General features: G+C 58.4%; 90 protein-coding genes and 1 tRNA gene (2 of these 91 only partly in view). 24 read left to right on the top strand and 67 right to left on the bottom strand.

From position 1 onward, the window contains the following. The 20 genes from KF814_10735 to KF814_10640 all read right to left on the bottom strand — a co-directional run. Window positions 1–819, bottom strand: partial view of a hypothetical protein gene (locus KF814_10735; protein MBX3236621.1) — the 5' portion only. 183 nt of this gene lie to the left of the window's left edge; only the first 819 of its 1,002 coding nucleotides appear in the window; the start codon lies at window positions 817–819; its stop codon lies off the left edge, out of view. Window positions 820–855: 36 nt separating this feature from the next. Continuing rightward, window positions 856–1,971, bottom strand: coding sequence for a cytochrome bc complex cytochrome b subunit (locus KF814_10730; GenBank protein MBX3236620.1), 1,116 nt, complete (start codon window positions 1,969–1,971; stop codon window positions 856–858). Next, window positions 1,972–2,913, bottom strand: a complete 942-nt coding sequence (locus KF814_10725; GenBank protein ID MBX3236619.1) for a ubiquinol-cytochrome c reductase iron-sulfur subunit — start codon at window positions 2,911–2,913, stop codon at window positions 1,972–1,974. It lies immediately after the preceding gene. Between the two features lie 2 nt (window positions 2,914–2,915). Beyond that, entirely contained in the window at window positions 2,916–3,719 is an 804-nt protein-coding gene (locus KF814_10720) for a cytochrome c (GenBank protein ID MBX3236618.1), read from the bottom strand. A 38-nt stretch (window positions 3,720–3,757) separates the two neighbouring features. Beyond that, window positions 3,758–5,461, bottom strand: a complete 1,704-nt coding sequence (locus tag KF814_10715; protein ID MBX3236617.1) for a cytochrome ubiquinol oxidase subunit I — start codon at window positions 5,459–5,461, stop codon at window positions 3,758–3,760. 65 nt (window positions 5,462–5,526) lie between these two features. Beyond that, window positions 5,527–6,033 carry a cytochrome c gene (locus tag KF814_10710; GenBank protein ID MBX3236616.1) on the bottom strand — a complete coding sequence of 169 codons (507 nt, stop codon included), beginning with the start codon at window positions 6,031–6,033 and terminating at the stop codon, window positions 5,527–5,529. A gap of 214 nt (window positions 6,034–6,247) precedes the next feature. Next, a complete protein-coding gene (locus KF814_10705; GenBank protein MBX3236615.1) occupies window positions 6,248–6,604 on the bottom strand; it encodes a hypothetical protein in 357 nt (118 codons plus the stop codon). Window positions 6,605–7,217: 613 nt separating this feature from the next. Further along, on the bottom strand, window positions 7,218–7,607 hold the full coding sequence (locus KF814_10700; GenBank protein ID MBX3236614.1) for a hypothetical protein: 390 nt from the start codon (window positions 7,605–7,607) through the stop codon (window positions 7,218–7,220). 102 nt (window positions 7,608–7,709) lie between these two features. Beyond that, on the bottom strand, window positions 7,710–8,726 hold the full coding sequence (gene hpnH / locus KF814_10695) for an adenosyl-hopene transferase HpnH (protein ID MBX3236613.1): 1,017 nt from the start codon (window positions 8,724–8,726) through the stop codon (window positions 7,710–7,712). A gap of 107 nt (window positions 8,727–8,833) precedes the next feature. After that, window positions 8,834–10,066, bottom strand: coding sequence for a hypothetical protein (locus KF814_10690; GenBank protein MBX3236612.1), 1,233 nt, complete (start codon window positions 10,064–10,066; stop codon window positions 8,834–8,836). Window positions 10,067–10,172: 106 nt separating this feature from the next. After that, window positions 10,173–12,764 carry an SLBB domain-containing protein gene (locus KF814_10685; GenBank protein ID MBX3236611.1) on the bottom strand — a complete coding sequence of 864 codons (2,592 nt, stop codon included), beginning with the start codon at window positions 12,762–12,764 and terminating at the stop codon, window positions 10,173–10,175. Window positions 12,765–12,862: 98 nt separating this feature from the next. After that, entirely contained in the window at window positions 12,863–14,497 is a 1,635-nt protein-coding gene (locus tag KF814_10680; GenBank protein ID MBX3236610.1) for a hypothetical protein, read from the bottom strand. An 83-nt stretch (window positions 14,498–14,580) separates the two neighbouring features. Continuing rightward, window positions 14,581–15,168 (bottom strand): sugar transferase, encoded by a 588-nt coding sequence (locus KF814_10675; protein ID MBX3236609.1) that lies wholly within the window; start codon window positions 15,166–15,168, stop codon window positions 14,581–14,583. Continuing rightward, a complete protein-coding gene (locus KF814_10670; protein ID MBX3236608.1) occupies window positions 15,165–16,325 on the bottom strand; it encodes a DegT/DnrJ/EryC1/StrS family aminotransferase in 1,161 nt (386 codons plus the stop codon). The genes KF814_10675 and KF814_10670 overlap by 4 nt, the downstream gene beginning before the upstream one ends. Further along, window positions 16,318–17,040, bottom strand: a complete 723-nt coding sequence (locus tag KF814_10665; protein MBX3236607.1) for a class I SAM-dependent methyltransferase — start codon at window positions 17,038–17,040, stop codon at window positions 16,318–16,320. The genes KF814_10670 and KF814_10665 overlap by 8 nt, the downstream gene beginning before the upstream one ends. 35 nt (window positions 17,041–17,075) lie before the next feature. Then, window positions 17,076–18,107 (bottom strand): glycosyltransferase family 2 protein, encoded by a 1,032-nt coding sequence (locus KF814_10660; protein MBX3236606.1) that lies wholly within the window; start codon window positions 18,105–18,107, stop codon window positions 17,076–17,078. A gap of 36 nt (window positions 18,108–18,143) precedes the next feature. Continuing rightward, entirely contained in the window at window positions 18,144–19,535 is a 1,392-nt protein-coding gene (locus tag KF814_10655; protein ID MBX3236605.1) for a hypothetical protein, read from the bottom strand. A gap of 31 nt (window positions 19,536–19,566) precedes the next feature. Continuing rightward, a complete protein-coding gene (locus KF814_10650; protein MBX3236604.1) occupies window positions 19,567–20,595 on the bottom strand; it encodes a glycosyltransferase family 4 protein in 1,029 nt (342 codons plus the stop codon). Between the two features lie 48 nt (window positions 20,596–20,643). Further along, entirely contained in the window at window positions 20,644–22,548 is a 1,905-nt protein-coding gene (gene asnB / locus KF814_10645; protein ID MBX3236603.1) for an asparagine synthase (glutamine-hydrolyzing), read from the bottom strand. A gap of 6 nt (window positions 22,549–22,554) precedes the next feature. Next, window positions 22,555–23,793: a hypothetical protein gene (locus KF814_10640; GenBank protein ID MBX3236602.1), complete on the bottom strand. Its 1,239-nt coding sequence runs from the start codon at window positions 23,791–23,793 to the stop codon at window positions 22,555–22,557. Between the two features lie 460 nt (window positions 23,794–24,253). On the opposite strand from KF814_10640, the gene KF814_10635 reads away from it, so the two are divergent. Together KF814_10635 and KF814_10630 are read left to right on the top strand one after the other, a co-directional pair. Beyond that, window positions 24,254–26,356, top strand: a complete 2,103-nt coding sequence (locus KF814_10635) for a hypothetical protein (GenBank protein ID MBX3236601.1) — start codon at window positions 24,254–24,256, stop codon at window positions 26,354–26,356. Between the two features lie 97 nt (window positions 26,357–26,453). Beyond that, a complete protein-coding gene (locus tag KF814_10630; GenBank protein MBX3236600.1) occupies window positions 26,454–27,080 on the top strand; it encodes an outer membrane beta-barrel protein in 627 nt (208 codons plus the stop codon). Window positions 27,081–27,191: 111 nt separating this feature from the next. On the opposite strand, the gene KF814_10625 is transcribed toward KF814_10630, so the two are convergent. The 17 genes from KF814_10625 to ispH all read right to left on the bottom strand — a co-directional run bounded on the left by KF814_10625 (window position 27,192) and on the right by ispH (window position 50,413). After that, window positions 27,192–30,293 carry an efflux RND transporter permease subunit gene (locus tag KF814_10625; GenBank protein MBX3236599.1) on the bottom strand — a complete coding sequence of 1,034 codons (3,102 nt, stop codon included), beginning with the start codon at window positions 30,291–30,293 and terminating at the stop codon, window positions 27,192–27,194. 1 nt (window position 30,294) lies between these two features. After that, a complete protein-coding gene (locus tag KF814_10620) occupies window positions 30,295–31,470 on the bottom strand; it encodes an efflux RND transporter periplasmic adaptor subunit (GenBank protein ID MBX3236598.1) in 1,176 nt (391 codons plus the stop codon). Between the two features lie 40 nt (window positions 31,471–31,510). Next, window positions 31,511–32,764, bottom strand: coding sequence for a TolC family protein (locus KF814_10615; protein MBX3236597.1), 1,254 nt, complete (start codon window positions 32,762–32,764; stop codon window positions 31,511–31,513). A gap of 93 nt (window positions 32,765–32,857) precedes the next feature. Next, entirely contained in the window at window positions 32,858–33,325 is a 468-nt protein-coding gene (locus KF814_10610) for a hypothetical protein (GenBank protein MBX3236596.1), read from the bottom strand. 192 nt (window positions 33,326–33,517) lie between these two features. Continuing rightward, window positions 33,518–33,593, bottom strand: a tRNA-Cys gene (locus tag KF814_10605). A 74-nt stretch (window positions 33,594–33,667) separates the two neighbouring features. Beyond that, window positions 33,668–34,867 (bottom strand): flavodoxin-dependent (E)-4-hydroxy-3-methylbut-2-enyl-diphosphate synthase, encoded by a 1,200-nt coding sequence (gene ispG, locus KF814_10600; protein MBX3236595.1) that lies wholly within the window; start codon window positions 34,865–34,867, stop codon window positions 33,668–33,670. Window positions 34,868–34,915: 48 nt separating this feature from the next. After that, entirely contained in the window at window positions 34,916–36,862 is a 1,947-nt protein-coding gene (gene dxs / locus KF814_10595) for a 1-deoxy-D-xylulose-5-phosphate synthase (protein ID MBX3236594.1), read from the bottom strand. 181 nt (window positions 36,863–37,043) lie between these two features. Further along, window positions 37,044–38,051 carry a DUF3187 family protein gene (locus tag KF814_10590; GenBank protein ID MBX3236593.1) on the bottom strand — a complete coding sequence of 336 codons (1,008 nt, stop codon included), beginning with the start codon at window positions 38,049–38,051 and terminating at the stop codon, window positions 37,044–37,046. A 145-nt stretch (window positions 38,052–38,196) separates the two neighbouring features. Then, a complete protein-coding gene (locus KF814_10585) occupies window positions 38,197–39,387 on the bottom strand; it encodes a BamA/TamA family outer membrane protein (protein ID MBX3236592.1) in 1,191 nt (396 codons plus the stop codon). A gap of 52 nt (window positions 39,388–39,439) precedes the next feature. Then, window positions 39,440–40,051 (bottom strand): ABC transporter substrate-binding protein, encoded by a 612-nt coding sequence (locus tag KF814_10580; protein MBX3236591.1) that lies wholly within the window; start codon window positions 40,049–40,051, stop codon window positions 39,440–39,442. Window positions 40,052–40,112: 61 nt separating this feature from the next. Next, a complete protein-coding gene (mlaD, locus tag KF814_10575) occupies window positions 40,113–40,556 on the bottom strand; it encodes an outer membrane lipid asymmetry maintenance protein MlaD (protein MBX3236590.1) in 444 nt (147 codons plus the stop codon). A 103-nt stretch (window positions 40,557–40,659) separates the two neighbouring features. Next, window positions 40,660–41,418 (bottom strand): ABC transporter ATP-binding protein, encoded by a 759-nt coding sequence (locus KF814_10570; GenBank protein ID MBX3236589.1) that lies wholly within the window; start codon window positions 41,416–41,418, stop codon window positions 40,660–40,662. 107 nt (window positions 41,419–41,525) lie between these two features. Next, window positions 41,526–42,293, bottom strand: coding sequence for an ABC transporter permease (locus tag KF814_10565; protein ID MBX3236588.1), 768 nt, complete (start codon window positions 42,291–42,293; stop codon window positions 41,526–41,528). 21 nt (window positions 42,294–42,314) lie between these two features. After that, window positions 42,315–43,067, bottom strand: coding sequence for a hypothetical protein (locus KF814_10560; protein ID MBX3236587.1), 753 nt, complete (start codon window positions 43,065–43,067; stop codon window positions 42,315–42,317). 54 nt (window positions 43,068–43,121) lie between these two features. After that, entirely contained in the window at window positions 43,122–45,299 is a 2,178-nt protein-coding gene (gene shc, locus KF814_10555) for a squalene--hopene cyclase (GenBank protein ID MBX3236586.1), read from the bottom strand. 191 nt (window positions 45,300–45,490) lie between these two features. Next, window positions 45,491–49,183 (bottom strand): chromosome segregation protein SMC, encoded by a 3,693-nt coding sequence (smc, locus tag KF814_10550; protein ID MBX3236585.1) that lies wholly within the window; start codon window positions 49,181–49,183, stop codon window positions 45,491–45,493. Window positions 49,184–49,450: 267 nt separating this feature from the next. Next, the gene (gene ispH / locus KF814_10545; protein MBX3236584.1) at window positions 49,451–50,413 is read right to left on the bottom strand and encodes a 4-hydroxy-3-methylbut-2-enyl diphosphate reductase; all 963 of its coding nucleotides are present in this window, start codon (window positions 50,411–50,413) and stop codon (window positions 49,451–49,453) included. A gap of 224 nt (window positions 50,414–50,637) precedes the next feature. Between ispH and KF814_10540 the strand changes: the two genes are divergently transcribed. Further along, a complete protein-coding gene (locus KF814_10540; GenBank protein ID MBX3236583.1) occupies window positions 50,638–51,348 on the top strand; it encodes a response regulator transcription factor in 711 nt (236 codons plus the stop codon). Further along, window positions 51,345–53,192 carry a HAMP domain-containing protein gene (locus tag KF814_10535; protein MBX3236582.1) on the top strand — a complete coding sequence of 616 codons (1,848 nt, stop codon included), beginning with the start codon at window positions 51,345–51,347 and terminating at the stop codon, window positions 53,190–53,192. Before KF814_10540 ends, KF814_10535 begins: the two co-directional genes overlap by 4 nt. Here KF814_10535 and KF814_10530 read toward each other — a convergent pair. The 3 genes from KF814_10530 to KF814_10520 all read right to left on the bottom strand — a co-directional run bounded on the left by KF814_10530 (window position 53,170) and on the right by KF814_10520 (window position 55,921). Then, the gene (locus KF814_10530; GenBank protein ID MBX3236581.1) at window positions 53,170–54,162 is read right to left on the bottom strand and encodes an inorganic phosphate transporter; all 993 of its coding nucleotides are present in this window, start codon (window positions 54,160–54,162) and stop codon (window positions 53,170–53,172) included. The two genes, KF814_10535 and KF814_10530, sit on opposite strands and share 23 nt — an antisense overlap. A gap of 64 nt (window positions 54,163–54,226) precedes the next feature. Further along, complete coding sequence (locus tag KF814_10525; GenBank protein MBX3236580.1) at window positions 54,227–54,844, bottom strand: DUF47 domain-containing protein; 618 nt, start codon at window positions 54,842–54,844, stop codon at window positions 54,227–54,229. A gap of 84 nt (window positions 54,845–54,928) precedes the next feature. Beyond that, the gene (locus KF814_10520) at window positions 54,929–55,921 is read right to left on the bottom strand and encodes a ketoacyl-ACP synthase III (GenBank protein ID MBX3236579.1); all 993 of its coding nucleotides are present in this window, start codon (window positions 55,919–55,921) and stop codon (window positions 54,929–54,931) included. Window positions 55,922–56,174: 253 nt separating this feature from the next. Between KF814_10520 and bamD the strand changes: the two genes are divergently transcribed. Continuing rightward, window positions 56,175–57,089: an outer membrane protein assembly factor BamD gene (gene bamD / locus KF814_10515; protein MBX3236578.1), complete on the top strand. Its 915-nt coding sequence runs from the start codon at window positions 56,175–56,177 to the stop codon at window positions 57,087–57,089. 11 nt (window positions 57,090–57,100) lie between these two features. On the opposite strand, the gene KF814_10510 is transcribed toward bamD, so the two are convergent. The 6 genes from KF814_10510 to KF814_10485 all read right to left on the bottom strand — a co-directional run bounded on the left by KF814_10510 (window position 57,101) and on the right by KF814_10485 (window position 62,881). Beyond that, a complete protein-coding gene (locus KF814_10510; GenBank protein ID MBX3236577.1) occupies window positions 57,101–58,303 on the bottom strand; it encodes an NAD(P)/FAD-dependent oxidoreductase in 1,203 nt (400 codons plus the stop codon). 132 nt (window positions 58,304–58,435) lie between these two features. Next, a complete protein-coding gene (locus KF814_10505; GenBank protein MBX3236576.1) occupies window positions 58,436–59,182 on the bottom strand; it encodes a sulfite exporter TauE/SafE family protein in 747 nt (248 codons plus the stop codon). Beyond that, window positions 59,179–59,655 (bottom strand): TlpA family protein disulfide reductase, encoded by a 477-nt coding sequence (locus KF814_10500; protein ID MBX3236575.1) that lies wholly within the window; start codon window positions 59,653–59,655, stop codon window positions 59,179–59,181. Before KF814_10500 ends, KF814_10505 begins: the two co-directional genes overlap by 4 nt. A gap of 96 nt (window positions 59,656–59,751) precedes the next feature. After that, on the bottom strand, window positions 59,752–60,375 hold the full coding sequence (locus KF814_10495) for a TlpA family protein disulfide reductase (GenBank protein ID MBX3236574.1): 624 nt from the start codon (window positions 60,373–60,375) through the stop codon (window positions 59,752–59,754). Window positions 60,376–60,456: 81 nt separating this feature from the next. After that, the gene (gene ccsB / locus KF814_10490) at window positions 60,457–61,371 is read right to left on the bottom strand and encodes a c-type cytochrome biogenesis protein CcsB (GenBank protein MBX3236573.1); all 915 of its coding nucleotides are present in this window, start codon (window positions 61,369–61,371) and stop codon (window positions 60,457–60,459) included. A 46-nt stretch (window positions 61,372–61,417) separates the two neighbouring features. After that, window positions 61,418–62,881 (bottom strand): cytochrome c biogenesis protein ResB, encoded by a 1,464-nt coding sequence (locus KF814_10485; GenBank protein MBX3236572.1) that lies wholly within the window; start codon window positions 62,879–62,881, stop codon window positions 61,418–61,420. Window positions 62,882–63,273: 392 nt separating this feature from the next. On the opposite strand from KF814_10485, the gene metK reads away from it, so the two are divergent. Both metK and ahcY read left to right on the top strand, forming a co-directional pair. Then, window positions 63,274–64,422 carry a methionine adenosyltransferase gene (gene metK, locus KF814_10480; GenBank protein MBX3236571.1) on the top strand — a complete coding sequence of 383 codons (1,149 nt, stop codon included), beginning with the start codon at window positions 63,274–63,276 and terminating at the stop codon, window positions 64,420–64,422. Between the two features lie 109 nt (window positions 64,423–64,531). After that, on the top strand, window positions 64,532–65,788 hold the full coding sequence (gene ahcY / locus KF814_10475; protein MBX3236570.1) for an adenosylhomocysteinase: 1,257 nt from the start codon (window positions 64,532–64,534) through the stop codon (window positions 65,786–65,788). A 268-nt stretch (window positions 65,789–66,056) separates the two neighbouring features. Here the strand turns inward: ahcY and KF814_10470 are convergent, their stop codons facing one another. From KF814_10470 to KF814_10415, 12 genes are all read right to left on the bottom strand, one after another. Then, a complete protein-coding gene (locus KF814_10470) occupies window positions 66,057–67,691 on the bottom strand; it encodes a B12-binding domain-containing radical SAM protein (protein ID MBX3236569.1) in 1,635 nt (544 codons plus the stop codon). Between the two features lie 133 nt (window positions 67,692–67,824). Further along, window positions 67,825–68,679, bottom strand: a complete 855-nt coding sequence (locus KF814_10465; protein MBX3236568.1) for a metal-dependent hydrolase — start codon at window positions 68,677–68,679, stop codon at window positions 67,825–67,827. A gap of 137 nt (window positions 68,680–68,816) precedes the next feature. Continuing rightward, the gene (gene sucD, locus KF814_10460; GenBank protein MBX3236567.1) at window positions 68,817–69,689 is read right to left on the bottom strand and encodes a succinate--CoA ligase subunit alpha; all 873 of its coding nucleotides are present in this window, start codon (window positions 69,687–69,689) and stop codon (window positions 68,817–68,819) included. 66 nt (window positions 69,690–69,755) lie between these two features. Next, a complete protein-coding gene (sucC, locus tag KF814_10455) occupies window positions 69,756–70,934 on the bottom strand; it encodes an ADP-forming succinate--CoA ligase subunit beta (GenBank protein MBX3236566.1) in 1,179 nt (392 codons plus the stop codon). Between the two features lie 94 nt (window positions 70,935–71,028). After that, the gene (locus KF814_10450; protein MBX3236565.1) at window positions 71,029–72,606 is read right to left on the bottom strand and encodes an FAD-binding protein; all 1,578 of its coding nucleotides are present in this window, start codon (window positions 72,604–72,606) and stop codon (window positions 71,029–71,031) included. A gap of 83 nt (window positions 72,607–72,689) precedes the next feature. After that, window positions 72,690–73,403: a (2Fe-2S)-binding protein gene (locus tag KF814_10445; protein ID MBX3236564.1), complete on the bottom strand. Its 714-nt coding sequence runs from the start codon at window positions 73,401–73,403 to the stop codon at window positions 72,690–72,692. Between the two features lie 59 nt (window positions 73,404–73,462). Next, complete coding sequence (locus tag KF814_10440; GenBank protein ID MBX3236563.1) at window positions 73,463–75,691, bottom strand: NADP-dependent isocitrate dehydrogenase; 2,229 nt, start codon at window positions 75,689–75,691, stop codon at window positions 73,463–73,465. Between the two features lie 30 nt (window positions 75,692–75,721). Next, the gene (locus tag KF814_10435) at window positions 75,722–77,965 is read right to left on the bottom strand and encodes an aconitate hydratase (GenBank protein MBX3236562.1); all 2,244 of its coding nucleotides are present in this window, start codon (window positions 77,963–77,965) and stop codon (window positions 75,722–75,724) included. A gap of 106 nt (window positions 77,966–78,071) precedes the next feature. Beyond that, window positions 78,072–79,892, bottom strand: coding sequence for an ATP citrate lyase (locus KF814_10430; protein MBX3236561.1), 1,821 nt, complete (start codon window positions 79,890–79,892; stop codon window positions 78,072–78,074). A gap of 105 nt (window positions 79,893–79,997) precedes the next feature. Further along, on the bottom strand, window positions 79,998–81,197 hold the full coding sequence (locus tag KF814_10425; GenBank protein ID MBX3236560.1) for an ATP citrate lyase: 1,200 nt from the start codon (window positions 81,195–81,197) through the stop codon (window positions 79,998–80,000). A 209-nt stretch (window positions 81,198–81,406) separates the two neighbouring features. Continuing rightward, window positions 81,407–82,255, bottom strand: coding sequence for a bifunctional DNA-formamidopyrimidine glycosylase/DNA-(apurinic or apyrimidinic site) lyase (gene mutM / locus KF814_10420; GenBank protein ID MBX3236559.1), 849 nt, complete (start codon window positions 82,253–82,255; stop codon window positions 81,407–81,409). A gap of 124 nt (window positions 82,256–82,379) precedes the next feature. Next, complete coding sequence (locus KF814_10415) at window positions 82,380–82,805, bottom strand: dual specificity protein phosphatase family protein (protein MBX3236558.1); 426 nt, start codon at window positions 82,803–82,805, stop codon at window positions 82,380–82,382. A gap of 132 nt (window positions 82,806–82,937) precedes the next feature. Here KF814_10415 and KF814_10410 point away from each other — a divergent pair, with 132 nt between their 5' ends. Continuing rightward, window positions 82,938–83,297, top strand: coding sequence for a hypothetical protein (locus KF814_10410; protein MBX3236557.1), 360 nt, complete (start codon window positions 82,938–82,940; stop codon window positions 83,295–83,297). Between the two features lie 318 nt (window positions 83,298–83,615). On the opposite strand, the gene KF814_10405 is transcribed toward KF814_10410, so the two are convergent. After that, window positions 83,616–84,749 carry a hypothetical protein gene (locus KF814_10405; protein ID MBX3236556.1) on the bottom strand — a complete coding sequence of 378 codons (1,134 nt, stop codon included), beginning with the start codon at window positions 84,747–84,749 and terminating at the stop codon, window positions 83,616–83,618. A gap of 143 nt (window positions 84,750–84,892) precedes the next feature. On the opposite strand from KF814_10405, the gene KF814_10400 reads away from it, so the two are divergent. Next, window positions 84,893–85,141 (top strand): hypothetical protein, encoded by a 249-nt coding sequence (locus KF814_10400; GenBank protein ID MBX3236555.1) that lies wholly within the window; start codon window positions 84,893–84,895, stop codon window positions 85,139–85,141. A gap of 149 nt (window positions 85,142–85,290) precedes the next feature. On the opposite strand, the gene KF814_10395 is transcribed toward KF814_10400, so the two are convergent. The 5 genes from KF814_10395 to KF814_10375 are packed head-to-tail and all read right to left on the bottom strand — an operon-like array spanning window position 85,291 to window position 89,436. Then, the gene (locus KF814_10395; GenBank protein MBX3236554.1) at window positions 85,291–86,622 is read right to left on the bottom strand and encodes a ferredoxin oxidoreductase; all 1,332 of its coding nucleotides are present in this window, start codon (window positions 86,620–86,622) and stop codon (window positions 85,291–85,293) included. A 39-nt stretch (window positions 86,623–86,661) separates the two neighbouring features. Then, window positions 86,662–87,426 (bottom strand): 2-oxoglutarate:ferredoxin oxidoreductase, encoded by a 765-nt coding sequence (locus KF814_10390; GenBank protein MBX3236553.1) that lies wholly within the window; start codon window positions 87,424–87,426, stop codon window positions 86,662–86,664. A 21-nt stretch (window positions 87,427–87,447) separates the two neighbouring features. Further along, window positions 87,448–87,771, bottom strand: coding sequence for a pyruvate ferredoxin oxidoreductase (locus KF814_10385; GenBank protein MBX3236552.1), 324 nt, complete (start codon window positions 87,769–87,771; stop codon window positions 87,448–87,450). A gap of 22 nt (window positions 87,772–87,793) precedes the next feature. Next, window positions 87,794–88,510, bottom strand: coding sequence for a 2-oxoacid:acceptor oxidoreductase family protein (locus tag KF814_10380; GenBank protein MBX3236551.1), 717 nt, complete (start codon window positions 88,508–88,510; stop codon window positions 87,794–87,796). A gap of 23 nt (window positions 88,511–88,533) precedes the next feature. Beyond that, window positions 88,534–89,436 (bottom strand): ferredoxin oxidoreductase, encoded by a 903-nt coding sequence (locus KF814_10375; protein MBX3236550.1) that lies wholly within the window; start codon window positions 89,434–89,436, stop codon window positions 88,534–88,536. Between the two features lie 460 nt (window positions 89,437–89,896). Between KF814_10375 and KF814_10370 the strand changes: the two genes are divergently transcribed. The 10 genes from KF814_10370 to KF814_10325 all read left to right on the top strand — a co-directional run bounded on the left by KF814_10370 (window position 89,897) and on the right by KF814_10325 (window position 105,207). Next, entirely contained in the window at window positions 89,897–90,145 is a 249-nt protein-coding gene (locus tag KF814_10370; protein ID MBX3236549.1) for a methylenetetrahydrofolate reductase C-terminal domain-containing protein, read from the top strand. 92 nt (window positions 90,146–90,237) lie between these two features. Beyond that, window positions 90,238–90,648: a preQ(1) synthase gene (gene queF / locus KF814_10365; GenBank protein MBX3236548.1), complete on the top strand. Its 411-nt coding sequence runs from the start codon at window positions 90,238–90,240 to the stop codon at window positions 90,646–90,648. Between the two features lie 243 nt (window positions 90,649–90,891). Beyond that, window positions 90,892–93,957, top strand: coding sequence for a PAS domain S-box protein (locus tag KF814_10360; protein ID MBX3236547.1), 3,066 nt, complete (start codon window positions 90,892–90,894; stop codon window positions 93,955–93,957). A gap of 188 nt (window positions 93,958–94,145) precedes the next feature. After that, complete coding sequence (locus tag KF814_10355) at window positions 94,146–94,862, top strand: hypothetical protein (protein ID MBX3236546.1); 717 nt, start codon at window positions 94,146–94,148, stop codon at window positions 94,860–94,862. Then, window positions 94,840–97,701: a response regulator gene (locus KF814_10350; GenBank protein MBX3236545.1), complete on the top strand. Its 2,862-nt coding sequence runs from the start codon at window positions 94,840–94,842 to the stop codon at window positions 97,699–97,701. The genes KF814_10355 and KF814_10350 overlap by 23 nt, the downstream gene beginning before the upstream one ends. 144 nt (window positions 97,702–97,845) lie before the next feature. Then, window positions 97,846–99,951 carry a TonB-dependent receptor gene (locus tag KF814_10345; GenBank protein ID MBX3236544.1) on the top strand — a complete coding sequence of 702 codons (2,106 nt, stop codon included), beginning with the start codon at window positions 97,846–97,848 and terminating at the stop codon, window positions 99,949–99,951. Window positions 99,952–99,978: 27 nt separating this feature from the next. Continuing rightward, the gene (locus KF814_10340) at window positions 99,979–100,920 is read left to right on the top strand and encodes an ABC transporter substrate-binding protein (GenBank protein MBX3236543.1); all 942 of its coding nucleotides are present in this window, start codon (window positions 99,979–99,981) and stop codon (window positions 100,918–100,920) included. Between the two features lie 14 nt (window positions 100,921–100,934). Next, window positions 100,935–103,832 (top strand): response regulator, encoded by a 2,898-nt coding sequence (locus KF814_10335; protein ID MBX3236542.1) that lies wholly within the window; start codon window positions 100,935–100,937, stop codon window positions 103,830–103,832. Between the two features lie 48 nt (window positions 103,833–103,880). Continuing rightward, complete coding sequence (locus tag KF814_10330; GenBank protein ID MBX3236541.1) at window positions 103,881–104,699, top strand: symmetrical bis(5'-nucleosyl)-tetraphosphatase; 819 nt, start codon at window positions 103,881–103,883, stop codon at window positions 104,697–104,699. Continuing rightward, window positions 104,692–105,207, top strand: coding sequence for a DUF309 domain-containing protein (locus KF814_10325; GenBank protein MBX3236540.1), 516 nt, complete (start codon window positions 104,692–104,694; stop codon window positions 105,205–105,207). The genes KF814_10330 and KF814_10325 overlap by 8 nt, the downstream gene beginning before the upstream one ends. A gap of 123 nt (window positions 105,208–105,330) precedes the next feature. On the opposite strand, the gene panB is transcribed toward KF814_10325, so the two are convergent. The 3 genes from panB to folD form a co-directional block, all read right to left on the bottom strand. After that, window positions 105,331–106,119, bottom strand: coding sequence for a 3-methyl-2-oxobutanoate hydroxymethyltransferase (panB, locus tag KF814_10320; GenBank protein ID MBX3236539.1), 789 nt, complete (start codon window positions 106,117–106,119; stop codon window positions 105,331–105,333). Continuing rightward, the gene (locus KF814_10315) at window positions 106,119–107,009 is read right to left on the bottom strand and encodes a methylenetetrahydrofolate reductase (protein ID MBX3236538.1); all 891 of its coding nucleotides are present in this window, start codon (window positions 107,007–107,009) and stop codon (window positions 106,119–106,121) included. The genes panB and KF814_10315 overlap by 1 nt, the downstream gene beginning before the upstream one ends. A gap of 160 nt (window positions 107,010–107,169) precedes the next feature. After that, entirely contained in the window at window positions 107,170–108,030 is an 861-nt protein-coding gene (folD, locus tag KF814_10310; protein ID MBX3236537.1) for a bifunctional methylenetetrahydrofolate dehydrogenase/methenyltetrahydrofolate cyclohydrolase FolD, read from the bottom strand. 140 nt (window positions 108,031–108,170) lie between these two features. Between folD and KF814_10305 the strand changes: the two genes are divergently transcribed. The 5 genes from KF814_10305 to KF814_10285 all read left to right on the top strand — a co-directional run. Continuing rightward, window positions 108,171–109,235 carry an NHL repeat-containing protein gene (locus KF814_10305; protein MBX3236536.1) on the top strand — a complete coding sequence of 355 codons (1,065 nt, stop codon included), beginning with the start codon at window positions 108,171–108,173 and terminating at the stop codon, window positions 109,233–109,235. Beyond that, window positions 109,232–109,927, top strand: coding sequence for a hypothetical protein (locus tag KF814_10300; protein MBX3236535.1), 696 nt, complete (start codon window positions 109,232–109,234; stop codon window positions 109,925–109,927). Before KF814_10305 ends, KF814_10300 begins: the two co-directional genes overlap by 4 nt. 189 nt (window positions 109,928–110,116) lie before the next feature. Further along, complete coding sequence (locus KF814_10295) at window positions 110,117–111,865, top strand: PAS domain S-box protein (GenBank protein ID MBX3236534.1); 1,749 nt, start codon at window positions 110,117–110,119, stop codon at window positions 111,863–111,865. A 26-nt stretch (window positions 111,866–111,891) separates the two neighbouring features. Continuing rightward, window positions 111,892–113,040: an FIST C-terminal domain-containing protein gene (locus KF814_10290; GenBank protein MBX3236533.1), complete on the top strand. Its 1,149-nt coding sequence runs from the start codon at window positions 111,892–111,894 to the stop codon at window positions 113,038–113,040. Between the two features lie 5 nt (window positions 113,041–113,045). Then, window positions 113,046–115,343, top strand: the 5' portion of a protein-coding gene (locus tag KF814_10285; protein MBX3236532.1) for a PAS domain S-box protein. The gene runs 1,311 nt beyond the window's last position; the window shows 2,298 of its 3,609 coding nt (coding positions 1–2,298); its start codon is at window positions 113,046–113,048; the stop codon falls past the right edge of the window.

Here is a 115,343-nt window from a genome sequence, read left to right as displayed (position 1 = left end):
GGTGAGTGACTTCTGCAGATCGTAGGCCGGCTCCACCTTCACTTCGGCCGGTTTACAGCATTCATGGGGATGGGGCGTAGACACCGGAAGAACGGCCCAGAAGAGAATGCTCATGACGGCACCGACGCCGGTAAAGGCCGTCAGCATCAAGCTCTGGTCTGCAGGAACTCGCTCCATATCCCAACGGGTAATCAAACCTTGGTAACTGTCGCTCAGGGCATTGGCTTGATTCACCTTGCTCTGAACGAGCCGCCCGAGAATCGTCATGCCGACAAGGCACAAAATCACCAACATTACCGTCGAGACGGTGCCCCAGATGCTGAGCTCAAGACCGATCTTTTCCGCCACCGGCAAAGCCTTGAGCATGTCGCTGTTTACGATGTCGTGCGCCAACGAACGCGCCACATCCGTCGCGCCCCCCTCGATGAGCCACAACAACGGCAAATAGATCGCCCCAGCCAGGGCAAACCTGACCCACAAGGCTGAACCGATCGATGCGGGCGGCTCAATACGCAGCCGTTCGAGGAAGGCGGTCCGAGACACCAACCCAATTGCCCAAATGTCGATCGGGATGGAAATGAGAAGCAGGAACGTCAGTCCCAGCCCCTCGCCGAAATGAAAACCCAACGCCCCGGTCACCACAAAGAACGCAAAGACGCTGACCGGACTGATCAGGAGAAACAAGAACGCCACGGCCAGCTTGTTCTCGAGATGCATCGTGCCCATCGCCATGAAGAGGAGCGCGAAGCCCATCTTGATCGGCAGGGCCGTCCAGCAGGCGTTCCAGAAGATGGTGAGCCCTAACTTAAATGACGACATGCTTTCTCGACCCGTCATGTGCCCCAGACCCTCCGGCTATTCGAGGAATTCACGGTTGATGATCGCGGCCACGGTGAAAATCAGGATGCTGGACATCACGACGATCCAGCTGATCAGCGCGATAGGCCGTTTGAAAATGTTTCTTTCGGGATCGCGGTCGATGAACGGCAGGGCTGCCAGCAACGCCATGAAGACACCCGGCAACGCAATCGCGCCCAGGAACTGCCCGAACTCTCCCGCGAACACCTTCAAACGCAGCAATTGGAACAGGAACAAGAAGTACCACTCCGGCTCGGGATGGTAGTCGCCGGGATCGGGCGTGGCTTCTTCAAGCAGAACGACCGGCTCCCAGAACGCAAGGCTGCAGATCGACAGGAACACCACCACCATTCCCACGATGTCTTTCCAAATCTGACGCGGGAAGAAGTAGTCGGTCTTGGCCTTGATCTCCTCCACGCTGCCGCGGAACGGCCCGGCAGGACCGGCTTTGCGGAACAGGAAGAGGTGGAGACCGGCGAGCCCCATCAGCGCCGCCGGGAGCACCATGACGTGAATGACGAAGAATCGGCTGAGGGTCATCTGGCCGGGCGTCGGACCGCCCTTGAGGAAGCGAGCCATGAAGTCACCCAGCACGGGCGTCTTGTCCATGATCTCGACGCCGACCGTGGTGGCCCAATAGGCACGCTGGTCCCACGGGAGCAGGTAACCGGTGAAACCAAATCCCATCACGATCCCAAACAGGGCCAAACCTACCAACCAGATGAGCTCGCGGGGCTTTTTATAAGCGCCCCATAGGAACACCTGCGACATATGGGCGAACACACAGACCACCATCGCGGTGGATCCCCAGAAATGGTAACTGAGGAGGAACCAGCCGTAATCGACGGTGTGGATGATGTATTGGGTGCTCGCGTAGGCATGGTCGGCGGTCGGCACGTAGTAGAACATCAACAGGATGCCCGTCACGGCCTGCATGATGAAGATGAAGAGCAGGACGGAACCGAACACATAGGCCCAGCGAGACCCTCCGGGGACCGGCTCGTTGAGCATCTTGGCCTGAAGGGTCTTCAGGCCGACGCGTTCGTCGACGAAGGCAAGAACCTGTTCGATGACTGAAGGCTGCTGATTGGTCGGCTGCGTGGTCGTATCCATTTAGACAATCCGAACCTGGGCCTTGGTGCCCGCTTTGAATTCCATGTCGATAATGGCGATTTCGCCGGTGGCCGTCACTTGAATCGGGAGCGGATCCAACGCCCGAGGGGCCGGTCCGTCCAACACTTTGCCTGCCGCGTCATAGATGCTCAGATGGCAAGGGCAGAGAAACACCTGGCCAAGGGTCTTGTGGGTCCGCCACTTGAAGCCGCATCCGAGATGGGGGCATTTACCCGAATAGGCCACGTACGGGACATCTTTCTTGTTCGTCCAGACGTGCTTCCCGGCGGCATCACGGAACTCCATGTCCTTGCCTTGATAGATGGTCTCCAACACTTTCGGCGTCGCCTTCAGCACCCAAACGTTTTTGTCGATTTCCTGTTCGGGCATGTAGGCTTCTTTGACCTTGCGCTTGTACTTATACTGAATGCCGACATCGTCCTGCTTGATCTTCCCGACATTGCCGATCTTGAGCCAGCTGTTGTCGAAGGGCGCATACATCGGCTTCATCAGATATTTCAGGACTGGGAAGGCCAACGGAAATCCGATCAGGAAGCCGATGGCGTGGGTGAAATTTGCGAAGAACGTCCGACGCTTGACGCTCCGCTCCAACTCAGGGAACGGAACCAGCACCTCACCGGGTGTGACGTGGATCTTCTCCTCGAGGTGGGCGATTTCCACCTCGTGGGTCGTCACATACTCGTCGCGCTTGAACGGTGGGAGCCCCCCAAAGTCGGCCGAGGCCAAACGCAGCGTGACCGCTTCCTCGGTGACACCCTGCACTTGACCGATGGGTACCTGCCGTTCGGCCGGCCCCATGCCGTCACCGCCAACCACAATGTGGCTGATCTCATGGGAGAGCGGATCCATAACGATCCGGCGGACTTCCCCCACCTCACGATCGGTACAACGAACTTTCGATTTCAGTTTCGGCTGCATCATGCTCACTTCATCTTGATGGGCTTCGGGGTATTGACCGACGCATTCTTGAACGTCGCCAACCACGCAGCCAACGCCTGCACGTCCTTCGGTTCCATCAGGTCCTTGTACTTGTCGGGCATCTTACCCTTCTCGTACTCCTGATCGAAACCTTCCGCCTTGTAGCTCTTCGGATCGAGAATCTTTCGGGCAATTTCATCCGCCGAAAGCAGATTGCCCAGGTTGTCGAGTTCCGGACCGCGCTTCTTGCCGCCTTCACCCTTCAACTTGTGGCAGTTGTAGCACTCCTGCAGCTGCCACTGTTCCTCGCCCATTTTCGCAATATCTCCGCTGGAAGCCACAGTCGAGGTCGGCGCCGAATCACCACCGGCTTTTTGATCGGCCGGGGCCTGGGCCGCGCCGAGCGACTGAAGACGCGCCGTGAGCTCCTTGGCCTTTTCGTCCAAGGCCTTTGCGCGCTGCATCAACACATCGACCTTGCCGGCCTCGTATTGTTCCCGCTTCGGCTTGAGAATCTTGTCGATCTTGCCCTTCTCGTCCTCGGGATCATATTGGGGCCACAGCGAAGCACCCGAAATATAGACGACGCAAAGGACAACGTAAAATACGATCAAGGCTCCGACGGCCTTTACGCCGCCGAACGGCTTCAGCGTCGGCAAATCCAAGATAATGAACACGATGGCGCCGAGCATGGCATAGCCGAAGAACAGCGCTTGGAACACGAAGGGGAATCCAAGGGCATTGGTCGCCCCGAACAGAATTCCTCCGATCACAACTCCGATGATGGTTTTCTTGATGATATTTCCCATGAGTGCCTCGTTTCTCGCTCCCTACTCGTAGTCGTACCTTACTTCGCCCCCGCTGGAACCGGGCTCGCCTCATGGGCATGGCCCTTGGAGTCGGAGGGACGCAAGGTCACGATGATCGCGAAGCTGACCACGGCATAGAACACCACCGTGATACCGGTAATCCACCAAGCCGAATACGACAGCGTCGGCGTGAAGGATTCGGCCGTGAAGTCCGGCAGCAAGTTGTACGTGTGGAAGTACTTCCGCAGCAAGGACCGGACGGCGCCCATCAGACCCATAGTCCAGATGGCGCTGAACGCCAAGAACACCAGAACGAATTGCGAGGCGAAGTCGATCTTGCCCCACACGATCGTGCCCTGCGAAACGGCACGATTATAAATGACATAGTTGACGACCGTGACGAACACCAGCGTGAAGGCCGCGCTGTTCTTCGCCGGCATGAGGGCCAGGAAGTTCCAGTCGGACGGCAGTTCGAGTTCGGCCACCAACTTGGCGCCGGTCGGTACGAATCCGTGGGGCGTCATCCAAATCGCGTTACCAACCACAACCATAAGGAAGCCGACCTTAATGACCGTGCTCGACGAGACGGTGATGGGGATGAAGCGGCCCAAAATCACCGGCGCCAGCAACATCGGCAACAAGAAGGCCAATGATCGGGGATCCGGCACGGGGTAATCGGTGAGTACCTTGGTCATGACCAGCGGCAATGCCACCATGATGACCGGCGCGAGCACCGTCATGCGGACCCGCTCAACACCTTCGATACGCTTCATGCTGAGCCAGATATAGTAGTTGCTGGCCAAGAAGATTAGCCCGATCATAGCGCCCTGCATTTCGAAGAACATCGACAGCTGGTCGGCCATCATGTAGGGGCAGATCGAGGCGTCGTAGTCACAGAGTTCGTAGGCCAACAGGTAGCCCATGAACGGCAGGAACAAGAGCGCGCCCACGCCGATCATGTTGCCGACGAAACCCATCCAATCGTAATAGGAACGCTCTTCATCCTTCTTCGCGCCCATGTACATGTAGGCGGCGATCAGGCCGGCCACGAACCCACCGAAGGTCACGTTGCCGACCAGGCGATGCAAGTTCAGAGGCATCCAGCTGTAGTTGAACACCTTGTCCCACAACGACGCCGCGGCCAAGAACTCCGCCGGAGACACACCCTCCGCCTTGACCGGCGTATTCATGAACGAAGTCGGGGCATCGATCACGAACAACGTGATCGTTCCGATGAGGTTCAGCAGCACACCCATAGCAATGTGGCGCGCCTTCTTCTCCCCCTTCATGTGATCCCAGGTGTAGAAGTACATGTACAGCACGAATGTTTCCGCAATGAATAACAGCGGATACACGACGGCGAAGATGAGGAAGAAATGATTGATCAACCAGGTAGTGAACTGCGGATAGGTCGCCAGCAGCACGAAAATGAAGAGGCCGCCGGTCAACGCGGTCATACTATAAAGAATGACCGTGACCTTGGTGACCTCCTTCGCGAGCCGATCGTAACGCGGATCCTGTTTGCGGTACCCCAGCCATTCAGAGATGACCACGAAGATCGGGGCACCCAGAATGAAACCGGCGAAGAGGATGTGGAGCTGCGCGACGATCCAGACCGCCGTGCGGTTCCCGGTGTAAGGGAACTCCACGGGAGGCGCACTGGGGGCCTGCGCATACGCAACACCTCCCCAGACCGCCACAATCGCGAACAGAGCTAACAAACAGCGCTGCCAGATTTTCATGATGTCTCGCCGCTCCTCCTCATTCCGACCGATTGACCCACCGCAGATTCAAAACCCAGCCTTCGTTACTTCACCTGATTGGCAGGAACCCATTCCTTCTTGTTCGGATCCCAGCCCTTGCCGGCGAGACCGAAGCTGGCTTCGAACGCCATGACCTTCCATCGGTCTTCATCCGAAAGCTTGCTCTTCCAGGCCTTCATCTTGGTGTTAGGCACGCCTTCCGAGATACGCCAGAACCACACCGAGTCCGAGTACATCTTCATGCGGTCACCGTTGCGGAAATCGCGGGCACCGGCCTTGACCGGCTTGCCGTCCTTGCCGTGACAGCTGGCGCAGTTCACGTCCGGGTTCTTCGCGCCGATGTAGATTTCCTTGCCTTCCTCGACAATCTTCGGATCGGTCCACCATCCGGCAGGCATATGCTTGTCGGCATACTCAGCGGGAGCCGGCGGCGGAGGAACGATCGGTCCTTCTCCACCCCCCTCACCACCACCGCCGCACCCGGCTACGGCAAGCCCGAACCCAATCGCGCCGACGACGACAGCCAACTTGCTCAATCCTGCGTGCTTCATAACGGTTTACCCGCTCCTTTCTTCGTGCCGAGACCTGTATGCCGTCTCGACAGTGTGCCCATTGACAGAAAAAAAAGACGCTTTCGTCGAGGCGGAGTACGGCAGCCTCGGCAAAAGCGTCAAGATTCAGCGAACAACGAGGTCACAGTTGGACTTCCCCCGCCTGCACAACATCACTCGATCCGGCGAGGGACAACGCCCCACGGACCGCTCTCTATTTATGCCGCTTGCCCTGTCCCTTTCTTTGCCGTTGCTCTTCACGAGCCCGCTTGCGGGAGATCTTTAGCCCAATCCACCCCAGAATAGCAACAGCCGAGACACCCAGCCCGATCAAGAACCACTTCGGCGGGCCGAGATCGCTCTCGCACCCACTTCCAAAACTGACCCAGAGCTTTCGTTCCGTCTCGAGGTCGTTCGGATCAAACTGAATTTTATGATTCTGCTGCTCCCCGCCGACTTCCACCAACAGCGGGTCGCCCACGTTATCGTTATGCAGGTGAAGGGTAACCTTGTAGTACCCGTCACCATCGGTCTGGACTGTCTGCCCGTAGGTGATCCGGGTGTCCTTCACCAGGACGTCAACCCCGGCTCGCCCCTTCCCATCGGAGCCACATACGAACCCTTCAACGGTGAAGCGGTGATCGGCTGCGTGACTCGCGAGTGAAATCGACGGCCACGCGAGGGGTCCGATGATCCCCAATGCAACCCAACACCATGCGGAGGCACCGCAACCGATTGTCCTCCGACCTCGTCTTGTCATACCCCTTGTCGACCTGCTGTTCGCCCTCGAGCAAACCCTGCTGAACCCCACGCAGCGAGCGGCCACATCGACATGGGCATGCCCAATTTTGAGGCCGATCCTTCTAGCATAGGGCACCCTCTTTGTCAACAAATGGATCGAGTCAAACAGCACGAGAAATCACTCTAAACTCCAGCACAGATTCGACGGGATCGTACGCAGGAACACCTGCTTATCACGGTGGTGCTCATTGCATACGAACACCTCCGCAGAATCCATCAGTGAAGGATCGGCCATACAGTTGCGATGAATGGGAACCGCGGCGGGTGAATGATCTACGGCGTGAGGGAGCTTCGGAGAAAAAAACAGAGTGGGATGATCGACACGTCCGTCCTGTTACCCGACGGCGTTTCACGAGCAACGGACAACGCCCGCTGCTCGCCCCTCAGAGGTGGCCGCGGGCCCTGGCTTCAGCCTCCACACGCTCGGATTCGGCCCGACGCTCGGATTCCTTCTTGGCGTGCCAGGATTCCCAGGATTTGCCGTTGGCGGTATCCTCACCCGAGAAGGTAATGGCAGCCACGTCGGTGTAGGGAATGGTCAGGACACCGGCGCCGTTTGAGGGGAACACTTCGAGCCAAGCCGAGGGCCCCTCGCCGGATCGGTTGAACACGAAGCATGGGATCGACTCGCCGGATGTTCGCTCGATCGTCACATCACCGCGATAGTCGAAGGCGAGCTCGATGGCCTGCTGCAGCTCGGCCGCCGAAGAAGGACGCAGCACCTTCCCTTCGGGGCTGCTGAAGTGAGTGGGTTGCGAGTTGGGCTCAGTCATGATGGACCAAAGGGGTTACGGCCAATGGCGTACAGCCTCTAGCCGCAATAGAATTTGCCGTTTCAACCAACCATTTGCGACATGGCATGTGCCCTGCGCTCCTTATCTGGCTGTCGGCAACAGGGTGATCTTCACGGTGCGGGCAAACCCTGACACCGTGCCGAAGGTGTCTTCAACCGCCGACGCCTCATACCCGCAGTGCACCATACACTCGGCGCACTTTTCGTTCTTGCTGGTCCCGTAGTTCTGCCACTCCGTCGCTTCCATCAGCTCGCGAAACGTCTTCGTATAGCCTTCCTGCAGCAGATAACAGGGCTTCTGCCAGCCGAACACGTTGTACGTGGGATTGCCCCAGGGCGTGCACTGGTACTCCTTAATGCCCATAAGGAAGTCCAGGAACAACGGCGACTGGTTGAACTTCCATGCCCGCTTCGGGCTGTGCAGAATCTTCGAGAAAAGTTCCCTGGTCTTGGCCTTCTTGAGAAAGTGCTGCTGGTCAGGGGCCTTCTGGTAACTGTAGCCGGGGGAAATCATCATCCCCTCGACACCCAGGGCCATCATCTCGTCGAAGAACTGGCGCACGCGATCGGGGTTCGCGTCGTCGAACAACGTCGTGTTGGTCGTCACGCGATGCCCACGGTTCAGGGCTTCTTTAATCGCCCTCACCGCGACGTCGTACACCCCATCGCGGCAGACCGCTAGATCATGCTCCCGCTTCAACCCGTCCATGTGAACGCTGAACGTCAGATACTTGGACGGGGGAAAGTCCTTGAGCTTCCGCTCGAGCAAAATCGCATTGGTGCAGACATAGATGTACCGCTTCTGCGCGACCAACCCCTCCACGATCCGCCCGATTTCCGGATGGATCAGGGGTTCGCCGCCTGGAATGGCGACGATCGGCGCCCCGCACTCTTCGGCCGCCGCCCAGCACTGTTCCGGGGTCAGCCGCTTGTCGAGCACATGGTCGGGGTACTGGATCTTCCCGCAGCCCGCGCAAGCCAAGTTGCAGCGGAACAACGGTTCGAGCATCAGCACCAGGGGATAGCGCTTAACCCCCTTAAGCTTTTGGGTGAGTACGTACTTCGCAACTGTATACATCTGGGAGACTGGAACAGCCATCCCTCTCTCCTCTGGTTTAGAGTTCGCTGTATGGAATGCGACCGAGAAAGTCGGTCTTCTCAGGATAATCGAGGGGATTCTACCACCGGACTTGAAAAATCGTCAATTTAGCGGAGTGTCGCGGCAGGCCTAACGCGCGATCGGTAGTCCAGGAAGAAGGCAAGGAAGACGCCGACGACCAACGCCAGCACGCCGGCGACGGCCGTGTTCAACAAAACCCGAGGCCGGCTGCGCTTGTCGGCCGGCACCCCGGGATCAAGCACCTGGACGGTCGGCGTATCGCGGGCCTCGGCGATCTTTGCCTGCTCGTACTGCGACGTGAGCAGCGAGAACAAGGTCTCCTGCACCTTCACCTGACGGAACAGCCGGGCATATTGCAACGCCAACTCCGGCACCGACACCATCGCCGGGTGAAGCCGATCCTGCCCCGGCAACATGCCCTTGCCGTTTTTACCCGACTCCATCAGGGCCAACTGCTTTTTCAGCTCTTCGATATTGGAATGGATCCGGGCCAGGTCCGGGTTATCGCTCGACAGATACGTTCCCATCACCTGGGACTGTACTTCCTGCGCAGTGATCTGGGCCTGGATCATGGCCGCCGCTTCGATCATGACCTTGGATTGGGCTTCTACGGCGACCGTGCGATTCTTCGTCTGGAAATCCCGTAGCGCTTCTTCGGCCTTGCCCATGGTCTCTTGCGTCTCCGCCAACCGTCGTTCGATGAAGACGCGATTCTGCCCGGCCTTGCTGACATTCACCGTCCGGTTCAGGCGGTCGAGATTGGCCACGTAGAAATTGGCCATGTCCGCGGCCACTTGCGGATCAATATCCTCCACGGCCACCTTCACGACCTTTTCCTTCGTCACGGTAATGCGTACGCGGTCGGACAGCTCTTCGCGAGTGTCGACCATCGTCTTTTCCCGATAGCGTTCCATCAAATTGAACTTGGCGATCACGTCATCGGCCATGACACGAGACTTGAGGATCGACACGAACACGTCGGTCGGCGTGGTGGGCAACCCCGGCAGATTCACGCCAAGATTCTGCGCCACATTACCGGCCGCACCGGTCGCCATCAACAGGGCGCCGAGCGCACCCGTCTCTTTACTCTCCAATTGCGGCAGCACGGCCGCGGTCGACTCGTAGATCTTCGGCAGCAAAAGGCTCACGGTCGCGGCCAGCGCAATCGCCCCCAGACAGAGCCCGCCGATCAGTTTCCACCGCGAGACCACGACGTCCCAGTAATCGAACAGGCTCACGCCGTCGATCGGTGCCGGCTCCTCCACGCGAGTCCGTGGAGGCTCCATCAACGCTTGGGGTGTGTCGGATTGCCAATCCATCTCTTAAACCTGCACGTGGCTTCCGGCAGCTGGCATGCGGTTGAGGTCACAATATCCCTTTCCCCGGGCCTTCTGCTATTACGCCGGAGGCCCTGTGCGCCCGCAATCAACGTCCCACCACGGCGATGCCCGCCGCCGTGAGAGCCAAGCTGCCGATGATACTGGCCACCGTCTGCCACAGCGCCAGCTGCGGCGTCCGAGTCTCGATTTTTTGCGGGATCACGATCGTATCGCCGGGCCGTACGTCCTTGACGGCCAGGTAGGTGGCTTCAGTCGTCCCGTTGGCCCGCATGATGTAGGACTCTTTCTTGTTGGCATCTTCGGTCATGCCGCCAGCCTGCCGCAGATAGTCTTCAAATTCGAGATTCGGTCGGTGCACGACCGTGCTGGGATTCCGTACCGACCCGATAATACTAACAGTCTGTGGCGGCGTCGGGATACGGATCATGTCTCTGGCTTCGAGAATGATATCGTCCTCACTCCCCTCGAGCTTTTCGAGCGAATCCATTTTGACCACCACCCGGCCGAGTTCAACGCGGGAGGTGATGGCTTCCAATTGCTGGAGTCGCAACATCAACACCTGCTGCTCCGCGATCGCTCCACCTGTCGAAAGGGCCGCAGGTCCGCTCAGCCCGGCCGTCCCGGCTGCAACTCCCGCCGCCTGCGCGGTCAAGCGCTGCCGCTCTGATGCGATGTATCGCTCCAGTTCACTCTGCTGCTTGATTTTGACCGACTCGCGCACCAACACAAGCCCACTGGGGAAAGAATTCGGCGTGAACCCTCCGACCCGCTTCAGCACCGAGCTCAGGCGCTCGCCGGTCTCGATGGTAAGATAGCCGGGCCGTTTCACCTCACCCTCAACAAGCACAAGGCTCGGCGGCCGCACTTGGGTCGACACCACGACCTGATCCAGTCGTGACAGGGGGAGATTGTCGGCCTCGCTTCCGTCAAACAGTGCCTTGGGGCTGAAGGAAATGACCTTCGTCTGGTAAGTGGCGGGATCGGTCCGGACGATCTCCGCGCGATCCTGATGGGCATCGACAGTCAGCTTGTCCTTGGTCAACAAGTCGCGCAGGTGCATACCCGCCCGGAATTCATAGGGACCCGGCGTCTTGACCGCACCGACCAGACTCACCACGTTCACCGCCTGAGTCGGCAATGTCCCGATACGAATGTAGTCGCCATCCAAGAGAATGGGGTCGCCGCCCGCTACACCGATTCGACTCTTTTCATCACCGCGTGACCGCATGGCCAGAACCAGGTCCACGTCGATAAGCTGGCGCCCCTCGACATTGGGGTCGAGCCGGAACATGTGGCACCGCTGCCGATCCGACAGGGGGGTTAAGCCTCCGGCCAAAGACAACAGGTCGGTCAAGCGCGTACCGGGCTTGGCTTCATAAATCGCCGGCCGTTTGACCGCGCCGCTGATCGCCACGACAGGGCCGACCGGCGGCACCATTACCACATCGCCACCCTGGAGCCGCACATCACCGCGACGATCGCCCTGCATCAGAAACTCATAGAGGTCCAGCTCGGCCACAGCCTTTCCGTCGCGCATGATCTTGACCTGGCGGAGCGAACCGGAATGGGCGGGGCCGCAGGCCGCATAGAGTGCATTGGAGGCCGTCGCCAAAGCGCTCAATTCATATGCGCCGGGGCGGACGACCTCGCCCACCACAAACACCTTCATCGTCCGGATACGCGCCATCGACACGTGTAATTCGAACCGCTTGAGCAACGTACTGAGCCTGGCACGGATCGTCTTTTCGGCTTCGACAAACGTTTGGCCGCCGACCGGGATCGCCCCCACCTGCGGCAACACCAACATCCCGTCCCGTTCTACCGGTGCGATATAGCTCCGATTGAAACTTTGGTCCGGCACATTCCAAATGTGCACCCCCAGCGAATCCTGGGGACCGATGACATAATCGGGTCCTACAGGGACATCCTGCACGGGAGAAAAGGTATTCGCATTGGCATCGAAGAACTCGTAGCCGAACTGCTTCAGCCGGCTCTTTACACCTTGCAGAATGGAAAACTGCGCGAAGGCTTCCTCGATTGAAAAATCTTGGGCGCGCAGGAGTTCGCCCGTGAACGGCTTCTTCTCAGCATCCTGTACAGTCAGCGGAGCACGCTGATCAGCGGACGGAACCTGCTGGCCCGGCAACATGGGCACCAATGCCCCGGGAATTCCAGCCTGACCTGGTCGGCGGGCCAAGGTCTGTTTCTCCCGCTCCACCTGAGCCTGATATTCAAGCTCGCGCCGTTCCTTCTGGACACGAAGCGTTTCTTGCTTGCGGTCAAGTTCTTCCTGCTCCTGCCGCAACCGTTGTTCGACCGATCCGGGCAGCAGACTGCGCGGCTCAAGCGGCCAATAGTCGTTCAAGTTGGGAATCGTCGATTCGGGGGAAAGGTCCGCGGTCGGTCTGGTCGGACAGGGAGTCTGAGTCGGGGTCAGCGGTTGTAACGCCGTCGGATTCGTGACGATCGGCTGGCCCGGCGACCCTTGCAAGCCATATAACCCCAAAGCCCCGGCCCCAAACGGGATCGACGGTGCAACGGGACTGCCTGCTGATGCACCTGCCGATCCCAAACCCGGTAGCGGCACCGGTAGAGTTTGAGCCAACAGAGCGGGCGGCAAGACCATCGCACTGCAGATCATCCAAATGAGCAAGCGTGTTCCAAGGCTAATCGACATCGTCCTGTACCTAGAAGTGGGAGTTCCCCGTATAGCCTTGCCACAGTAGCCAATCAAGCTTCCTGACGTCAACTACAGGAGGCCGAACAGCTATCGGCTCAAAATTGGACAACAACCCCGGTCCAGAACAAATGATTCTTGGCCGTCACCCCGCCAGCGAACGTCTCGGCGAAGGGGTTGATGGCGGTCACCTGCCCCGGGTTGCTCAAGCGCTGAAAGATGTAGCCGCCCATGAATTGGAGCGACGAGGAATACCAATAGGTCAGGTCAATAGCAGCCTCCCGCTTTCGCTCGTGAATCGGTTGCCCTCGGTCCCGTTCCTGAAGATTGAAGTTCGCCCCGAGTTGCAGCGCCTCCGCGAGGTAGCGAGTCGTGCGCACGAAGAGGTCGATCCCGTCGGTGCCCATATGGTGCCCCAAAGCAAACCCGCGGTACCGCATCCCGCTCGCGTAGGGAAAGTTGTTGTACCAAACCTGCCGCAACTCGGGATGCCGTCGCCGCCCCAAATCGGTGTCGGCATACTCGATGCGGAGATCCATGCTGTCGCCGGAGAACACCTGCGGGATGTAAATTCCTCCCAGAATGGCCGTTCGACTCGGAATCGGCAGCTCCGACCACTTGTCTTCGGTACCCATCTCGCCATAGAGCTGCAGCCCTGCAGGAAAGGGGACCAAATAGGACACGTGCGGCACCCGCAATCGAAAATCCACCATCGCCTGCTCGTTCACATCACGATTGCCCGTTTGGTTGGACTCATGGATATAGGCATCCACCACCGCCCCCGGAAACGATTGGTCATGTCCTCGACCATCGAACTGGGTCAACCGAGTCAGCCCGAGTTCGAGCCAAGTGGTCGGCAAGTAGCTCAAGCGGAGACCGAATACCTTGGCACGAGAAAAGTCCCGATCCCGCTCGAGCTGGGCCAGGAACGAGTTGATCTTCCATTCACCAAGTCCACTCAAGAAACCGGGCAGACGAAAGGGTCGATCGGTGCCGACTCGGATCATGTCCATGGGAAAGGCATGGTCGGTCAGCAACAATGAACCATGATAGCCATGCCCCCACCATTGGGTCCCGCGTCCCGCCTCAACCGAGATGTTGGCATACGTGAGTTTAAGGCTGAACTCACGGAGGTAAAAGTTCTCGCTATTGTTCGTGGCCCCGATACCGAGCAGGTGCCGGTTGCTGATGAATTTCGGCTGAACCATCGCGGAAGCCCAATCGTTGAACTCGACCCAACCTCGCGCATCGGTTTGGTTCTGCACGCCGTTGACGTAGTATTCGCCGCCCCGATTTTCGCGAAACCGCACGGTCTGCCCGCCGCCGATCGAGGAGACATCCATCTCGGATTGCACGCGCAGTCCATAGCGCAACATCCCCTGAGGGTCGCCGGCCGAGCGGCGCAAGATGCCCATCCGCACCAACTCCGGACGAAACTCCTGCATCAGCCGTTCAAGCAACGGCTCCCCGACGGCCTCGCGCCCGTCGACCTCGACCTCATCTTGACGAATCCGCTCGACCGCGCGCGCAACATACTCCGCCGCTTGCTTCCGACTGTAGGGCTTCGGGCCCAGGATGGCGCGATCGATCAGGTCGAGACCGACCAACCGTTCGATTGCCTCATACGACCAGTGGTGGAGCGGCACATTCGATGTCGCATGACCAATCCCCTCGTACGCGAGCACGAAGAGGAGCACGACCGGCACAACGCAAACAAAAAGCCGACGGACCAACCCGATTCCTCCTACAGGGCAAAGGGGTAATTTTGGGAAAACGGAGGGGAACAAGTCAATCGCCGACAGGCATCAACCTGTTGCTATGGAAGCCGACTGATTGTGCGAAGCAGGATGAGGAGATCGCCGAGAAATGAGGCATTTCGCACATATTCTCTGGCCACTCGAATCTTATCGGGCAGGATGTGTTGAACGTAATACTCCTCGGGACATTCTGTCTCCGCAAGGATTGTCTCTTCATTTCGATACTTGAGCGAGGCGGGATCCGTGATTCCCGGACGGACCTTCAATAACTCCTCATAGTCGTGGCGGAACTGCTCAACATAGTGGCGCACTTCAGGCCGCGGCCCCACGAGACTCATTTCTCCACGCAAGACATTCAGCAATTGCGGCAGCTCATCGAGTTTTGTCCGTCTCAGCCATCGCCCCACAACGGTCACCCGCGCGTCTCCGCTCACGGTGATTTCGCCTCCATCCAGCCCCGCATTTGCGCACATCGTGCGAAACTTGTACATGCGAAATGGACGAAAATTCCGACCGATCCGTTCGTGCAGGAAAAACACCGGCCCAAGCGAGTCGAATTTGACCCACAAGGCGATGCAGACAAGCAGCGGAAACAGGAAAACGACCCCCACCAGGGCAAGCATGAAATCCATGCAGCGCTTGATCACCGGCGATACTCGGCAACAACGGTCCGTACGGAATCAATGACGTGCCGGATGTCTGCGTCGCTCATCCGTGGATAAATGGGCAATGAAACTATCCGGTCGAACGCCTCGCTTGCGACCGGATAGTCCCTAGAGGTGAAGCCAAATCTCGACCGATAGTAGGGGTGGAGGTGTAGCGGTATGAAATGAACGGATGTGCCCACCCCAAGTTTTTTCAGCGCTTCTATAAACCCGTTACGCGTGATACGGAGCCGCTGTAAGTCAAGCTGGATCACGTAGAGGTGCCAGGAATGCTCAACATCCCTCGCAGCCTGCGGAAGTCGCAATTCAGGCAAATCGGCGAACCCGGCATGATAAGCCGCGGCAACCGTCTTCCGCGCCTCAAGGGAACGGCGCGCTTTGGCCAGTTGTTCAACCCCGATCGCGGCTGCGATATCCGTCAGGTTGTACTTATACCCGGGCGCTTCGATTTCGTAATACCACGAGCCGGCATCCGTATACCGAGCCCATGCGTCCTTGGTAATCCCATGCAGGGTCATCCGGCGCATGTGTTCAGCCCACGCCTGATTGTTGGTCGTGGCCATCCCCCCTTCACCGGTCGTCAGGGTCTTCGTAGCATAAAAAGAAAAACAAGTGATGTCGCCGATGGAGCCGATTCTTCTGCCCCGATAGACGGAGGGAAATGCGTGGGCGGCATCTTCGACGACCGCCAGTTTGTGAGCCGCCGCGACCTCCGATAGAGACTGCATATCGCATGGGTGTCCGGCGAAATGTACGGGGATCACGGCTTTTGTCCGACTGGTAATTTTTTCAGCAAACCTGTTCGGGTCTAAATTCAATGTGGTCGGGTCACAGTCCACCAGAACCGGAATAGCTTTGAAATACACCACGACCTCCGCGGTAGCGGCAAACGTCATGGTCGGGACGATAACTTCATCTCCCTCTTGCACTCCGACGGCATCCAACGCGACATGCAATGCGGCCGTACAGGAATTCGTCGCCACCGCATGCTCAGTTCCGACTTGTGCGGCGAAACGCTCCTCGAACTGTTTTACTTTGTTCCCTGTCGTCAACCAACCTGACTCAAGCACCTTCGTCACCGCGGAGATTTCTTCCGCACCAATATCCGGCAGATGGAACGGCACAGAGCGCTCACTCATAGCGTAAGCCTTTGCGGATGGTTCCGAGATAGTGCGTGCGCAACAAGGGCACGAGACTCAGTACCTGACAGGCAAGCCATGAGACCGGCGCGACCATGCGAACAAGCGGAGGCAGTAATGTCATGCTGCGGAGTTGAACGTGACACGCTGGGAACAGTCTCAGGATTTCGCGCTTCTTGACGCCACGCACATCAGGATTCCACGGGTTATCGCGATAAAAGTCGTACCACAGAATGATCCCGTCCTGCTTCAGTACTCTCAGCATTTCCTTTGCGAGTTGTATCTGAGCCAAGGGATCCAGGATCGAGGTAAAGACTGTCGATTGAATAACCAGATCGAAGCTTTCATCTGGAAACATCAACGTTCTCGCATCACCACAATGAATACAGACCCCGGCAGGGCTAAGCCGTTGAGCCGTGGCCGCTCTTTCTGGCAAGAGTTCTACGCCGGTAATGTTCCCGGGATTGGCGCCCCACCTAACGAGATCCCGAATCCAAACTCCACTACCACAGCCAACTTCGAGAATTTTCCCATTTCGCAAGACGTCGCGATCCATTTCCCTCAAGATGTCGAGCACACCTCGTTCGCGTTCCTGCAACATAAAGAGTTGTCCGGGATTAGACAGCCCATAAATGTTCTGGGGGACGGGGATCTTTCTTTGCTCCCAAATGGGCTCAAGCCGATCCCGCTCGAAGTCTGACTGCACTGTCTGCATAGCGGCACCAGGTCCTTTCCCTGGCTACGCACCAGTTAGCGCGACAAGGGAACCGCCCGACCATCGAGACCACCGTGCCGGCGGAACACCCATATGTCCCAACAACCGTGAAGAAAACCGGTTCCATACGCTGCATGAATGATCGGAAAGACAAGTACGGAAAAGAGGCTCGGCGCCCAGCCATATTGCCGTATCATACTCACCGCAACGATAAGATTCGCGGCCGCATAGGCAGCAACAACTCCCTGCGTCAGTCCCCAAAAGGCTGGGGCTAACAACCCCAGAATTACAACCGCCAGTAGTCCAACCAGGAATACGGAGGGAATCAATTGTCGAAATGTCAAAATGCGCATCAGTTTATAGGCCGTCAGCGGTTTGAAATACCCATACTGATAGTAAGTACGCCATAGCTTCGCGAGGGAAGTACGAGCATAGTAGTAGGCGCGAACTTCCGGCACCAGTAGAACCTTTCCCCCATTGATGATGAGACGATGGTTGAACTCATCGTCTTGGTTTCTTACAAACTGCTCGTCGAAAAGGCCGATTTTATCGAAAACCTCCCGCCTGTAACATCCCCCCCACACAGTATCAACCCATCGAGGCTTCGATAGGGTGGAGGTGTATAGGGAACTTCCAACCCCAAACGGATGAGATACGGCACAGGCAATTGAAGCCGCAACCACGCCCCGTCGGCCCGGAACGGAAATCCTTACTCCTCCGACGTTATCGGCACCAGTCGAGAGGAGAAACGAGACCAGCTTCGAAATATAGTCAGGACAATAGGTTGCATGTGCGTCCATTCGTACAATAAACGCTCCCTTCGCTTCTCGAATGCCAACATTCAGTGCACAAGGCGTCGTTTGGCGCTCATTGTCCACCATCCGCACGAATGAATAACGCATTGAATACTCACGGAGTATCGGCCTAGTTCCATCCTGGCTCATTCCATCTATGACGAGCACCTCCATCAGTGCATGGGGGTAGTCGCCGGCAATGATTGAATCAAGGCATGCTTGGATGTAATCGGCCTCGTTTCGACATGGTACAAGCACCGTGACAAACTTCATTGGCGACGCCATTGTCACGGGACTATTCTGAAAGTTTTATGCACGCGACGTTGCCGACCCAGCAGGCCAGCCCCAACGACAAGAGCCACAGACGAGAATCATGGTCGGTATCAGCAACCCTTCCACCAGCAAGCCCTTGTATCCCTCGACACCAACACGCATCAGCATCGGAATGCTCGCGACGAACATCGTGGGGGCAATCAATCTGCAAATTCCGGCGAACTGTGAATCTTGCTCTGACCACTTCTCCGGAGCTGATATGCATGCTGCCCACACATAGCCCCATACGAGCGCCCCAATCGCGACACCTAGTATGCCGAAGTTCAGATACCATCCGGCTGCATGATGAATTGTGTACCCCTGTCCTTCTGCCGCCCCCACTTGCTCCGCATAGTAATAATAAATATCGGGAGGACGGTCCGGCCACACAGCTCTTGGAACGATGGACGCCATCCCGCTGATCAGGCTCTGACCGTAGGTGAGCGGAACCTTCAGCGATAATGCACCGTACAGTGAAAAATGGGCCGCATAAGCCTCATTACTTGAGAACAGCAGTTGCGCAAGATCAAACCATTGAGACGGCTCCACGTCGACAAGCGCTCCTGCCACAGCGGAAAGAGGCAGACCGCGCACAGTGTCGATTACCCGCAAGATGGCTACTCCAACGAGAGCTGCCATCAGTACCCCCACCAGTCGCTTCTTTTGAGCATTCGCTTCGTACAAAAGCATCCCCACTACCCCAGCAAACAACAACTCATTTTTGTTGCCAAGCATGAGGGCAAACCAAATGAGACCACCGATCAGTACTGTGTACCCAACCATGGCAATCCGGTTCCTTTGGCCAACAAACACACGAGGGTGACGCCCGCTTACCGCCACGGCTAATCCGATCGCGGCGGACAAAAACGCTCCTCGATTCAAGAGCTGATGGATCGTGAAGAAGGGAACGGCCTCGCCCAGCATCCCGCGCGTTACCGCGTACCCCGACAGATTTAGCCCTTCAGCGGTTTCAAGGGATTCTCTGACAAGCCAATAGCTCACCACGCCGCAAACGACACCGAATCCCAGCAGGACAACGTGATTAACTCGGATTGGAGACTTGAGGTGGATGCCACTCGATGTCCTACCTCGGACGCGCATCAATAAGCAGACTTCAATGACAAGGATGAATCCCACGTAAAGAATCAACGCGCTGAAATAGCTCCCGTCCAGATTCACCGGAAAGAGCTTCTCCTCCAGATAGCCATACGATTTGCCCCCGACACCGGCCAGACGATCGCTCACAATCGACCATGCGCCGAACAACGACCAGTAGTACATCATGGCGAGGCCGGTCAGGATGGCGAGGCTTTTCGTCCTCCTCCAAATCAAGAAGGCCAAGAAGGCAATGACAACCGTTCCTCCCCCGAGCAGCAAATAATACGGCACAGTTCCATCCCCCAAATCGAGCGATTGAAACTCAGGCTGTCAGCACTTCCCGGTAGACAGCTACCAATTGGCGCGCAACATTCTCAGAAGAAATATCTGCGACCGTCTCATGCCCATTGGAACGACGGGGGTCGCGCAGGATTTCAGCAAGTCCCTTAGCAATTGAAGAAGGGCGCCGTTCCACGATGATCGAGGGAGTAACCTTGGCCAGACGCTCACGCACATCACCCGCATCCACTGTCACTACTGGGAGATCGCAAGCCACGGCTTCTTTCACGATATTCGGCGAACCTTCCCAATCACTGGTCACTAATAGGCAATCGGCGGCGTTGAGATACGTCGATATGTCAGCATGGGCGACCCGGCCGTTCAATTCAACGAAATCAAAGTCGAGCGACATTTTCCTAGCTTCAGCCACGGCTGCCAATGCCAAGTCCTTCCGTTTGACCAATGGGTCATCTCCCACATTGAACAATACGACTGGTCTCCCTGGAGGCCAGCCCAGTTGGCGGCGCGCCACGTCCCGAGAGATCGGCCGAAACCTCGATAGGTCGACCCCGGTAGGAATGATTCGCACTTCGCTTCCACCTCTCCAAAGCCTGCCTCTGAGTTCCGCACTCACGCACACAATACGAGCGGCGCGATACGCAGCGATTTGGGAAAGAAATCGCCCCAACCTGGAACGAATTGAAGAAATACTCGGGCACGGATTCAAATCACTGCCTCGGTAAGTAATTACGATCGGAATCGAGACGGAAAGTGCCGCTAGCATCGCGGTCACGGTGCCGTAGTGCGCATGAACCAGATTGGGGCGAAATTCGCGAATCTCTTTGCGCAAGCGCCGCGTCTCATAGAGCACCACCACAGGAGAGGTGCGGGACCACAAAAACACCGAATGATTCATCACTCCCAAGGCAGAGAGCGAACTGATTTGCTCCGTAGCAAACACCATACGTTGCGGATCCGGCGGCCCCGGGAGAACGTGACACACCCGAAGCGGCGCTTCGCTGGAAACCGAACAAGGCAGCACCTCGGTCGATTCCTTTTCCAACTGGAGCATGAAGGGATCGCAGCTTTCACTCATACCGATAAGACATGCTGAAGATCATTACAGGATCGGATTCCAGCGTTGCAGCCAACGCTCCAACCCCCAGAGCCCATATACGCGCTGACACATGTTGTCTCGGCTAATCCGCAGGTCACTCCATCGTTGGCAGACAAACGCCTGCAACAACTGTTCGACGTACTCCGGACGGATCAATGCTCTCACCATGGCTTTAGGCGAAATCAGCTGCTGTTGGACCTCATGCCTGCCCTTTTCTCCGAGCCACGTATCGAACGGAAACCTGAAACCTGTCTTCGCGCGGCCACAAATTTCGTCAGGCAAATATTTCTTGGCCAGCGCCCGAAGAATTCGCTTATTTTCCGTGAAAGAATATTTCTTCGTTTCGGGGATGCCTGCGGAACAATTAAGTACGGACTCACCGAGAAACGGCACCCGGACCTCCAAACCATGCATGCTGCTCATCATGTCTACTTTTCGGAGGTAATCGCCTGGCAAAGCCGTTGTCACGGTCGCGTCGATAAATTCCGCACCGCCTGCCTGGAGCGTATGCTCGGCCTTAGAAAGAATTCCTGGTCTCCACCCTTCCAACTGTTGAGAAACTAACGGTGAGAGAACGGCCCCAATCTCAGGCGGGAGCAAATAGGATGACAGGATGAACAAGCGCTCATTTCCGCCAGCCTCAGCAGCCATTAACAGACGTCTAATCTGCCGGATACGATCCGACCCTGATGCGAGGAGCGCTCCATTACAGCAAGCGCGAAGTCCTCGAAGCAACCACTGCGGAACTACATGCAGGTGCTCAGCCATATCGGCATAGCTGAAGCGAGGATATCCCCCGAACATTTCGTCGCCTCCGTCGCCTCCAATCATCACTTTGACAAAAGGCTTTACAGCTTTGCAGATGAAATACGTGGGTACTGCCGATGAGTCGCCAAATGGCTGATCAAATTGCGCCAACACCTCATCGAGGAGAGACAAGTCACCGTATCCGTCGGCCACCGGAATTTCATGGTGTTCGATCCCCAGCCATCGCGCAACCCCCCCCGCAAAACGAGACTCATCGTACGTGCTATCGCCGAACTTCACCGTAAAAGTTGGGATTCGCCGCCCTAAACTCCTTACAATCATTGAAACCAGGAGAGAGGAATCAATTCCTCCGCTGAGGAATGCGCCCAAGGGAACATCAGCAACGAGCTGTTCGCTCAGGCTGCTAAGAATTGCCGTTTCAGTTCGTTCCAGGACGACGGAATCTTCCCATTCCATAGGCGTTCGCTTCCAGGACCAGAAGCGCCCATGCTCGACCCCTCGATTTCCTAACCTCAGCCAGGCTCCAGGCTCAAGTTCCTGCACTTCGGAGAAAAATGTCTCAGGCGGAGTCGTATAGGCCAGCGAAAGATGACTCAGGACGGCACGATAGTTCAGAGTTAATGCCCCACTTGCTAGATCCCGCAGTGCCTTGATCTCTGACGCAAAACAGAAGACACCGTCGAAATCTGCATAGTAGAGGGGTTTGATGCCTATACGGTCGCGAGCTAGAAACAACTCATCCGCAACTGTATCGTAGAGCGCAAACGCAAACATCCCGTGCAACTTCGTGAGGCAGGATGTTCCCCAGGTACGGAGGGCTTGCAGCAACACCTCGGTGTCTGAATTCGTACCAAACGTGCACCCCAAATCTTCCAGCTCATTCCGCAACGATTGGAAATTGTAAATCTCTCCATTAAAAACAAGGACATGCCGGTTATCCCTTGACCACATTGGCTGAGCCCCTCCCACCGGATCGATAATGGAGAGTCTCGCGTGTCCCAAACCAACGGTACTCGTACCATCGACCCAACACTCCAGGCCATCCGGTCCTCGATGGCGTAGCGAAAGCGTCATGTGTTGTATTTTTTGCGGGAGACAGGGATCACTGCTCGTTTGAACAATACCGCAGATTCCACACATATGATTCTACCGTCTTACCTCGAATACGGAGCCAGTGACGCCCACAGAGGTCGCCACTAAGAGTTGCCTTCCGACACGTCGATTGAGCACCACACCCAACACGACGCTAGTCAGCAGGTAATACGCACTGATCGCAGCTGCGATGCCCACAAGGCCGCCCCACCAAAGACCAAACGCCTTGAAGATTAAGCCAGTGGTGTATGTACCAATCTCAATTTTCGCAGGGAGAGCCATATCGCCCTGGGCATAAAACGCATTGACAAAAATGTGACTCACCCCAGCCGCACAGAGGACACCAGAACACCCCACAAGAACGCCCCAGATATTCACGAAATCATTCGGATTTACCTTTCCATAGATGCCCCAATACTCCAGAACGCTTGTCTGGTATAGGCCAACCGCTGTCAGAACAAGCAGCAAACTTGCGCCACAACTCAAACACCCCATCCACCAAGCCCTTCGTCGCCACAGCGCATTGAAAGCACTCCATGCCCCCTCATTTGCGAACCGAGCCATGGTCGGGATTACAGGAGCTGCCACGCCGTGGTTGAGGACACGGCTCATCGCTGAATGGATTCTCAAGACAAAATCTAGGATCGTGATACTGCCGGGGCTGAGAAGCGAAGCCAGAAATCGGTCCACGACAAAGCCCGAACGGCTGTATGACACGCTGATAACAAGCGGCCGCATCTTCACCCCTACGTTGTAAAGCACAGCAGGCATTTCTCGCAGCGCCGCCATGGTCGGTCGTCCAAGGGTGGGGAGTAGGATGACGGCCGAGAAGGTGGTTATCCCAACCTGCGTCCATGCAGCGAATCGAACCCCCCAGTGATCAAGCCCCGCAACCAGCGCTCCCCATCCCCCTAGGGTAGCGAGCACCAACGACAGGGCCGGCCATACGAACTGCCCCCTGGCTTGCGACAGCGCAACCAACACTGTTCCGCAGGCACCGCCGATAACCCCGAGCAGTTGAATCTGCGCCAACTGCACCGTCAAATTCATGCCAAATTCAGTGAGACCTGGGGCCAGAATGCGTACCGTCGGGGGAGCCAGAAAAATCAGGACCACCGTAGCTACGACCGACAAGACCCCGATTCCGGATACAAGCGGCCATGCAAGCCTGTTCCGCTCAGACTCTCCTTTGGATGACAGAAACGGAATGAGTACGAATCCAAGCGGTTCCATCAGCAACACCGTTACTGCTTGAGGCAAAGTTGCCCCTGCATACAAAGCATCCGCATCCATGCCTACTCCAAGGTGCGCAATTGTGTACCACTGTATTCCGAACGCACTCAGGATTTGGGCCACGGTGATCACGGACAGCGTCGTACCCAGACGTACCTGTTCATGTTCAAACCCAGGGTCGACTTCTGCCCCAGATATGGTATTCCCCGGCAACGTACCCCCCGACCGGTTTTCCACTACCACTTACGACCTGCGGTACCCAGTGGCGCCAGGCGCCTACCTTTACTCATGCCAACGATGCCCACCGATATTTCGGCACGTTGACGGATCGCGCCACTCCCTCTTATGATCCGCTCCCATTGTGCTGCCGCCCAAACAGTCGCCATATAACTCGTTACTCGTTTTAGTCTTCGGGGCGATCCTCTCCCTTGCCACTGCTGCACCCGCGGTTTCACAAGAGGTTTCTCAACCGGACCCGAGCCCCCACCTCCTCGACGCCCGCTTCTCCGTCAGCACCTTCATGCTCAACCTCGAGAAACAAGGCCTCGAGGACAACACCTTCACCAACGGACTCGGCCGCGATACGACGCTCATCGGCAATTTGGTCAACGCGACCGTCTATCGGCGGTTGCTTCCCCATCTCGAAGCCGAGCTCGGGGTCTTTGCCAACATGCCCTTCGGACACGACACCGAAGTGTCTCAAGTCCGGCCCATCGTCCGCTTGACCTATCAACCGATCGACCAGATCACCGCCGTCGCCGGGACGATCCGCACTCCGCACCGGGACTTCCACGACGCCGTCTTCGACAACGGCAATCGCTTCCTGCGTCCCATCGAGCAGGGGGTTCAAATGCTAGTTGATTCTCGCTACTATCGGCAAGACCTCTTCATCAACTGGGAGCAGGCCTTCCGCGGCTCGGCCTCCAACCGGTATGACGTGGGCTACGCCGGGCAATTGCGCTTCGGCCTGCTGCACTTCAATGGGCAAGTCCATTGGGTTAGGAACGGGCAGGCCCTGTTTAAACTGGACCGATCGTTCGACACCAGGGATAACGTGGTCATCGCGGCCGGACCGGAGTTGGTGTTGGAACCGGCCTGTTATGCCTCAGCCCTATCCTGGTGGAAACAGGCGGGAATCCGCTTCACCTACCTCACGACCTATAATCAACCCGACAACGGCTCAGAGGCGACTCGCGGACGGGGGTATGAGCTGCAGACGTGGGTGGATCTTGAGGGATGGCGGCCCTGGATCTCGTTCTGGAAGGGTCGCAATTTCCTGAGCCTGCAGGGAGACCCAGAATACCGTAGCAGCAACTTCCCGGAAGTCGGCCTGTCCAAGACCTTCTGGTTGACCAACCGCGCCTCCCTCGAGTTCGGCACACAAACTCGACGTATCCGCGCCTTCTTTACCGAAGACGGCCACACCTATCTAAACCGGGACACGTTCAAATGGGTGAACCAGGAGTATCTCGTCTTCAACTGGAACTGGGATACGAACCATGCCGACCTGGCCGGCGATGTGTGGGCGTCATTGTCGCAGCCCTTCGTCGAGGCTCAATCCCCTGCCGGTGAGCGCCGCTTCAGCGCCCTGTTCGATTCGCTGACGTATGTCTACAACATTGCGTACTCAGGACTGCGCCAGGCCGGACCGCTTGCCGTCACGAATCAGACCTTCGCCGGACAGTATCTTGCCCCAGTCCTGCGCTATATGCCGATAGCCGGCTTGACGCTCGATGCCGGTGTCTTCGCCGGGCTGCCGGTCGCGGACACTCAGCATTTTCACACCGCGCAACCGATCCTCGCAGCCGAATATACATTCCTGCCCGGCGCGACCATGGTGGCCGGCACGATCCACCGGAACCATCCCTTCGTCGATGCATTGTTTAACGATGCCATGCTCTTCAGCCGTCCCGTCGAGCAGGGGTTCCAAATGCTGGTCGATCGCGAACATTACCAGCAGGATCTCTTCATCAATTGGAACCAGATCGAAACCTTCCAGAAGGCTGAACGGTTTGATGTGGGCTATGCCGGACGAGTGGCGGCAGGCTATTTCGCCTTCAACGGCCAAGTCTACTGGGCCCATTCCGGCGGCGCGCAATACTCCGAAGCCCGCACCTTCTTCGGTCCGGGCCTGCCCCGCGACCGTCCTGCGGGCAACAATTTCCTCACGGCGTTCGGACCGCAATTTACGTTCCGTCCCGGCGATCACTGGTCCTCGATCCCGTGGTTTCGCGAAATCGACGTGATGGCCCTCTATTTGAACAGCCAGAACGAACCGACACCGGGTAGCTTGCCGATCACGCGCGGCAGAGGATACCAATTGACGGGTGGCGTAGACCTGGCCGGTTGGCGCCCCTACGTCACCATATGGCGAGGCGAACAATTCAACACCGAGCGCGGTGACCCCGCCTACTTCGCCGGAAATTTTACCGAGTTTGGAATGCTCAAGGACGTGGATCTTCCTGCCGGTTTCTCGCTGCGGATCGGCGGATTCGGCCGCATCATCGACCAGCGGCTGACACACACGGAGTATGCACTGCTGAACTGGTCATGGGACCACCGGTCCTGGCGGGGCTCCTGCCTGCGTCCCACGCTGCTTCACCGCAACGAGACGCAGTGCTGATCCACACTTCTCTCTTGCCACCATACGCCAAGCCCGTTAGAGTAGCGTCGTAGCTCGCGGACGGCTTCGAACCGCGGGAATTTCATAAGGAGGCACAATGGTTCGAGGGTATTGCGCGGTCCTGATTCTGCTGGTTCTCTTGAGTTTTCCAGCGCTCGCCAACGCCGAAAACTACGTGGCGCTGGGAACGGGGCTCAACCTGCCCAGCATGGACACCACGGATTCCGGCAACCTTGAGCTCGGAAAGAATCCCTATTTCGGCGGGAAAATCGGTCACTACTTCAACGATCGCGGCTATAACTGGTTTGGGTTGGAACTCGACATGTATCGGTCCTCGCCGGGGATCAAGCAGCAGACACTCCCCACCACCACCAACCCGGCCCTATCGGGGAAAATTCCTGGCGCCGACCTGCTGGTTCATTCACTGGCCTTCAACGCTCTCGTGCGTGTCACCGGTTATCAATATAAGGTGGAACCTTACGCGGGTATGGGCATCGGGCTGAACGTCGGAAATATTTCGAGCGGCACCTTCCGCCCTGAAGCCTCGTTCGCGCCGAGTTTCAACGTGCTCACCGGCATTCGCTACTACGTCACCGACAAGATCGCTCCGTTCGTCGAATACAAATACAACTTCGCCCAGTTCAGCTGGACCCGCAGCCACGTGACCGCCGACTACCGCGCCAATCTCTTCATGTTCGGCATCGCCTTCCACTACGACCGCTGACGCCACCATGCAAGCCTGTTCAGAAGCGGAAGTCGACGACACTAGTCCGCCCGGTCGATCCTCCTACGGCGGATTCGATGCGTATCGCGCGATATCGGAGACCGCCTGAGGTTACAGGTCCGCTGGCTTCCCCGTCGCAGGCTCCACCTGGATCCCGCCGAATCGTCGGTACAACGCTGGAATGACCAAGAGCGTCAGGATGGTCGAGGTGAACAGGCCGCCGATGACCACCGTCGCCAGAGGACGCTGGACTTCCGCCCCCATGCTGGTCGCCACCGCCATAGGGAGAAAACCGAGACTCGCGACCAGCGCCGTCATGAGCACCGGCCTCAGCCGATCCATCGCCCCCTGCCGCACGGCTTCATCGATCGAGAGTCCCTCCATTTCGAGTTGCCGGATGTGACTGACCATCACCACCCCGTTCAGCACGGCGATCCCGAACAGAGCGATGAACCCGATGATGGCCGAGATGCTCATCGGCAAGCCACGCAGCCACAACGCCACGATCCCGCCGGACAGGGCCAACGGCACATTGAGAAAGATCAGTGCGGCCGGCTGCATCACGCCGAAGATCACGGACAGCACGCCGAGGATCAATAGAATCGTCATCGGCACCACAATGGCCAACCGGCGCGTGGCCTCTTCCAAATGCTGGAATTGCCCCCCCCACATCAGCTCATAGCCTTGCGGCAACGACACCTGTCGCGCTACGGCCTGTTGCGCCTCCCTCACGAAACTCCCCAAATCGCGTCCACGGATGTTATTTTCCACCACAATCCTCCGCTGCACGTGTTCGCGGCTGATTTGCGCCGGACCGGTGTCGACGCGCAGCGTGGCCACGCGCGAGAGTGGAACGAGTTCCCCGTGTGCCGTCGGAATCAGCAAGGCCCCGAGTGCCGCAGGGTCCGCCGACGCTTGATCGATCAGCCGCACCGTCAAATCAAACCGCCGCGAGCCTTGAATGACGGTGCCGACGACGCGCCCCACCCGCGACGTTTGGACCAACGCCAATACTTCGTCGGCCGTCAGTCCATAGCGCGCGATCTGTTCACGGTCGATGGTCACCCGGAGGAGCGGAAGCCCCGCCACCTGCTCCACCTTCACGTCGGCGGCACCGGGCACGGTCTCCAAGACCCGCGCGACGGCCTCTGCCTGCTGTTTGAGCACGTCGAGATCCGGACCGAAAATTTTGACGGCAAGGTCCGATCGTGTCCCGGCGATCAACTCGTTGAACCGCATCTCGATGGGCTGCGTGAAACCCAATCCGACGCCGGGCACCGCCTCCAGAATAGCCGGCTTGATCTTGGCGATGAGGTCATCGCGTGTCCTGGCCGTCGTCCACTCGCGCTGCGGCTTCAGTATGACGAAGACATCCGACATTTCCACGCCCATGACGTCGGTCGCCACGTCGGGACTTCCCGTGCGAGTCACCACCTGTACGACTTCGGGAAAGCGCCGCAATACCCGCTCGACATCGGAGGCATTTTGAACCGATTCCGTCAGCGACACACTCGGCAACCGCCACAGCTGAATGGCCATGTCTCCTTCGTCCAACCGAGGCACGAACTCCATCCCAAGCCAGGCCGCCAGGCCCAGGCTTGCCGCGAAGAGCCCCACGGCGGGGAGCACCACCAGCCGTGGCCGGGCGAGGGCCCAAGCCAAACAGGGCTCATAGACTCGACGCGCCACACGGACCAGGGCGGTGTTCTCCTCCCCACCCTGCACGGTGATCCACCACCAAGAAAGGAGCGGAATGACGGTGATCGACAGCACGAGCGACGCAGCCAAGGCGAGGATGACCGTAAGCGCCATCGGCCGGAACATCTTGCCTTCGATGCCGGTCAGGGCCAGGATCGGCACATACACCAAAATAATAATGCCGACGGCGAGCGTCATCGGCCGAAGAACCTCCCGGCCCGCCGCCAAGACCTCGGCCAACCGCGCCTCCCGGCTCAGCACGCCCTTCTTCGACAGCCGTCGAAGGATGTTGTCCACCATCACGACCGACCCGTCGACGAGCAAGCCGAAGTCGATGGCGCCCAAGCTCATCAGATTCCCCGACAACCCGAACTGCATCATGCCGGTGAAGGCAATGAGCATGGACAGCGGAATGGCCGCCGCCACGACGATCCCGGCGCGGAGGTCGCCCAGGAAAAGAAACAGCACGGCTACGACCAGCATCCCGCCCTCGAGCAAGTTGTTGCGCACCGTGCGCATCACGGTCGAGACCAGACGCGTCCGGTCGTAATAGGGCTCGATCGTGACGCCGGGGGGCAACGTGGCCTCGATCTCCTTGACCCGAGCCTTCACGCGCTCGACCACCTCACGGGCGTTTTCGCCCGCCAGCATCTGCACCATGCCGATGACCGTTTCCCCTTCGCCCATCGACGTCGCCGCGCCGAGCCGCAGGCCAGCCCCCTCCCGCACCTCGGCCACATCCGAGACGTAAATCGGCACGCCCCCTGTCCCATGCGCTACCACAATGCGCGCGAGATCGGACACCTGCGTGGCCAACGCTTCGCCACGGATGAGCAGCTGCTCGCGTTGACGTTCGATGTACCCACCTCCTGCGATGGCATTGTTGCGCGCAAGTGCGTCGAAGACCTGGCGCAGTGACAGCTTGAACGCGAGGAGCTTCGCCGGATTCACCACCACTTGAAACTGCTGCGGTTCGCCGCCCCAGATATTCACTTCCACCACGCCGGGAACTGCGCGCAGACGCATGCCGATGTCCCATTCCAGCATCGTGCGAAGCGCCATCGGCCCATACCCAGGTCCGCGCAGGGTGAATTGATAGACCTCGCCGAGTCCGGTCGTCAGCGGCCCCACGATCGGCCGCCCATATTCGGCGGGGATCAGTTCCGTCGCTCGTGCCAGGCGTTCCGTGACGAGTTGACGCGCACGGTAGACATCCGTCCGATCCTCGAAAATACAGGTGACGGCAGACAGGCCATAGCGCGATACCGATCGCAACTCGCGTAGGGCCGGCAATCCGCTCAGTGAGGCTTCAATCGGAAAGGTGACGAACTGCTCGACTTCCACCGGACCGAGCGAGGGCGCCTTGGTAAGGATCTGCACCTGCACCGGCGTGAGATCCGGCATCGCATCGATGGCCAGGCGCGAAAGCGACCACAGGCCGAGCGCGATCACCAGGAGCAGGCTCACGACCGTAAAGAAGCGATACCGAAGGGAAAGCACAAACAGCCGCTCCACGTCAGCCGCCCTCCCCCGAACCGATCTGCTCCTTGAGCAACACGTTCTTGAGATCGAACACGCCGTCGACGGCCACCCGCGTCTCGGGCGCCACACCCTTCCGAACTTCCGTCCAGCCCCCGCTTTCCCGGCCGACTTCGACCGGTGTGAAGACGAATCCTCCGTCGCGCTGCACGAACACGCCCCTAACCGCCCCGACCATGGTGACCGCGGACACAGGGATGGCCGTGACCGGCGGCCCCGCGGCGGACAATTGCACATCCACATACTCCCGCGGCTTCAGGCCATGCTCGCGGTTGGTGACATCAAACTTTACGTGGATGGTGCGGGTGACCTCATCCGCCACCGGCGCCACATAGACCAGGGGAGCCATGACCGGGTCTCCGCCTTTGGGCACGATCGTGCCCACATCCCCTTCCTTGAACTTCCTGGCTTGTTCGATCGGCAAATTGGCAAACACCCACACACGACTGGTATCCACCACTTCGAACAGTTCATTTCCCGGTGCGACCCCTTGCCCGCGTACCGCATTCTGCGCGACCACCGTGCCGGCGATGGGAGTGGTCAGGATGTAGCGGTGGCTTTCGTCATGCCGCCCCCGCTCCAATTGGGACAACTCGGCCTGCGAGAGCCCCATATGCAGCAGCTTTTCACGGATATGCTGGTACCGGGCGTTCGTTTCCAGATAGCGGCCACGGTCCTCGACCAACTTTCGCTCCGGCACGATGTCGTCGGCACGGAGTTTTTCGGTCCGGTGAAAGCTGTTCTCGGCCACGTCGGCCTGCGCCTTGCCGACCAGGTATTCCTCGATCAACTGATCGAGCTGCAGGCTGCCGATCGCGGCGAGGGGTTGTCCCGGCTTGACCCGGTCCCCCAACTGCACGTGCACCTGTTCGATCTGCCCGTCGATCCGCGAGGTAATCTTCGCGACCTGACGAAGATCCAACGCAACTTCCCCCGGCGCCGTCACAAGGTCCGGGAGCGAGCGCACCGTCACCGGTTCGGTCCGCACCCGATCTCGCACCGCCTGCGGCGGCTGGATCAGATGAACCGCCGTGGTCGCCGGCTTCGATGCCGCCTTGGGCGGCACCGCGGCCGGCTCCGGAGCCTGCTCGCCGCATCCGGCCAGCGCCAGTGCCGTGACGATCAGACTGCGAATCAGCATGGTCGGCATCATAGCCGTACTCCCTTGTCGGTCTGTGAGGCGCTCCAAACCATTACAGCGAGGTTCCCAGCGAGCGTTCCAATCGCACCAAGGCAATCGAAAGGTCCGCGCGCACCTGCGCATATTCCAACAGGGTCTGCCGGTAGACTCGTTGGGCATCGAGCACATCGAGCAAGCTGGCCACCCCCTGACGGAAACTGGTGCGGGCTACCGCCAACGTTTGCTCCGCCTGTTTGAGTAGTCCGGTTTCGAAGACATGGAGTTGATCCTGTGCCGTGCGCAATTCCTGGGTGTGCTGCGTGATCGCCTGCTCCAATTCATTGCGGGCTCGAGCCCGCTCGGCTTCTGCTCGATACTTCGCGCCCATAGCCGTTTCGATCTCGCCCTGACGCCGGTACCAGAGCGGCAGTGGGACGCTCAGCCCGGCGGTCACCGATTCGTCTCCCGCCTCGCGGTGGTAGCTCCCCAAAATGCTGACGTTGGGCACGCGCGACTCGCGCTCGTAGCGGACCGTATGGTCGGCTTGTTCCGCCACCTTGCCCAACCGCCGCAGCGCCGGGTGGTCCTCGACCGCTCTGGCCGCCAGACCCTCGACATCCAAATTCGGTTTGGGAGAAAGAAAATCTCCCTGCACGCCGAATTGTTTGCCGAGGGCACCCGCCGTGAGCGTATTCAATCGAGATTTCGCCACGAGCACGGCGTTCTGCGCCCGCGCCACATCCTTCTGGGCCTTTTGCACCTCGACCCCGGCCTTCATCGTATCGAACGAGGTGGCTTCTCCCGCCGCAACCCGCGCCTTGACCGTCCGAAGCACCTCTTCCACCAGCGTCACATTTTGCGCCGCGAGTTCGGCGTCTCGCAGCGCCAGGAGGAGGGAGAAAAAGGCGACTTTGACATCGGAGGCGAGCGTCAGCCTGGTCTCTTCCAACAGGGCGTTCGTCCCGGCCACCCCCGCATCGGCTGCTTCTTGACGGGCTTGCCGCTTCCCCGACCACTCCAAGGGTTGTTCAACCGTGATCGTCCGCTCGGTGACACGCGCCCCGTTGCTCGGGTCGCGGATCGCGCCCCGCCCTGCAACGCCGGTCAGCGACGGATTGAGATAGGCCCCGGCGGCAATCTGCTGCCCCTGGCTTTGCTTCACGAGTCCCTCGGCCCCGGCAATGGTTGGGTTCCGCTCGGCGGCCAACGCGAGGATATCTCCCAAGGAGTAGACGGCGGATGGCGGATCAGCCGTCCACCCTGCCGAGGGGACGCCCAGGGAAAAGACCACGCAGACGTATACAAATAGAACTGGAATCCGTTTCATGTGGAGCCTCCCTGCTGAACGACCAACATCGGACGACAATGCCGGGCATTCGCCGGCATCGAGGTCGTTCACCACGTCATGCGAAAACGGGACTTAGCTGAGGGAGACTGGTGGAGCGTGGGCAGAATGGGCGTGGGTCAGAAGTCGCCAGGGCTTGGCCGGCGGCACCGGATCGTCGAACAACACTCGACCACGAACGAGGCCATCGAATTCAATCGAGCTCAGCAGGACACCGACGGTAATGCAGGGTTTGAGGGGCTTGCGGTCCGTGGAATCGTTCAGCACCGAAAAACCGAGTTCCGGATGTTCGTGCCAACTCGGCGATCCGTCGCTGGAGAGGGTCACCACACCCGGCGATGGCCGCTCATAGCGATCCGACTCGCAATCGAGATCGCCCGACCAGACCGTATGGACGGTCCCTCCGTGTACATGCCCGGCTTCACCGTGATGATGATCGGCTTCCGGATGCACGTGAAACAACGGGACCAGCAGCATCCAGACGCACACCCAGATGCACAGGGCCAGGCGGCCAAGTCGGGAATCGTCGAGTAGACGGACCATAGGAGAATCAGCGTAGCATAGTCACAGACTTGCAGCAATCAAGGATGCCTTGTCCAGCAAGCAGCCGCGCGCTACCACGAATGTGGCGGCCAAGCTCCGGCCCACAGGAAGTCTACAACCAGGAGGAACCGTAGAGGGGTCTTTCCCGTCGCCAAGAGCAAGGTGAGGGGATCCGGGCGGGCAAGCAAGGTATGGAGGCGCCGAGCGGGTTCGAACCGCTGCATCGCAGTTTTGCAGACTGCTCCCTTAGCCACTTGGGTACGGCGCCCCGGGAGTCGGCATTATAAAAGGGGGATCGGTCCGAACACAACCAGGAAGAACGTGGCGCTGCGGGAAAATGCGTCAGCGTTTGGTCGGAAGCACAGGGATGTCGCGCACGAGGGTCGACGGTTGATCGCTGCCTTGACCGATCGGTTCCCAACCGGCCTCCGTCTTTCCGTTCGCGTCACGATCGGCGGATTCGGAAACCCCTTCGGCCTCCTTCTCCTTGGCCATCTGCTCGACTTCATGGATCAGCGTATCCATGAGTTCTTCCATCGGCACCTTGCGCATCAGCTTGCCCTTCTTGAAGAGAATCCCCTTCCCTTCGCCGCCGGCAATACCAATGTCCGCTTCCTTGCCTTCGCCGATTCCGTTGACCACGCAGCCGAGCACCGACACGTTGAGCGGAGTCTTGATGTGCCCGAGCTTCTTTTCCAATTCGTTGGCCATGCGCACGACGTCGATTTCGACGCGGCCGCAGGTCGGACAGGCGATCACGTTGATGCCGCGATGGCGTAACTCGAGCGACTTGAGGATCTCGAACCCGACCTTCACTTCCTCGACCGGATCAGCCGCCAACGACACCCGCAGCGTATCGCCGATGCCCTGCGTCAGCAAGAAGCCCAGCCCGATGGCGGACTTCACGGCGCCGGTCATAGCCGTGCCGGCTTCGGTGATGCCGATGTGCAGGGGATAATTCGATTGGGTCGAAAACAGGTAATAGGCATCGATGGCGTGGTGGACGTCGGAAGCCTTGAGGGACACCTTCAGATTGGTGAACCCTTCGTCCTCGAGCGCATGGACGGCATTCAACGCCGATTCCGACAGGGCCTCCGGAGAAGGCCAGCCGTACTTGTCCAGCAACGGCCGCTCAAGCGATCCGCCGTTGACCCCCACGCGCAGGGGAATCCCCCGCTCGTTCACCGCCTTGATCACTTCCTGCACCTTCCACCAGGCCCCGATGTTCCCCGGGTTGATGCGCACGCAATCTACGACTTCGGCGGCTTTGAGGGCCAACCGGTGGTCGAAATGAATGTCCGCGATCAGCGGCACGGTCATGGCCGCCTTGATCTTTGGAAGCGCCGCCGCAGCTGCTTCGTCAGGCACGGCCACACGAATGACCTCGCAGCCGACTTCCTCCAGCTGCCGGATCTGTTCCACCGTGGCCTTCACGTCGCGGGTGTCGGTCGAGCACATCGACTGGACCGCAATCGGCGCATCCCCGCCGATCTTCACGTTTCCCACCTGAATCTGCCGCGTCTTCTTCCTGGTGATATGCATCAGTGTCTCAGCCCTAACTCCGACACTTTATCTCTAATTTTTGCTTGCTCAGCTTCCCTGCTCATCGCCCAGGGGCAGTCCGCCCACCAGCGAAGCCACTCGGCTCGCTTCATCGGCTGCAGCGCCCTTGCCGAGCAATTCCTTCACGCTGGCATAAATCCCGTCGGCAGTCAGGCCATAGCGTTCGCGCAGGAAGTCCTGAGGACCCTGCTCGATATACCAATCGGGCAAACCGATGACTTTCGTCCGCAGATGCGTAATGCCCGCCTCGGCAATCGCTTCGAGCACTGCCGAGCCGAACCCGCCCATCTTGCACCCCTCTTCGACCGTGACGAGGTAGCGAACGTTCTTCGCAGTCTTCGCGATCAATTCACCGTCGAGAGGCTTCACAAAACGGCCGTTGATGACGGCCGCCGAGATACCGTCTTCGGCCAGACGTTCGGCTGCCTTGACGGCCTGCCACACCGTGACGCCGATGGCGACGATGGCGACATCGGTTCCTTCGCGCAGTACTTCTCCCTTGCCGATCGGCAAGGCAGTCGGCTCCGGATCCATCGGGACACCGAGGCTCACGCCGCGCGGATAGCGCACGGAGGCGGGACCGTCGAAATCCAAACAGGTCTTGATCAGGTGCTGCAGTTCGTTTTCATCCTTGGGCGCCGTGACGACCATGTTCGGCACGTGCCGCAGAAATGCATAGTCGAACGCGCCATGGTGCGTTGTGCCGTCCTCAGCCACGAGCCCGCCTCGATCGATGCAGAACATGACCGGCAGATTCTGGGTGGCCACGTCGTGTACGACTTGGTCGTAGGCACGCTGCAGGAAGGTCGAATACAAGGCCACGACGGGCTTCATGCCCTGCGCTGCCATACCGGCGGCGAACGTCACGGCATGTTGCTCGGCGATTCCCACGTCATACAGCCGATCGGGAAACGCCTTTTCGAACACGTTCAGGCCGGTGCCTTCGCACATGGCCGCGGTGATCGCCACGATCCGCTTGTCTTGCTTGGCCAACTTCACCAACGTGTCGACCGCCATCGCCGTATAGGTCGGACGCGGAGACTTCTTGGCCGGGGCTCCCGTTTCGCGCACAAAGGACGGACAGGCATGGAACCACACCGGGTTTTCCATCGCCGGCTGATAGCCGAGCCCTTTCTTCGTAATCACATGCAACAGCACGGGGCCCTTCATCTTCAGCACGTTCTCGAGCGTCGGCAGGAGATGCTCGAAGTTGTGTCCGTCGATCGGACCGGCGTACTGGAAGCCCAGTTCCTCAAACAGGAGACCCGGGAGAATCGCGCCCTTGGCCAACTCTTCAGCCCGACGCGCGATCTTTTGCACTTCCAGGCCGATGTGGGGGATCTTGCGCAACAACTGTCCGGTTTCCTCGCGCATGCGGGCATAGAACTCGCCGGTGAATGTCCGGTTCAAATAGGCGGAAATGGCGCCGACGTTCTTGGAAATAGACATCTGGTTGTCGTTCAGAACCACGAGGAAGTCACGGTTGGTTCCGCCGGCGTGGTGGAGACCTTCCAGCGTCATCCCGGCCGTCATCGCGCCGTCGCCGACCACACAGACCACCTTGTACTTTTCATCCTGCTGATCGCGGGCCTCCGCCATGCCGAACGCAGCCGACACACCCGTTCCCGCGTGCCCCGCGTTGAAGGTATCGTAGGCGCTCTCTTCTCGCTTGGTGAACCCGCTCAACCCGCCATACTGGCGCAGCGTGTGAAATTGCTCGCGACGACCGGTCAGCAGCTTGTGGGTGTAGGCCTGGTTGCTCGTGTCCCAGACGATCTTGTCATTCGGCGTATCAAGGAGGTACTGCAGAGCGACGGTCAGTTCAACCACGCCGAGGTTGGAGGCCAGGTGCCCGCCGACGTTAGAGACCACGGAAATGATCTGGTCGCGAATCTCCTGGCAGAGTTCGGGGAACTGCTCCGGGGAGAGTCGCTTCAAATCAGCCGGACTATGTATGGTCTTCAACAGCGACATTGCTCTATCTCCTTGTCAAATGATGAGAAACGAACCACGGTACTCAACGGGATGTAGCTGTATGGCGCAGGGTATAACGAAGCAGCGAAGAAGTTTTCCGTAATTCGGAATAGTCTCACATATGCCCCCTGCACTGTCAAGGGTTTTACTCTATATTCTGGGCAGTTAGCTCTCAGCGCTCCTAGCTCCCGAATCGGTACGTGAACAGGGTGGAGACCGTAAAATCCGCCGCACTCCCCGTGATGAAATCCAGATTCTCCACGCCATACACCTGCCACAGCAACCCGCGCGCGACACGGTAACTGAAGCCGACTGCCGACTCCGTCACGCCCTTATCCAACGTCTGAGTGCCGGTACCATGGAACGGTGACGAGTAATAGTCGAACTGGGCCGTAAAGGACAGATTCTCGGACCACAGATACTCGACCGCCGCCAGCCCACTCATGACCGGATAGAGGGCGAGTCCAGCCAAATGCCCGGTCGGAAAAATCCCGTTCACGTTCGCATAGACGATCCAACGTGACGCCAGCGTCTTTTCCATGGCCAGCCCGACTGCGGCATCGGGATGGCCGCTGCCGAAGATTTGTTCACGGTTTCCCGTGGGTGCCTTCACCCCGACTCGGAAGGACAGTGCCGGTACTACTGTCGTTTCCTTCAGCACCTGATACTTCCCAAAGAAAGAAATATCCCCCAAGCCCGTTCCACCCTCCTTGCCGCTGAAGAGGGTCCGTCCGGCACGGTCGACCTGGTAGGCATAACCCACGTTCATCAGAGCATTGCGCGCCGGAGCCAATCCCGTCGTTGCCCGCTCCGTCGCCATAATGGCCCCTTCGAGAAACCCACGATACCGGTGCAGAACCGGCACTTCGGCCCCAACTTCGAACCGATCGTTCACGCCATATCGCAAGAACAGGCCGGCCCGCAGCGTTTCGAACTTCATCGTCGTCTGGGCCTGATCCGTGACGTCGCGCGCAATGCTGCTGGTTTCGGCCAGCTCCAGCCGGACATCGAAGGTGCCCGGCTTCACAACATTCGCCCGATCACCCGGCATCTGCAGGACCAATTGCTGTATCGCTTGAAAATTTCTGACAGGCAAAGGACCGAATCCATCGGCCAAGGCGGCCGATGGGGCTGACGCCGACAGCACAATGAGGACGCTGAGCGTGGGCCACCATATGGTCCGACTCAAAAGGAATTTCACAAGTCCGCCGAGTGATGGGTGGCTCGTGACAGGGTCGTGGCGATTTCGGAAAGCAGCCTGCATCGAGATCTCGGCTTTCGCATGGCGCCCGAACGAGGGACGCTTCCCGAGCCGCAATCGCCGGAGTGCTCAGCTAATAGGGGAAATCTAGACCGGCAAACACCGCGCTGTTGCCTTCGCGACTCCAGCCGATGTCCAGACGGCCGACTACGTTCGGCCGTACGATGCCCCGCAGTCCGACCCCTGGGGTCATGCGGTAATCCTTGAAACTGACGTCCTTGAACGAATTGAACACCTGCCCCGTATCCAAAAACGGGGCAATCTCAAGGTCCGCCGTCACGCCGGCCACCTTGGTACGAATAAGATGAATCCGTTCTTCAATACTGAACGCCAGCAGGTGCTTATCGATGAAGCGATCCATGCCGTACCCCCGCAGGTTGTTTTGTCCGCCAAGGGACGACTGCTCGAAAAACGGCACCTGCGTTCCAAGCGTCGCCTGCAGGTCGGCCCGCACGACGAGAATCGCGCGCTTCGACTCGCTCGGAATCAACTTCTTGATTTCCAACTCGTAGCGCGAATACACGGGGTGATCGTGATTGCGCACATTCTGGTTCAGCTCGGCATAGGCCGTCACGGCCACGCCGTCGGTCGGCGTCACAAGATTGTCCCGGGTGTCATAGAGAAACGTGGCCCGGTGGCCGATGATGATCGACTCGCCTCGAATCCCGTCCACATTCGGGTACTGGTCGACGGAAAACGGCAGATCGGTCGCGCCCCGTTCGAGCCGCACTTGCCGCACCCGCTGCCCGACGGCAATCTGCGTCACCTCATTGGCATGGACCCCGAAGCGCCAATAGGCCCTGGCCTCGCGCGCCGTGTAGTTGGATTCACCAGACTCCGGTGTCGTTTGGCCGATGCCGAAGAAGCGAGACGTGGCGTTCTTGAAAAACGTGCCGCCGAAGTTCAACGAGTATTGGCCATTGTTAAAGGCCGGATCGGCATAATTGAAAAACAGCTTCCGCTCGATCTTTTCGGTGAACGAGCCGATGAACCGCATCTCCCGCCCGCCCGGTTCATACTTGAACAGGTTGAAGACGCCGCGCGAACCCACAATCGAGTTCTGGATGAACATCGGCGCCATGAGATAGCGCAGCTCTCCGTCCGGATCGGTGATCAGGATCGGCGCAATGAGACCGGCGTCGTTTCCGTCGTTCCGGCTGGTCGACACCGATGGGACAGGAAATACCTGCGTGTCCGCATGGGCGGACAGGGCCCCGACCCACAGGAGAAACCCCGCCAGCGCCAAGCAAGCCCAGCGCCACAATCCTGGAGTCCCTTGCGTGGCCGCTGCCGCGATCGAATGCCTCGTATCCGTTCTACGGGGCTTTGATCTTTTCGGATTTCTTGCGCAGTTGGTCGACGAGATCGGGGTACGAGGAGGTTCGGAGGATCTTTGAGAATTGCCCACGGTAATTGTTGACCAGGCTGACGCCGTCCACGACCACGTCATAGACGCGCCAATCGTTATTCTTGTTCAGCAAACGGTAGTCCATCGGGATTTCCGTCTTCCCGGACAGGACCTTGGTGCGCACCTCGGCATATTCCTTTTCCGTGCGCTCGTTCAAATATTGGACACCTTCGCCCGAATAGGTTTCAACACGATCGGCATACGTGTTGGTCAGAAGCGTCCGGAACAGATCGACGAACTCCTGCTTGTCCTTGTCCGACAGCTGGTTCCAGGGTGCCCCCAGGGATCGGCGGGACATTTCCGGGTAATCGAAGCGATCGCTCACGACCTTCTCCAGCCGCTGTCTCCGCTCTTCGGACTTCGTCGGCTGCTTGAGCTCTTTGTCCCCCACGATCTTCAGCACTTCGTCGATCGTCCCCTTGACCGCGTCGGTTGCGGTCATCGCAAAGACCGTCACCGCGCCCAGACATATCTGCAGCGCCATCACCACCGCCAGAACCCCTCCACGACGTGCGATCATACGATTCCCTCTGTGTGTGGTCTCCGTTCTGTTACCTATCCGATCCATGGCGACCAACCGGTCAGTTGACCTTCCCGTGTACATACTGGCTGACCAGTTCCTCTAGATCAAGCCCGGATTCCGTATCCCTGATCTTATCACCCGGCTTGAGCGCATCGCCGCCGCCCCCGATGGATAAGGCCAGGTATTTGTCTCCGATGATTCCCCTGGTCTTGATCGACGCAATCGTGTCCGAGTATAGCTTCACGCCATCGCGAATCGCGAGCGTCACCACGGCGCGATCATTGTTTAACCCGATTTGTTTGACCCGTCCGACTTCCACGCCTGCGATCTCCACCGAGGCGCCCGATTTCAATCCGGACGCCGAGGTGAACTCGGCATCAACCATGTAATTATTCCCGCCGATCACTTCCAGCTTGCCCAACTTGATCGACAAGTAGCCCAGGCAGGCCAACCCCACCAATACGAACAGGCCCACGATCATCTCTAACTTGGCTCGCTCCATATCGCGCTCCTCATAGCAGGATGCCGAACTCGTCTCTCGCCTCGAAGGCATCCCGGTGTCAGATCGCTTGATCTCTCGCCCCAACGTCAATGGTTGGAGGTCGTTATGGCGTGGCCGACGGCGCCTTGACCGTCACGGAACCACCCACAAAAATGAACTCTCGAATTTCCTCGTCCGTCGTCTTCACGAACTCACTGGATGGCGCCATGGCGGCGATCTTGCCTTTTCTCAACATCGCCACGTAATCGGAAAGCCCGAAGATTTCCGGAATCTCGTGGCTTACCATGATCGCCGTAAAGCCGAAGGTCTTCTGCATCTTCACAATTAAATCGTGGATGGCCTTGGCCATGAGGGGATCGAGCCCCGTGGTCGGCTCGTCGAACAGAATGATCTCCGGTTCCATGACCAACGCGCGCGCCAACCCTGCTCGCTTTCGCATGCCGCCGCTGAGTTCGGCCGGAAATTTGTGGCCCATCCCCGCCAGACCGACCTGCGCCAGCTTCTCGTCGACTCGGCGTGTGACCTGCTCGCCCTTCAAACGCAATTTTTCCCGCAGGGGAAAAGCCACGTTCTCAAATACCGTGAGCGAATCGAACAACGCGGCGCCCTGAAACAACATGGCAAACCGTTTGCGCACGTCGTTCAAAGCCGTCCCCTTCAATCGGCTGATCTCAACCCCTTCCACCCAGACTTGGCCCCGATCGGGCTGCATCAAGCCGATCATATGCTTGAGCAACACGCTCTTGCCTTCGCCGCTCTTGCCGATGATGGTCGTCAACTTGCCTTTGGGGATCTCCAAATCCACCCCCCGCAGGACCGGCTGGCCACCGAGCGTTTTTTCCACACCGACGAGCTTGATCATAGCCTCTCGTGAGACGTCAGATGTGAGGCGCCCAACGGAAGCCGCGCAGGAAGAACGCCCTCCGGCTCTCGTGCCCCCTCACGTCTTCTGTCTCACCTTTCACATCTTTACAACAGCACCGATGTCAGGAAATAGTCCCACACCAGAATCAACACCGCGGAGAGCACCACCGCCTCAGTCGTGGCGGTTCCCAATCCCTCGGCACTTTGCCTAGTGTAAAACCCTTTGTAGCAGCAGACCCAGCTGATCAGCAGACCGAAGCTGATGGATTTCATAATGCCGCCATAGACGTCCTTCCATTCCACGGCGGATTCAATCGAACTCCAATAGGCCCCGTGACTCCCACCCAGCAGATCAACCCCGACGATGTAGCCGCCGAAAATCCCCACGACATCGAACAGCGCGACGAGCAGGGGCACGCCGATCAAGCTCGCCACGAGTTTGGGGGCGATGAGATACTGCAACGGATTGATCGCCATGGTGTCGAGCGCATCGATCTGCTCCGTGATCCGCATAATCCCGATCTCGGCCGTCATGGCGGAGCCGGCTCGCGCGGTCACCATCAGGGCGGCAAGCACCGGGCCCAGTTCGCGGATGATGCTCAGGGCCACCGCCGATCCCAACACGGCCTCTGATCCGAACTTCCGCAGCGTGTAGTATCCCTGCAGTGCCAGCACCATCCCTGTAAAGACGGCGGTCAGCACGATGACGAAGGTCGATTTGTAGCCGATGAAGTGGAGTTGCTTGACGATTTGGTACAGCCGAAGGGGCGGTCGACCGAGCCATGCGAACGACGAGAGGATGAAGAGGAACATCCGTCCCATCTGCTCCGTCAGATCCAGGGAATAGCGCCCGATCTTTGCGACCCGTTCCACGCCGCTTCCTCCTTCCGCGCGTCAGGCGCGACGACCAGCCGAGAGGCCCGCCCACGCCCGATACACCGCCGTCAGATGCCGGCCCGCTTCTCGACTTTGCCGCCTGAGCCGATTGAGGCCGATCAGACAAGACGGACGCGTCACGCAGGCCGCAATACCGGCCAGCCACCCAGATGGCCTGAGAAACAGGTTGAAGTCAAGCGGAAGATCTTCTTCGAGCAGGTCGGAGACGGTCCGCACGATCGTAAACGGAATTCGATGCTCCCGCGCCACGGCACCGAGCGCCGCGCTTTCCATATCGAGTCCGATACCTTTCTCCTGTCGCGCCACAGCCAGCTTTTCGGCGGCGCGGCAGAGCACGGTCGGGACGGTGACGAATCGTCCGCAATGAACGGGAAGCCCTGCCTGCCGACCTGCGAGCGCCACTTCTTCCGCAACCGTGAGGTCGCAGGGTGTTTCGTGCTTCGCTCGCTCATCTTCCCGCAACACCACATCCGTGCCGATCAACACATCGCCGACGGCGGCATGGTCGAGCGCACAGGCGAACCCGGCCGACACGATCAACCGGAAGGCGTGTTGGGCGCACAGGGCTTTGGCCGTCGCAGTGGCACGTGCCGGCCCAACCCCCATCGGGACGACCCACCATTCCTGATTCGGCTGTCGGATAACCTCACAGGCAATCCCCGCTACCATTCGACGCTCGGCCGGCGGCAGGGCGGACAACAACGCCTGACGCTCCCATCGCGTGGCGACAAAGATCCCGACGGGCGTCACGGGGACACCAGCCGGGCGACAAAACAATTGGATGGAAAGGCCGGGGTCAATCGGTCAGCGCGGTGACCGGAACTGGCCGGATTGATAGGCCTGCAGACGCAACTCATCGGCCCTCGTCGTTCCACGAGTCTTGAGATTGCGGTACATGGCAAGCGCCCACAAGGGGAAATACTGCGAGTACCAATGGTAGCGAAGGTAGAACACGCGAGGGAAACCCGTGCCGGTATGGCGCACTTCTTCCCATGAGCCATCCTTCCGCTGATTTCGAATGAGGTAGTGAATACCCCGCGCCACGCTGAACGAATCGAACACGCCGGCGGACATCAGCGCCAGCAATGCCCAGGCGGTTTGCGACGGCGTGCTCTCACCGCGACCGCTGTGCGCTACATCGGCATACGACAAGCAGGACTCGCCCCAACCACCGTCCGGGTTCTGCTTCGATTCGAGCCAGGTGACGGCCCGCCGGATATACGGCGCAGAAAGGTCCTCTCCGATCGCGCGCAACCCCGCCAGAACCGACCACGTGCCGTAGATATAATTGACGCCCCACCGTCCGTACCAACTGCCGTCCTTTTCCTGGTCGTTCTTCACGAAGGCCAAGGCCGACGCCACACAGGGATGCGTCCAATCATAGCCCAGCGTCGCCAACATCTCGAGACAACGCCCGGCCAAGTCGGCAGTGCTGGGGTCCAGCAACGCACGGTGGTCTGCGAAGGGGATGTAGTTGAAGACAATCCGGTTGTTGTCCTTATCGTAGGCGCCCCACCCACCGTCTGACCCTTGCATGGACACGACCCAGCGGCAGCCGCGGTTGATGGACGCCCGCTGCTGTTGGCTGTCCTGCATTCGCACCTTGGCCAAGGCCATCAACACAACGGCGGAGTCGTCCACATCCGGAAATGCTTCGTTCTCAAACTGGAAATACCATCCGCCCGGTTCGGCACCGGGGGAGGAAATGATCCAGTCACCCACGGTCGTCGTCTGCTTCGAGAGCAGCCAAGCCGCAGCCTTCTGCAAAGCAGGATGATCCTGCGGCATGCCGCACTCGATCAGCGTGTTCATCAGCAGGGACGTATCCCAGATCGGCGAATGGCACGGCTGCAGATGCATCGCATCTACCCGGTTGCCGTTCTCGTGAACCTGATCGTAGATCGCCAGATCGTCGATTTCTTTCATGGCCTTCACGACCAAGGGATCGTCGTGCCGATAGCCCAGGCAGTGCAACGCCATCACGGAATTGGCCATTGCGGGATAAATCGCGCCGAGGCCACCGCTGCCCTTCATATGGTCGACCATCCAGTGTTCGGCCCATTCGAGGGACTTCTGCCTGACCCACTCGACCGGCGAACGATCGTAGATCTTCAGCAACCCGTCGAGATTGATGAAGAAATTGCGCGCCGTAAACCAGGTGCGATCTTTCTTGAACGGCGGAACGGTGGAGTAGTCGATCAGTTCCTTCGGTTGAACATAGAGTTCATCGATTCCGCGATCCTCCGGAATGGCGCAGAGCGGCCGCTTGGCGAAAATGATCAGGAGCGGAATCAAGACCGCGCGAGACCAATAAGAGATCGCGTAGATGCTGAAATAGAACCGCTTCGGCAGCAGCATGATTTCCGGCGGCATGCTCGGCACGCCTTTCCAGTCATACTGTCCGAATAGCGCCAGGGCGATCTTGCTGAACACGTTGGAAGCGGTCACACCCCCCATGCCCAGGATGCATTCCTTGGCCCTGACCATGAACGGCTCATCCGCCGATACGCCCGATAGTTTGAGGGCAAAATACGCCTTCACCGAGGCGCTGATCTCGGCAGGACCGCCGTAATAAATAGGCCATCCGCCATTGGGGAGCTGCGCGGACTTCAAGTAGCGCACAGCCTTAACTTCGATTTCGGGATCGACGCAATCCATGAAATGCCGGAGCATCAGGTACTCCGACGTCAGCGTCGTGTCCGCCTCGAGTTCCGCAACCCAGTAGCCTTCGTTGGGATGCTGCCGCCCCAGAAACCATACTTGGCTCTTCCGGATCGCCTCTTCCAAGGCTTCGAGTTGGCCGGTGGCCTGACTGTGAGCCCGCTTACTCGTCGTATCTCCCGTGATCGCCGTCGCACTCTTGTCGGACACCAACCGCAGCACAGGTCCTGCGGCAAGATCCCGCGCGGCCCTGATACCGTTGGGTACGGTGACGAGCAAACTGCCGGACAAACGATCGAGGAAGTTCTTAATGATCCGCATAGCGTTGTGCCGTGAGTCTAGAAAAAACGGCAGGATAGGACTTCGAGACGGTTCCATCTTTCAGCGAAGGCTCGCATGGAACCGCACTGTACCAGTAGCATTCATTAACAGGGGTTTATAACAAACTGCTTACAGGCAGTCAAGGACCACGCCGCCATTCCGACCGCGCATCACGTGTCCTGGCCAACCCTTTATGCCGGCTGCAGGTCGCCCAACTTCACCGAAATGATTTTCGACACTCCGGGTTCTTCCATCGTCACCCCGAAGAGCGAATCAGCCATCGCCATCGTGCGCTTATTGTGCGTGATCACGAGGAACTGCGCAGAAGTTGAGAGGCTGCGCAGCACCGACGTAAACCGCCCGATATTCTCTTCGTCCAACGGCGCATCGATTTCGTCAAGGATGCAGAACGGCGTCGGTCGGATGAGAAAGCTCGCGATCAACAGTGCCATGGCGGTCAGGGTTTTCTCGCCACCCGATAGCATCGTGATGCTCTTGAGTCGTTTACCCGGCGGCTGAGCCACGATTTCCACACCGGGCTCACGGGCCACATTCTGCTCGGCGCCCTCTTCCACCGGCTCATCGACCAACTGCAATTCCGCACGTCCTCCGGGAAAGAACTGCGAGAACACTTCGATGAATTTCTGCTGCAGTTCATTGAACGTGTTTACGAACATATCCTTCGTCGTCCGGTTGATCCGTTGGATGATTTCCTTGAGCGACGCGATGGAATTGGACAGGTCCTGTTCCTGGGCGGAGAGAAACTTGTGGCGCTCATCCAACTCGCGGTGCTCCTCGATGGCCGCCAAGTTGATGGCCCCCATGCGATCCAACCGTTCGCGAATCTTCTGCAGCTGCTCCCGCAACTGCGGAGTTTCCTCGGCGGCAAACGGATTCTCCGGCGTCGGCGTCCCCTCCTGCGTGTCTGCATTCGCCGGTGACTCGGCCGGTGCCAGCAAGGACATCGGATCAATTTGATAGGTACCGGATAGGGTACTTTCCAACGTCGACAGATGGGTTTTGACTTCCGCCCGCCGAACCTCCACCCCCATCCGTTCGTCGCGCAAACCGGAGAGAACTTGCCGAGCCCCGGTCAGCCCCTGCTCCACGGCGTGCAAGGCCGCCATCTGTTCCGCCTGCCGTTCCTGGGCGGCAACCAAGTCGGCCTTGATCCGGTCGACCTCCGCACCCAACTCTTGGCACAAGGCCTCCTGCCGCAGCCGCTCCTCACGGCTTTGCTCGATGGCCTCGATCACGCCTTGGAGCTGCGCCTCCAAATCAGCCACTCGATGCCGAGACGATTCCAGGCGCTGGTTGAGGCGTGAGATATCATTGACGCCGTGATCCCGCCTGCCTCGCAGACTCTCCAGCGTCAGGCGGGCTTCGGTTAAACGCTGCTGCAACTCCATTCCTTGTCGGTCCAACGCGCCGACCCGTTCCCGGACCTGCGCCAACGTCGCTTCCTGTCCGGATTTTTCGCCCATCCATTGGCCGAGCTGCACCTGTCCGGCATAGAGTTCCTCACGAACCCGCTCTTGTTCGGCCATGCCTTGCGCCAACTCTCCGGCGAGATTCCCCAGACGCCGCTCCAATTCCGCACGGCGTTGCTCGACACCGGCATCGTCCTTCTCGAGCGACAACTCCAGCATTTCGGCCTGGCGAATCGCACCGGCAAGCCGCTGTTCCTGCTCTCGCGTTTCGGCCAATTGCCGCCCGGCCTCGTCTTTTGCCTGGCGCGCCTGATCCAGCTGCTCCGCAGCCTCAACCCGCCGCGCTTCCAATTCCAACACTTCACGGCGCCGCTGGAGCACGCCGCCCGTGCTCGTACCGGAACCACCGGTAATGACTCCGGCCGCATCCAGCGTTTCCCCGGATAAACTAACGAAGGTCGGGCCGCTGGGCGCAGCCCATTGGTGCTGTTCCCACAGGTGAAGCGCGACCGACAGGGAATCCACGATCACGATCCCGTCGAACAGATAGGCCAGCGTGGCGGCCGATTCTTCCCCGGCACGAATCAGATCCACCGCTCGACCGACGACGCCGGGTTGTCCCTGCAACTGGTCCCACCATGGCTGTACCGGCGCCTGTCCCGAGTCGCCCGTCGCCCAACGCAACTGCTGCGGGATGAACGCCCCTCGCCCCAGCTCCTTACCTTTCAAGAACTCAACTGCCCGGCAGGCCGCCTCCGGTCCGTCGACCAGCCAGCCCCGAACTCGATCACCGAGAATTGTCTCGACGGCTCGATCAAGCCCAGCCGGCACCACAAGCCATTCGGCCAGCGCATCGCGCACGCCGTCGCACGTCCTGAGCGCGGTTTGCTCCTCATCGCCCTCCCGGCCATACCCCATCTCTTCGCGGACGACGCCCTGTAGGGTACCGAGCCGTGACTCCACGCCCGCGACCTCTTCCGTGAGCCGCACGATGTCGCGATCCGAGGAGACGACTTGCGCGCCCAGTTGCTCGATCCGCAGCACGGCTTCATCGCGCTGCGCCGACAGGGTCTGGATGCGCTCGCCCACTTCCCCGCGCTGCAAGGACAAATTGTGCCGCTGCTCGTCGAGCACGCTCACCTGCCCCGTCAACTCGTTCTGTTCGCGTGTGATCCGTTCGCAACGCGCGGCGGTTTCTCCCTGTCGTCGGGTAAGCTGCGCCAGATTTTGCTCGGTATTGGCGACGAGCACCGCCAGGTTGAGGACATCCTGCCGACCGCGTTCTTCTTCAGCCAACGCAGCCGCCCGCTGCCCCGCAAGCGTCTTGGCCTCACTGTCCAAATCGGTAAAGAGCCGCTCCTGTTCTCCGATCTCCGACTCCACCTGCAGCAGTACTTCACGCAAGGATTCCGACTCGGCCTGGGCTTGTTCCTGTTCGGCGTTCAGCCGCCCCATTTCCTGGGTCGCCTGCGCGCGCTGCTGTTCGTACATCTGCATCCGGTTGCGCTCCACCTCGGCCGAGGCCAGCGCATGCGATTGCTTCTGTTCGATGGCGGTCAACTCATCACGCACGCGGGACATCGACTCGGCTGCGTCGGTCATGCGCAGGCGGATTGCTTCCTGCTCCGTTTCGAGCCTGGCCTGCTCCGCGGCCTGGCTGCTTTCCCGTGATTCGATATCGCGCGCCTGCACCTCGATGCCGTCGAGGTCGTCGCGCATGGTGCGGTAGTCGCGGCTCAACAACTCAATTTCCAACCCACGCGCTTCCTGCTGCAAATTTTGATACGAACGCGCTTGCCGAGCCTGGCGCTCCAACGAGTTCAGCTGCTTCTTCACCTCGGCGATGATGTCGCGGACCCGCAATAGGTTTTGCTGCGTCTGGTCGAGCTTGCGAAGCGCCTCGGCCTTTTGCTTCTTGTAGCGGACGATGCCGGCCGTTTCTTCGATCAGTTCGCGGCGATCCTGCGGAGAGGCCTGGAGAATCTGCTCGATCCGCCCCTGCTCGATAACGGTGTGTCCCTTCGAGCCGGCTCTGGTCTCGATCAACACGCTTCGAATGTCTTTCAGCCGGCATTGGGTTTTGTTGATGAGGTATTCACTGTCACCGTTCCGGTAGAGCCGCCGCGTGATCATGAGTTCTTGATATTCGCCGAGTTGACTCGGCAGACCCGCGATCGAATCGAGGCGCAACTCTCCGAGACCGCCGATGATCAGAGAAACCTCGACCATCCCAAGCGGCTTCCGGACTTCCGTGCCGTTGAAAATTACGTCTTCCATGCGCTCGCTTCGGAGCGTCTTGGTGCTTTGCTCGCCCAAAACCCACAGGATGGAGTCGACCACGTTGCTTTTTCCGCTGCCGTTCGGACCGACGATGGCGGTAATGCCCTCGGGGAATTGAATCTTGGCTTCCGCAAATGACTTAAAGCCGAGCATTTCCAGGGACTTCAGGTACACCAGCCACCTCCCGATCGAGAAGGTTAAAGTGGGTCGACTCGTGGGAAAAACGCGGCCCTCTTCTATCACAGGGGCAGGGTGAAATCAAAAGGAAAAACCCCTGATATAGGGCAACTAATCCAGCGCAGCCCCAACATATGGAGCCTACCTGATAGGACTTCGCGATGTCGGAATTACGTGGCGTGACGGGACTGAGTCGGGAGGAAAGGGGACGGCACAACCTGGAGCCGGCGCCTGCGGACAGGCGCCGGCGTTCGGGTTCAGCAGCTATGTCGTCGATGCAGCCGCGCGCGATGCGGACTCGATGGTGACCAACTCCTTCGGGAGGAGGAATTCAACGTCTTCCTCGATCACCGTCAGTTCCTCGACGTCTTCGGAAGATCCAAGAGTCTTCAGGTAAACCACGACCTCTGAGACCAAGACCTCGGGCGCCGAAGCACCGGCGGAGATCCCAACCGCCTTGGCATCCTTGAGCCACGCCGGATTGATGTCTGATGCCGCATCGATCAAGTACGACGGAATGCCGCAATGCTCCCCCAACTCGCGCAACCGATTCGAATTCGAGCTGTTGGGGGACCCGATGACGAGGATCACATCGACCAGCTTCGAGAGCGCTTTCACCGCATTCTGGCGATTTTGCGTCGCATAGCAGATGTCTTCCTGGTGCGGCCCCTTGATGTTGGGGAATCGGCGGTTCAGGGCCTCGACGATATCACGGCATTCATCCACGCTCAGGGTCGTCTGGGTCACATAGGACAGATTCTTGGTGTTTTCGACATGCAATGCTTCGACGTCGGGTACCGACGAAACCAGGTGGAACTTATCCGGAATCTGTCCCAACGTCCCGATCACCTCCGGGTGGCCGGCATGGCCGATAAGAATCAGTTCATACCCCTGATTGTAGTCGCGGTTCACCTCGTTGTGGACCTTGATGACCAACGGGCAGGTGGCGTCGATGACATGGAGGCGCCGTGACTGAGCCTCCTGCCATACGCCTTTCGCGACGCCATGCGCACTGAAAATCACAACGGACCCTTCCGGGACTTCGCTCAACTCCTCCACAAACACTGCGCCCTTCTGGCGGAGGGAGTTGACGACATGCCGGCTGTGCACGATTTCATGCCGGACATAGATCGGCGCGCCGTACTTCTTCAGCGATAGGTCAACGATATCGATGGCACGATCCACCCCTGCACAAAATCCCCGGGGATTGGCCAGATAAATCTTCATACCAAAGTCCTTCCTCTCACGGCGCAATGAGGTTCGATGCAACCGCGAGCACACAGCCGTCGATAGCGTAAACCTTACGTCAGAGTCGACCTGATCGTCAACAGAATCGTCCCGGTCGGACGGACGCTCACCAGGCAATCGCCCCCCGCAGCAAGGCGCACCGCCCGCCCCGGTCGGTCCGAACCGGGGTTGAGCCTCATGATGCTTTATGGGACAATCCGCCTGTGTCATCCGGGACCGCCAAAAAGATTCTCATCGTCGAGGATGAGAAGGATATTCTGCAACTCGTCAAACTGTATTTGGAGAAGGACGGGTTTCGCACGGTCGTCGCCATGACCGGATCAGAGGCCCTGCGCCAGGTGAAGGCGGAGCGTCCTGACCTCATGATCCTTGACCTCATGCTACCGGAAATGGACGGCTTGGAGGTCTGCAAACGTATCCGCCTCAACCCCGACACTGCCCTCCTGCCGATCCTCATGTTAACGGCAAAAGCCGAAGAATCGGATACCGTCATCGGGCTGGAGCTGGGCGCCGACGATTACGTCACCAAGCCCTTCAGCCCCAAGGCATTGGTGGCCCGCGTGAAGGCCCTGCTTCGACGACTGGAGCGGAATGTCTCCGATGCCCGATTGACGTTCCAATACGGCCCGCTGGCAGTGGACCTCTCGCGGCATGAAGCCCGGATCGACGGCCGGGAGGTCAACCTGACGGCGAAGGAATTCGGCCTGCTTGAACACCTGCTTCGAAACATCGGGAGGGTGCTGACCCGCGACGTGCTACTCAATGCCGTGTGGGGATATGACTACTACGGCACGACCCGCACCGTCGACGTCCACGTGCGGCGGCTCAAGCAGAAGATCCCCCTCTTGGAGGAGGCCATCATATCGGTCAAATCCCTCGGCTACAAACTCCGCGAGCTCGACGCCTCGGCATGACGCTCGGAATCAGATGGAAGGTTGCCCTCGGTACGCTGGCCGCCGTCATGGTGGGGTTGGCGGTGGCGGGTGGTCTGGCCATCCGGTCGGCCGAGCAAACCGAACTGCGCAGGACCGCGGACATGTTGAATGTCCGAGTGGCGTTGGTAGGCACCTCGCTGCGGCCGCTCTTCGATCAATCCGGTGCTACGGCACCCCCGGCGATCCTGCATGCAACGGTCCAGGAGTTGAGCCAGCAATCTCACGCTCGCATCACCGTCATTCGGCAGGACGGCAACGTACTGGCAGACAGCGCGATTCCGCCGACCGGCCTCGCGACCATTGAAAACCACCTCTCGCGACCGGAAGTAGCCCAAGCCATCGCCACCGGAAGCGGAACCGATATCCGAGCCAGCCAGACTACCGGTGAACGCACCTATTATGTTGCGGTTCCCCTGGCAAGACCGGACAGAATGAATCCCGGCGTTCCGATCGTGCGGCTCGGCCTTCCCCTCACGACCATCGACGAACGCATTGCACATATCCAGCGCGACCTAGCTGCAGCGTTCGGGGTGGCGTTTCTGACCGCCATGGCACTCAGCGTCTGGGTCTCTCGCACCTTGACCAAACCCCTCTCCGAAATCGCCTCCGTGGCACGGCAGTTGGCGGGTGGCACTCCAGGAGTGCGCATCTCCACCACATCCACCGATGAAGTCGGCCTCTTGGCCCAAACCCTGAATCATATGACCGATGAGTTGGAAGCCAAAATCAAGGAGGTCTCAGACGACCGCGCGCAGTTGCTGGCCATGCTCATCGCCATGGTAGAAGGCGTGATGGTGCTCGATTACCGGGGGGTGGTGGTGCAGGTCAATCCCGCCCTGGAACGGATGTTATCACTAGAGCTGACGGAATCGCGCGGCCGCCCCTTTGGAGAACTGATTCGACACGAGGGCCTCAGCGCGCTGGTCTCGTCCGTCCTGCAGACCCGAACCGGTCAGGGCGGCGAAATCACACTCACGCCCAGCGGGCGCTGCCTACGGATTGAAGCCTCCATCGCGGGCGGGAGCCGGGAACAAGAAGCGTACGCGGTGTTCGTCTTCCACGACATCACCGACCTGCGCCGGCTCGAGAAGATCCGCAAAGATTTCGTGGCAAACGTGTCGCACGAACTGCGCACGCCGTTGACCTCGATCAAGGGCTACGTCGAAGCCCTTATGGACGGCGGCAAGAACGACCCGGACACCGCCACCGCGTTCCTCGAAATCATTATGAAGCAGAGCAATCGCCTGAACCTGATTCTCGACGATCTCCTGCAACTGTCGCAGATTGAGTCCGGCCAACTGCATTTCCGACAGGAACCAGTCGACGTACGAGCTCTGGTCGAACGCACGGTCGCGGTGATCAAGCCTCTGGCCGACAAGAAGCAGCATCAGATTGAGTTAGGCCTGCCGGAAGATCTGCCCTTCGTCAACGGTGACGAGGAGCGACTCGCCCAAGTCTTCATTAACCTCTTGGACAACGCGGTCAAATATACACCGGCCCAAGGCCACATCGTCGTCGGAGTCCGCGTACCGCGCGACCGCCACCAGAACCATGAAGTGGGAACTATCGACATCATGGTTGCCGATTCAGGCATCGGCATTCCTGAAGCCGACCGGCCACGGGTCTTTGAGCGGTTTTATCGGGTCGACAAGGCGCGGTCTCGGGAGCTTGGCGGAACGGGCCTCGGACTCGCGATCGTGAAACACATCGTCGAGGCCCACGGCGGGCACGTGTGGGTGGAAGCAAACAAACCCAGAGGAAGTCGGTTCATCGTCCGGCTTCCGGCCAGACAGAATAGCCTTACAACAATTTCGATACGATGAGATAGATGGTCGTCGCCAAGAGCGCGGCCCCCGGCAGGGTGAACAGCCAGGCCGAGAGGATTCGCGCCGTTACGCCCCAACGCACGGCGGACAAGCGCTTCACGGCTCCCACGCCCATGACGGTGGAAGTAATTGTGTGGGTGGTGCTCACCGGCAATCCGGCATGCGCGGTGAACAGCAAGACCGCCGCAGCGCCCGTCTCAGCCGCAAATCCATGCACCGGTTCGAGTTTGGCGATGCGCATCCCGAGGGTCCTGACGATCCTCCAACCCCCAACGGCAGTGCCGAGCCCCATCGCGAGGGCGCAGGAACCGATCACCCACGTCGGCACCTCCGGCGTCGAGATGGCACCGGCCGACACCAAGGCCAGCGTGATGATGCCCATGGCCTTCTGCGCATCATTCGCACCGTGACTGAAAGCCATGAAGCTCGCGGAGACCAATTGGAGACGGGAGAACACCCGCAAGGCCTGAGCCCTTGGGACACGGAAGAATGCCCAGCTCAAGGCGACCATGAGCAGAAGACCCATCGCGAACCCGAAGAACGGCGACAGCACCATCGCTTCCAACACCCCGCGCAAGCCGGAGAACTTCACCGCATTCACGCCCCCATGGGCTATCGCCGCGCCGACCAACCCGCCGATGAGGGCGTGGGAGGAACTTGTCGGCAATCCCAACATGAGCGTCAGGAAGTTCCAGATGATCGCGCCGGCCAATGCGGATGCCACGACTACTTGCGTGACAGCTTGCGGATCGACGATGCCGCCCCCGACCATTTTAGCCACCGCCGTCGACATGAACGCGCCGGCCACATTGAGGCCGCCGGCCACGATCACGGCCGTGGCCGGACTGACGACTCTCGTCGAGACAACCGTAGCAATGGCATTTGCACTGTCGTGCCACCCGTTGGAAAAATCGAAGAGCAGCGCCAGAATCACCACGAACAAGAGCAATCCGCTCAGTTCAACCATGACACGTTCATCCTATTCCACGGGGGTACTGCAGCAGTGACGCCGATGGGACAATTCCGCAGGGTCACGTGTGCTTTAAGGCGATGCGCTCCAAAATGTTGGCCACATCCTCGCAGCGGTCAGTGCCCGACTCGAAATTTTCGTAGATCTCTTTCCATTTGATGACGGCGATGGGGTCCGTGACGTTTTCGAAGAGACCCGAGATGGCGTCCCGGGAGATGCGGTCGGCTTCGTTTTCCAAGCTATTGACCCGCACGCTGCATTCGGTCACATCCGGATGCGGCTTTCCAAGAAGATCCACCGTCGCGCCGACTTCCACCGCCGCCTGATACAGCACATTGGACAGCTTGATGGCCAGCTCGGTCGGCGCGGTCACCTTGTAGAGCACGAACCGGTCGGCAATCGCCTCCACCACATCCAGAATATCGTCCAGGGCGCTCGCCAGGTCGTGGATGTCTTCGCGGTCGATGGGGGTGATGAAGGTCTGGTTCAGCTTGCGGGCGATCTCGTGCGTGATGCCATCTCCGACGTGCTCGACTTCCTTGATCCGCTTGGCCTTTTCGACGGGGTTATGAAAATCCTCCATCATGTCCTTGAGGAGGCGACTCCCCTCGATCATGTTGTGCGCGGCATTCTTGAACAGGTCGAAGAATGCTTCTTCTCTCGGTATGAGGCCAAACATACGTTCCTCTCTAAATCCGGACGCCCATGGTATTTTAGTCAGGTTACAACGGTGTTACGGGTGAACCAGTTGACAGCCACTCCGCTACCACCGCATCAGGCCCGTCGCCCAAGTCAGTCCACCACCGAACGCCCCGAGGAGCACCAGATCGCCCGAGCGTAGCCGGTTGTCTCGCACGGCTTCGTCGAGTGCAATCGGCAGCGAGGCCGAGGAGGTATTTCCGAACCGCTCAATCGCCTGGTACAGAACGCCCTCAGCCAACCCAAGACGTCGACGGAGTTGATCAAGAATACGCGCGTTCGCCTGATGTGCAATGACGCGCGCCAAATCCTGGGTCGACACGCCAAACTCCTTCAGAAGTTCAGTCATGGCCGCTTCCAGATGGCGAATCGCGGCCCGAAAGACCGGCCCACCCTGCATCCGCAGCACGTGCTCATTTGCCGAGACCGTTTCTGCCCGGCTGGGTCTGCGCGATCCCCCCGCCTTCACCTTGATCAAATCGTGTCCGGCTCCCTGTGCATAAAGACGAATGCCCAAGATTCCCGGCGCCAAGGGACCGCTCGATTCTTCCCGTACCAGCAGAGCAGCCCCAGCTCCATCCCCGAAGAGCACGGCCGTCTCCTTGTCATGCGGGTCGAGTGTGCGTGACTTAATCTCCGCCCCGATTACAAGCGCCGACTGAAATTGCCCGACGCGAATCATGGCATCGGCCATTGAAAGCCCATACAGGAACCCCGAGCAGGAGGCAGACAGATCAAATGCGGCCACGGCCTTGGTTCCCAAGCCGCGTTGGATATGGCAGGCCGTGGATGGGAATGGCATATCGGGCGAGGTTGTGGAGACAATCACCGCCTCTACCGATTCAGGCCGAAAACCCGCGGCCTGACAAGCTCGGCGCCCAGCCTCTATCCCTAAATCCGAAGTCGCCACCCCATCCTCAACGCAGTATCGAGTACGAATACCCGTCAAGGCAAAGATCGACTCGGCGGCTAACCCAACCCGAGCCCCAACCTCTTCGTTGGATAGGACTCGAGAGGGCAAGTAAACGCCGGTCCCGATAATGCGACTCCGCTTCACGTGATTCCTCTTCCATGTGCGCGGCCCCGCTTAATGCCCCCAGAGCGACCGCCTAGCGATCGAATTTTCATCATCGGGAGCCGGCGGAACTGCCTCCGGAACTCCCAGGAACGCGCGCGGCGCGATTATAGGACCCAGCCCCTAGACGGTCAACAAGCATTCCTGGTTTCGTTGCTTTTAAGTGCCAATTTTGCTAAAAATTTGAAGAGTTAGCCTAGTGGATTCTTCGGCAACTTGTAGAGGGAGGATCTGGATGCACCGGCATTCAAGGGTGGTGTATGTCTGCGTAAGCCTGATCGTCAGCCTGCTGTGGCTGAGCACCGGCTGCTCCAGCAAACAGAAGACCGCTTCCGGAAAACCGGTGACTGGAACGGACGAGCAGATCTTCCTCGGCGACACGATCGAAAAGAACTATGACCCGAATGTCATCATGAAGCGCGGGGAGGCCTTTTTCGAGAAGGAAGAATTCCCTGAAGCCATTGTCGAATTCCAGCACTTTCTCGAATTGCATCGATCGCATCAATTGGCTTCTTACGCCCAATTTAGACTCGGCGAGAGCCATCTCAAGATGGCCAAGTCTGTGGATCGGGATCCCGAGCCGGTGGCGAAGGCCATTACGGCGTTTGAAAAACTGCGGCGGGAATTTCCCGGTAACAAGTATGAAGCGCAGGCCCTTCAGCGGATCGATGAATGCCATGAATGGCTGGCCCAAACCCATCTGTTCGTCGGGCAGTTTTATTACCGCCGTGGCTCCTATCTGGCCGCCGCGCACCGCTTCGATCAGATCATGAAAGACTATGCAGACAAGAAAGTCGCGCCCGATGCCCTTTACTATTTGGCCATGAGCTATAAAGAAATGGGGGCCAATGATTGGGCGACGGAGAAATTGACCCTATTGGCCGAAAAATACCCGCAGAGTAACGCGGCACAGGACGGGAAAAAGCTCTTGGCCAAGCTACCACCGACTCCCCTAGCCGCCAGCCAGCCCGCGGTTGCCAAGACTGATCCAACTCCGGAAACGCCACGGGATGGGAATCTCGTGGCCTCGGTAATGGCCCCGGCCTTCACTGCACCGTTAAGTCGCTCCCCCGGGGCTGCCGCCCAGAGTTCGTCGGCTATCTCGATTCGCAAGCCGTTCGTTGCCTGCCGGCTTGGTGCCTGGTGCTGAGCCTCGCTGGCTTATCGCAGCCGTACCGCTTCCAGCAATAGTTCGCCCACCGACGCCTTGACCTTCGCCTTGGCCTCACCAAGAAAGCGTTCCGCCGTTGTTCGCCCCTGCAACACACCAAAGTAGCCCTGCACGATCGGTTCGTACTTGCGAAGGAGTTTGAAGCAGAGGTAAGGAAACCCATACACGACACGCGCAATCCGTGCCGTGACCCGGAATTCGGGCACGATCTCCCGCTCCACATCCTTCTCATACTCTTGCAGCGATCGCCCGGGTTCTTTGGCCGTGCGAAGGATCGCACGAGCGGCAAGCTGCCCTGATCGCACGGCATAGTATATTCCTTCGCCGAACAACGGATCGACCAAATGGCCTGCGTCGCCGACGAGTAGTACCCTGCCGTTCACGAGAGATCCGGCTTGTCCCCTTTCACCATTGCCCTCGCGGGAAAACACCGGAATGGGGTGCCCGATGGGGCGAGGAACTTCACGCTGGGCGAGCCCCTCCTGCTCCCGGACAAAGTTTTCAAAAGAGGCTCGCAGCCGGCTCGACTTTAAGCGGAACTCACCCAACCCGACCGATAGCCGCCCTTGCTTCGGGAAGATCCACCCATACCCCTGTGAGGCCGCACCAATATCCACCAGAATGCTCCGGGCACCGGGTATTTCGCAGTCATCCTCGACAGGCACTTCACTTTCAAGGGCCGGCACGCGATGGACTGAACGGCCAGGAAACAGTTGTCTGGCCACGAGGCTATTGGCCCCATCGGCCCCGATGACCACCGCCGCTCGATAACGACTCCGAGCCGTTACAATATCGACCCCGTCCTCGTCCTGGGCCAGGCCGACGACCGCTTCCCCCTGATGAATGTCCGTGCCGCTCTGCCGCGCCCTCTCGCCAAGATGGTGATCGAGCCGATCCCGCATGACCATGTAGGCGATCGGGGATGATGATTCGATCAAATGAGAGCGCTGGCCCTTGTAGGTAAACCGCACCCCATAAATGCTGCGTTCGACGAGCGAATCTAACTCGAGATGCAGCACCTGCGTAATACGAGCGGATAGTCCACCGCCGCATACCTTGTAACGCGGATGGACTTCCTTGTCGAAGGCGATGACCCTAAGGCCGGCTTGGCTAAGTTCGGCCGCAGCCACAGCGCCGCCCGGCCCCATTCCGATAATTGCCGCGTCATAACTGGGGATGGGTCTTGTCTGCATGTTGATATGAATGTCCGCGATGAGGAAACCGCAGAACCGAGAAGACCGGTTGGTTCGAATGAAGCCTCGAGGAGCCAGACTGGTCAAAGGGCGAGTCGCAATTCCATTCTTCTCAATACATGAATGGGCTCTTTATTGCCCCAGGTACCATCCGATGCCGTACCGTTCGAGGAAACTGGTGATGGTTGTCAGGGAGTTGGCGTAGATCATGACACCCACCACGATCAACAACACGCCGCTCACCGTCGAAACCCCCCACAAATAGGCCCTCACTTCCTTGAAGTAGCTGAGGAATCGGTCCACACCGAGCGCTGTGAGAAACAATGGCAGCGCCAATCCAAGCGAATACGCCGTCAACAACACCACTCCGCTCAGGAGAGACTCTGTCGTGCTGGCATAGAGAAGAATGGTGCCCAACACCGGCCCCACACAAGGCGTCCACCCTGCAGCGAACGCGATCCCGATCAAGAAAGACCCCAAGAACCCGGCTGGTCGATTCCTGAACTGATACCGATGTTCCATCTTGAGAAAATTCAGGTTCAGGATCCCGAGCAGATAGAGGCCGAAGACTACAACGACTATGCCGCCAATTCGACGGAGGTGATCCTGGTACGTAATCAGTGCTTGTCCCAGCAAGCTCGCCGACGCGCCGAATGCCACGAACACGGTGGAGAACCCGGCAATGAATAACAACGAGTTTAGGATGATGGCCTTCCGGAACCGACTGCGTTCGGAGACATCGGTCAACTGTTCGACCGACAAACCCGTAATGTAGGAAATATAGGAGGGCACCAGCGGCAGTACGCAGGGAGACACAAACGAAAGCAGTCCGGCCGAGAAGGCGGCGACCAATGATATCGAAGGCATGGCATCGGTCATGACGCGGTCTCTCGCAGTAACGACTCGACAAGCCGACGCCCCTCGGGGGCACTCCAGTCACGGGCACCGGGAATGCGTTTGCGGATGATCCCCTTCTTGTCGATGAGGAACGTCATGGGGAGTTGGCGGGCCCCGTAGCGAAGACCGATGCGAAAGTCGGAATCATGCAGGATCGGAAACGTGAAGCCGACTTCCTGTTGAAACGGTCGCGTGACGGCTGCGCCTTGCGCATCGGTTGACACCGCAAGAATCTCAAACTCTTTTCGGCTGAAGGAACGATATAGGCGTTCCATGGCCGGCATCTCGATTTTGCAGGGCCCGCACCAGGTCGCCCAAAAATTCAACAGAACGACTTTTCCCCGGAACTGATCCAGGGTCACGTTAAAGCCTTCCGAATCCTTCAACAAGAAATTCGGCGCCTCTTCGTCGATCTGTGGAACGGACTCCGCTACCGGCAGGGCTCCCGATCCCATGACCGGTCCGGCGATCACAGCCTCGCGCCATACACCGGCGAGGAGAGCGATCAGACATAGCGAACAAAACAAGACCATGCGTGTCATGGACATTGCCTACGAGCCTGGTTGAACGGAGGGAGGCGTGAGCCCTGCGGCCTTTTCTCCTGGCTTGAGCAATTGGGTCAGGACCTTCAGACTGTCGAGTCGCGTCCAATCCCGCGGACCGATGATGATCTCCCTGACAATCCCCTGTTGGTCCACCAGGAAGGTTTCAGGAACTCCCATTCGCTTGTAAGGCTTGTCCGTCTTACCCCAGGAATCTACCAGGACCGGGAACGAAAGGTTGAGCGCCTTCACAAAAGGGGAAATGTCTTTGGTGGTCGTCACCCGATCGATGCTCACCGCCAGAATGACCAGCCCGTCCTTCTCGAAATTCTTGTAGAGAATTTCCATCGACGGCATCTCCTCTTTGCAGGGCTTGCACCAAGTCGCCCAAAAATTGAGGAAGACTACCTTACCGCGGAAATCGCTGAGCCGATAGGGCTTGTCATTGAGATCCGTCAGAAGAAAATCCGGCGCTTCCTTCCCTACGACCAATGGTTCGTATTTCGAACTTTGGAACCAGACGACCAAAAACATCGTGGCCAAAATTACCACCGCTATCAGAAGAACCACGACTTTGGACGAGCCGCTTGGCCCGTGGCCGGCCGTTGTCGCGTTCGAAGTCTGCTCCGTCATACGCCTATTGAATCTCCATTCCTCGATCGGCACAGTCCTCCGCGCCGTCCGCCGCGTGCAGGACTGAAGCGCGCCTCGCTTTTAGGCGTAGGCGTGGAGCCCTGATAGCAGAAAATTCACTCCCCAGAAGCAAAAGATCACCATCAGGAAGCCGAAGATCGCATAAATAGCAGCCCGATGCCCTTCCCATCCCCGCGTCATCCGAGCATGAATATAGGCGCCGTAAATCAACCAGACGATGAGCGACCAGGTTTCTTTCGGATCCCAACTCCAGTACCCACCCCATGCATAGTTGGCCCACATGGCTCCGAGGATGATTCCAAACGCGAGCAAGGGAAACCCGATCATGATGGCCTTATACCCAAGTTCATCGATCGTTTCGAGGTCCGGGAAGGCTTCATACACGCGGGACTTGCTGTCTCGGGTGATCGCACGCTCTTTGAAGAGATACATCACACCCAACCCCCCTGCCATGGCAAAGGCCGCATAGCTCGTGAGCGTCACAGACACGTGGATATAGATCCAGTAGCTGTTCAGCGCCGGAACCAGCGGTTCGGCCGTCTGATACCGGTATGGTAGCAATGAGGCTGCCCCCATTGCGATAAAGCCAATCCCCACGACGAACGCGCCGATGGCCTTGATCTTATAACGAAACTCCAACAGGACATACCCGAGGATGATGGCCCAGGAAACGTAGGCCATCGCTTCGAATTGATTCGACCACGGTGCAAAAGTTCCAGAATGCTGCATTCGCTCGAATGCACGGGTCGTCAATGCCATGGTATTCAGCATCCAACCGAACACTGTGACCAGCGTCGCCACCTGCCCGAGCTGGGTGGCCCAGGCACCGTCCCGCTCCTCCGGGCTGTCGATCGGAAGCCCAGCAGGAGCCAACTCCATCGTCGGACGCCGAGCGAACAAGTAGGCGATATAGAGGCCGAGCGCGGCCAGGTAGAGCCAGAAGGTCATGTCGAACAAAAACAGCGAGCGCATCATAACGGACCTCCGTCTATCGTTAACCGATGCCTGGCTGAGGGCTTGCTTAGCGGCCGCCAGGCGCCGTGGTTCTTGAGGCTACGGGGACTCCCCCAATCTTTTCGGTAAGCTTTCTAAATTCCTTCTGAAAATCGATCTGGCTTTTGTGGGTCGTCCCACCGACATGGATCGTCACACCAGTCTCACCAGGGACGACCTTCGCCCACAGACGACGGTGGTAAATGATCGAGGACAGCGTCATGCCGACCACCAACATCGTACACCCGATCCAGACAATGTTGACACCGGGATTCCTGGCGATTTGAAGACCGGTGAACTTCTTCGGCTGATAGCCGATGAATTCAAATTGATAGTTTGAGTCCTTAATCTCGAAAAGGTCGGGGTAGTGGTAAAACACCCACGGAGTAGATTGAACAGAACTTCGCTCATCCACGGTTAAGCGAATGGCCGGGTTAGTATGCTCGGCCGTTTTGGAATACACCTTCTTTTCCGTTGAGTTAAAGGCAAAATCTGCCACGAAGTCCGTCATTTTCATCTTCAGTGGCAGCCCGTCAATAGCCTTTTCCTTGTTCCACTCAAGGTCTACGGTCTTGAGAATCTTGTCGGTCGCCTTGTCCTTGATATTCACGCGAGCGACCTCGATCTGATCCCACGCATCCCCATAGCTGGACTGATAGAACCAAATCCCCTTGTACACCAGCGGATCATTCACGGTAATTGTCTTGGTGACCGTGGGAACGCCCTGATCCACGACAGTGAGGGTACTATTGTAGGATTTCACCGAGCCGTTTTCATGGTAGTCGATCCAGAATTTGTCGATCTTCAGGTCAAAATTTCCCCTGGGAATATGGTAGGTCTGGCCTTCCAGACAGACACCAAATTCCTGAAAGCCATAGTAGCTCCCAATCAATCCACCCAATACAATCACAGTCGCACTCAGGTGGGCGACGTGTGCCCCCACTCGCCCCATGATGCCCTTGGTGGCATATACCGTGATCTCGCCGGGATCGCTTTTGGCCAAGACCCGGTATCCTTTCTCGGCAAACAGCTTGATCAGCAATTCAGCGGCCGACTCCTTCGATTGGGCGACGGGAATCGACGACTGGTGCTTGAGTCCTTGGATGAAGGGGAGAGAAACACTCACTTTGTCGTGGCGCATTGACCGCCAGACGGAAGGGAATCGCTTATAAAAGCAGGTCAGGGAATTGACGCACAGGAGCCCGAGCAGGCCCGTAAACCACCACGTATGGTAGACATCCGTCAATCCCAATCGAAGAAACCAGCGATATGCATCCTCCCCATACTCTTGAACATACGTTTCCGCCCGCTCACCTTGCTGAATGACGGTCCCGATCGTCGCGGTCATGGCCAAGACGATAAAAAGGAACATCGCCAGCTTGATTGAGGCGAAAAAATCCACAATCTCACGGGAAAACTCGTCCCACCCCAAACCCGAGGTGGAGGGACGGGAGGATTCTGGCCCGGTCACAGCGTCCGATTTACTGCTCATGAAACGTGCGCCTATCTCCTGCAACTGGCCATAGCACAACCTCCATCCACGAATAGTATGGAGTCGCACGTAGGATCCTGCGCCGACTGGGGGCCGGATTCATCAGGATGGAGAGGCCAAGGCAGAGTGTTTGTCGAAAAGTGCTCCAAATACGCGAAATGTAAGATATCCTACAAGTCGAATCAAACGGCTGTCAAGCAACGCATAGGCCCTCGCGACACTGGTTTTCCTACCTTTGAATAGGTGGACAAATAAGGGCAGGTCCGCTAATATCGCAATAGTTTTCGCGGCAATCGAGCAATAGCCGAGGCTAGCCTAGCTCAACATCCCGTGCAATTCGGGCTCCTCACCGCGCCGCAGATCGCAGATCACCACACTTTCCAGGGGGCACAATGAGACACAACTACCTGTTTACGTCTGAATCTGTCACCGAAGGGCATCCCGATAAAATCGCTGACCAGATTTCAGACGGAATCCTCGACGCCATTCTTGCCAAGGACAAGTTCTCCCGCGTCGCCTGTGAAACCATACTGACAACCGGCATCGCCTTCGTCGCCGGAGAAATCTCCACAAAAGCCTACGTTGAAATCCCTGATATCATTCGCGATGTGATCCGTGATGTCGGATACACCGATGCATCATGGGGATTTGATTGTAACACCTGCTCGGTCCTGACCTCGATCCACCAACAGTCCGGCGATATTGCCATGGGCGTGGACTCGGGCGGAGCCGGAGACCAGGGCTTGATGTTCGGCTACGCCACAAATGAAACCAGCGAACTGATGCCCATGCCGATCGTGCTGGCTCACCGGCTGACCAAACGCCTGGCAGAGGTCCGCAAGAAGAAGATCCTCCCCTGGGTCCGTCCGGACGGAAAGTCGCAAGTCACCATCGAGTACAAGGATGGGAAGCCATTCCGCGTAGACACGATCGTTGTTTCGACACAGCACAGCCCTGAGGTTACCAATAAGCAGATTGAGCGGGGCATCATGGAACAGGTGATTCGGCCATCCATGCCGAAGGGACTCTACGATCCCGCCAGTGTAAAGCACCACATCAACCCGACCGGCCGGTTCGTAGTCGGAGGGCCGATGGGCGATACGGGTCTGACGGGAAGAAAGATTATCGTGGACACCTACGGCGGTCATGGCAGCCACGGGGGTGGCGCATTTTCCGGAAAGGATCCAACAAAGGTCGACCGCTCGGCATCCTACATGGCCCGATATATTGCCAAGAACATCGTCGCCGCAGGGCTTGCGGACAAGTGTGAGGTTCAGTTGGCCTATGCCATCGGCGTAGCGGATCCCGTCTCCGTCTTAGTCGATACGAAAGGCACCGAGAAAGTCGCCCCGGAAAGCTTAGACAAATTGGTCCGAAAGCACTTCCCGATGACCCCGCGAGGAATTATCGACCACCTCAAGTTGCGCCGGCCGATTTTCCGAAAGACCGCCGCGTACGGTCATTTCGGCCGCAATGAGGCAGAATTCACGTGGGAGAAGACGGACAAGGCCAAGGTCTTGCGCAAAGACGCGGGCATCTGATCCTGTCACGTGCGGAACAGTTCAGGGGGCGGGCCCCATGCCCGCCCCCTTTTTTCTGAGATCACGAGCAATCGACACGGCATTGACTACGACACAAGAGGAGGAGCCAGTGGATTACGATGTGAAGGATATCGAGTTAGCGGATCAGGGGAAGCTGAAGATCGAGTGGGCAGAAGCCACGATGCCAGTACTTCGGCTTATCCGTAAGCGCTTCGAGCGTGAGCAACCGCTCAAAGGCATACGCGTCACCGCCTGCCTCCACGTGACGACAGAAACCGCCAACCTCATGAAGACGCTCAAGGCCGGCGGCGCTGACGTGCGCCTCTGCGCTTCGAACCCACTGAGTACCCAGGATGACGTCGCCGCGGCACTTGTCCGCCACAACGGCATTCCGACGTTTGCCATCAAGGGTGAAGACAACAAGACTTACTATCGTCATATCGAATCCGCAATCGGCCACAAGCCGCATCTGTCGATGGATGACGGTGCCGACGTCGTCTCACACCTCCACTCCAAGCGCAAGGACCTCCTCAAGAACGTGATCGGCGGCACGGAGGAAACCACCACCGGCGTGATCCGGCTCCGCAGCATGGCCGAGAAGAAAGTCCTCAAGTTCCCCGTCATCTCCGTCAATGATGCCGATACCAAACACATGTTCGACAATCGCTATGGGACTGGTCAGAGCACCTTAGACGGTATCGTACGCGCTACGAATCGCCTGGTCTGTGGCTCCACAGTCGTGGTAGTCGGCTATGGCTGGTGCGGTCGCGGAATCGCGATGCGTGCGAAGGGGATGGGAGCTGACGTCGTGGTTACAGAAGTGGACCCCATGAAGGGCTTGGAAGCGGTTATGGACGGATATCGCGTCATGCCTATGGAGCAGGCTGCCGCGATCGGCGACTTCTTCGTCACCGTCACCGGGAACATTCACGTGATCCGCGGCGAGCACTTTGCGGCGATGAAAGACGGCGCCATCGTCTGCAATAGCGGCCATTTCAACGTGGAGTTGGACATCCCGGCACTGGAAAAGCTCAGCAAGAAAAAGCTCGCGGTGCGGACCGGTGTGGACCAGTACACCCTGAAGAACGGACGCCGAGTGAGCCTGCTCGGGGAAGGACGGTTGGTGAACCTAGCCACCGCTGAGGGCCATCCTTCCAGCGTCATGGACATGAGTTTTGCGAATCAGGCACTGGGAGCGGAATTTATCGTCAAGAATTACAAAAAACTCGAGAAGAAAGTGTACCCTGTCCCTGCCGACATCGACAAGGAAATCGCCCGTCTCAAACTGGCGGGCATGGGGATGTCGATCGATAAGCTGACCAAAGAACAGGTGAAGTACCTGGCGTCTTGGGAAATGGGAACCTAGCCGCATCAGGAGGAGCCTGCGCAAGCAGGCTCCTCGGTTTTCCCCTCAAGCTTCTCACCCTTCGGTCCGGCATCATCCCTGATCCATCCCGCCCATCCTTTGGTTTCCCAGCGTTGTGGAACCATTGCACGCCGCGGTCGAATAGACCATTCAGCATAGTCCAGGAGCACCCCACCGCAGGCTACCTACGCTGGACTGAGGTGAGTGTCAGACAGGATATCGGCTTCGCAGGCAAGTCAGTGCATGATTCGCTCTGAGTGACCAGAGCTTAACGGGAGGGCAGCACGGGCAACTCGCGGGTAGTCTCAGCTTCTTTTTGAATGCGCAGCCGCTCCGCTCTCGACTCTTCCATCACATTATGCAGCAGTTCGTCGCTCAATTGGGTGAGCTGAGCTGCAGCATCTTTCATTTCCGCGTGCTCAACCGCACGAGAGAGGACCTCTGCTTTGGTCGCACCCTTCTTTTGTCCGAGAAAGGGCTTCATAATGAGATAGGCGACATCCCGGAACGGCATGTAACGGAGGAACCGGCGGAGCAATTTGAAGGTTTGAATGGGATACCGGGTCAACTTGTAGAGAAACAGCTTCTTCAACCCTTCCTGGCGGACTCGATTGATCACTTCTCCAGGAAGGCACGTAGGATCGATCTCGGAACATTTGAAGTACTTGTACCAATCCTTGGCGTCACTCACCAAGCCACGCTTGACATATTCCTGCCACAAAGGCGTGCCCCGGTAGACACAGAGCCGATTGAAGCCGAACGTATCCAACGGTAGTCGTGAGGCAAAATCGAACGTCTTCTCCATATCCTCGACGGTTTCATCAGGATTTCCAACCGTGAAGAAACCGTGGACGATTTCGATCCCCGCCTTCTTCGCATTTTTGGCGGCGGTCTCGACTTCCTCCAGCGTTTGCTCTTTTTGCAGTCGGTCCAGAATCTTCTGACTCCCGCTTTCGATTCCAAACATCACCGTCCGACAGTGCGCCTGCGCCATAATGGGGAACAAGTGTTGCGCGACCGAGTCCACCCGTCCTTCGATTCCCCACTGAATCGAGAGCTTTGCCTCAATGATGCCTTTGCAGATCGCTTCGATGCGCTTCGGTTGAAGCAGGAAATGGTCGTCGACGAAATAGACCGACCCGTAGCCGTTGGCCTCAAGATGCTTGAGCTCCGCCACCACGTGATCGGCACTTCTGGCTCGCCACTTCCCTTCATTAAAAATCGGGATATCACAGAACACACAGGGCCAGGGACAACCCCTTGAAGTCTGCATGGTGGTGAACCGTTCCATGGAAAGAACCGCCGGCACATCCAGCGGCATCGATTCCACGAAATCCAATTCGAGACTTTCCCGATCGGGAAATGCCCACTGATCGAGGTGGCGCTCCACAGGACGATTGGGATTGTTCACCACTCGGCCATCCTGTGCCCAAGTCACCCCTCCGACACCACTGGGATCGTCCATGTTCTTGAGCAGGTCCAACAGAAGCTGCTCGCCATCGCCACGACAAACGAAATCTACTTCAGGACACTGCAGCTTGACCAAACCCGCATTCAGGCTGGCAAACACGCCCCCAAATGCCAACTTGACCTGCGCATCCGCGGCTCGAATCTGCCTGGCTAAGATCTTGGCGTAGGGATAGCTCGTCGTACTTAGGAAACTCAGGCCGACAAGGGCCGGCTTCCGCTTTTTGATCTGTTCGATGATGAAGTCGTTGGGAGTTTCCGGGTTGGCTTGATCGAACATCACACACTCATGGCCCGCCTGCTTGAGCACGGCGGACAGTGACATGATGCCGATCGGCGGAAATCCCATGACTCGAATACGGCCGTTCTTGGCCCGAGTCTTGGCAGGCAAGGCGTAAAACTGGGGATCGCGAACGTGTATGAGAAACACTAGCATGTCAGCGTCCCTATCCCGGGAAAGTGGTTGACCGGAGTGAAACCTCAAGCCTTACGGGACGCTACGCAGCCCGCAGTGTTGCAGACTATCACGATTCATACGGAAGGGGAAAGGAAAGAATCGCGGCTAACTATCATTGCGGCACACGAGGCTGTTCCCCATCGAACACCAAAGTGTCACCAGGCTGCATCGGTAAGAATCCAATCCCCAGACTCCTCACTGCATCGCCGAAGCCGTCGGCATCCTGTGTGAGCACCGGAAAGGTGCCGAAATGGTGCGGAATCGCATACTTGGCTTTGACGCTGGCCGCCGCCTTAGCTGCCATATTCGCTTCCATGCCAAAGTGCCCCCCGATATTCAGCAGAGCAATGTCGGGCCCATACTGCTCGCCGATCACTTCCATGTCTTTGAAATAGGCTGTATCCCCGGAATGGTAGAGGGTCGGGCCATGCTGGATCTTCAACACAAATCCCGCAGGATTGCCGCCGTATACAAAATCCGACTCTTGCTCCTTGGCGAAGGGATTGCCTAGCCCACTGGAGTGGAAGGCCGGCGTCATCGCAACAAGAACTTCTCCAGCAGCGATGCGGATCTCTCCACCCGGATTCATGAAGGTGGGGAATCCGATCTGCTCCTTAGGGTATCCGTGCAGCTTGGCCAGAGTCGAGGCCAACTCGAAATTGGCCACGAGTTTTGCCCCAGTTTTCTTCGCAATTGCCACGGCATCGCCGACATGGTCGAAATGCCCGTGGGTGATCAGAATGTAATCGGCCTTCTCAATGTGCTCGATCGGATTCTGTTTGTCCTTCACCAGTGGATTGACCGGGTTCTGCAGCCAAGGATCGATCAGAATGATCGCCCCCTTGGGCGTGGTCACCTCAAACGCGGCATGTCCGTGCCACGTCAGGGTCGTGCCGCGATCGGCAGCTACGGCCTCGCAAATCCAGAATGCTATCGCCAGCAGCATGCCTCCAACCCGCATCTTCATAGTTTCCTCCACGATGGTACGTGTTCACAATCAGCGTCAGCAGCATGCCGAAGCAATATGGGAAACTCAACCACAAAAATAGAACGGGGACGCCGGAACTCCCGACGCCCCCGTCCAGATGTTGTCCTACAAGAGCTCTATCGTCCCAAAGCCGTCTTCACGGCATGACCGATTTCTGCAGGATTCTTCACAACGCGAACGCCAGCAGCTTCAAGCGCCTTCATCTTCTCAGAGGCAGTTCCCTTTCCACCCGAGATGATGGCCCCTGCATGGCCCATCCGACGACCGGGAGGTGCCGTGATTCCCGCAATGAAGCTGACCACGGGTTTCTTCACTTGCTTCTTGATGAACTCGGCTGCCTTTTCTTCCGCATCGCCGCCAATCTCGCCGATCATGACGATAGCTTGCGTCTCAGGATCCTTCTCAAACAGCGGCAACACATCCACAAAACCGGTACCATTGACCGGATCGCCGCCGATGCCAACGCACGTAGTCTCTCCAAGCCCGAGCGTCGACAGCTGATGCACGGCTTCATACGTGAGGGTGCCACTGCGGGACACGACACCGACGACTCCCTTCTTGTGGATGAAACCTGGCATAATTCCAATCTTGGCTTCATCGACCGTAATGACACCGGGACAGTTGGGGCCAACGAGCCTGACATCCCGTCCTCGCAACGCCCGCTTTACCTTGACCATATCATTGACGGGAATGCCTTCAGTGATGCAGATGACGAGCTTGACACCGGCATCGGCAGCTTCCAAAATTGCGTCCGCACAGAACGGAGGCGGCACAAAGATCAGTGAGGTGTCACATTCCGTCTTTTTCACGGCGTCGCGCACGGTATTGAAGACCGGAATCCCCTCGACCTCTTGACCAGCCTTGCCCGGCGTCACGCCGGCAACTACCCGTGTTCCATACGCTTTGCATTGGGTCGCGTGGAAGGAACCTTCCTTTCCCGTGATCCCTTGCACAACCACTCGCGTATTTTTATTGACCAAAATGCTCACGGTATCCTCTTCTCTTTCCCGCCTCCCCCGGAACGCCGGGCAGACGTACAATCCTGCTGGATGGTCTTACGCGGCCTTTCCGGTCAACTTCACAATCTTTTGCGCCGCTTCCCAGAGATCATCAGCAACATCAACTTTTAGTCCTGATTCCGCCAGGAGCTTTCGCCCTTCAGGCGCGTTCGTCCCTTGCAGACGTACCACTAGGGGCACGTTGATCTTGACTTCTTTGGCCGCCTCGATAACGCCGTGGGCAATGCGTTCGCAGCGGACAATGCCGCCGAAAATATTGATAAAGATGCCCTTGACGTTAGGATCCTTGAGAAGAATCCGGAAACCGGCCGCAACCGTCTCCTTCGTGGCGCCGCCCCCGACATCGAGAAAATTTGCCGGCTCGCTGCCGGCCAACTTAATGACATCCATGGTGGCCATAGCCAAACCCGCCCCATTGACCATACAGCCGATGTTGCCATCAAGTTTCACATAGTTCAGGTTACTGGCCGTCGCCTCGATTTCCAGGGGATCTTCTTCGTTCAAGTCACGCATTTGTTGCACGTCGGCATGCCTAAAGATGCCGTTGTCATCGAACGACACCTTGCCATCCAGTGCAACTAACGTCTTTTCCTTCGTGATGATCAAAGGATTAATCTCGACGAGAGCGGCGTTCTTCTCCATGAACAGGCGATACAAATTTCCAAGCAGCTGCACGAAGGGATTGATGACGGCCGGTTCGATATTCTGCAGCCCCAATGCAAACGCGACATTCCGGCCATTATGACCTTGGAAACCGACCGCGGGATCAATGGCTTCCTTGATGATCTTCTCGGGCGTCTTTTCGGCGACCTCCTCGATTTCCATGCCGCCTTCCGTGCTCGCAATGAACGTGGCCCAACCGGTGTCCCGATCCACCAAGATACTGAGGTAGAGCTCTTTGGCAATATTGGCGCCCTCTTCCATCAGGAGACGACGCACCGTGCGTCCCTTTGGGCCGGTTTGGTGCGTGACCAACGTCTTGCCAATCAGTTCTTTGGCAAGCCCTGCGACCGCTGCTTTGTCTTTGGTGATCTTGACCCCGCCGGCCTTGCCGCGTCCGCCTGCATGAATCTGCGCTTTGACGACGAATACGGGCGTGTTCAGCTCGTTGGCCCAAGCAGTTGCCGCGTCGGGGGAGGTAATCTCCTTGCCACGCGGAACCGGCACGCCGAATTGCGCGAACAATGACTTGGCTTGAAATTCATGAACGTTCATTCCAACCTCGAGAGATATTGGCTAGTGAATGATGGTACAGAGACCAACCGCCTCAGAGTTCATCGATGCGGTAGGAGACGATGGCTGTCTCTTCCTATTCTTTTCGTGCATAGGCCGGCAGAACCATGGGCGACACCACAGCGGATGAGACCCCGTGCTGTTTGGCCTCTGCCCGGAACCGAGTGAGATGATCCAGCGTGAGGCGACCCTGTTTCCCTGCTCGTGCCCGCTCTGCAGCAACGGTTCCTGACCGTTTTCCAAAGACCATCAGGTCTAGTAACGAATTGCCCATGAGACGATTGCGTCCGTGCAACCCACCCGAAGCTTCTCCTGCGACGAACAGATGTTTGACGTCGGATTCCCCGTTCACATCGATCTTCACCCCGCCGTTCTGGTAGTGCAGCGTAGGATAGATCAGGACGGGGTCCTTTGAGATATCGATGCCGAAGCGCTCATACTGCAACACCATCGCCGGGAAATGCTTATCGAGCGTTCCTGGCCCATGCTCAACCTCCAGTAGTGGCGTATCCAACCACACTCCGACTCTCCCAGACATCGTGCGAATGCCCCGACCTTCTTCGCACTCGCGAATGATGGAGGAGGACACGACGTCTCGTGTATCGAGCTCGTTGACAAACCGTTCACCCTTGGCATTTACCAAGTGGCCGCCCTCGGAACGCATGCCTTCGGTCACCAAGGCACCGATCAACTGCTCCGGATACACGGCGCCTGACGGATGGTACTGGAAGGTGTCGATATGCATCAGCTTGGCGCCCATACGGTAGGCCATCGCGAGACCGTCCCCGGTCGCCCCATAATGGTTGCTGGTCGGAAAGCCCTGAATGTGGAGCCGGCCGATTCCGCCGGTCGCCAAAACGACCGTCTTTGCGGCTACGACGACGAAACGATGGTTATCGAGGTCCTTGAAGATGGCACCGGTACAAACGCCGTTATCACTGACCAGCTCTACGGCCGCGCAGAACTCCAGGAGCTGGATTTTCTGGTTCAGCACTTCGTCCTTTAAGACCCTCATGATCTCGAGACCGGTGTAGTCAGAGCATGTGACCAGTCGCGGTTTCGAGCTTCCGCCGCCTTTCTTCACATGCAGGTTTCCATCAGAATCCCGATCGAACAAGACGCCAAGGCCCAACAGCCATTTCGCTACCGAGGGACCATCCTCGACCATAGTCTTGAGGAGTTGGTGATCATTTTTCATATGACCACCCTTCAAGGTGTCGAGGAAGTGGGTGACGGGGGAATCCTCGTCAGCCACGGCAATCTGCATGCCCCCCTGAGCCATCACCGTGTTGGAATCGCCCAATCGCAACTTGGTCGCCAAAATAACTTTGGACCCATTCGCATGAGCATGGAGCGCAGCGGCGCAGCCCGCCCCGCCTCCCCCGACCACGAGGACGTCAGTCGTGTAATCTGGCTTGAGCGCCAGATCGCCGGGAACCGGACTTTCACCCTCCAGCAAAGCCGCCAGCTCACGAACCGTCATTTCGCCGGCGTTCGGTCCAAACTTGATGGGCCGGTAGGCGCTCTCACGGAAGTCGGGATGATACTTCTTGATCAGTTGATCGCGTTCAGCAGGCGCGTATTTTGGAAGGGTCTGCTTGCGCCGCGCCTCTCGGGTGGAGTGAACGATTTCCTGCAACTTGTGGATGTCCATTGTAATTCAGGTCTCTCGTCGTTCGGGGTTCGTCGTTGGCGGAATTGGTGTGGCTTCGGTATTGGAATTTAGCGCTGCCCGCGTCACTTCAACTCGGCACAAGCTTTGTTGAGTTCGGCATCATTCATCTTCATAACACGATCCCACTCGGCCGTATATTTGCCGGTTTCGATTTCTCGAATGCGCACGTCCAACCTGGGAGGTTTCTCGGTAAAGTGCGCCCCCTGTGCCCGGCTGACATATAACGCAACGAGATTGGGCGCAATGTCTGCGATGCACACCGGCGTGCACATACCGCACATCACGCAATCCATAAACATCTCGGACACGCTCTTAAAATCGCCGAAGACGGCCTTCCACACGCCTTCCCGCACATCGATCTTTTGGGGGCACGCTTCAGTGCAGGCGTTGCAGTTGCGGCAAAGCGGTGCTTCGGGATAGAGCGCGAATAAGTCCTGCTTAGGATCTTTCAGCTCGGCGATCTGATATGTCGCCTTGCGGGCGGGGAACGGCGGCATCATCGAAAACGACATGCCATCCTGAACCGCGGTCTGACAGGAGAGACAAGTCTTGACCTTGGGGTCATCCTTGGTTCGGTAGTAGGTCGCACAGGCACCGCAGAATCCCCCAAGGCAACCGGCGCCTCGCACAACTTCCTGGCCGGTGTACCAGAGGGCCTTCATCAAGGTGATCCCCTCAGGCACCTCATACTTCTTCCCGGCGATTTCCACTGTAACCATCCGAGGCTTTGCCACTTCGGGCTGGTCAATCACATTCTCATTGGTGTCTTGCGCCATAGGTTTCTCGTATCCGTCTAGCGTGAGGCGCCACGAGGGCGCCTCACGCATTTCGGTGTCTAGGCAATCGCGTCGACAATCGCGTTCAGCGTCGCGCTGGGCCGCATGGCTTTGCCGGCCTTGGCATCGTTCGGGTGATAGTACCCGCCGACATCCTGCGGCTTGCCCTGGGCCGCCAGCAACTCGCCGTCGATCTTCTTTTCGTTGTCCGTCAGATCCTTCGCGATCTTCGTGAACTTCTCCGCGATCTTCTTGTCCGCGGTCTGCGCGGCCAAGGCCTGCGCCCAGTAGAGCGCGAGGTAGAAGTGGCTGCCGCGGTTGTCGATCTCCCCGACCTTACGGGCTGGGGACTTGTTGCTCTCCAGGAACTTGGCATTCGCTTGATCCAGCGTATCCGCCAGGATCTTGGCGACGGGGTTGTTACCCACCTTCGCAAGGTGCTCGAGGGAAGCGGCCAGCGCAAGGAACTCGCCGAGTGAATCCCAGCGCAGGTAACCTTCCTCCTGGAATTGCTGCACGTGCTTCGGAGCGGATCCTCCTGCACCGGTCTCGAACAGACCTCCCCCATTGAGCAAAGGAACGATCGAGAGCATCTTGGCACTGGTGCCGATTTCAAGAATTGGGAACAGGTCCGTGAGATAGTCCCGAAGCACGTTACCAGTCACGGAGATCGTGTCCTTACCTTCCTTCATCCGCTCGATGGAGAAACGGCAGGCCTCGGCCGGCGACATGATCTTGATTTCCAGACCGTTCGTATCGTGCTTCGGCAGATAGGCGTTGACCTTCTTGATCAATTCCGCGTCATGGGCTCGGGTTTTGTCCAACCAAAACACGGCCGGAGCGCCGGTCGCGCGGGCGCGCGTGACGGCCAGCTTGACCCAGTCCTGAATCGGTGCATCCTTCACTTGGCACGCACGCCAGATGTCACCGGCTTCCACTTGATGCTGGTGCAGGACAGTTCCGTTCGCATCGACGATACGGATGGTTCCATTGCCCGGCGCCTTGAAGGTCTTGTCATGGGAGCCGTACTCTTCCGCCGCCTGAGCCATCAACCCCACGTTCGGGATCGTGCCCATCGTACGAGGATCGAATTGGCCCTTCTGCTTACAAAACTCGACGACTTCATGATAGACCGGCGCGTAGCTGGCATCCGGAATCACGCACTTGACGTCGGCCAGCTTGCCATCCGGCCCCCACATCTTACCGCCATCGCGGATAACGGGCGGCATGGAGGCGTCGATGATGATATCGCTCGGGACGTGTAGATTGGTGATGCCCTTATCGCTATTCACCATCGCCATCGGCGGGCGCTTCTGATACACGGCCTGGATGTCAGCTTCGATGGCCTTGCGCTGATCGTCCGGAAGCGACTTGATCTTGGCATAAACGTCGCCAAGGCCGTTGTCCGGATCGACGCCGAGCTTTTTGAACGTCTCGCCGTGCTTTTCGAACACGTCCTTGTAATAGACGGTGACGCCATGGCCGAAGATCTTCGGGTCGGAGACCTTCATCATCGTGGCCTTCATATGGAGAGACCAGAGAATGCCCTGCTTCTTGGCTTCTTCAATCTGTTGCTCCAGAAACGTGCGCAACGCCTTGACGCTCATGAACGTGGCGTCGAGCACTTCGCCCGCCTGCAGGGCGACCTTCTCCTTCAGCACAGCGGTCTTCCCATCCGCGCCGACGAATTCGATCTTCGCGGTTGTCGCAGCCGGAATCGTGACGGACTTTTCGTTCGAACGAAAGTCTCCGCCCTTCATATGGGAGACGTGGGTCTTGGAGTCGCTACTCCAAGGCGACATCTTATGCGGGTGTTTCCGGGCATAGGCTTTTACTGACAGCGGCGCGCGACGGTCCGAATTGCCCTCGCGGAGCACCGGATTGACCGCACTGCCTTTAACTTTGTCGTAGCGAGTCTTGATGTCCTTTTCTTTGTCGTCCTTCGGATTCTCGGGATAGTCCGGCAACTTGTAGCCCTGACTTTGCAATTCCTTGATGGTCGCCACCAACTGCGGGATCGATGCGCTGATATTCGGCAACTTGATGATGTTAGCTTCCGGCGTCTTGGCCATCTCCCCGAGCTCGGCCAAGGCATCATGCTGCTTCTGCTCAGCCGTCAGGTATTCCGGAAACACGGCGATCACACGACCCGCGAGCGAAATATCGCGCAATTCCACGGTGACGCCCGCCGCCTTGGTGAAGGCGTTGATGATCGGCAGGAACGAATAGGTCGCCAACATCGGCGCTTCATCGGTCTTCGTATAGATAATCTTGTCTGCTTTTGCCATCGTGATTCCCCCCTTCTCTTGCTGTATGAGTTAGTTCAAAGCGTTCAATGCTGATCCGGCCTTGAACCAAGTGATTTGCTGTGCGGTCATGCTGTGATTCGTCTGAATCTTCACATCACCGCCAGTCTTATGAACGACGACTGTCACGGGCTTACCCGGAGCCAAGTTGGCCAAATCCACGACGCTGATTCGATCGTTCTGTTCAATCTTCTCGTAGTCTTTGGGATCGGCAAACGTCAACGGGAGGATGCCCTGCTTCTTAAGATTCGTCTCGTGGATGCGCGCGAAACTCTTGGTGATGACCGTCCGCACGTTCAGGAAACGAGGAGACATGGCAGCATGTTCGCGGCTGCTACCTTCCCCGTAGTTTTCATCTCCCACGACGATGGACCCAATACCCTTGGACTTGTAGGCCCGGGCAATCTGGGCAATCGTGAGATTGGATTCACCGGTCAGGACATTGTTGCCCTTGCCCGGCTCCGACGAGAATGCGTTATTCGCGCCGAGAAACATGTTGTCGCTGATCTTATCCAGGTGACCACGGAACTTGAGCCAAGGACCGGCCGGGGAAATATGGTCGGTCGTGGTCTTGCCTTTGGTCTTGATCAAGAGCGGGAGTTTCTCGAAATCCTTACCATCCCACTTCGGGAACGGCTGTAACAGTTGAAGCCGTTCACTGGTGGGGGGAATGTCGACGGTCAAACCAGAACCATCTTCTGCCGGGGCCACGAAGCCCTCTTCGCCTTTGGCAAATCCCTTGGCCGGCAATTCTTCCCCGACAGGCGGCTGGAATTTGAACTCCTTCCCGTCCGCGCCCTTTACAGATTGATTGACTGGATCGAAACCCAGGTCGCCCGTGATGGCATAGGCGGTCACAACTTCCGGGCTGGCAAGGAACGACAGGGTTTCACTAATCCCGTCGTTGCGGCCCGGAAAGTTACGGTTGAACGAACTGACGATGGAATCGGCCCGCCCCTTCACTCCGTCCGCCCGCTTCCACTGCCCAATACAGGGGCCACAGGAATTGGACAGAACGGTTCCGCCAAGCTTCTCGAACGTGTCCAAGAAACCGTCGCGCTTCATGGTGTGATAAATGCGCTCGGACCCCGGAGAGATCAGGAACGAGGCCTTCGCCTTCAGACCCGCCTTCAGCGCCTGTTGCGCCACGTGAGCAGAACGGCTGATGTCTTCATAGGAAGAGTTCGTACAGCTTCCGATCAACGCCGCTTTCAGCTCGACCGGATACCCCTTCTCCTGAGCCTCAGTCTTCAACTTGGAAATCGGCCGAGCCAGGTCCGGCGTATGCGGACCAACGACGTGTGGCTCCAGCTTGGACAGGTCGATCTCAACGATTTGATCGTAGTACTTCTCCGGCGATTGAGCGACTTCGGGATCGGCCACCAGCAAGTCCTTGTGCGACTGCGCAAAGCTCGCCAAATCGGCCCGATCGGTGATCTTCATATAGGCCACCATCTTCTCATCGAACGGGAAGACAGAGGTTGTGGCGCCCAACTCGGCGCCCATGTTGCAAATCGTACCCTTCCCGGTGGCACTGATGGTTTCAGCGCCCGGGCCGAAGTATTCAACGATCTTGTTGGTCCCGCCCTTCACAGTGAGTAGACCGCACAAGTACAGGATCACATCCTTCGGCGAGGCCCAACCGCTCAACTTGCCGGTCAGCCGCACGCCGATCAATTTCGGATGCAGGACTTCCCAGGGGAGGCCGGCCATGACTTCCCCGGCATCCGCACCACCGACGCCGATCGCCAGACCGCCCAAACCACCGCCATTCGGGGTGTGTGAGTCAGTTCCGATGATCAAGCAACCCGGAAATGCATAATTTTCCAGCACGACTTGATGGATGATACCGGCGCCCGGCTTCCAGAAACCGATGCCGTATTTCTTGGCGGCCGAAGCGAGGAAATTGTACACCTCGCGATTCTCGTCCAATGCGCGGAGCAGGTCCTTTTGAGAGCCCATCTCCGCACGGATCAAGTGGTCACAGTGAATCGTGCTCGGCACCGCCGCCTTCTTCTTGTTGGCTTGCATGAATTGCAGCACGGCCATCTGGGCCGTGGCATCTTGCATAGCCACGCGATCCGGACGGAGGGCCAACATGGCCTTGCCCCGCTCCCAGTTCTGGCTATCGAAATTATCCGCGTGCGATACGAGAATCTTTTCGGCGAGCGTCAAGCCTCGGCCGAACTTTTTCCTGGCCTTGGCAAAGACATCCGGCATCTTGGCATAGAGTGCTTTGGCGAGATCCATGGACATAGCGAGTTCTCCGTCTGTTAGTACGATCTATAGGTGCGCGACCCATCTACAGCAAAGCGGCCCCAGAAGGGCCCAGCGCTCCACGGCAGGATGGATCTCGTTTACGCTACTTCAGCGGCGGAACTTCACGACGCTTGGGCGCCGCGTAGTTCACCAGATAATCGAACAGCCGGATCAAGCGGCTGTCCTGGCGCTTCTGGTCCACCCAGTGGCCAATCAGACCAATTGTCCGGGAAAGGATGAAGAAGCCGTTCAAACTGTCGACCGGGAAGCCGATATCGACCAAGACGGCCGCCATGGTGCCGTCGACATTCAGAATCAGATTGTCTTTTTTGGCAGCCGTGACTTTCTCGACCTCCAACGCAAAGTCGAGACACGGCGTCTTGATGTTCAGGCTCTTCACGTACCCGACTAGTTCTTTCACCCGCTTGTCCGGGTTACGCAGGCTCTTCACACGATGGCCGATGCCTGGCACCGGCCCGTGGTTCTTTTTCATGTAGGCTAAGAATTCATCCACCGCCATCTTGTTATCGACGGCATACTTGAAGAAGCGGCCGGCGTCCGTGACGGCGCCACCGAACCGCGGGCCGATCATGATCAGGCCGGCCGCCACCGACTGCGACAGGCCGATACCCGCACAGGCAGCGAGAATGGTTGCATAGGCGCCGCTCACGCATGGGCCGTGGTCGGCGGAAAGCATCATGATACGCTTGATGATTTCAGCTTCCTGCTTGGAAATGAGCCTCTTGTCCCACAGCAACCCGATGACGTGCGGAATCTCGTAACCCTTATTAATGAGCTCGGAAGCAGGATATCCGTCGTAGCAAGGTTCATCGCCGCGATCATCGCTGATCGTGGTACGGATCAACGGAGCCACCATGACTTCATCGGCCTTCATTGCTTCCTCGATGGACTTCGGAAGCTTCGGCAAGGTCGCCGGCTCCACCACCGGTTTCACTTGGCCGGACTTGAGCAACTCTTCGTACGTTTCCTTGATGGCAGGACCCAGCGCCCCGAAGGTCGGCGGGACAATCGCGCCCGCCTTCTTGAGCGCATCCGATTTGGAGCGGGCCGACCCTTCGCCCTTCATACCTTCCTTCGCCCCGGCATGACCGAACTTCATCCCCTTCGGCAGGCTTTCCTGGCAGAAACCTGACACGACACCGATCAGCTTGATCCGGCGCTTCTTTGCTCCATACCACTCAGCCGCACGCTCCTCGAGATCCCCACCCATTTCGCCGACGATCACGACCGCTTTGGTCTGGGGATCGTTTTCGAACATTTCGAGGTAGCTGACATAGTCGGTGCCGGGATATGCGTCGCCGCCGATACCAATGGCCGTCGTGATGCCATCGGCGAACTGAGAGCAGATCCAGATAATTTCATTGGAGAGGCCGCCCGACTTCGTGATGACGCCGAAAGAGCCTTCGCGATACAGCTTGGAAAGGACGAGGTTGTCGAAGGCCCCGCCGATGACGCCCAAACGACAGGCACCGGCTGAAATAATGCCGATAGAGGACGGCCCGTTGAACACCTTGCCGAGCTTACGTGCATGCGTGCCCAACAGCTTGGCGTCCTTTTCCGGCACGCCTTCGGTGATCATCGATACAACCTTAATGCGAGAATCGTCCAATGCCTCCATCCCCCCCTTCATCGCGCGATCGGCACCGATGTAGACGAGGCTGGTATTGATGCTGGGATGATGCTTGGTCGCTTCCGCGATACTCTTGTAGACGGGGATGGCGATCAATCCGCTGCCGTAGGGAATTTCGTTCGTCTTACCGGCGTCCGGTGGATACACGAACGCTTCCACGTTCAAAGGCCGCTTGATCAGATAGCAAAACTCGGCCATTCGGCGCGCCGCATTGACACCTGCCTGACCACCCTGAATAACTACGCGGGTGTCCTTGTTTGCCAGAATACTCATCGGGATCTCCCTCTTAAAAAGCCGTGATGAGTGACGGGTGACAAGTGATATGAGGGGGCCGGGCCCCTACAGTCCTGCCACGGGCGACGCGTCACTCGGTGCGCATCATTTCGCTTGGAGCGCCTTGTCGACGATATCGGTCAACGGCGTGTTGCGGTCGAAGACATGGATGTCGAAGCCCTCTTCTTTCAAAGCCCGCATCGCATCGAGGCCTTCCTTCTCGCGCGGCCCACCACGGCGAACCCAAATCTTCACACCCTTCAGCTTTCCGTCGGCCTTTGCCTTACGGAAACCGTTGATGATGCCCCCGAAAGTTTTCTTCACGTCGGTAAAATTCGCGATAGCGCCGCCGACGATAATGTTCTTGATACCAGGCAGCGAGCAGACCTTCTCGGTCAGCACTTCGACAGCCCAGTCAGGTGGATCGCCCGAGTATTCGGCATAGTTGGCCAATTTGCCACCGCGCGCGACCACCGCATCTGAGTAATACACGCTGGCGCCGCCACCGGCAGGCAGCATCGCCGTATCGCCGCCAGGAATTTCGATGAACTTGACCGAGCCCTTGATTTTGCTGTCTACCGCCATCACTTCCACTTCATCCTTGGAATAGGCGCGACCAAATTCTGCCGCAAAAGCAAAGTTCCAATCCGGATGGCGGAACTTGGCGTCGCCATCGAGCAGCGTGACAGCATCGAGAGCGACTAATTCTCCATCACTCTCCCGGGTAACCACGGGATTGACCTCAAGATACTGCGCGTCTTCGCTATCGAAGCACGTGAACATTTTGCCGGAAAATTCGGCCATCTTCTTGGTCAGGGCACCCGTGAACCCGGCCTCCTTGGCCAATTTGTCCAGGCCCTCGGCCGTCGGCTGCTGCCCCACGTCCAGACACAAACGCTTCACGCGCTCCCAGTTCGACTCGACTTCAATGCCGCCGCAGTTGGCGATCAGGATTTCGCTGCCTTCCCGCGTCGACTTCACGGCACAGTAATATTCTTCCTTATGCGGCACCATCTCGGAGACGATGACCTGCGTCACGGTGATGCTTCCGACCTGGCGGCCGATCATTTCCTTTGTCGCGGCTATGGCTCCATTCAAGTCCAGGCCGACTTTTACCAGGCCCAGCTTGAATCGGGATCCCAACGCCTCATGCGCCTTAGCCACCAACTTGGATGTCTTCATCCAATCGTTGGCCTGTCCGAGTTTGGTCAATTCATCAGCGGAGGTGACCACGACATAGTTAGGAACGTGGATCCCCCACTTCTTCATCAGCCCCATCCCGGGGCCCTCGAGCACTTTCGCCATGGTTGACGACTCCTTGATATGTGAACGGGCAGAGAAAAGGATCGACAGAGTACCGAAATCCGGCAACTACCTCAATCCTCCAAAGGGCCTACAATATAAGCACAGAAGTCCTACCAGCGACTGGAACGTGGGCCAAACAGATCAAAACACGAAATAATTCAGTCGGTTAGATCGCTATTGACAAGCGGAGCTGAATGAAGATGGGGAGTTTATTTTTTCGTCGTTTGTTGGCGGATCCGTTGGCAACTGGGGCAGTAAAACGAGGTGCGTTCCCCGACTGAGCGACGGATGAGCGCCCCACATCTGTTCGGGCAGGGCAAGCCCGCCTTTGCATACACCAGGTGCCGCCGTTTGTACTGACCTTCCGTCCCGTCCGGCGCGAAATAGTCCCGTACGCTCGAACCGCCCAGCGCAATGGCTTCATGCAAAATCAATTGCATAGCCTCGTAGAGGAGCGGAAGCCGCCCGGCCTGCATCTCATTGGCAATTTGATTGGGGTGTAGTTTGGCGCGGAAGAGGATTTCGTTGGCGTAGATGTTCCCAATCCCTGCAATGGCCTGCTGCCGCATGAGAAGCGACTTGAGGCGGCTTCTATTCCCCTGCAAGAGATTCTTAAACTCCTCGAAGGTCATGCCCAGAGGATCGTAACCAAAACGACGCCCCGTATATTGATCGAGACCATTCTGGTCAAGAAGCGAAAGACGCCCGAACCGCCTAGGATTCCAGTAACGTACCTCCTGTTCGGCACAGCCATCGAAAAGGATCCTGAAATGCGTATGCTGTGGATGTTTGAACGGCGCGGATGGCAACAAGAGCAAACCGGTCATGCCCAGTTCGGCGACCAGATACCGCCGCTCGGCACCTCGACGGCAGGCCAAGACAACACTCTTGCCCCAACGCTCAACCCCCTCGACCCGACTGGACCGATACCATGGCAAGGTGGGTAAGCCTTCCCGAACGATATCGTCGCGACCGACCCAATAGTCACGAATCATCCCCCCAACCAGTCGCTCGCGCAATTGGCGCGCGGCAACTTCCGCTTCCGGCAACTCCGGCATAACCCACCCTCACATCAACTGAACTCGGAAACCGTAGGATTACGCCATGCACGCGGCATCAAATGCAAGCGACGGGGCCTTACTCCGTTGACGGAATCGCGGAGGGATTGCTGGAGAAAACTGGTTAGGCGTGGGAGATGGGAGGTTTGCGGTTCGCACGAAGGCGAACGGCTGCTTCGATCGTGTCCTGAAGCCGCGGGAGCGGCAGTCCCCCAGGACGTCGGGCCAGAACCAGTTTGGCAGCCTCGGCATAGGGCATGTCCTCGACACAACACAGGTAGGCAATGACCACGGAGACCGATCGCCCCATCCCCGCCCGGCAACAGACCATCACTCGGTTCTCTGAAATTTGCGCTTCAACCCACTCAACGGCCTGTAACAGCGCGTTCGGAGTTGCCTCACCGAACTCCTTGAGCGGTACTTTCGCGAATACTATCCATGAGGGCGCTGTCACGTGTTGCTCTTCGGCGACCATCAGTACTGCGCCAACCTGGGGAGGGGGGTTGGCGGCATCTTCGGCGTTGCCGACCAGCAGCTGTTTCGTAACCATGTGCATTCTACGGTCAGTATAGAGACGGCAGCGGGGGCGTCAAGTCATTCCTGCATCACTCGCCCTGGCACTGCGGGTTGCACTCGTTTTCTCCTCGTCAGTATACTGCCCAGAACAAGAGGGAGGCTTCCGATGGGTCGGATACCGCTGGAAATCGTCGAACAACGCTTGCCGAGCGTGCGTTGCGCCATTTGCAAAACCAATAACTTCGGTATCGATCGCCGGACGGTACAAGCGGATGGGGAATGCCGCGGGGTCTGCCTCAAATGTCGGTATAACTTTCCTGTCTATACCGATATGGACTTCTACCTTAAAACTCAGCCGGACGTGCCCTACCGACTTAAGGAAATGTCCTGCACAAAGTGTGAACATCGCGGTGTCAACCTTGATTTCCGAGCCACCATGTCCGTCCGCGAAGCCTATTACTTTGTAACCTGCACGGCTTGCCAGCATCAATTCGCCGAACGGTCATCCCTGGAAGCCTTCGAATAGCCCACGAAGCTCCTTGAATGGTGTATACTGTGTTTTATGACTACCACACCACAGACAAACGACCCCAAGCAACCGTCAAACACTCCGAAACCCCGGAAAGAGCTCCCATTGATATCCGTGCCCAACGATGCAGATGTGATGGCGGCTGAAATGGCTGAACTCTTCGACGAGGATCGGGTTTCGCATCAGCACGGAAGTTCTGAACCCGAAGCCGACTAGCCCGCTCCTCCCAATGGTTTGGCTCGAGTGGGGGCGCTGCCCCACACTCAACCGAACCGTCATTGTAAAGTCCGACTGTTTTTTCCTGCACAGCCTACCTCATGCCGGGCGAACGATTTCAACCGCGGCAGACGATGGAATCCGTCCTACAGTGCTGGGGCGACCTTTACGGTCTTTTCGGACAATCTCGCTGACCCGCACGATGGCGCCTCGATGCCACGCATCGAATGCAGCATTTGTCGCCGACCGCTCCCGATCCAGGCGCCCTACCTCTGGACGTCCTGTCTCGTCGCACCACCAGACCCGCTTCTCGCCCTTCATCACGCGCAATTCGCTCACGACCCGGTGGAGGTCCGGACTTCTCGGGACCAAAGTCCTTCCGTCCTTTCTCAAAATCAGATAGGAGAATTTGAGGGCATCTTTGATGAACCCTACGGTCCGGTCGACCTGCTCGATCCATTCCGGCCGCACCCATCCTCGCTCTTCGTGACACCAATCGTCCGGCTTAACCAGCGCAGGACAGGGATTGGTATGCAGACATGGACTAAACACCGTCACCGAAGAACGTTGCAGAAGCCGATCTCGAAGATTGTGCAAATCTCGCGAAGTCCCCCTTAGAGCCGGCTCAATGATGATGATCGTCCCATCCGGCGCAAGGTATTCCAAACACCGTTCAATCAAAAGCACTCGTTGGTCGATACGATGGTCGTCGCCGCGATGGAGTTCCGATAGGAGGTTCTGAACCAGAATCAGGTCATAGGCCGCTCCGCCCGCTGCCTGTTCGATAAGCGAATACGCGTTTTTCTCCAAATTGCCTTCCAACGCCCTCAAACGTTGACTCTGACGAGGAACCCGTTTGCTCTGATAACTGCGCCACACTCGCTCATAGACTGTGAGTGCCTCGCGGGAATGGTCGATGACGGTGTGCTCAAGCGCTCCCGGGCCAGCATCATTAAAGCGGTCCAACCAATCCAATACCGCCAAGGCTCCAGTTCCCGGCCCTCCCCCCACGTCCAGCACCCGTGTCAGCTTTTGAGAAAGATCGCTGATCGACTGTGTAATCTCATTCAGAAGGATCTGAACTTTGACCAGATTGACGGGCACGAAATACGCCAAGTAGGCGGATCGGAGGGCAACGTCGTTCAGATAGGGATGGGTAACCACCCCCTCGCCTCGATTGAACTGGGCGGAGAGTTTTCTGACGCCATCCACAACCGAGTGGGGAGCCGGCATGCAGGGGCTTTCCAGCCTCAGGCCTGACACCTCGGACAATGCAGCCAAAATCCTGGCTGACAGGTCGAGCGCAGGGAGGTTGCCGTTCGGTTGACCCATAAAAAGTGGCTGAGGTATCTTAGATCGAAAGAGAGGACCGTACTATGAACGACGCAATCCTACAAGCCTATCGAGAAATCGAAATGGCGATGGAACGATATACGCTTCTGCTTGATGAGCACGTCAAATCCTTGGAGACCGCCGACCCTCGGGACCATGGCAAGGTGCTGCGGATGAGCCAAGGGGCCAAGGCAATGAGAGACAGCGCCTTGATCTACCTCTCCTATGCCAAATTCGTTGCCTATGGAATGCCGGAAAGCCCAGACCTGATTGAGGAAGATTTACAGGGCTGAGAAGGCGATTGTATTTCGTGAAGGCCGTTCGGTGAGCCTTCTGCGAGCAGGGACACGACTTACGAACATCGCAGTCACAAGCGCAGCATAAATAAAAAGAGCCCGATCCTATTCAGGATCGGGCTCTTCTTTTTGACCCACTAGCCCGCTTAGATGCTCCGCATGAAATGCCCCATGGCCTCATGATCGGCCGTAGAAGCACCCATGACCTGAGAGATCGCGACGTTCGTGGATTTCTTCCCGGTCAAACCGGACTCGACTTCGTCCACAATCAATTCCACCGGCATTGACTGACCGCCGTACACGCGCGGCCCCCCGATGATCTTCGCATTGGAGAAGCCATAGATGGCGGTCGCCACTTCTTTGGCCAACCAACCGACGTAATTAAATTCCGGAACGACGATGAGCTTGGCCTTACCGCAGAGCTGACGCAACTCTTGTGTCGGGAATGGGCGCAACGAGCGGATCTTGATCAGCCCGACCTTGATCCCTTTTTCCGAGCACAGCCGAACTGCCTCGCGGGACTGGGCTGCCGCACTGCCGGAGGCGACAATGATGGCCTCGGCACCGTCCACATTTTCAGCCGACAGCAAACCGCCCATATACTTATTGATGTATTTCCGGGACCGCTCGACCGCCGCCCATACTTCCTGTTGCCACACCGCGTGGATGTTGTAGGCCATGAAGTTGGACTTCTGAACCGGGGCGTCCCGTGACAAACGGGCCGGTGGATTCTCCGCGTCGAGCACGGGAACCGCGCCACGCCAGGGCTCACGAGGCGGCAACTTGATGCCCCGTTCCTGCATTCTCACGTACCCACGGGCGTGGGTCACGAAGAACCCGTCGCAGCAGACACCGACCGGCAGGGTCACATCATTCTTTTCGCTGATCGTAAAACCTGCCAAGGTGAAGTCAAACATATCCTGCTGATTTTCGGCGTGGAACACGATCATGCCGCAATTCAGCAAGTAAGAAACTTCGATATTGTCCGGCTGAATGGCCAGCGGGGCATTGACCACGCGGCAGGTGAACATCGCCACGACCGGCAGCCGGTGACCAGGCCAGGATGCAATACCTTCTAACCCACGGAGGGTGCCGGGACCTGCGGTCGCCGTATAGCATCGGACGCCCGATCTGGAGCCGCCCGCGATCGCCGCCATCACACCAACCTCTTCCTCACCGCGGTAGTATTCCTTCACATAGCCTTCACCGTACAGCACACCCACCAGCTGCATGGTCTCGCTCTGCGGGGTGATCGGATACGCGATGGCGAGGTCGACGTTGGACCGCCGAATCGCCTCCTTGGCGGCCTCACTGCCCGTGATGAACTCCTTCGTACGCGGAGCCTCCAAAAACATGTATTCCGGCGTCACGACCCTTTGCTTCTTGGCTTCCGCATGCGGGTCCTTCTTGAGCTCGGCCTTAGGAGCCACACTCGTGGTCGGATCACCCTGCGGATTCGTCTTTTGCGCTTCACTCATGGTTACACCTCTTGGCTATATCGCCCCGTTCCTCTCGTCCTATCCTTCCCGCTTCATTTGCTCAGCTGTGTGGCCGAACGAGCTCGCGCTGCCGACACCGGCCGCGGAAGGCATGAAGGTGAGGGGATTGGTGTGAGTCTTGCCGCCATGGACTTTTGACTGCGTACCCGTGAATCGGACGTTCTCGCCGCCTTCCGGCAACTTGATGCCCATTTCTTCACGAACCCGCTTGAACACCTGTGCAACTTTCTTAAGCTTCAACGTGTCCGAATCGCGGATCGTCAGCATCGCATCTTCGTGTCCCTGCTCCGCGCAAATGGCCATCGTACAGCAGTTCGTTCCCGCACGGATCATCTTCAGTGTGAGGTTCGCATAGTGACAATGAACCCCGATGAATATGCAGGCTTCGATTTTGTTGCCCCAGATGGTCAGGTTGGGGTGGTTGGGATTGATCACTTCTTCCGGATCGATTTTCGGATACTTCGGCCGATAGTCCGGCATCGGAATGATCATCACATCGGGAATCTGCGCCGCAATTTCGAGTACGGCCTTCGCTTTTTCGACGGCGTGCTCGTTCCATGCCCAAAGGACCAGCGGTCCCGGGAAAATTGTCGCGTTGGGGCTCGTCAACATCTTACGAGCCATCTCTTCGATGACCTTGTCCTCTTGCGGTTCAAGCAGACCATAGAAGAGGCCTTGCCCAGGATCGGGTAAGGCGACACCCAACTGCGCAGCTGACGGCGGATGGAATCCCGCCGGTCCCGGTACGATGATGCGTTCTCTTGTGTCTTGCGTAGTTCCCACCCCGTTTCCCCTTTCGTCCGCTTAACCGACCATCGGGCTCGCGAGTACGGCCGTCGTGCTCTTTTCCACGTAAGTGATGTTCTCCGTCAAGGCCGCCTTCGGCAACTGATCGATCATGATCATCTTGATGGCGTTGTTCTTTGCCATGTTGTCACAGACCCACACACATTGCGCGCAACCTTTGCAGCGATCCACCGCCACGTACGCGGATCCATATTTGAATCCTCGGTCCTTGCCCAGCTCATCACTATACAAAATGGTGTTGGCTTCCGGGCAATATTGCGTGCAGAGCTTGCAGCTCTTTGCGGCACAGATTTCAATATTGATATCAGCTACGAGATACATGCGAACTCCTTCCGTGCGATGCTCAGGCGGTTGCCGCGGTCACAGCCTCATCGACCCGCTTGATGTCCTTGGCCGCCCAACCGTTATCAACCGCGTAGTTCCACGCCGCCCGCATGACCGCTACGTTCTTTTCAATCAGCTCTTGTTTCTTTTTGAACTTACGCTCGACGACACTGTCCAAAGCGGCCGTACCACCGGACACCACGAATCCTTTACCGAGGAAGCGGTCTTTTACGGCCTGTTCGAGCGCGATCATGTTGGTCAAACCGGTGATCGCCCCGATCGCGCCCATCAAGGCCATATTGGTGGCTAAGTCCATCCCCGACACTTCCAAGGAAATCTTGGTGGCCGGAATGTAGTACAACTTGGCACGACGCTCTTCCAACTCGCGAGCTTGGTCCTTGTGGAGCTTCATCGGCCCATCGTTGTTGATCAACGCGATACCATCTTCCTTCAATCCGAAGTAGAAGGGCATCGTGTAAGACTTGCCGTGCGTGATGACCTGCGGATGGAAGATGATGATGATGTGCGGAAACGTAATCTCGCCGATTTCATAGATCGGCTCGTCGGAAACACGCACATAGCTCTCCACCGGAGCCATGCGCTTTTCCGAACCATAGAACGGAACGATCGTGCTTTCTCCGCCGGCATTGATGACCGCCGTGCTGAGAATGTGCGAGCCGGTCACGACGCCCTGTCCACCGACCCCTGCCATTCGGATGTTGAAACGCTTCGCCATATCGTCGCCTCCCTTTTGTCGGCTTAGGCCTTACCAGGAATCGAGCCGGCAGGAGCAGCAGCCTTCTGCTGGAATTCCTTATATCCGTACCGATCGGTCAGGTACTGCTTGGCCTCGTCACTGATGAATTCGGTGAACTGGTAGCGATCGTTTTCCACCGACTTGGCATCTTCCATGACCTTGTCGGTCGGGATCGCGTATTCGATGTTGCAGGAGGTGTAGGCCTGAATGTAGGTAGAACCGACTTCACGCGCGATGAGCACAGCCTTCTTGATCACGCTTTCCACGCGGCGCGGATTGTTGGGCACCACCGTCGCCACGTAGGCGCAACCGGCCACCTTGGCCATCTGCACCATATCCATCTTTTCGAATTTCTTACCGAGCGGCGCCATCTTCAAAACTGCGCCACGGTTTGTCATGCCGCTCTCCTGACCACCGGTGTTGCCGTACACTTCATTGTCCAACATGATGGTGGTGAAACGTTCCTTGCGGAACCAGGAGTGGAGCACCTGCTGGAAGCCGATATCAGCCGTGCCGCCGTCGCCCGCCATCACGACCACGTCTTTCGGTTTGTCACCAAAACGGAGCCGCAGACCGCGGGAGAGCCCGCTGGCCACGCCGTTCTGGTCACCATAGTTGCCGTAGACGAAGGGGATGGCAGCCTGGGAAATCGCCAGACGCCCGCAGCCGGCGGTACCGACGGTGATCGTATCTTCCGGATTTGGGAAGGAAATCATGGCCAGCCGGATGAAGAGGGTCATCGCGCATCCGGCGCACATGGGATGTTCTTCGAGGACTTCCTTGAAGGATCCCATCTGAGAGACGGAAACCTTCTTACCAAACGGGCCATGCTCAACCATGTCCCGATATTCCTTCGGCATGAACTTTTCGAAGCCGCTCGAAAACTTCACATAATCTAAGCTCATGTGGATTCCCTCCCTTATGTCTCTATGGAAGCTGCCGCCATTCCCACCAGGGAATGGAGCGAGCACCAATTCGAGATGATGTCGACGTGGACCGACTTGAGTGCTGGCAAAAGCCGACGCAGACAAGAACCGCCAAAACTGATTCTGCTTAGCGCCGGCGAGTGTAACAAAGCCCCAAAATTTCTGTCAATCACAAGCAGCAGCAGAAGTCACTGTCATTTCAGGACAATCTCAAGTCTATAGAGTCCATAAGAGCATTGCAACTTTACAGAAGGCCCACCCCTCACGAAAGAAGGCCTAGCGGCTCCTGGCCCGCTAGGCCCTTGGCCCTAAATTCCAAGTCGAAGCAGACTGGAGTTCGCAATGAGAAAACACCGGCTAGAACCTCTGCTCGGTTGCACTTCGCGTAGGAAGCAGGTAAAGGTTGTTGGTTCCTCGATTTCGGTTTACAGTACGACGCATGCCACTACGAGTTCTAATACCCGGAGAAGAACAGGGCGACGCCCATGTCGGTGGAGTCCATAAACGACCTCCGATTCCCGACGGCTCGCTCAAAGCCGAATGCCCCAAGTTCATGAGCCATGGTCCCTGTGGCGGCGTGCGAAAGGGCGGGTTTTGCGAAGTGTACCCGGATATGACCTGCCCCTGGGTCACGCTGTACCGCAAACTGGAAGAGTTGGGACAGTTGGAATGGATGAAACAGGTCTGATCTGGCCGAGCGTCGCCTGAATTGGAATTGTAGCCGCATCAAAACTAGACGCAGGCCCCTTAGGACTAGAGTCTCGCCGCAGAGAGGCACGTGTGCAAAACAAGACAAGAAAAAGGAAATCAACGAAGCTCGGGTACGATGAACGCCATGCGAAAAGCGGCCTCACCACGCCGCTTCCCGAGATCGAGACGTTTCCCAATCAATTTAAAGGATACGAGATCACGATCGTGATTCCCGAGTATACGGCGATCTGCCCTAAGACCAACCTGCCTGATTTCGGGACGATCACCCTTCGGTACACCCCGAATGAACACTGTCTCGAACTCAAGGCCCTCAAGATGTATATCCACGCCTATCGCAATCTTGGCATTTTCTATGAAAATGCCGTCAACCGGATCCTACGGGACGTCGTAGCCGCAGCCCGCCCAATCAAAGCCCGCGTCACCGGCGAATTCACCGCCCGTGGAGGGCTTTCGAGTATTATCGACGCGACATACCCATAACCTCCCTCGCACCAAGGGGTATTCCCCCACCCCGCGCCTACTTTTCGTAGTCCAATCGGTACATTGCTCGCCGTCTGGTCTCAGATCACCTAATGAGATAGGCGCAGGCCACACCAGGCGCCTCAAGCAAACCATTCGATTATCTTAGGTTTTCATGGCCTTACCAGTTAAGGCCTGCCGTCTCCAAGCCGATAAGGCCAGAGCGTTCGCACTAGGTCGAACATTGGAATGGAAATGAGGGGTATGGCCCCCGCCTCCCGAAACAGATCTCAACCAACCGGCCTTGAGCAACGGCTTGCGATGCTCATTGGTGGGGCCACTCTGGCGACCGGCCTATTCGCCTTTGCCGTTTACGACACAATTTCGACGGTGCAAGTTCACGGGCCACTGTATGCAGAGATCGTTCAAAGCAAGGATCTCGTCGTCGACGCCTTGCCGCCCCCGCTTTACATCGTCGACTCTTACCTGGTGACGCTTGAGCTCTTAAGCGTCGAGCCCTCCCAACGACAGACGCTCATCGATCGATTTCAATCGCTGAAGAACGAGTTCGAAGCAAAATCAGAGTCCTGGCAACGCCGCCTCCCGCCGGGTCCCTTGCAGACCCAGTTCCTCACTTCGCAACGATCCGCGACCGAATTTTACCGTCGGTGGGAACAGGCCTTTCTGCCCGCGACGATGCGCGGAGATGTCCGGACCATGACAGACCTCGCCTATGGCCCTTTGATGCAGCAGTTCCAACTCCATCGGCGGGAAGTACTCTCTTTGGTCCGGCTTGCCGATGACCACCGGGCCCAAATCGAAAATGAGGCCAGCGAGGCACTCACCCGCAGACTGTATCTCCTCAGCGTCCTGGGGATCAGCCACTTGGCGATCCTGATCCTCGTCGGTTGGTTGATCAGCCGAACCGTGAGCGACCCGCTCATTCGCCGTCTGAGAACAAGCGAGGCACAAACTCGTTCCATCCTCGACAGCGCACTGGACGCCGTGGTGGTCATGGACGAGGCGGGTCGCATCGTCGACTGGAATCCCCAAGCCGAACACATCTTCGGTCGGCCCAAAGACTCCGTGCTTGGACAACCGCTCTCCGAAACTATTATTCCACCTGAATATCGGGATGCCCATAACCAAGGTCTTGCGCGTTATCTTGCCACCGGCGAGGGCCCCACGTTGGGCAAGCGCATCGAAATCTCGGCCATCCGATCAGACGGCACGAAATTTCCGGTCGAATTGACGATTGTTCCGCTCATATCGCCGCTGGGCGCCACTTTCAGCGGGTTCATTCGAGACCTTTCGGAACGCAAACTCAGCGAGGAAACCCTCCGCATCGTGGTCGAGTCGGCCCCCAGTGGGATGATCCTCGTTGATCAGTCAGGTCTCATGCGCATGGTCAACGCGGAAACGGAAAAAATCTTCGGCTATCCCCGGGAGGAGTTGCTCGGACGCTCCGTCGAAATGTTGATTCCAGAAACCGCGCGCACCCAGCATGCACAGGACCGTAATGCCTTTATGGCCCAACCCCGCTCCCGAACGATGGGCACCGGCCGGGATCTCCGCGGGCGACGCAAGGACGGGACTGAATTTCCCGCCGAAATCGGGCTCCGCTCAGTCACGACTGGGCAGGGCGCGGTCATCGTCGCCGCGATCATGGACATCACGCAACGAAAAGATGCGGAGATCGAACTCCGCCACGCCAAGGAAACGGCAGAGGCAGCCACGGCGGCAAAAAGCCAATTCCTTGCCAATATGAGCCATGAAATTCGCACTCCGATGAATGGCGTGCTCGGGCTTACCGAACTGCTCCTGACCACTCCACTGAATGATCGCCAGCGGCACCTGGCCGAAAGCGTCCACCGCTCGGGAACGGCGCTGCTCCAGATTATCAACGATATCCTTGATTTCTCGAAAATCGAAGCCGGCAAACTCCAACTGGAGCGCATTGAATTCGGCCTCAGGCAAACAATCGAGGAAGCGGTGGAACTCTTCGTAGAACCAGCCAACCGCAAGCAGCTGGAGCTTTCATGCGACATCCCGCCGGAGCTGCCGGACTCGGTCATGGGTGATCCGGTGCGCCTCCGGCAAATCCTGCTGAATCTCATCGGCAATGCCGTCAAGTTCACCGAACAGGGTGAGGTCGCAGTGCGGGTCCTACCCATCAATCAAGCCCCCCATGCCATGGACCTACGATTCGAGGTGAGGGACACGGGAATCGGGATGACAGTCGAGGCAAGAGACCGGCTATTCCAGGCCTTCTCTCAGGCGGATGGGAGTACGACGCGGCGCTTTGGCGGCACGGGCCTTGGGCTGGCGATCGTCAAGCAATTGGCACAGTTGATGGGCGGAGACGTCGGCGTCGAGAGTAGCCCCGGCCAAGGGGCGGCGTTCTGGTTTACGATTCGACTGGATCTGGCAGCCCAGCAGCGGGAGCCGGCATGCACCACTGACCTTTACGGCTGCCGGGTATTGGTCGTCGATGACAACCATACCAACCGCGATATTTTGGACTCGCACCTCACGGCGTGGGGAGCACAGGTCTGGACGGCCGATTCCGCCGCCCAAGCGCTCAGCCTCCTACAGGAAGCCGCCGACCGGCATGAACCGATCGAATTGGCCGTGGTGGACATCCAAATGCCCGACACAGATGGATTGACCTTGGCCACTGCTATCAAAGCGGACCCCAGTCTGCAACAGGTACAGCTGGTAGCTTTGAGTTCCATCGATCTTCCGAGTGAAGAACGATCGACCGCGGATTCGGATTTTGCCGCGTGGCTTAGGAAGCCGGCGCGGCAATCTCAATTGCGCGACTGCCTTCGACGCGTCTGGCGCCGAGCAGGAAAGGTCGCAGTGACTCAGGCGGCCACACCAACAGCGCGGACCACGCCCCGGGGCCACATCCTCGTGGCAGAGGACAATCCCGTCAATCGGGAAGTGTCCCAAAGCATGCTTGAACTACTGGGCTACCGCGTTTCACTAGTCGAGAACGGCCATGACGCCGTAGCTATAGCCCTTCACGCCCCGGTCGATCTCATTCTCATGGATTGCCAGATGCCGAAGATGGATGGCTTTGCGGCTACAGAAGCCATCCGTCTGCAGGAACAGGGCCCTCATCGGTCCGTATCGGTTCCCATCATTGCACTGACGGCCAATGCCATGGACGGCGACCGCCAACGGTGCCTGGCGGCGGGAATGGACGATTACCTCTCCAAGCCATTTTCCCTCGAACAACTGGCGACGATCGTTGAAAAGCACCTTCCGGGAAGTCCGCATGCAGCACAGTCCAGAAGGCAACCAGGCACCGACAAAGCGGCCTAATCCAATCTTAGGTCGTTGAAACGCCTATGCTCGCGACACCCCTAGCCAAAACCGCGCCTTCACCCGTTTGAGGTATACAGCCCATCAAGACCACTATCCCCGTATTCCCCGCTTCCAGCCGCCCCCTCGCCTCAGGATCAAGTCCTGCCTTCATTCAACCGATACAGGTACCGGAGGAGTGCCTGCCGATGAAACATTTTACATTCGCAATCCTGTGCCTATTGTTCAATCTTGAAGCCTCTGCCGAGGCCGCCTCAGGCGCCGACCTCATCGGACGGGTCACGCTGACTGGGGTACCGCCCTCCGCCGCCATGGCGAGCGTCTCGAGGGATACGGAGTTCTGCGGGTCGCAGGTTCCCATCGAATCGCTGGTCGTTGATCCAGCAGGTAAAGGGATCCGCGGGGCGGTAGCCGAGGTTGAGGGAATTGCGGGTGTGCCGGTCGTGAATCCCGACCCGACTCCGATTGCGCTCAGCAACCGTACCTGCGCCTTTACTCCGCGGATTCAAGCCTCGGACATGAATCACGCCCTGGAAATCAGGAATGAAGATGGCGTCATGCACAACACACACATCACGCATGAGAGCCGAACGTTTGTGAACGTCGCGCTGATGCCTGGCACAAAACCCATCGTCAAGCGACTGAAAGCACCGGGCATTTATCAAGTTCGCTGTGACGCCCACCGGTTCATGGAAGGGTATATCCTCGTATTCGGCCACTCCTACTTCAGCGTCACCGATGATGCCGGGACGTTCCGGATCTCCGGACTCCCGCCAGGTGAGCGGACGGTCACGGTATGGCACGAGACCTTGGGCCGGCTATCGAAGACGGTCACGATTCCCCCGCGAGGAGAGGTCTCGGTGCTCTTCGAGTTCCAATACCATGAAAACAGCCCATCACATTGATGCCTCCTGGGCCGACCGCGTTCGCAGCACGTGGAAAGGCAACCTGCGGCTGCGCGTCAGCATCACGCTTTCCGTGTTGCTGATTACTATCATGTCCGTCTTTGCCGTCGCCCGCCTGTTACAGCTGCAGAAGACCATTCAGGATTCGACGCGGGACCGCGCGTTGTCGATCAGCCGCACCTTCGCCGTGATGGGAGGAGCGGCCATCCTAGACAACCTCTTCCGCATCCAAGAAGCATTGGGTCGATATCGCGACGACGCCGACGTCCTCAACGTCGACATCATCGATCCCGATCATATGATCGTGGCGGCGATGCACCCGGACAGAATCGGACGGGAGCTGGCGCCGGATATCATTGCCGCCAACGAACGAGTCAACGTGGAGCATGTCGATTTGCGCGAATCGGACACAGGCGGAGCTGCGCTGATCGTTTGGGAACCTCTTTGGGACAACGACACCGTCGTTGCCTGGGCGAGAACTGAATTCTCTCTGGCCTCCATGCAACGCCAGCTGACGGAGACCGCCCAACAGTTGATTCTGCTGTCGATCTTCCTGATCGGTGCCAGCATCCTCTCCCTTCAACTCGGGATTGGGCGCATCACGGCCTATCTGCGAAATACGGGGGCGGAGTTGCAGAACACGCTCTCGGAACTGTCCGAAACCGCCAATCAATCAGCCTCAGACCTCGGATCCCCGGAAGCGGTCGCCGCCAACACCGGGGCTCACGGCGGCGGGGAATTAGAACGGATGTTGGCGCTCGTGAATACGACCACCGCCCTCTTGCGTACGCAAACTCACGCCGTGCGGTCCTTTACCGCGTCGCTTGAAGAAGCGGTGGCAGCTCGAACGGCTGACCTCATCAAGGCCAAAGACGCGGCGGAAGCCGCCAGCGTGGCGAAATCCCAATTCCTCGCGAACATGAGCCATGAAATCCGCACGCCCATGAACGGCGTCCTGGGTATGACTGAGTTGCTCCTCTCGACCGACTTAACGGCCAAGCAGCGCGCGCTGACCGAAAGCGCCCATCGCTCCGGCTCCGCGTTGCTCCAAATCATCAACGACATTCTCGATTTCTCAAAGATCGAGGCCGGGAAACTCGAACTAGAATCGATCACCTTCGGCCTGCGGCAAACAGTCGAAGAAGCCGTCGATCTGTTCGCCCAAACCGCTGCGCGCAAGCACATCGAACTCACCTGTTTTTTGCCGCCCGATCTTCCTGACGGAGTGGTGGGAGACCCGGTGCGGCTTCGGCAGGTTCTGCTCAACCTGATCGGCAATGCGATCAAGTTCACGAAGGAAGGCGAGGTGGCGATCACGCTCGAACGCCTGGCAGATCGCGACGGCGCGTTACGACTGAAGTGCCTGATTCGTGACACCGGCCTCGGCGTCCCTCCTGAGGCCCAGAAGCGCCTGTTCAAAGCCTTCTCTCAAGCCGACGGCTCAACGACACGGCGCTTCGGGGGAACCGGCCTCGGACTCGCCATTGTCAAACAGTTGGTGCAGCTCATGGGCGGAGAGGTCGGGCTGGAGAGCACCCCGGGAATCGGTTCCACATTCTGGTTCACGGTGACGCTCGGCATCAGCCCGGATCCTGCGCCGCAATCCGGTTTCCCGGAACGCAGCCTAGCCGGCCGCCGCATTCTGATCGTCGACGACAATCCAACGAATCTCCATATCCTGCAGTCTCATCTTGAGAACTGGGGAGCGACGGTCGTGGCCGAAACGGGCGGAACCGAAGTCCTGGCACGGCTGAACACGGAACCCACTCCGGAGGCCTTCAATTTGGCGATTCTTGATCTTCAAATGCCTGAAATGGACGGGGTCGGCTTGGCCCGCTTGATCAAGAGCCGGCCCGGTTGCGAAGGGCTCATTCTGGTCGCACTCAGCTCGATGGATCGCGTGCCTCAGGGCGCCCGTGACAACCTCTTCCGGAGTTGGTTGCAGAAACCTGTCCATCAGACCGCGTTGAAGGATTGTCTGGACCGGATCTTCGCTGCGCTGCCCGACAGGACCACACCTGCCCCGCGCCCCTCAAGAAGCTCATTTTTCTCCGCGCATCTCTTGCTGGCCGAGGACAACCCGGTCAACCGGGAAGTGGCCTCGGGCATGCTCGAATTGCTCGGCTGCACCGTCCACATGGTCGAAAACGGCCGGGAAGCGGTGGAGGCCGCCGCAACCCAATCTTTTGATTTGATCCTGATGGATTGCCAGATGCCGGGCATGGATGGCTTTACCGCCACGCAACAGATTCGCCGGATGGAGGAAAAGGGGCAGCTCTCAATACACACCCCCATCGTGGCCCTCACAGCCAATGCCATGGAAGGTGATCGAGACCTGTGCTTGAAAGCCGGGATGGACGACTACCTGGCCAAGCCGTTTTCCCTTGAACAACTCGCGGAAGCCTTGAGCCACTGGACGCAGCCCCATGCGGTTCCACCGGAAACTCCATCGCCCCCGACGGATCAACCGCACGATTCCGTTCCATTCGATCTCCAAGCCTGGAACCAGATCCGTGACCTCCAGAAACAAGGAGGGCCCGACCTCCTGATCAAGGTGCTGACCCAGTACCTCAAGGACTCGAGGGAACTCGTCGATCAAATTCGCGAGGCCGCCACGACGGGAAACTCCCGAATCCTGTTCGAAGCAGCACACCGCCTCAAATCCAGCAGCGCACAGCTTGGGGCGCTGGCCTTAGCCGCGCGCTGTGGGGAATTGGAAGTCCTCGGACGCGAAGGCCGCGCTGAATCGTGCAGTCCTCTGGTCGAACAATTGAGCAGCGCACACCGCGAAGCCTGCGACACCATCGAAGCGAAGCTGCGTAGCCACACGACTCCCTAATCCCGCACGCAAGACCCGCTCTCCGTTCGCTTGCGCACGCACGCAACCACATACCCGCTCCTCGCGACCCGTCCTGCAGTTCCATCAAGTTGCGTAGATTTTCGACCGATACGAGCGAGATAGGACTAATCCATGGAGCCGGACATGACTGGTCTTTCCTACACCTGCAAACCGATAGTGTTCATCGCCGCTGGGGTCCTCTCGGCCGCCACGATGTTGACGTCTTTCATATCGACATCCCATGCGGCAGAAACCTCCGAGATCCCGGCTTCGTTCCCAGAGAACTCCGCGCTGGATTTGCCCGACATTTCGACGACGGCCTCCGCCCCGGCCAACAACCAGATTGGGAAGGAAGTCACGCTCTTCGAGGAAATTCCTTCGGTCTACGGCGCAGCGAAGTATGACCAGAAAGTGAACGAGGCGCCGGCGGCCGTCTTTATCATCACCGCAGACCAAATCAAGAAATACGGCTACCGAAGCCTTGCCCAAATACTCGACAGCGTCCCGGGACTATTTACCAGCAACGACCGGAATTACGGCTACCTCGGGTTTCGGGGATTCAACCGGCCGGGAGACTACACCTCCCGGGTGTTGCTGTTGGTCGACAACCATCGACTCAACGACGCCGTCTACGACGAGGGCGGGGCCGGCACGGAAATGCCGATCGACGTCGATTTGATCGACAGAGTCGAAATCATCAAAGGCCCGGGATCTTCGTTGTATGGCACTAATGCGTTTTTCGGGGTCGTCAACGTGATCACCAAGCGGGGACGCGACATCAAAGGCACGGAGGTCTCCGGTGAAGCCGGCAGCTTCAACACCTATCGAAGCCGTCTGACTTACGGAAACAAGTTCTCGAACGGAGTCGAGATGCTCCTCTCAGGCTCCTTCTCAGACAGCGAAGGACACCGGGAGATCTCATACCCGGCATTCGCGTCCACCAACAACGGCATCGCCAAAGATGCGGATCGGGACAACCTGTACTACTACACCGGCAAGCTCTCCTATGGAGACTTCACCCTCTTGGGCGGCCACCAATGGCGCAAAAAAAACGTGCCCACTGCCTCGTTCGGCACCGTATTCAACGACAACCGACAACACACGCTCGACGAACGGACCTATCTTGACCTCGTCTACCAGCATGAGCTTGCCAACCAATTCAACGTGAAGGCGCGAGTCTATTACGATCGCTACTATTATCGCGCACACCTTCCGTACGACTATGCCGGGACCGGCACACCCCCCTTCACCATTAACAAGGACTCGACGGAAGCCGACTGGTGGGGCACGGAACTGATGATTACCAAGCGGCTGTTCGACAGTCACAAAGTAACGATCGGCGCGGAGTATCGGGACCAATTTCGCCTCAATCAAAGCAACGCGGACATTGCGCCTCCCTCAACCTACCTCGACGACAAACGCCAATCGAGTTTCATCGCAACCTATTTGCAGGACGAATGGGCCATCACCGACCATCTCGTCCTGAACGCCGGCGTTCGGCATGACCAGTACAGCACCTTTGGAGGCACCACAAATCCCCGAGCGGCGCTCATTTCAACCTGGGACAAGACCACGGTTAAATTGTTGTACGGGCAGGCGTTCCGCGCGCCCAATCCCTACGAGCAATTCTATGTGACTGGGACCACCTTCAAGGCCAATCCAGACATCAAACCTGAACGAATCAAGACCTACGAGCTCGTGGTTGAGCAATACCTGGGGAATCACCTCCGTGCCCTCGGCAGCTTGTACCAGTACAACATCTCAGGCTTGATCAGCCAAACCACCGACCCGACCGACGGGAAACTGTTTTACAACAACGTGGACAATATCCTGGCTCGTGGCGTGGAACTCGCTCTGGAAGGGAAATGGCCGTCGGGCGCGGAAGGACGCGTGAGCTATGCCCTGCAGCGCACGGAAAACGAGGACGGAGGCCGACAACTGACGAACTCCCCACAACATCTTGCGAAAGCCAACCTGATCCTTCCGGTCGTCGCCGACAAACTGTTCGCGGGATTCGAGGGGCGCTTCACGAGTTCGCGCCTCACACTCGCCGGAAACAGTGCCAGCCCTTTTTACATTCTGAACGTCTCATTGTTCAGCCAACGGATCGTCAAAGGATGGGAACTCTCTGGCCACATCAACAACCTCATGAACCAGAAGTATGGATATCCTGGTTCTGGGGAACATGTGCAGGATGTCATCGACCAGGACGGCCGAACATTCTGGGTCAAGCTGAAATACCGTTTTTAAAGGCCCCTCCGACTGATGCGTCGACTCATGCGCCTCCTTCAGACAATTGCGATCGGTCTGGCACTCAGCGCCCTCGGGCTGCTGATGCACTGCGATGTCGTAGCTGCCAAGTCCGACCGCATCATGGTGCTCAGCGGCCAGGACATCCAGCCCTATCAGGAGGTGCTCGCCGGGATTCAGCAATCGCTGACCAAACAAGGCATCGGCGCCAGCCTTGAAGTCCATTTCCTTCAAGGCAACACCGCCAAAACACAGGAGGCGTTGAACGATCTGAAGAACTCGGGGGCTCGCCTGGTCGTGACATTGGGCAGCGCGGCCACCCAGGCTGCCGTGCGCGAAGTCGGTCATCTTCCCATTCTCGCCACCATGATCGTGAGCGCGGATGACATCAAATCCTCCCCGAACGCCACCGCCGTGCTGCTGGACTTCCCCTTGGAGACTCAACTGCAGTGGCTTCGCCGCATCGTTCCCGGTGCCGGGACCGTCGGGGTGCTCTTCAATCCCAAGGAAAACCAAACCAAAATCAATAACGCCCTGCAGGTCGCGAAAAATTCCGGGGTCATCCTGGTCGCACAAGCCGTCGACACCCCGCGCGCCTTGCCCGATGCCCTTGAAAACTTGTCACGTCACGTCGATGCCCTGTGGGGGATTTCGGACTCGATCGTGATGACCCCGCACACGGCCGAGCCGATTCTCCTGAGCACGTTTCGGAACAAGATTCCTTTGGCAGGGCTATCAACATCGTGGGTCAAGGCCGGCGCTCTCTACGCCCTCGATCGCGACTACCTCGACATCGGCAGCCAATGCGGAGAGATCGCGGGGAAGATATTAGGGGGAACCGACGCGGGCAGCCTCGTCCCTCTTCATCCGCGAAAAGTTATGTATGTCGTGAACTTAAAAACGGCTGGCGCCATGAACCTGGAGTTATCCCAAGAGATCGTGCGCGGCGCCGCGCACGTATTCCAATAGACAAAGGTTTGGCTATGCGGACAAGTCTTAGCCTACGAAATAAGCTCAACTTCCTGAGCATCAGCCTCGTGGTCGTGACCGCGATCGGCATCGCTGCGTTCGTCGTGCACAGAGAAATCACCGCCCGCTACCAGGATTTGACGAACACCGGACTCAGCACCGCGACCATGATCGCGCACAACAGCGAATATGCCGTGTATACGGAAAACCAGGATGCCCTCCGCCGGGTGATCGATGGGCTACACGCCTTGCCGGACATCGCCTATGTCGCCGTGCTCGGCAAGGAACGGCAGGTGCTCTTGAAAGAAACCTGGGACCTCCAGATCACGATCCCGACGACCCGCGGAGACCATCTGCCGGCGGCCGGTGACATGCTGTTCGAGGAAGTGGTCCTTAAGCCCGGCCATCCAGCCTACATTGATATCCTGGTGCCGGTGGTGAGCCGGCCGGTGTCGTCGGCTGACCCGTTGTTCCTCGACTCCAACGCAGGATCGACATCTGCGACCGTCATTGGTTATCTGCAACTCGGCCTGAGCCAAGACCGGTTGCGAAAAAATTTGCAGCAATTCGTCCTGGTCACCGGCCTCGTCGTCGGAGTGGTCCTCCTGATGGGGCTCACCGTCACGTTGATCCTCACGCGAAATATCACCAAACCGGTTTTGGCCTTGGTTGAGGCGGCAGACCGGATCGCCGAAGGACGCTTCGACGTCGATGTCGAGGCTCGCACCAACGACGAGGTCCAGCGGCTGGCCGATGCATTCAATCGGATGACGCTCCAACTGCGCACCTCCCAAAAACAGATTCAGGACTATCAGCAAAGTCTGGAAGCCAAGGTCGCCGAGCGAACCCAGCAACTGGAACATGCCTCCCGAGAGGCTCGCCGATTGGCCGATGCTGCGCAGGCCGCCAGTCTCGCCAAATCGCAATTCTTGGCCAACATGAGCCATGAAATCCGGACGCCGATGAACGGCGTCCTGGGCATGACTGAGCTTCTGCTCACGACCACGCTCGATCCCCGGCAACAACACCTGACACAAACCATCCAACAATCCGGCGAAGCGCTCCTTGGAATCATCAACGACGTGCTCGACTTTTCCAAAATCGAAGCGGGCAAACTTCAACTCGAACGAGTGGATTTCGATCTCCGGGACACGGTTGAAAGCGCCGTCGAGCTCTTCGCCGGGCCGGCCCAGCGGAAAAACCTGGAATTGACCTGTCATCTGCACGGTGCAATCCCCGGAGTGCTCCGCGGCGATCCGACTCGACTCCGGCAAACATTGTTGAATCTCGTGAGTAATGCGCTGAAATTCACCACGGCCGGGGAAATCAACGTGCGCGTCGACTGGCTGGCCGAGACGGAGACGACCGTGACCCTTCGATTCGCGGTGAAGGACTCCGGCGTCGGCATTCCAGTGGAGGCGCACCAGCGTATTTTCGAAGCCTTCTCTCAAGCCGACGGAACGACCACCCGCCGCTTCGGCGGGACAGGACTCGGGCTCACAATCGTCAAGGAACTCGTGGCCCTTATGCAGGGCCAGATAGGGGTGGAAAGCCAGGTCGGGCAAGGATCGACCTTCTGGTTTACGGCCGTCTTCGAGCGCCCCTCCCCTATCGCAGCGGGTGAGGCTCTCGAGGAGGTCCTGCTGAACAAACGAATCCTGGTCGTCGATGACACCGCCGCCAATCGTGAAATCCTGGATGAGCATCTCCGCGCGTGGGGCGCGCTCCCCCTATTGGCCGCTTCCGCCCAGGAAGCGCTGGCGCAACTTCAATCCGCCGTCGCGGCACAACAACCGTTCGAGCTGGCCGTTCTAGACCTGCACATGCCGGACATGGATGGACTCCAACTGGCGCAGGCTATCCGACGCGATCCGCACTTAGCCGACCTCCGCCTCTTGATGCTCACCTCGGTCACGTACGATGCGAGGGCCTCCGACGGCCCCTCCGTCGATGCATGGGTCACCAAACCGGTCCGAAAGAGCCTCCTCCGGCAGGCCCTGCTGGGCCTGCTTCAGGCGCGACCAGCGATCCCCCTTCGACAGCCGGTTCAGCCGACCGCCGCTCGCACCGGCAGCCAATCAGAAGTTCGCCAGATTCTCCTAGTCGAAGACACCCCCGTGAATCGGGAAGTCGCAATGGGCATGTTGGAGGTGCTGGGATACCGTATTCAGGCCGTCGAAAATGGTCGCCTCGCAGTAGAAGCATTTGCGCGGGAACACTTCGATCTGGTCCTCATGGATTGCCAGATGCCCGAGATGGACGGCTTTACCGCCACCAGCGCCATCCGGCAACAAGAACAGGCCGCCGAGGCTACGCACCATGTACCCATCATCGCGCTCACGGCCAATGCCATGGAAGGCGATCGGAACCGCTGCCTCGCCGCCGGCATGGACGACTACCTGGCGAAACCGTTCACCATGGCACAACTCAGCACGGTACTGACGCAATGGCTGGCATCGACACCTGCCGCTCATGAGGAAGCCATCGCCGCGCCTCCCTCTCCGCCCGAGCCGGTCGGTTCGCCCCGTGAACAAACGCCATCTCCTGCCCTTGCTGACATCGACAAAACCGCTTGGGATGCGATCCGCTCGCTTCAACGCCCCGGACGCCCGGATATTCTGGCACGGGTACTCACAACCTATCTCGAGGATTCCCGACTCCTGGTGGAAGAGATTCGCGCCGCGGTGCGGATACAAGACCCGAGCGCCCTGACCAAGGCGGCGCATCGGTTGAAGTCCAGCAGCGCCCAACTCGGCGCCTTGGCCACGGCTGCCCACTGCAAGGAACTCGAAGGCCTGGGTCGCCTTGCGCGCCTCGATGATGCCGCACGCCTGCTGATCCAGCTCACGGATGCCCATCAGGCAGCCTGCGCCGCTATCACCACCGAACTGCGACAGCGGGCCGCTCCCTAAGCCGCCCTGACTTGCGAACTGGACCGGTCCACGCTAGTCTTGCTCCCCATGGCCACTTACGCGATCGGGGACCTGCAAGGCTGCTTCCTCTCGCTTCAACGACTAATCTCCCTCATCCGGTTCGATCCGCGCCAAGACCGCCTCTGGTTCGTCGGCGACTTGGTGAATCGGGGGCCGGCCTCACTCGAAGTCCTTCGCTTCATCAAGTCGCTGGGGTCCGCCGCCGTCACGGTACTCGGCAACCATGATCTGTTCTTGATCGCGGTGGCGGCCGGCCTGACCCCACTCCGGCGAAAGGACACGCTCGCGCCGGTGCTCAATGCTCCCGACTGTGAGGAACTGATCGACTGGTTGCGCCGACAGCCACTGATGCATCGAGAGGATGAGTACGTGATGGTGCATGCCGGGCTGTTGCCGCAATGGTCCGTGGAGCAAGCTGCTGCCCTGGCGGCGGAGGCAACGGCAGGATTACAGAGCGCCGATTGGCAGACTTTGCTGTTGGCCTTGCATCCAAGCGGGCACCTGCAGTGGGCCCCCTCGTTGACGGGCTCGACGCGGTGGGCGACTATCACGAAGGTGCTGACCCGATTGCGCGCCTGTTCCACCGACGGCCGGATGGAGTCTGAATTTTCCGGTCCGCCGGAGCTCACGCCGGCAGGCTTTCATCCCTGGTTCCGCATTCCAGGCCGCCACAGCGCGGACGCGACGGTCGTATGCGGACACTGGGCCGCCTCGGGGCTCAAAATTGAACCGGGTCTCCTGGCTCTCGACAGCGGTTGTGTGTATGGACGCCAACTCACTGCTGTTCGACTCGAGGACCGAAAGATTTTCCAGGTCGCCAGCGCGGAAATGCCTGCGCATGGATGAACCAATCGATCTCCCCGGTCGGATACGCTATTCGACCAAGCTTTTCCCCCCGTATCGCTTCCTTCCCGGACGAACCCCCCACCCGAAACGACACAGGAAAGGTCATTCCTTCGGCCATCCCGAACCGACCGCCGAGGCCTTTCAACCCGATGACTGGGCCGGGTCGGAGACCTACCTCTTTGCCGTGGATCTGTTTAATTTCGGCTACTGGTGGGAATCCCACGAGCAATGGGAATCCTTATGGCACGCCCTCGGGAAAGACACGGAACAGGGGAGTTTCGTTCGAGCCTTGATCCAACTCGCCGCCGCACACGTGAAACGCGAAACCGGCTTTCCAGCGGCAACCCTACGGCTCATCGACCGCGCGCTGGGTCGATTCCAATCTGCACCGCCCCACTACATGGGTATCGACGTGGCTCCATTGATACTCGCGATCAGCGAGGCGTTTCACGGTGAACGCCCATCCCCCCTCTGCATTTCGTTGACTATGCCGAAAACCCCTCACTAGCCTCGGCTTGAGCGGAAGCAAAACCGCCGCATGCAGTGTGCCGCTTATTCTCCCACTAAGGACCGAATACCGGCTGGCACATGCCAGGGAAACGGGAGGACCCGCGACGGTGTTGAGATTCGACTAGTGGTAGGACTCGGAATCGGACGGAAACTTCCCCTGCTCGACTTCATCCTTGTAGCGACGAAGGGCCTGCAGGGCATCCCCTTTGAGCTGCGCGTAGGGTTTGACGAACTTCGGGACGAAGTCATCGAACAGACCCAACAGATCGTAGATGACTAACACTTGCCCGTCGCAATGCGGGCCGGCACCGATGCCGATCGTGGGGATCGTGATCGATTCGGTGACGCTCTTGGCGAGGTCGGCGGGGATTGCTTCGAGGACGACGGCGAAAGCGCCGGCAGCTTCCAGCGCCTGTGCATCGACAACCAGTTGGTGGGCTCGCTCTCTTCCCTTTCCCTGAACCTTGTAACCACCGTAGAGATGCACTGATTGCGGCGTCATGCCGAGGTGTCCCATGACGGGGATGCCCACCTTAGTCATGGCGGCAACTCGGTCAACGACCGCGGCCCCCCCCTCCAATTTGACGGCCGCCGCGCCCGTCTGGATAAAGCGACCGGCATTGCGAATCGCCTCGTCCAGGCTTGCTTGGTAGGACATGAACGGCATGTCGCCGATCACGAGGGCTTTCCGTGCCGCACCGGCCACAAGCCTGGTGTGGTACAGCATCTCCTCCATGGTCACGGAGAGGGTGTTGGGCTTGCCTTGTACGACGACACCCAAGGAGTCACCGACCAGCAGAACTTCGATCCCGGCCTGTTCGGCCAGCCGCGTAAACAGGGCGTCATAGGCCGTGACGACGGTAATCTTTCGCTGCTCCCGTTTGCACTTCTGCAACTCGGGAATCGTCATCAGCCCAGCTCCGCTTTGGTGAGGATTTCCGGAATGCGTTCCGTGGCCTTGATCGCCATAATGTGCACCCCGTCGCAGTAGGGTCGCACCGTCTTGATGGTGCGGACGGCAATTTCGACCCCTGCCTCGATCGCCCGCTTGTCTCCAGCGGCCCGCAATTCGTCGATCATGTCCTGTGGAACGGCCACACCGGGGATATTGGCATTCATGAACTCGGCCATTTTGGCATTGCGGAGCAGCAGGATTCCCGCCAGGACCTTCACCTTGAACGGACGGACGGCCTGCATGAAAGTCTTGAACTGGTCGGGGTTATAGATCGCTTGGGTCTGGAAAAATTCCACCCCCGCCCGCACTTTGGTTTCAAACTTCACCAACATGGGCCCGATCGGATCAGCCTCAGGCGTGACAGCACCGCCGATCGTAAAGTCGGTGGCCCCATCCAGCTTGTTGCCGGCATAGTCTTTCCCGGCATTGAGCCCCCTGACCAATTGCATGACCTGGACGGAATCGAGGTCATACACCGGCTTGGCATCCTTGTGATCGCCAACCGTCGGATAGTCACCGGTCAAGCAGAGGATGTTGCGGATCCCGAGGATATGGGCCCCCATGAGATCCGACTGCATCGCGATGCGGTTCCGATCCCTGCAGGTCAGCTGCATGACAGGGTCGTGTCCCAGCTCATACAGAACACGACAGACCGGCAGGGAACCGGCCCGGACCACCGCGGCGGTGTTATCGGTCACGTTGACACCGTGCACGCGACCGACGAGCCCTTTGGCGCTTTCGACCACGGAGGTGAGGTTGGTGCCTTTGGGGGGGTTGTATTCCACCGTTACGGCAAACTGCCCCTGCGCCAGCACCTCTCGTAATCGCTTCGGCTCCCGACTCATCTAAACTTTCCCTGCATGTTTGGTGATCCCCCTATCCTCCGGCCCATCCTTACCTTACCTCACTAGAAACAGAGCGATCGGGATGTCCCGGCTGCGCGCATCGACCGAGCACATCTTCATCGTGCGCGGTCTGCGAGCAACGGGCGCGTCTCGATCGACTCTATTTCATCCCTGCCATTCTCTTAGCAGATTCCACGGTATTGTCGAGCAACATCGCAATCGTCATCGGCCCCACGCCGCCGGGAACTGGGCTGATCCAGCCGGCCTTCTGGCTGACCGCCTCATAGTCCACGTCGCCGCACAGCTTGCCGTCAGGCAGCTTGTTCGTTCCCACGTCGATGACGACCGCCCCTTCCCGCACCATATCGGCAGTCACAAACTTGGCCTTGCCGATCGCCACCAGCAACAGCTCGGCTTCACGGCACACCGCGGCAAGGTCTTTCGTCTTCGAATGGCAAATCGTCACCGTGGCATTCCGCTGAAGCAGCATCAACGCCAGCGGCTTGCCCACGATATTACTCCGCCCCAGCACCACGGCACGCTTACCTTCGATGGACACGCCGGCCGACTCGATCATCTTGATGACACCCTTGGGCGTGCAAGCTTCAAAAACCGGATTGCCCTCGACCAACCGACCGAAGTTGTACGGATGAAACCCGTCGGCATCCTTGCTCGGCGACACAGCCTCCAAGATGACACGGCTCTCAATATGCTTGGGCAACGGCAACTGCACCAGGATGCCGTGAATTTTGGGATCGGCATTCTTCTTTTCGATCAACGCCAACAGCTCGGCCTGCGTCGTACCGGCCGGCAGCTTGTGATCGTCCACATGAATACCCGCCATTTCGCAGGCCTTTTGTTTATTTCTCACATAGACGTGCGACGCAGGGTCGTCCCCTACCAAGATGGTCGCCAGTCCCGGTTTGACCCCTGTTTTTGCGAAGACCGCCGCGGACTCTACCGCCAGCCGCTCGCGGACTTGTTGTGCCAATGCTTTTCCGTCGATGATTCGTGCAGCCACAATATCCTCCCTGGCATTCGTTCAGCGAAAAATTGAGCGCACCTTACCAGGCACTTTTTCATCAAGTCAACGTCCAGGCCGCTGCGAGGAGCAGGTCAAGCCTCCGGTTTCCTTGACAGATTCTCGAACCGTTGGCTACGATGCACCATCGTCATTTCCGCGCCGTCACCGCACGCATGAATTCCACGCTCGGGCCGATCGCCTCCTTCCACTTGCGATATCGCAAGCGGTTTTTGTTCGTCTTTGCCGCCGCCTTGCTGACTTTCGAGGCCGAAACGGCTCGGGCGCTCCAGGTGGCCGGGCTCGAAGGTCCACACAGCTTTCTGGCGGACCCTGGCTCCAACACCTATTACATCTCCAACGTCAACGGCGACGGCCGAGATCGAGACAACAACGGCTTCATTACCAAGCTCAGCGGAGACGGCGAGATCGTCGCCTTCAAATTCGTTGCCGGAGGCCAGGGCCCCGTAACGCTCCATGCACCGAAGGGCATGGCCATCATCGGACCGGTTTTATATGTGGCGGATCTTGATGCGGTGCGCAGTTTCGACAAGGCCACGGGCAAACCGTTGGGCTCCGTCGCGCTACCTGGCACAGCCGGCTCAGGAGCTTCCCCCTCCATGCCGGTCGGCATCGCCGCCGATGGGCAAGGCCGTTTATACGTGGCCGATCAGGATGCCAACGCGATCTATCGGGTAGACACCACGCCGACGTTGAAACTTACGCCGTTCATCGTGGATAAGGCGCTGGCCGGCCCCTCCGGAGTTGCCGTGCACCCAAAGACCGGCAATATCCTGGTTGTGAGCTGGGACAGCGGGAAGATTTTCGAAATCACCCCGGACGGCGTCCTGACGGAACTGGTTTCCAATGGATTCTTCACTGCCCGTTTTCAGAATTTGGGCGGCGTCGACTTCGACCGGTGGGGCAATATGTACGTGGCCGACACCACCAAAGGGAAAATTTGGCGCATGACCCCGAATAAGAAATTCCAGGTCATCGCCGAATACCTTCCTTCTCCGAGCGATGTCGGGATCGACCGCCTGAATCATCTGATTTTGGTTCCCTACCAGTATGCGAACGCAGCGGAGGTGAACGGGTTGGAAGCCCCGACCGTCTCCACCGGCGACAAGAAGAAGCGCACCCTGGCCGATTACGGATTCGTCGAGCCGCCCAAGGGCACACAGGAAGGAACTCCCCGCAAATGAGCCGATGCCTTTATTGCCATCAACGTAAAGGAAAACGAAGCTGCCCGGCGTTGAACGGATTGATCTGCAGCCAATGTTGCGGCGAACACCGGCTCGCGCGCATCTCCTGCCCTCCGGACTGCGCCTATCTCGACAGCGGAAGCGACTACCAGCAAAAACGCTTGGCGGAGCAGTTTGGGCCGGTCAGGCGGGACTTATATCGTCAACTCGGGGAACTGGGCGGGGAGAAAGCGGCCGCGCTCTTCAACCTGATCGAGGTGGTCACGTTCGGCTATTTCCACGATCGACGCGATGGGCAAGATGCAGAGGTCATCGCTGCGATTCAGGCTCTTCGACGGACCTTGAGTCCGCTGCATGTTCCCGCGGCCCCGATGCCGGTGTTTGCGGAGCGCCTGAAGAAGGAATACGACACCTTTGCCAAACAACAGCCCCAACAGATCGCTGATAGCAGCAGTGCGCCGGAGGTACTCGACCGAGCATTGACCTGTATTACCGAATTCTCCGGGCAAGAATTCCAGTCTCGTCGTTTTCTCAACGGCATGATCGGCTACGTCAAGACTTTCCACCCGGATATCGCAGCACACCTGGCAGAACAGCACCGGGAAGGGCGTATTGTCCTACCCGGCGAGTTAACCCCGCGGCAGCCCGAGCCTCATGTCCATGGGCCGGAGTGTCAGCATCACCACCACTGAGCGCCGGCGATCTCACTCACCTCCCCCTCCATCCGACTGCCGAGCAGCCTGCACAAGCGACAGAAATCCCTAGTCTTTTCATCCGTTCCCTACCCTTCAGTTCCTCTAGATTTCTGCCGATAACGGCCAAGCAGGTTGTATCCCTTTTCTGCGTCGTTACGGCCAACGCAGTTTAAGCCATTGATAATTATGACTTCTCTGTTGCAGGAGATTCTCTCAGGCCTCCCGAGGGGCGGTTCCCTCAAGCAGCCGACCTGGAGGAACCGGCATCGCGGCATCCTCCTGATCCTCTGGTGCCATGCTCTTGGCGTGGCAGCGTTTGGACTCTACCTGGGGGTCGAAACCGTCACCTGTTTGGGGGTAGGGGGGCTGCTCGCCGGCTTGGCCACCGCTGCTCAGCTTCCGATTGTTCCTCGACGAGTGCAGTCCGCGATTGCCACCTGTGGCTTGATGACGGCCTCGGCCATTCTGGTTCATTTCTCCGGCGGTTATATCGAATTACATTTTCACTTCTTTGTGATGATGCCCCTGATCGTGCTGTACCAAGACTGGATTCCGTTTCTGGTCGGGCTCATCTACGTCGTCGTCGACCATGGCCTGATAGGCACGTATTTCCCAACGCTGGTCTACAACCACCATGCTGCGCAGACGCAGCCCTGGACCTGGGCGTTGGTGCATGGGGCTTTCATCTTGGCCGAATCCGCCGCACTGCTTTACTTTTGGCGCATCAACGAGGTGGCCCAAATCGAGGCGATGGAGAGCGAAGCCCGCACAAGGATGGTCATTGAAACGGCCCTCGACGCCGTCGTCACGACCGATGCCACCGGAACCATCACAGGCTGGAACGCGCAAGCTGAACTCATGTTCGAAATCTCCAGGGGGGAGACGATCGGCAGGTCACTCACAACCTACCTACTCGCAGCCCCCTCTCAGGATGAGCCGACACCACCCCTCTCCCTTCCCAAACCTTTGCCGGGAGCGATTCTCAACCGTCGGGTGGAGATGGTCGGCCGCAGCTCGTCGGGGCAAACATTTCCGGTTGAAATCGCAATGAGTTGTCTCGCCATCGGAGGGACGCAACACTTCACGGTCTTCATCCAGGACATCTCCGCAAGGAAAGAACAGGAAGCCGCACTTTGTCAGGCCAAGAGCGCCGCAGAGTCAGCCAATGTTGCCAAATCACATTTCCTAGCTAATATGAGCCACGAGATTCGTACTCCCATGAATGCGGTGCTCGGCATGACCGAGCTCCTCCTGGCTACGCAACTCGAAGGCAAGCAACGTCGTTATGCTGAGACGGTCCATCAGTCCGGCAAGAACTTGCTGCACATCATCAACGACATCCTCGACTTTTCAAAGATCGAAGCCGGCCGGATGGACCTGGAACATATTCCCTACAACCTTCGTGACGTGGTCGCCGAAACCCTCGAACTGTACCGGGAACAAGCCGCCAAGCGGGGCCTGGCATTGAGTGCCACTGTGGCGGAGAACGTGCCCGCCCTTTGTCAGGGAGATCCTTACCGGTTCCGACAGATTGTCACGAATCTCATGGGCAATGCGCTCAAATTCACCGAACGCGGCGGCGTTTCCGTCACCGTGACGCTTCATGCGGTGCGACGAGACCGCATTGTGGCAGAAGTCAGGGATACCGGGATCGGCATTCCCCTGGAATCACAGGCGAAGATCTTCGATTCCTTCTCGCAGGCAGACGGCTCTACGACCAGGAAGTACGGCGGTACGGGGTTGGGACTCGCGATCGTGAAACAACTGGTCGAGCTGATGGGGGGCCACGTGGAACTCGAGAGCACACCCGGAATAGGGACCGCCTTTCGATTCACGATGCCTATTGATACCGCCCGTTGCAGAACCGCGGCACTAGATGGGACGCCGGTCGGCAATTCGGGTTCAGAACCACATCGCATTCAACCCGCCGCATGACGCACGTACCAGAATAAGGAGTCACCATGATGCTCACCAGCCTTCGCCTAACGTCCTCTGCGAACGAGATCCCTGCCTCGCTGACCGAGCTCGATTCGCCCAAGACTCTCGTGGTCCTCTTTGGGCCGTCAAGCCTCTTGGATAACCCTGCGGTGATGCAGCGGCTCCTCGCTGCCTGCCCGACCAGCGCCACAATCGGTTGCTCGACGGCGGGAGAAATCCAAGGAAGTGAGATCACGGACGATACACTGGTCCTTGCGGCGTTGCGATTCGACCACACCAGCCTCAAAACCGCATACGCCGCCGTCAGCACTCCGGCGGATTCCTATGCGGCAGGTGTCTCGATCGCGAAGGCGCTGCACCAGCCTTCCCTCAAAGGTCTGTTCGTGCTCTCGGACGGACTCAGCGTCAATGGCAGCGATCTGGTCAAGGGCCTCAACGATGTTCTCAAAGGGGACGTCATTATCACGGGCGGCCTGGCCGGCGACGGACCGCGCTTCAAACGGACGTGGGTCATCAAAGACCGCACTCTACAAAGCGGCTATGTCACGGCCATCGGATTCTATGGCGACCGTGTTCGAATCGGCCACGGGTCGAAAGGCGGCTGGGATAAGTTCGGCCCAGAGCGGCTCGTCACCAGGTCCGAAGGGAATGTGCTCTATGAATTGGACAATCGCCCCGCACTCCAGCTGTACAAGGAATATCTCGGCGATCGGTCTGCCGGCCTTCCTGCGACGGCCCTCCTGTTTCCCTTGGCTCTTCGTGCGAGCAACGCCGATGCCAAGGTCCTGGTGCGTACCATCTTGGCTGTGGACGAAGCCAAGCAATCGATGACCTTTGCCGGCGATATTCCTCAAGGCTCGTTAGCCCAATTGATGCGGGCGAACTTCGACCGACTGATTCAAGGCGCCTCGGAGGCGGCATCGCTCACCGTCAATGGCCATGCCGGGGGGCAATCGCCGAACCCAACGCTATCGATTGCCATCAGCTGCGTCGGCCGGCGCCTAGTGCTGGGAGAACGCACCGAAGAAGAAACCGAGGCCACGCTGGAGTTGTTGCCGAAGCAGAGTGCGCAGGTAGGCTTCTACTCCTACGGCGAGATCTCTCCCTATGCCAGCGGAGTGTGCGACCTCCATAACCAGACTATGACGCTGACGACGATTACGGAAATCTAGCACTCATGCATTCCCTGCTTGCCAGACAATTGAAGCGGATCGGGCTCGACGCATCCGCATTGCCGGACTCACTCGAGACCTGGCACAAGCTGCTGGAACGGGTCAGCCAATCCTATATAGAGTCCGACCAGGGCCACGCGCTCTTGGAGCGATCGATCTCCCTCTCCTCAAAGGAAATGCTGGATCTCAACGAACAGCTGCGGCGAACCTCCGAGAGTCAACTGACTGAAGAGCGGGACCGTCTGCGCACTGTCATCAGCTCGATCGGCGACGGGCTCTGCGTCGTCGACCCGAACTGGCGTATCTTGCTACTGAATCCCGAAGGACAACGCCTCTGGCATCTCCGAGAAGATGAGGCCGTCGGACGCCCGTTGCAGGATGTCGTCTCCCTGTCGTCGGGCAAGCGCACCGAGGAATCGATCTTCACCCAACTGCTGCTCGATGAAGTCGGTCAGGGAAGCGTCGTCCGCAACGACGATGCGATCCTGTCCACCTCCCCCGGTCTGACTTTTCCCGTCTCCTATGTCCTCGCTCCCATCGTACGCGATGGAAAGACCGCCGGCGCCGTATTGGTGTTTCGTGACGTCACGGATCGCAAACAGGCCGAATCCGCCCGTCGCCATACGGAGAACCAGTTACGGCGGCAGCAGCAGACGCTGCTCGAACTCACCAGAAGCACGATCATTCAGAGCGGCATACTCGAACCGGCCTTGCGCGAGATCACGAAGGGTACCGCCACGACCCTCGGCGTCGAGCGGGTCAGCGTGTGGTTCTTGAATGAGAATCAGCAAGCGATCCAATGCCGAAGCCTCTACCAGAGGACGAACGACAGACACTCAGCCGGGGCCGAACTTCAAGCGACAGACTACCCGAACTACTTCAAAGAGCTTACGGCCGAATGCATTATCGACGCCGCGGATGCCCAGACTGATTCGCGCACCGCGGAATTCGCCCCCAACTATTTGGTTCCGCTGGACATCACGTCCATGCTCGACATCCCCTTGCGCTTCAAGGGAAAGCTGGTCGGGGTCCTGCGTACCGAGCACATCGGGCCGACACGCACCTGGACGCTCGAGGAACAGCAATTCGGCAATGCCATCGCCAACCTGATTTCCCTGGCACTCGAGGCCGCAGACCGGTTGCATGCCGAACGGGCGCTCCGCAAGAGCGAGGGGCGAACACGGCTCATCATCGACACGGCCCTGGACGCCGTCATCGGCATGGACGACAAGGGCACGATCATCGACTGGAACACGCAGGCGGAACAGGTGTTCGGCTGGGCACGGCGAGAGGTCCTCGGCCGCAAAATGGATGAGACGATCATCCCCCCCCAACACCGCGCAGCCCACCGGCAAGGACTGGAGCACTTTCTTCGCACGGGGGAAGGTCCCGTGCTCAATCGGCGCGTCGAGTTGAGCGCTTGCCGGCGCGATGGAACCGAATTCCCTATCGAGTTGGCCATTACCCCGCTCCGTCTCGAAAATGCCTACACCTTCACGGCCTTCGTCTCAGACATTACAGAACGGAAACAGGCGGAGGAATCGCTACGCCATTCCGAGACCAAGTTTCGCACGCTCTACGACTCCAGCAGCGATTCCGTCATGCTACTGGATGAGTATGGATTCTTCGACTGCAATCCGGCCACTGTTGCCGCCTTCGGATGTGCCAGCCGTGAGGAATTTTGCTCCAAGCATCCTGCCGACCTGTCCCCCCCGTACCAGCCATGCGGGACAGACTCCTTGACCCTGGCCAATCGGCATATCACCACGGCCATGCAACAGAGTACGGCCCGTTTCGAATGGGTCCATAAACGCGCAGACAATGGAGCGACGTTTCCAGCCGACGTCCTGTTGACCGCGATGCAACTGAACGGCAAACCGGTGCTTCAGGCCGTCGTCCGCGACATCACCAATCGCAAACAGGTCGAGGGAGAGCTGCGAACCGCCAAGGAAGTGGCCGAGGCGGCCAGTAAAGCCAAGAGCGAGTTCTTGGCCAACATGAGCCATGAAATCCGGACCCCGATGAACGGCGTCCTGGGAACAGCGGAACTACTCCTGAACACGGACTTGACGGAGAAGCAACGACACTTGGTCTCGACGGTGCATCGCTCGGGACGCACTCTACTGGCCATCATCAACGACATACTGGATTTCTCAAAAATCGAGGCGGGCAAACTCGACCTGGAAGTCGTCGACTTCGATCTCTCCCAAGTTTTGGGAGAGTCCGTGGAACTGTTCTCGGAACCGGCCCGGCGCAAGGGGTTGCAGCTCACCCAACAGATCGCACCGGAGGTCCCGCTATTC

The organism is Nitrospiraceae bacterium, assembly GCA_019637075.1.
Lineage (GTDB): Bacteria > Nitrospirota > Nitrospiria > Nitrospirales > Nitrospiraceae > JAHBWI01.
Note: the sequence above shows the minus strand (reverse complement) of the source record. Positions and strands in the feature narration are given on the sequence as shown.

Excerpts from the sequence above, each read along its gene's own strand:
- KF814_10415 (MBX3236558.1), bottom strand. The coding sequence starts at position 82,805 with ATGGTTACGAAACAGCTGCTGGTCGGCAACGCCGAAGATGCCGCCAAC.
- KF814_10710 (MBX3236616.1), bottom strand. The coding sequence starts at position 6,033 with ATGAAGCACGCAGGATTGAGCAAGTTGGCTGTCGTCGTCGGCGCGATT.
- KF814_10535 (MBX3236582.1), top strand. The coding sequence starts at position 51,345 with ATGACGCTCGGAATCAGATGGAAGGTTGCCCTCGGTACGCTGGCCGCC.
- KF814_10430 (MBX3236561.1), bottom strand. The coding sequence starts at position 79,892 with ATGAGTATTCTGGCAAACAAGGACACCCGCGTAGTTATTCAGGGTGGT.
- KF814_10305 (MBX3236536.1), top strand. The coding sequence starts at position 108,171 with ATGCACCATCGTCATTTCCGCGCCGTCACCGCACGCATGAATTCCACG.
- KF814_10325 (MBX3236540.1), top strand. The coding sequence starts at position 104,692 with ATGGATGAACCAATCGATCTCCCCGGTCGGATACGCTATTCGACCAAG.
- KF814_10470 (MBX3236569.1), bottom strand. The coding sequence starts at position 67,691 with ATGCTAGTGTTTCTCATACACGTTCGCGATCCCCAGTTTTACGCCTTG.
- KF814_10405 (MBX3236556.1), bottom strand. The coding sequence starts at position 84,749 with ATGCCGGCTCCCCACTCGGTTGTGGATGGCGTCAGAAAACTCTCCGCC.
- KF814_10465 (MBX3236568.1), bottom strand. The coding sequence starts at position 68,679 with ATGAAGATGCGGGTTGGAGGCATGCTGCTGGCGATAGCATTCTGGATT.
- KF814_10650 (MBX3236604.1), bottom strand. The coding sequence starts at position 20,595 with ATGCTCCAGTTGGAAAAGGAATCGACCGAGGTGCTGCCTTGTTCGGTT.
- KF814_10335 (MBX3236542.1), top strand. The coding sequence starts at position 100,935 with ATGCGGACAAGTCTTAGCCTACGAAATAAGCTCAACTTCCTGAGCATC.
- sucC (MBX3236566.1), bottom strand. The coding sequence starts at position 70,934 with ATGAACGTTCATGAATTTCAAGCCAAGTCATTGTTCGCGCAATTCGGC.
- KF814_10450 (MBX3236565.1), bottom strand. The coding sequence starts at position 72,606 with ATGGACATCCACAAGTTGCAGGAAATCGTTCACTCCACCCGAGAGGCG.
- KF814_10495 (MBX3236574.1), bottom strand. The coding sequence starts at position 60,375 with ATGACGGAGCAGACTTCGAACGCGACAACGGCCGGCCACGGGCCAAGC.
- KF814_10370 (MBX3236549.1), top strand. The coding sequence starts at position 89,897 with ATGCCACTACGAGTTCTAATACCCGGAGAAGAACAGGGCGACGCCCAT.
- KF814_10700 (MBX3236614.1), bottom strand. The coding sequence starts at position 7,607 with ATGACTGAGCCCAACTCGCAACCCACTCACTTCAGCAGCCCCGAAGGG.
- KF814_10630 (MBX3236600.1), top strand. The coding sequence starts at position 26,454 with ATGGTTCGAGGGTATTGCGCGGTCCTGATTCTGCTGGTTCTCTTGAGT.
- KF814_10615 (MBX3236597.1), bottom strand. The coding sequence starts at position 32,764 with ATGAAACGGATTCCAGTTCTATTTGTATACGTCTGCGTGGTCTTTTCC.
- KF814_10730 (MBX3236620.1), bottom strand. The coding sequence starts at position 1,971 with ATGGATACGACCACGCAGCCGACCAATCAGCAGCCTTCAGTCATCGAA.
- KF814_10395 (MBX3236554.1), bottom strand. The coding sequence starts at position 86,622 with ATGAGTGAAGCGCAAAAGACGAATCCGCAGGGTGATCCGACCACGAGT.
- KF814_10690 (MBX3236612.1), bottom strand. The coding sequence starts at position 10,066 with ATGGATTGGCAATCCGACACACCCCAAGCGTTGATGGAGCCTCCACGG.
- KF814_10385 (MBX3236552.1), bottom strand. The coding sequence starts at position 87,771 with ATGTATCTCGTAGCTGATATCAATATTGAAATCTGTGCCGCAAAGAGC.
- KF814_10665 (MBX3236607.1), bottom strand. The coding sequence starts at position 17,040 with ATGCAGACAGTGCAGTCAGACTTCGAGCGGGATCGGCTTGAGCCCATT.
- KF814_10720 (MBX3236618.1), bottom strand. The coding sequence starts at position 3,719 with ATGGGAAATATCATCAAGAAAACCATCATCGGAGTTGTGATCGGAGGA.
- shc (MBX3236586.1), bottom strand. The coding sequence starts at position 45,299 with ATGCGGATCATTAAGAACTTCCTCGATCGTTTGTCCGGCAGTTTGCTC.
- panB (MBX3236539.1), bottom strand. The coding sequence starts at position 106,119 with ATGACGATTCCCGAGTTGCAGAAGTGCAAACGGGAGCAGCGAAAGATT.
- KF814_10400 (MBX3236555.1), top strand. The coding sequence starts at position 84,893 with ATGAACGACGCAATCCTACAAGCCTATCGAGAAATCGAAATGGCGATG.
- KF814_10530 (MBX3236581.1), bottom strand. The coding sequence starts at position 54,162 with ATGGTTGAACTGAGCGGATTGCTCTTGTTCGTGGTGATTCTGGCGCTG.
- KF814_10525 (MBX3236580.1), bottom strand. The coding sequence starts at position 54,844 with ATGTTTGGCCTCATACCGAGAGAAGAAGCATTCTTCGACCTGTTCAAG.
- KF814_10580 (MBX3236591.1), bottom strand. The coding sequence starts at position 40,051 with ATGATCGCACGTCGTGGAGGGGTTCTGGCGGTGGTGATGGCGCTGCAG.
- KF814_10725 (MBX3236619.1), bottom strand. The coding sequence starts at position 2,913 with ATGATGCAGCCGAAACTGAAATCGAAAGTTCGTTGTACCGATCGTGAG.
- KF814_10500 (MBX3236575.1), bottom strand. The coding sequence starts at position 59,655 with ATGGGATCGGGAGCCCTGCCGGTAGCGGAGTCCGTTCCACAGATCGAC.
- hpnH (MBX3236613.1), bottom strand. The coding sequence starts at position 8,726 with ATGGCTGTTCCAGTCTCCCAGATGTATACAGTTGCGAAGTACGTACTC.
- metK (MBX3236571.1), top strand. The coding sequence starts at position 63,274 with ATGAGACACAACTACCTGTTTACGTCTGAATCTGTCACCGAAGGGCAT.
- KF814_10425 (MBX3236560.1), bottom strand. The coding sequence starts at position 81,197 with ATGGCGAAAGTGCTCGAGGGCCCCGGGATGGGGCTGATGAAGAAGTGG.
- ispH (MBX3236584.1), bottom strand. The coding sequence starts at position 50,413 with ATGAAGATTTATCTGGCCAATCCCCGGGGATTTTGTGCAGGGGTGGAT.
- KF814_10445 (MBX3236564.1), bottom strand. The coding sequence starts at position 73,403 with ATGGCGCAAGACACCAATGAGAATGTGATTGACCAGCCCGAAGTGGCA.
- KF814_10685 (MBX3236611.1), bottom strand. The coding sequence starts at position 12,764 with ATGTCGATTAGCCTTGGAACACGCTTGCTCATTTGGATGATCTGCAGT.
- KF814_10620 (MBX3236598.1), bottom strand. The coding sequence starts at position 31,470 with ATGATGCCGACCATGCTGATTCGCAGTCTGATCGTCACGGCACTGGCG.
- KF814_10345 (MBX3236544.1), top strand. The coding sequence starts at position 97,846 with ATGACTGGTCTTTCCTACACCTGCAAACCGATAGTGTTCATCGCCGCT.
- mutM (MBX3236559.1), bottom strand. The coding sequence starts at position 82,255 with ATGCCGGAGTTGCCGGAAGCGGAAGTTGCCGCGCGCCAATTGCGCGAG.
- KF814_10290 (MBX3236533.1), top strand. The coding sequence starts at position 111,892 with ATGATGCTCACCAGCCTTCGCCTAACGTCCTCTGCGAACGAGATCCCT.
- KF814_10440 (MBX3236563.1), bottom strand. The coding sequence starts at position 75,691 with ATGGCAAAAGCAGACAAGATTATCTATACGAAGACCGATGAAGCGCCG.
- KF814_10380 (MBX3236551.1), bottom strand. The coding sequence starts at position 88,510 with ATGGCGAAGCGTTTCAACATCCGAATGGCAGGGGTCGGTGGACAGGGC.
- KF814_10300 (MBX3236535.1), top strand. The coding sequence starts at position 109,232 with ATGAGCCGATGCCTTTATTGCCATCAACGTAAAGGAAAACGAAGCTGC.
- KF814_10330 (MBX3236541.1), top strand. The coding sequence starts at position 103,881 with ATGGCCACTTACGCGATCGGGGACCTGCAAGGCTGCTTCCTCTCGCTT.
- KF814_10505 (MBX3236576.1), bottom strand. The coding sequence starts at position 59,182 with ATGACCGATGCCATGCCTTCGATATCATTGGTCGCCGCCTTCTCGGCC.
- KF814_10350 (MBX3236545.1), top strand. The coding sequence starts at position 94,840 with ATGAAAACAGCCCATCACATTGATGCCTCCTGGGCCGACCGCGTTCGC.
- bamD (MBX3236578.1), top strand. The coding sequence starts at position 56,175 with ATGCACCGGCATTCAAGGGTGGTGTATGTCTGCGTAAGCCTGATCGTC.
- KF814_10510 (MBX3236577.1), bottom strand. The coding sequence starts at position 58,303 with ATGCAGACAAGACCCATCCCCAGTTATGACGCGGCAATTATCGGAATG.
- KF814_10355 (MBX3236546.1), top strand. The coding sequence starts at position 94,146 with ATGAAACATTTTACATTCGCAATCCTGTGCCTATTGTTCAATCTTGAA.
- KF814_10715 (MBX3236617.1), bottom strand. The coding sequence starts at position 5,461 with ATGAAAATCTGGCAGCGCTGTTTGTTAGCTCTGTTCGCGATTGTGGCG.
- KF814_10660 (MBX3236606.1), bottom strand. The coding sequence starts at position 18,107 with ATGAAGTTTGTCACGGTGCTTGTACCATGTCGAAACGAGGCCGATTAC.
- KF814_10340 (MBX3236543.1), top strand. The coding sequence starts at position 99,979 with ATGCGCCTCCTTCAGACAATTGCGATCGGTCTGGCACTCAGCGCCCTC.
- KF814_10315 (MBX3236538.1), bottom strand. The coding sequence starts at position 107,009 with ATGAGTCGGGAGCCGAAGCGATTACGAGAGGTGCTGGCGCAGGGGCAG.
- KF814_10360 (MBX3236547.1), top strand. The coding sequence starts at position 90,892 with ATGGCCCCCGCCTCCCGAAACAGATCTCAACCAACCGGCCTTGAGCAA.
- mlaD (MBX3236590.1), bottom strand. The coding sequence starts at position 40,556 with ATGGAGCGAGCCAAGTTAGAGATGATCGTGGGCCTGTTCGTATTGGTG.
- ispG (MBX3236595.1), bottom strand. The coding sequence starts at position 34,867 with ATGCATATCACCAGGAAGAAGACGCGGCAGATTCAGGTGGGAAACGTG.
- KF814_10670 (MBX3236608.1), bottom strand. The coding sequence starts at position 16,325 with ATGAGTGAGCGCTCTGTGCCGTTCCATCTGCCGGATATTGGTGCGGAA.
- KF814_10570 (MBX3236589.1), bottom strand. The coding sequence starts at position 41,418 with ATGATCAAGCTCGTCGGTGTGGAAAAAACGCTCGGTGGCCAGCCGGTC.
- KF814_10635 (MBX3236601.1), top strand. The coding sequence starts at position 24,254 with ATGCTCAACCTCGAGAAACAAGGCCTCGAGGACAACACCTTCACCAAC.
- KF814_10640 (MBX3236602.1), bottom strand. The coding sequence starts at position 23,793 with ATGGATGCGGATGCTTTGTATGCAGGGGCAACTTTGCCTCAAGCAGTA.
- asnB (MBX3236603.1), bottom strand. The coding sequence starts at position 22,548 with ATGTGTGGAATCTGCGGTATTGTTCAAACGAGCAGTGATCCCTGTCTC.
- KF814_10295 (MBX3236534.1), top strand. The coding sequence starts at position 110,117 with ATGACTTCTCTGTTGCAGGAGATTCTCTCAGGCCTCCCGAGGGGCGGT.
- KF814_10610 (MBX3236596.1), bottom strand. The coding sequence starts at position 33,325 with ATGGTCCGTCTACTCGACGATTCCCGACTTGGCCGCCTGGCCCTGTGC.
- ccsB (MBX3236573.1), bottom strand. The coding sequence starts at position 61,371 with ATGATGCGCTCGCTGTTTTTGTTCGACATGACCTTCTGGCTCTACCTG.
- KF814_10435 (MBX3236562.1), bottom strand. The coding sequence starts at position 77,965 with ATGTCCATGGATCTCGCCAAAGCACTCTATGCCAAGATGCCGGATGTC.
- KF814_10375 (MBX3236550.1), bottom strand. The coding sequence starts at position 89,436 with ATGAGCTTAGATTATGTGAAGTTTTCGAGCGGCTTCGAAAAGTTCATG.
- KF814_10410 (MBX3236557.1), top strand. The coding sequence starts at position 82,938 with ATGGGTCGGATACCGCTGGAAATCGTCGAACAACGCTTGCCGAGCGTG.
- dxs (MBX3236594.1), bottom strand. The coding sequence starts at position 36,862 with ATGTCGCTGTTGAAGACCATACATAGTCCGGCTGATTTGAAGCGACTC.
- KF814_10485 (MBX3236572.1), bottom strand. The coding sequence starts at position 62,881 with ATGAGCAGTAAATCGGACGCTGTGACCGGGCCAGAATCCTCCCGTCCC.